This window comes from Streptomyces sp. NPDC002754, from assembly GCF_053592315.1.
Genome location: NZ_JBSFVM010000019.1, coordinates 1 through 112,691, shown reverse-complemented (window position 1 = coordinate 112,691; position 112,691 = coordinate 1). Strand labels below are relative to the sequence as shown.

General features: G+C 70.0%; 103 protein-coding genes, 2 tRNA genes and 1 pseudogene (1 of these 106 running past the window's edge). 59 read left to right on the top strand and 47 right to left on the bottom strand.

Going from position 1 to position 112,691, the window contains the following annotated elements; all coding sequences use genetic code 11:
- The 3 genes from ACWD2L_RS29210 to ACWD2L_RS29200 form a co-directional block, all read right to left on the bottom strand.
- On the bottom strand, positions 1-641 hold the 5' end (the start) of the coding sequence (locus ACWD2L_RS29210; RefSeq protein ID WP_351342843.1) for a hypothetical protein. 1,399 nt of this gene lie to the left of the window's left edge; the window shows 641 of its 2,040 coding nt (coding positions 1-641); its start codon is at positions 639-641; its stop codon lies beyond the left edge, outside the window.
- 53 nt (positions 642-694) lie between these two features.
- On the bottom strand, positions 695-1,936 hold the full coding sequence (locus ACWD2L_RS29205) for an ATP-grasp domain-containing protein (RefSeq protein ID WP_351342841.1): 1,242 nt from the start codon (positions 1,934-1,936) through the stop codon (positions 695-697).
- A gap of 985 nt (positions 1,937-2,921) precedes the next feature.
- Complete coding sequence (locus tag ACWD2L_RS29200; protein ID WP_351342839.1) at positions 2,922-3,236, bottom strand: hypothetical protein; 315 nt, start codon at positions 3,234-3,236, stop codon at positions 2,922-2,924.
- A 115-nt stretch (positions 3,237-3,351) separates the two neighbouring features.
- Here ACWD2L_RS29200 and ACWD2L_RS29195 point away from each other — a divergent pair.
- A pseudogene (locus ACWD2L_RS29195) lies at positions 3,352-3,517 on the top strand (GntR family transcriptional regulator); the annotation flags it as partial.
- A 30-nt stretch (positions 3,518-3,547) separates the two neighbouring features.
- Here ACWD2L_RS29195 and ACWD2L_RS29190 read toward each other — a convergent pair.
- Positions 3,548-3,760 (bottom strand): hypothetical protein, encoded by a 213-nt coding sequence (locus ACWD2L_RS29190; protein WP_351342837.1) that lies wholly within the window; start codon positions 3,758-3,760, stop codon positions 3,548-3,550.
- A gap of 342 nt (positions 3,761-4,102) precedes the next feature.
- Here ACWD2L_RS29190 and ettA point away from each other — a divergent pair, with 342 nt between their 5' ends.
- Genes ettA through ACWD2L_RS29175 form a run of 3 tightly spaced genes read left to right on the top strand, consistent with a single transcriptional unit; the run spans position 4,103 to position 6,878 of the window.
- Complete coding sequence (gene ettA, locus ACWD2L_RS29185) at positions 4,103-5,767, top strand: energy-dependent translational throttle protein EttA (protein ID WP_351342835.1); 1,665 nt, start codon at positions 4,103-4,105, stop codon at positions 5,765-5,767.
- Positions 5,767-6,198 carry an acyl-CoA thioesterase gene (locus ACWD2L_RS29180; RefSeq protein ID WP_351342833.1) on the top strand — a complete coding sequence of 144 codons (432 nt, stop codon included), beginning with the start codon at positions 5,767-5,769 and terminating at the stop codon, positions 6,196-6,198. The genes ettA and ACWD2L_RS29180 overlap by 1 nt, the downstream gene beginning before the upstream one ends.
- Positions 6,195-6,878: a hypothetical protein gene (locus ACWD2L_RS29175; protein WP_351342831.1), complete on the top strand. Its 684-nt coding sequence runs from the start codon at positions 6,195-6,197 to the stop codon at positions 6,876-6,878. The genes ACWD2L_RS29180 and ACWD2L_RS29175 overlap by 4 nt, the downstream gene beginning before the upstream one ends.
- 205 nt (positions 6,879-7,083) lie before the next feature.
- On the opposite strand, the gene ACWD2L_RS29170 is transcribed toward ACWD2L_RS29175, so the two are convergent.
- Positions 7,084-7,488: a globin gene (locus tag ACWD2L_RS29170; RefSeq protein WP_351339720.1), complete on the bottom strand. Its 405-nt coding sequence runs from the start codon at positions 7,486-7,488 to the stop codon at positions 7,084-7,086.
- Positions 7,489-7,592: 104 nt separating this feature from the next.
- On the opposite strand from ACWD2L_RS29170, the gene ACWD2L_RS29165 reads away from it, so the two are divergent.
- A complete protein-coding gene (locus ACWD2L_RS29165; RefSeq protein WP_351339717.1) occupies positions 7,593-8,591 on the top strand; it encodes a methyltransferase domain-containing protein in 999 nt (332 codons plus the stop codon).
- Positions 8,592-8,628: 37 nt separating this feature from the next.
- Here ACWD2L_RS29165 and ACWD2L_RS29160 read toward each other — a convergent pair whose 3' ends face one another.
- From ACWD2L_RS29160 to ACWD2L_RS29095, 14 genes are all read right to left on the bottom strand, one after another.
- A complete protein-coding gene (locus ACWD2L_RS29160) occupies positions 8,629-9,927 on the bottom strand; it encodes an FHA domain-containing protein (RefSeq protein ID WP_351339714.1) in 1,299 nt (432 codons plus the stop codon).
- A gap of 77 nt (positions 9,928-10,004) precedes the next feature.
- Positions 10,005-11,360 carry a vWA domain-containing protein gene (locus tag ACWD2L_RS29155; RefSeq protein ID WP_351339711.1) on the bottom strand — a complete coding sequence of 452 codons (1,356 nt, stop codon included), beginning with the start codon at positions 11,358-11,360 and terminating at the stop codon, positions 10,005-10,007.
- A gap of 246 nt (positions 11,361-11,606) precedes the next feature.
- The gene (locus tag ACWD2L_RS29150; protein ID WP_351339708.1) at positions 11,607-12,914 is read right to left on the bottom strand and encodes a protein phosphatase 2C domain-containing protein; all 1,308 of its coding nucleotides are present in this window, start codon (positions 12,912-12,914) and stop codon (positions 11,607-11,609) included.
- 29 nt (positions 12,915-12,943) lie between these two features.
- A complete protein-coding gene (locus tag ACWD2L_RS29145; protein WP_451192248.1) occupies positions 12,944-15,703 on the bottom strand; it encodes a tetratricopeptide repeat protein in 2,760 nt (919 codons plus the stop codon).
- Between the two features lie 53 nt (positions 15,704-15,756).
- Positions 15,757-17,064 (bottom strand): hypothetical protein, encoded by a 1,308-nt coding sequence (locus ACWD2L_RS29140; protein ID WP_351339705.1) that lies wholly within the window; start codon positions 17,062-17,064, stop codon positions 15,757-15,759.
- Positions 17,065-17,131: 67 nt separating this feature from the next.
- The gene (locus ACWD2L_RS29135; RefSeq protein ID WP_351339703.1) at positions 17,132-18,184 is read right to left on the bottom strand and encodes a glutamate ABC transporter substrate-binding protein; all 1,053 of its coding nucleotides are present in this window, start codon (positions 18,182-18,184) and stop codon (positions 17,132-17,134) included.
- 14 nt (positions 18,185-18,198) lie between these two features.
- Positions 18,199-19,653 carry a hypothetical protein gene (locus ACWD2L_RS29130; RefSeq protein ID WP_351339700.1) on the bottom strand — a complete coding sequence of 485 codons (1,455 nt, stop codon included), beginning with the start codon at positions 19,651-19,653 and terminating at the stop codon, positions 18,199-18,201.
- 190 nt (positions 19,654-19,843) lie between these two features.
- Positions 19,844-20,842: an N-acetylglucosamine kinase gene (locus ACWD2L_RS29125; RefSeq protein ID WP_351339697.1), complete on the bottom strand. Its 999-nt coding sequence runs from the start codon at positions 20,840-20,842 to the stop codon at positions 19,844-19,846.
- On the bottom strand, positions 20,839-22,104 hold the full coding sequence (locus ACWD2L_RS29120; protein ID WP_351339694.1) for a 6-phospho-beta-glucosidase: 1,266 nt from the start codon (positions 22,102-22,104) through the stop codon (positions 20,839-20,841). Before ACWD2L_RS29120 ends, ACWD2L_RS29125 begins: the two co-directional genes overlap by 4 nt.
- A 9-nt stretch (positions 22,105-22,113) precedes the next feature.
- Positions 22,114-23,025, bottom strand: coding sequence for a carbohydrate ABC transporter permease (locus tag ACWD2L_RS29115; RefSeq protein WP_351339691.1), 912 nt, complete (start codon positions 23,023-23,025; stop codon positions 22,114-22,116).
- A gap of 5 nt (positions 23,026-23,030) precedes the next feature.
- The gene (locus ACWD2L_RS29110; RefSeq protein ID WP_351339688.1) at positions 23,031-23,966 is read right to left on the bottom strand and encodes a carbohydrate ABC transporter permease; all 936 of its coding nucleotides are present in this window, start codon (positions 23,964-23,966) and stop codon (positions 23,031-23,033) included.
- An 18-nt stretch (positions 23,967-23,984) separates the two neighbouring features.
- Positions 23,985-25,322 (bottom strand): ABC transporter substrate-binding protein, encoded by a 1,338-nt coding sequence (locus tag ACWD2L_RS29105; protein ID WP_351339685.1) that lies wholly within the window; start codon positions 25,320-25,322, stop codon positions 23,985-23,987.
- 45 nt (positions 25,323-25,367) lie between these two features.
- On the bottom strand, positions 25,368-26,546 hold the full coding sequence (locus ACWD2L_RS29100) for an ROK family transcriptional regulator (RefSeq protein WP_351339682.1): 1,179 nt from the start codon (positions 26,544-26,546) through the stop codon (positions 25,368-25,370).
- A 221-nt stretch (positions 26,547-26,767) separates the two neighbouring features.
- Positions 26,768-27,304, bottom strand: coding sequence for an HNH endonuclease (locus ACWD2L_RS29095; protein WP_351339679.1), 537 nt, complete (start codon positions 27,302-27,304; stop codon positions 26,768-26,770).
- A 284-nt stretch (positions 27,305-27,588) separates the two neighbouring features.
- On the opposite strand from ACWD2L_RS29095, the gene ACWD2L_RS29090 reads away from it, so the two are divergent.
- A complete protein-coding gene (locus ACWD2L_RS29090) occupies positions 27,589-28,662 on the top strand; it encodes a mechanosensitive ion channel family protein (RefSeq protein ID WP_351339677.1) in 1,074 nt (357 codons plus the stop codon).
- A gap of 111 nt (positions 28,663-28,773) precedes the next feature.
- On the opposite strand, the gene ACWD2L_RS29085 is transcribed toward ACWD2L_RS29090, so the two are convergent.
- Together ACWD2L_RS29085 and ACWD2L_RS29080 are read right to left on the bottom strand one after the other, a co-directional pair.
- The gene (locus ACWD2L_RS29085; RefSeq protein WP_351339674.1) at positions 28,774-29,127 is read right to left on the bottom strand and encodes a hypothetical protein; all 354 of its coding nucleotides are present in this window, start codon (positions 29,125-29,127) and stop codon (positions 28,774-28,776) included.
- A 59-nt stretch (positions 29,128-29,186) separates the two neighbouring features.
- Positions 29,187-29,654, bottom strand: coding sequence for an ATP-binding protein (locus ACWD2L_RS29080; RefSeq protein WP_351339671.1), 468 nt, complete (start codon positions 29,652-29,654; stop codon positions 29,187-29,189).
- A gap of 260 nt (positions 29,655-29,914) precedes the next feature.
- Between ACWD2L_RS29080 and ACWD2L_RS29075 the strand changes: the two genes are divergently transcribed.
- Positions 29,915-30,748 (top strand): helix-turn-helix domain-containing protein, encoded by an 834-nt coding sequence (locus ACWD2L_RS29075; RefSeq protein WP_351339668.1) that lies wholly within the window; start codon positions 29,915-29,917, stop codon positions 30,746-30,748.
- Positions 30,749-30,751: 3 nt separating this feature from the next.
- On the top strand, positions 30,752-30,925 hold the full coding sequence (locus tag ACWD2L_RS29070; protein WP_351339666.1) for a DUF397 domain-containing protein: 174 nt from the start codon (positions 30,752-30,754) through the stop codon (positions 30,923-30,925).
- Between the two features lie 3 nt (positions 30,926-30,928).
- On the opposite strand, the gene ACWD2L_RS29065 is transcribed toward ACWD2L_RS29070, so the two are convergent.
- The 6 genes from ACWD2L_RS29065 to ACWD2L_RS29040 all read right to left on the bottom strand — a co-directional run bounded on the left by ACWD2L_RS29065 (position 30,929) and on the right by ACWD2L_RS29040 (position 38,171).
- A complete protein-coding gene (locus tag ACWD2L_RS29065; protein WP_351339663.1) occupies positions 30,929-31,522 on the bottom strand; it encodes a hypothetical protein in 594 nt (197 codons plus the stop codon).
- Entirely contained in the window at positions 31,519-32,892 is a 1,374-nt protein-coding gene (locus ACWD2L_RS29060; protein WP_351339661.1) for a hypothetical protein, read from the bottom strand. The genes ACWD2L_RS29065 and ACWD2L_RS29060 overlap by 4 nt, the downstream gene beginning before the upstream one ends.
- Positions 32,889-33,665, bottom strand: coding sequence for an ABC transporter ATP-binding protein (locus ACWD2L_RS29055; RefSeq protein WP_451192224.1), 777 nt, complete (start codon positions 33,663-33,665; stop codon positions 32,889-32,891). Before ACWD2L_RS29055 ends, ACWD2L_RS29060 begins: the two co-directional genes overlap by 4 nt.
- Positions 33,662-34,573, bottom strand: coding sequence for a zf-HC2 domain-containing protein (locus ACWD2L_RS29050; protein ID WP_351339659.1), 912 nt, complete (start codon positions 34,571-34,573; stop codon positions 33,662-33,664). Before ACWD2L_RS29050 ends, ACWD2L_RS29055 begins: the two co-directional genes overlap by 4 nt.
- Positions 34,570-35,127: an RNA polymerase sigma factor gene (locus tag ACWD2L_RS29045; protein WP_351339656.1), complete on the bottom strand. Its 558-nt coding sequence runs from the start codon at positions 35,125-35,127 to the stop codon at positions 34,570-34,572. Before ACWD2L_RS29045 ends, ACWD2L_RS29050 begins: the two co-directional genes overlap by 4 nt.
- An 83-nt stretch (positions 35,128-35,210) precedes the next feature.
- A complete protein-coding gene (locus ACWD2L_RS29040) occupies positions 35,211-38,171 on the bottom strand; it encodes a beta-N-acetylglucosaminidase domain-containing protein (protein WP_351339655.1) in 2,961 nt (986 codons plus the stop codon).
- A 257-nt stretch (positions 38,172-38,428) separates the two neighbouring features.
- Between ACWD2L_RS29040 and ACWD2L_RS29035 the strand changes: the two genes are divergently transcribed.
- From ACWD2L_RS29035 to ACWD2L_RS28990, 10 genes are all read left to right on the top strand, one after another.
- Positions 38,429-38,671 carry a hypothetical protein gene (locus ACWD2L_RS29035; protein ID WP_351339652.1) on the top strand — a complete coding sequence of 81 codons (243 nt, stop codon included), beginning with the start codon at positions 38,429-38,431 and terminating at the stop codon, positions 38,669-38,671.
- A 4-nt stretch (positions 38,672-38,675) separates the two neighbouring features.
- Positions 38,676-40,718, top strand: coding sequence for a 4-alpha-glucanotransferase (malQ, locus tag ACWD2L_RS29030; RefSeq protein ID WP_351339649.1), 2,043 nt, complete (start codon positions 38,676-38,678; stop codon positions 40,716-40,718).
- A gap of 20 nt (positions 40,719-40,738) precedes the next feature.
- On the top strand, positions 40,739-40,978 hold the full coding sequence (locus ACWD2L_RS29025) for a hypothetical protein (protein ID WP_351339646.1): 240 nt from the start codon (positions 40,739-40,741) through the stop codon (positions 40,976-40,978).
- A 72-nt stretch (positions 40,979-41,050) separates the two neighbouring features.
- Entirely contained in the window at positions 41,051-42,568 is a 1,518-nt protein-coding gene (locus ACWD2L_RS29020; protein ID WP_451192246.1) for an FAD-dependent monooxygenase, read from the top strand.
- 44 nt (positions 42,569-42,612) lie between these two features.
- Positions 42,613-43,041: a hypothetical protein gene (locus tag ACWD2L_RS29015; RefSeq protein ID WP_351339640.1), complete on the top strand. Its 429-nt coding sequence runs from the start codon at positions 42,613-42,615 to the stop codon at positions 43,039-43,041.
- A gap of 48 nt (positions 43,042-43,089) precedes the next feature.
- Positions 43,090-43,875, top strand: coding sequence for a sensor histidine kinase (locus tag ACWD2L_RS29010; protein ID WP_351339637.1), 786 nt, complete (start codon positions 43,090-43,092; stop codon positions 43,873-43,875).
- Positions 43,839-44,483, top strand: coding sequence for a response regulator transcription factor (locus tag ACWD2L_RS29005; RefSeq protein WP_351339635.1), 645 nt, complete (start codon positions 43,839-43,841; stop codon positions 44,481-44,483). The genes ACWD2L_RS29010 and ACWD2L_RS29005 overlap by 37 nt, the downstream gene beginning before the upstream one ends.
- 122 nt (positions 44,484-44,605) lie before the next feature.
- The gene (locus ACWD2L_RS29000) at positions 44,606-45,580 is read left to right on the top strand and encodes a DMT family transporter (RefSeq protein WP_351339633.1); all 975 of its coding nucleotides are present in this window, start codon (positions 44,606-44,608) and stop codon (positions 45,578-45,580) included.
- Positions 45,581-45,628: 48 nt separating this feature from the next.
- Positions 45,629-46,630, top strand: coding sequence for an alpha/beta fold hydrolase (locus ACWD2L_RS28995; RefSeq protein ID WP_351339630.1), 1,002 nt, complete (start codon positions 45,629-45,631; stop codon positions 46,628-46,630).
- A gap of 162 nt (positions 46,631-46,792) precedes the next feature.
- Positions 46,793-47,755 (top strand): arsenic resistance protein, encoded by a 963-nt coding sequence (locus ACWD2L_RS28990; protein ID WP_351339723.1) that lies wholly within the window; start codon positions 46,793-46,795, stop codon positions 47,753-47,755.
- Positions 47,756-47,761: 6 nt separating this feature from the next.
- On the opposite strand, the gene ACWD2L_RS28985 is transcribed toward ACWD2L_RS28990, so the two are convergent.
- Entirely contained in the window at positions 47,762-48,235 is a 474-nt protein-coding gene (locus ACWD2L_RS28985) for a GNAT family N-acetyltransferase (protein WP_351339628.1), read from the bottom strand.
- A 44-nt stretch (positions 48,236-48,279) separates the two neighbouring features.
- Here ACWD2L_RS28985 and ACWD2L_RS28980 point away from each other — a divergent pair, with 44 nt between their 5' ends.
- A complete protein-coding gene (locus ACWD2L_RS28980; protein WP_351339625.1) occupies positions 48,280-49,194 on the top strand; it encodes a LysR family transcriptional regulator in 915 nt (304 codons plus the stop codon).
- Between the two features lie 103 nt (positions 49,195-49,297).
- Positions 49,298-50,431 (top strand): allantoicase, encoded by a 1,134-nt coding sequence (alc, locus tag ACWD2L_RS28975; RefSeq protein WP_351339623.1) that lies wholly within the window; start codon positions 49,298-49,300, stop codon positions 50,429-50,431.
- Positions 50,432-50,575: 144 nt separating this feature from the next.
- Here the strand turns inward: alc and pepN (ACWD2L_RS28970) are convergent, their stop codons facing one another.
- Positions 50,576-53,188 (bottom strand): aminopeptidase N, encoded by a 2,613-nt coding sequence (gene pepN / locus ACWD2L_RS28970; protein ID WP_351345084.1) that lies wholly within the window; start codon positions 53,186-53,188, stop codon positions 50,576-50,578.
- A gap of 134 nt (positions 53,189-53,322) precedes the next feature.
- Here pepN (ACWD2L_RS28970) and ACWD2L_RS28965 point away from each other — a divergent pair, with 134 nt between their 5' ends.
- Entirely contained in the window at positions 53,323-53,826 is a 504-nt protein-coding gene (locus ACWD2L_RS28965) for a DUF1203 domain-containing protein (RefSeq protein ID WP_351345081.1), read from the top strand.
- A gap of 40 nt (positions 53,827-53,866) precedes the next feature.
- Complete coding sequence (locus tag ACWD2L_RS28960) at positions 53,867-54,112, top strand: hypothetical protein (protein WP_351345078.1); 246 nt, start codon at positions 53,867-53,869, stop codon at positions 54,110-54,112.
- 60 nt (positions 54,113-54,172) lie between these two features.
- On the opposite strand, the gene ACWD2L_RS28955 is transcribed toward ACWD2L_RS28960, so the two are convergent.
- Complete coding sequence (locus ACWD2L_RS28955; protein ID WP_351345076.1) at positions 54,173-55,192, bottom strand: aspartate-semialdehyde dehydrogenase; 1,020 nt, start codon at positions 55,190-55,192, stop codon at positions 54,173-54,175.
- Between the two features lie 204 nt (positions 55,193-55,396).
- Here ACWD2L_RS28955 and ACWD2L_RS28950 point away from each other — a divergent pair, with 204 nt between their 5' ends.
- Positions 55,397-55,951, top strand: coding sequence for a sigma-70 family RNA polymerase sigma factor (locus ACWD2L_RS28950; RefSeq protein ID WP_451192212.1), 555 nt, complete (start codon positions 55,397-55,399; stop codon positions 55,949-55,951).
- 1 nt (position 55,952) lies between these two features.
- Positions 55,953-56,636, top strand: a complete 684-nt coding sequence (locus tag ACWD2L_RS28945; RefSeq protein ID WP_351345073.1) for a hypothetical protein — start codon at positions 55,953-55,955, stop codon at positions 56,634-56,636.
- Between the two features lie 185 nt (positions 56,637-56,821).
- On the opposite strand, the gene ACWD2L_RS28940 is transcribed toward ACWD2L_RS28945, so the two are convergent.
- On the bottom strand, positions 56,822-60,136 hold the full coding sequence (locus ACWD2L_RS28940; RefSeq protein ID WP_351345070.1) for a S8 family serine peptidase: 3,315 nt from the start codon (positions 60,134-60,136) through the stop codon (positions 56,822-56,824).
- A gap of 233 nt (positions 60,137-60,369) precedes the next feature.
- Between ACWD2L_RS28940 and ACWD2L_RS28935 the strand changes: the two genes are divergently transcribed.
- Both ACWD2L_RS28935 and ACWD2L_RS28930 read left to right on the top strand, forming a co-directional pair.
- Complete coding sequence (locus tag ACWD2L_RS28935) at positions 60,370-60,819, top strand: NUDIX hydrolase (protein WP_351345067.1); 450 nt, start codon at positions 60,370-60,372, stop codon at positions 60,817-60,819.
- An 818-nt stretch (positions 60,820-61,637) separates the two neighbouring features.
- A complete protein-coding gene (locus ACWD2L_RS28930; RefSeq protein ID WP_351344278.1) occupies positions 61,638-63,404 on the top strand; it encodes a TIGR03767 family metallophosphoesterase in 1,767 nt (588 codons plus the stop codon).
- 8 nt (positions 63,405-63,412) lie between these two features.
- Here ACWD2L_RS28930 and ACWD2L_RS28925 read toward each other — a convergent pair whose 3' ends face one another.
- Complete coding sequence (locus ACWD2L_RS28925; protein ID WP_351344281.1) at positions 63,413-64,474, bottom strand: hypothetical protein; 1,062 nt, start codon at positions 64,472-64,474, stop codon at positions 63,413-63,415.
- A gap of 350 nt (positions 64,475-64,824) precedes the next feature.
- The gene (gene pepN, locus ACWD2L_RS28920; protein ID WP_351344284.1) at positions 64,825-67,410 is read right to left on the bottom strand and encodes an aminopeptidase N; all 2,586 of its coding nucleotides are present in this window, start codon (positions 67,408-67,410) and stop codon (positions 64,825-64,827) included.
- 138 nt (positions 67,411-67,548) lie between these two features.
- Here pepN (ACWD2L_RS28920) and ACWD2L_RS28915 point away from each other — a divergent pair, with 138 nt between their 5' ends.
- Positions 67,549-68,190 carry a mycothiol-dependent nitroreductase Rv2466c family protein gene (locus tag ACWD2L_RS28915; RefSeq protein ID WP_351344287.1) on the top strand — a complete coding sequence of 214 codons (642 nt, stop codon included), beginning with the start codon at positions 67,549-67,551 and terminating at the stop codon, positions 68,188-68,190.
- Here the strand turns inward: ACWD2L_RS28915 and ACWD2L_RS28910 are convergent.
- The 4 genes from ACWD2L_RS28910 to ACWD2L_RS28895 form a co-directional block, all read right to left on the bottom strand.
- Positions 68,187-68,408 (bottom strand): hypothetical protein, encoded by a 222-nt coding sequence (locus tag ACWD2L_RS28910; RefSeq protein ID WP_351344290.1) that lies wholly within the window; start codon positions 68,406-68,408, stop codon positions 68,187-68,189. The genes ACWD2L_RS28915 and ACWD2L_RS28910 overlap by 4 nt on opposite strands.
- A gap of 139 nt (positions 68,409-68,547) precedes the next feature.
- Complete coding sequence (locus ACWD2L_RS28905; RefSeq protein ID WP_351344293.1) at positions 68,548-69,189, bottom strand: superoxide dismutase; 642 nt, start codon at positions 69,187-69,189, stop codon at positions 68,548-68,550.
- A 132-nt stretch (positions 69,190-69,321) separates the two neighbouring features.
- Positions 69,322-70,740 (bottom strand): amino acid permease, encoded by a 1,419-nt coding sequence (locus tag ACWD2L_RS28900; protein ID WP_351344296.1) that lies wholly within the window; start codon positions 70,738-70,740, stop codon positions 69,322-69,324.
- A gap of 176 nt (positions 70,741-70,916) precedes the next feature.
- Entirely contained in the window at positions 70,917-72,281 is a 1,365-nt protein-coding gene (locus tag ACWD2L_RS28895; RefSeq protein WP_351344299.1) for an amino acid permease, read from the bottom strand.
- A gap of 287 nt (positions 72,282-72,568) precedes the next feature.
- Here ACWD2L_RS28895 and ACWD2L_RS28890 point away from each other — a divergent pair, with 287 nt between their 5' ends.
- Positions 72,569-73,150, top strand: a complete 582-nt coding sequence (locus tag ACWD2L_RS28890) for a biotin transporter BioY (protein ID WP_351344302.1) — start codon at positions 72,569-72,571, stop codon at positions 73,148-73,150.
- Positions 73,151-73,296: 146 nt separating this feature from the next.
- Here the strand turns inward: ACWD2L_RS28890 and ACWD2L_RS28885 are convergent, their stop codons facing one another.
- The gene (locus ACWD2L_RS28885; protein ID WP_351344305.1) at positions 73,297-74,724 is read right to left on the bottom strand and encodes an amino acid permease; all 1,428 of its coding nucleotides are present in this window, start codon (positions 74,722-74,724) and stop codon (positions 73,297-73,299) included.
- A gap of 162 nt (positions 74,725-74,886) precedes the next feature.
- Between ACWD2L_RS28885 and ACWD2L_RS28880 the strand changes: the two genes are divergently transcribed.
- Together ACWD2L_RS28880 and ACWD2L_RS28875 are read left to right on the top strand one after the other, a co-directional pair.
- On the top strand, positions 74,887-75,375 hold the full coding sequence (locus ACWD2L_RS28880) for a ribose-5-phosphate isomerase (protein ID WP_351344308.1): 489 nt from the start codon (positions 74,887-74,889) through the stop codon (positions 75,373-75,375).
- A 333-nt stretch (positions 75,376-75,708) separates the two neighbouring features.
- On the top strand, positions 75,709-76,527 hold the full coding sequence (locus ACWD2L_RS28875; RefSeq protein WP_351345844.1) for an Fpg/Nei family DNA glycosylase: 819 nt from the start codon (positions 75,709-75,711) through the stop codon (positions 76,525-76,527).
- A gap of 4 nt (positions 76,528-76,531) precedes the next feature.
- Here the strand turns inward: ACWD2L_RS28875 and ACWD2L_RS28870 are convergent, their stop codons facing one another.
- On the bottom strand, positions 76,532-77,764 hold the full coding sequence (locus ACWD2L_RS28870; RefSeq protein ID WP_351345841.1) for a GNAT family N-acetyltransferase: 1,233 nt from the start codon (positions 77,762-77,764) through the stop codon (positions 76,532-76,534).
- 151 nt (positions 77,765-77,915) lie between these two features.
- Here ACWD2L_RS28870 and ACWD2L_RS28865 point away from each other — a divergent pair, with 151 nt between their 5' ends.
- A complete protein-coding gene (locus tag ACWD2L_RS28865) occupies positions 77,916-79,088 on the top strand; it encodes a PP2C family protein-serine/threonine phosphatase (RefSeq protein WP_351345838.1) in 1,173 nt (390 codons plus the stop codon).
- 49 nt (positions 79,089-79,137) lie between these two features.
- On the opposite strand, the gene ACWD2L_RS28860 is transcribed toward ACWD2L_RS28865, so the two are convergent.
- The 3 genes from ACWD2L_RS28860 to ACWD2L_RS28850 form a co-directional block, all read right to left on the bottom strand.
- Positions 79,138-80,319: a cation:proton antiporter gene (locus ACWD2L_RS28860; RefSeq protein WP_351345835.1), complete on the bottom strand. Its 1,182-nt coding sequence runs from the start codon at positions 80,317-80,319 to the stop codon at positions 79,138-79,140.
- 310 nt (positions 80,320-80,629) lie between these two features.
- Positions 80,630-81,424, bottom strand: a complete 795-nt coding sequence (locus tag ACWD2L_RS28855; protein WP_351341469.1) for an SDR family NAD(P)-dependent oxidoreductase — start codon at positions 81,422-81,424, stop codon at positions 80,630-80,632.
- A gap of 69 nt (positions 81,425-81,493) precedes the next feature.
- Complete coding sequence (locus tag ACWD2L_RS28850) at positions 81,494-82,657, bottom strand: acyltransferase family protein (RefSeq protein WP_351341467.1); 1,164 nt, start codon at positions 82,655-82,657, stop codon at positions 81,494-81,496.
- A 509-nt stretch (positions 82,658-83,166) separates the two neighbouring features.
- Between ACWD2L_RS28850 and ACWD2L_RS28845 the strand changes: the two genes are divergently transcribed.
- The 3 genes from ACWD2L_RS28845 (at position 83,167) to ACWD2L_RS28835 (ending at position 85,314) form a co-directional block, all read left to right on the top strand.
- Positions 83,167-83,361: a hypothetical protein gene (locus ACWD2L_RS28845; RefSeq protein ID WP_326022563.1), complete on the top strand. Its 195-nt coding sequence runs from the start codon at positions 83,167-83,169 to the stop codon at positions 83,359-83,361.
- Positions 83,362-84,364: 1,003 nt separating this feature from the next.
- Positions 84,365-84,535, top strand: coding sequence for a hypothetical protein (locus ACWD2L_RS28840; RefSeq protein WP_351341464.1), 171 nt, complete (start codon positions 84,365-84,367; stop codon positions 84,533-84,535).
- Positions 84,536-84,762: 227 nt separating this feature from the next.
- Entirely contained in the window at positions 84,763-85,314 is a 552-nt protein-coding gene (locus tag ACWD2L_RS28835) for an HD domain-containing protein (protein WP_351341462.1), read from the top strand.
- On the opposite strand, the gene ACWD2L_RS28830 is transcribed toward ACWD2L_RS28835, so the two are convergent.
- Together ACWD2L_RS28830 and ACWD2L_RS28825 are read right to left on the bottom strand one after the other, a co-directional pair.
- Positions 85,315-85,785: an NUDIX hydrolase gene (locus ACWD2L_RS28830; RefSeq protein WP_351341460.1), complete on the bottom strand. Its 471-nt coding sequence runs from the start codon at positions 85,783-85,785 to the stop codon at positions 85,315-85,317.
- Positions 85,786-85,820: 35 nt separating this feature from the next.
- The gene (locus ACWD2L_RS28825; protein WP_351341458.1) at positions 85,821-86,552 is read right to left on the bottom strand and encodes an XRE family transcriptional regulator; all 732 of its coding nucleotides are present in this window, start codon (positions 86,550-86,552) and stop codon (positions 85,821-85,823) included.
- 181 nt (positions 86,553-86,733) lie between these two features.
- On the opposite strand from ACWD2L_RS28825, the gene ACWD2L_RS28820 reads away from it, so the two are divergent.
- The 11 genes from ACWD2L_RS28820 to ACWD2L_RS28770 all read left to right on the top strand — a co-directional run bounded on the left by ACWD2L_RS28820 (position 86,734) and on the right by ACWD2L_RS28770 (position 93,186).
- Positions 86,734-87,090 carry an SCO3933 family regulatory protein gene (locus ACWD2L_RS28820; protein WP_351341456.1) on the top strand — a complete coding sequence of 119 codons (357 nt, stop codon included), beginning with the start codon at positions 86,734-86,736 and terminating at the stop codon, positions 87,088-87,090.
- A 3-nt stretch (positions 87,091-87,093) separates the two neighbouring features.
- Positions 87,094-88,452 (top strand): FtsK/SpoIIIE domain-containing protein, encoded by a 1,359-nt coding sequence (locus ACWD2L_RS28815; protein WP_351341453.1) that lies wholly within the window; start codon positions 87,094-87,096, stop codon positions 88,450-88,452.
- 85 nt (positions 88,453-88,537) lie between these two features.
- Positions 88,538-88,717, top strand: coding sequence for a hypothetical protein (locus ACWD2L_RS28810; protein ID WP_351341451.1), 180 nt, complete (start codon positions 88,538-88,540; stop codon positions 88,715-88,717).
- A 78-nt stretch (positions 88,718-88,795) separates the two neighbouring features.
- Positions 88,796-89,434 (top strand): DUF2637 domain-containing protein, encoded by a 639-nt coding sequence (locus ACWD2L_RS28805; protein WP_351341448.1) that lies wholly within the window; start codon positions 88,796-88,798, stop codon positions 89,432-89,434.
- A gap of 22 nt (positions 89,435-89,456) precedes the next feature.
- Complete coding sequence (locus ACWD2L_RS28800; RefSeq protein ID WP_351341445.1) at positions 89,457-89,648, top strand: mobile element transfer protein; 192 nt, start codon at positions 89,457-89,459, stop codon at positions 89,646-89,648.
- Positions 89,649-89,659: 11 nt separating this feature from the next.
- Positions 89,660-89,818 (top strand): hypothetical protein, encoded by a 159-nt coding sequence (locus ACWD2L_RS28795; protein WP_351341442.1) that lies wholly within the window; start codon positions 89,660-89,662, stop codon positions 89,816-89,818.
- Positions 89,819-89,841: 23 nt separating this feature from the next.
- Positions 89,842-90,156: a SpdD-like protein gene (locus ACWD2L_RS28790; protein WP_351341439.1), complete on the top strand. Its 315-nt coding sequence runs from the start codon at positions 89,842-89,844 to the stop codon at positions 90,154-90,156.
- Positions 90,157-90,243: 87 nt separating this feature from the next.
- Complete coding sequence (locus tag ACWD2L_RS28785; protein ID WP_351341436.1) at positions 90,244-90,432, top strand: hypothetical protein; 189 nt, start codon at positions 90,244-90,246, stop codon at positions 90,430-90,432.
- A gap of 50 nt (positions 90,433-90,482) precedes the next feature.
- Positions 90,483-91,820 carry a replication initiator protein RepSA gene (gene repSA, locus ACWD2L_RS28780; RefSeq protein ID WP_451192244.1) on the top strand — a complete coding sequence of 446 codons (1,338 nt, stop codon included), beginning with the start codon at positions 90,483-90,485 and terminating at the stop codon, positions 91,818-91,820.
- The gene (locus ACWD2L_RS28775) at positions 91,817-92,017 is read left to right on the top strand and encodes an excisionase family DNA-binding protein (RefSeq protein WP_351341432.1); all 201 of its coding nucleotides are present in this window, start codon (positions 91,817-91,819) and stop codon (positions 92,015-92,017) included. Before repSA ends, ACWD2L_RS28775 begins: the two co-directional genes overlap by 4 nt.
- Positions 92,017-93,186 (top strand): tyrosine-type recombinase/integrase, encoded by a 1,170-nt coding sequence (locus ACWD2L_RS28770; protein ID WP_351341429.1) that lies wholly within the window; start codon positions 92,017-92,019, stop codon positions 93,184-93,186. Before ACWD2L_RS28775 ends, ACWD2L_RS28770 begins: the two co-directional genes overlap by 1 nt.
- Before the next feature lie 66 nt (positions 93,187-93,252).
- Here ACWD2L_RS28770 and ACWD2L_RS28765 read toward each other — a convergent pair.
- Positions 93,253-93,326, bottom strand: a tRNA-Gly gene (locus ACWD2L_RS28765).
- 139 nt (positions 93,327-93,465) lie between these two features.
- Here ACWD2L_RS28765 and ACWD2L_RS28760 point away from each other — a divergent pair.
- The 5 genes from ACWD2L_RS28760 to clpX all read left to right on the top strand — a co-directional run bounded on the left by ACWD2L_RS28760 (position 93,466) and on the right by clpX (position 98,248).
- A tRNA-Pro gene (locus ACWD2L_RS28760) sits at positions 93,466-93,542 on the top strand.
- Positions 93,543-93,702: 160 nt separating this feature from the next.
- Positions 93,703-95,085 (top strand): trigger factor, encoded by a 1,383-nt coding sequence (gene tig / locus ACWD2L_RS28755; protein WP_351341426.1) that lies wholly within the window; start codon positions 93,703-93,705, stop codon positions 95,083-95,085.
- Between the two features lie 393 nt (positions 95,086-95,478).
- Positions 95,479-96,084: an ATP-dependent Clp protease proteolytic subunit gene (locus tag ACWD2L_RS28750; protein ID WP_351341472.1), complete on the top strand. Its 606-nt coding sequence runs from the start codon at positions 95,479-95,481 to the stop codon at positions 96,082-96,084.
- A gap of 62 nt (positions 96,085-96,146) precedes the next feature.
- Positions 96,147-96,806: an ATP-dependent Clp protease proteolytic subunit gene (locus tag ACWD2L_RS28745; protein ID WP_351341423.1), complete on the top strand. Its 660-nt coding sequence runs from the start codon at positions 96,147-96,149 to the stop codon at positions 96,804-96,806.
- A 155-nt stretch (positions 96,807-96,961) separates the two neighbouring features.
- Positions 96,962-98,248 (top strand): ATP-dependent Clp protease ATP-binding subunit ClpX, encoded by a 1,287-nt coding sequence (gene clpX / locus ACWD2L_RS28740; RefSeq protein WP_351341421.1) that lies wholly within the window; start codon positions 96,962-96,964, stop codon positions 98,246-98,248.
- Between the two features lie 88 nt (positions 98,249-98,336).
- On the opposite strand, the gene ACWD2L_RS28735 is transcribed toward clpX, so the two are convergent.
- Entirely contained in the window at positions 98,337-99,392 is a 1,056-nt protein-coding gene (locus ACWD2L_RS28735; RefSeq protein ID WP_351341418.1) for a hypothetical protein, read from the bottom strand.
- Positions 99,393-99,507: 115 nt separating this feature from the next.
- Here ACWD2L_RS28735 and ACWD2L_RS28730 point away from each other — a divergent pair, with 115 nt between their 5' ends.
- Positions 99,508-102,132: a valine--tRNA ligase gene (locus ACWD2L_RS28730; RefSeq protein WP_351341415.1), complete on the top strand. Its 2,625-nt coding sequence runs from the start codon at positions 99,508-99,510 to the stop codon at positions 102,130-102,132.
- A 145-nt stretch (positions 102,133-102,277) separates the two neighbouring features.
- Here ACWD2L_RS28730 and ACWD2L_RS28725 read toward each other — a convergent pair whose 3' ends face one another.
- Positions 102,278-103,285, bottom strand: a complete 1,008-nt coding sequence (locus ACWD2L_RS28725; protein WP_351341412.1) for a rod shape-determining protein — start codon at positions 103,283-103,285, stop codon at positions 102,278-102,280.
- Positions 103,286-103,418: 133 nt separating this feature from the next.
- On the opposite strand from ACWD2L_RS28725, the gene folC reads away from it, so the two are divergent.
- From folC to rodA, 8 genes are all read left to right on the top strand, one after another.
- Entirely contained in the window at positions 103,419-104,957 is a 1,539-nt protein-coding gene (folC, locus tag ACWD2L_RS28720; RefSeq protein WP_351341410.1) for a bifunctional tetrahydrofolate synthase/dihydrofolate synthase, read from the top strand.
- Between the two features lie 5 nt (positions 104,958-104,962).
- The gene (locus ACWD2L_RS28715; protein ID WP_351341407.1) at positions 104,963-105,304 is read left to right on the top strand and encodes a DUF4233 domain-containing protein; all 342 of its coding nucleotides are present in this window, start codon (positions 104,963-104,965) and stop codon (positions 105,302-105,304) included.
- Positions 105,305-105,482: 178 nt separating this feature from the next.
- Entirely contained in the window at positions 105,483-105,896 is a 414-nt protein-coding gene (ndk, locus tag ACWD2L_RS28710) for a nucleoside-diphosphate kinase (RefSeq protein WP_351341404.1), read from the top strand.
- 378 nt (positions 105,897-106,274) lie between these two features.
- Positions 106,275-107,294: a rod shape-determining protein gene (locus tag ACWD2L_RS28705; protein ID WP_266719674.1), complete on the top strand. Its 1,020-nt coding sequence runs from the start codon at positions 106,275-106,277 to the stop codon at positions 107,292-107,294.
- A gap of 108 nt (positions 107,295-107,402) precedes the next feature.
- A complete protein-coding gene (gene mreC, locus ACWD2L_RS28700; protein WP_351341400.1) occupies positions 107,403-108,389 on the top strand; it encodes a rod shape-determining protein MreC in 987 nt (328 codons plus the stop codon).
- A gap of 18 nt (positions 108,390-108,407) precedes the next feature.
- Complete coding sequence (gene mreD, locus ACWD2L_RS28695) at positions 108,408-109,085, top strand: rod shape-determining protein MreD (RefSeq protein WP_351341397.1); 678 nt, start codon at positions 108,408-108,410, stop codon at positions 109,083-109,085.
- Between the two features lie 104 nt (positions 109,086-109,189).
- On the top strand, positions 109,190-111,376 hold the full coding sequence (gene mrdA, locus ACWD2L_RS28690; RefSeq protein ID WP_351341394.1) for a penicillin-binding protein 2: 2,187 nt from the start codon (positions 109,190-109,192) through the stop codon (positions 111,374-111,376).
- A gap of 3 nt (positions 111,377-111,379) precedes the next feature.
- Positions 111,380-112,576, top strand: coding sequence for a rod shape-determining protein RodA (gene rodA, locus ACWD2L_RS28685; protein WP_351341391.1), 1,197 nt, complete (start codon positions 111,380-111,382; stop codon positions 112,574-112,576).
- Positions 112,577-112,691: the final 115 nt, after the last annotated feature.

Below are 112,691 nucleotides of genomic sequence, written 5' to 3'. Positions count from 1 at the left end.
TCATTGCGGTAGACCGCGATCCGGGTGATCAGCGCCTGCACCGCCTCGACCTGGATCGGACGCTGGCGCAGGATCCGCCAGATCTCGTCGACCAGGTTGTCCAGGACGCTGTCGTAACCGATCTCGTCGGCGAGGTGCCGGAACAGGTCCCGGATGAGCTGTGCGGTCCGGCCCTGTTGGGCGCGTTCCGCCTCGCTGGGCGCGCTGAACAGCAGCTCCAGGTTGGCCGCCAGGACCTGGGAGAGGAACTGCCGGGCGTCATCGGCGGGCAGCGTCGGGTGCGCGAAGTCACCGCGGGCGACGGCGAGCATCCGCAGCTCGCTGGTCGCCTCGATCACCACGGTGTCCGTGTCCCCGCTGAGCAGACCTGCGCTGACCAGCGACGGGATGAGGATCTCCGGTGACGCCCAGTCCGTCCCCTGGAAGAGCCCGGCCTCCTCGAGGGCCTGCGCCCTGGCCTGGACGGCCGCGGCGCCACCCGGCTGCGTGAGCACCCGCCGCAGGGCTTCCAGGAGCCGCCGCAGCTTCGTGTGCTTGCCGAAGTCACGGGTTTCGGCCATGGCCTGGATGGCGTCGTCGAGTGCGGTCACGCGCTTGTCCAGCGTCGTGGCCTCACCGTTGACGTCGACGGTCGGTTTCAAAGGGATTCCCTCGGGTTGGCCTCCTGCGTCCATGAGTTCTCAGACGTGAGTTCTCAGACGTAGAAGTCGAGCTCTTCCTGCTTTTTCAACAATTCGCGCATTCGGTACGGGTCGTCACCGAAGAAGTACACCAGGCCCCAATGGGTGCCGAACGCGGTCCTCTTGGTGACGGTCTCCTCGAGCGGTGTCGAGAGGTCGTGCGACTCGTAGTAGTCGTCGTCCTCGGTCTCCTCCGGGATCTCCAGCTCGCTGACGACGCGGCGGCGCGGGTAGACACCGAAGCAGCCGGCGACGCCGGACGCGTCGACGACCTCGCGCGGGAAGAAGGCGTCGATCTCCTCCTCGGTCGTCTTCGGGTCGAACGCCAGCACCAGCGCATGGTAGGCGTTGAACCCGTATGCCCGTTCCAGCAACTCGAACACCTTGAAGCCCGGCGGCCGGTAGGCGACTTCGCCGAAGTGCATCTCGCCGTCGCTGGTGACGAAGTACTCCGGGTGCACGAAGCCGAACTCGATGTCGAACGTCTTGATGAGCTTCTCGATCTGCGCCGTGATCTGCGGGCGGTACTTCTCCAGTTCCGGGGTCGCGGGCACGAACACCGAATAGCCGAGCGTGACGTACTCGGAGATGTTGAGGAACTTGATTTTCCCGTTGTGCACCCACGCCTCGACCGCGAACTCCCAGCCGTCGAGGTGGGATTCCATGAGGACGGGGAACTCCTCGTCCGGAATCGTGTCGACCTCGTCCGGGGTGCGGATGACGCGGTGCCCGAGGCAGCCGGCCTTGTCGAACGCCTTGAGGTGGATCGGGTCGTTCGGGTCCCCGTCCAGCTTGAGCAGCGTCTGGTTGACGCGCTTGAGGAAGCGGATCACGTCGTCCCGGTCGTGGGCCTCCTCGAAGATCCCGACGCGGATGCCGCCGAGTTGCGCGCGGCGCTTCATCAGCGCCTTGTCGCGCAGCAGCATGGCCTGTCCGTACAGCCTCGGATTGCCCAGGAGGACGGAATTGATCGCCCCCGCCCATTCGACGGTCTCCTCATACAGCGGGATCGCGACGTCGACGCCCTCGTTCTGAAGGGTCTCGGCGATCTCCATGGAGCGGTCGTTGAGCCGCTCGAAATTCCACGGTACGTAGGGGATGTCGTGCTCGACGCAGTACTCCTCGGCCCACTCCGGGGCCACGACGACGTATCTCCGATCGAATCGGTCCAGGGCTTCCACCGCGTTGAGACTCCAGCCAAGTAGCGCTACGTAGCCCTTGTCCGGGTTCCTGGTGGCTGTTTCGCCCTGTGTCATAGGCCGTTTCTCCTTCGGCGCGATGCGCTCATCGACGACGTGCCACGCACGCCCTGCCCGGCGGTCTGCCGCGCATGCACCTCCTGCCCGAGGCCGGTCTGGTCATTCCCTCCCGGGGGCACCTGGTGCCCCCGGACCCGGCAGGGAGGTGACCGAACGGTGTCAATAGCCTTACAAGCCCGGCGGGTTACCGGCTTCGCCGCCCCTCGCGCTCATGCCTTCGGACCGCGCTACGGGTGCTCCACCTGGACACCAGGGGTCACGCCCGCTCCACATACGTGTGGGTCGATGGCGGGCGGGATGGAAGCTGGAGTTGCGTGGGTGATCGCGATTATGGGCAAAGGGGGCGGTCGAGTTCATGCAGGAAACGCAACTTCGAAAAGAATGAGCCATCTTCGGGCGACCTCCGCCCATCCGTAAATGGCCAGGTGGTGGCGTGTTCCATAATACCTAGCCCCTGTTCTCCCCACCCCCGTTCGGGCCGCATTTCCTGCTTCTAGGGTGGCCGAAACTTGTGCCACAACAAAGGAGAGCCCGTCCGAGACGCTGTCGTTTGGAGGTATGGCGCCACGGACGGGCTTCAAGACATCCGGAAAGGACATCTCTGTGAGTCTGCCTCTCGACCGGGGGGTACCTGTCAAACCTGCGATTTGGGCCGTGGGTGACGATCGTGATCGTTCTCGTGGTAATTGCCTGGGAGCCTACGGCGAAGGTGATCGGCGCCTATGCCGATGTTGCTGCTCTTGCGACCCTGTGCGGGAGTTGCGGTACAGCAGCGAGGTACGGCAACCGCAGCACCGATGGCATTCCGTAGCCGCCGTGTGGGTCGTCTACACAACCGATATGGCCTGTACTGGCCGATCCGCATAGAGCTACGGATCACAAGGGTAACGACGGGAGGAAAGTGATCGGGTCGTACGGCAGACGCCTTCCTTCCGCGTCGACCCGGCGCTCTACTTCTGCCGGGACGGCAACACCGTGGGCGTCACCGGCCGGACTTCCAATCGGTGTCGAGGATGGCTGCGTGTACAGCGGCGACAATCATCGTGATGGCCAAGACGCCACCCACCCAGTTCTTTGGGTTGCCGAACACTGACGCCAGGACGGCCGAGCCGTAAATGAGCGCTGCATAGACGATCGGAACGATCATGCTGACGACGCGCTTCTTGGCCGCGATGAAGAACAACGGCGGCGCTAAGAGGCCGGCCGACAGTACAACCACGACGACCCAGATCACCTTGTGCCATATGTTCGCGTACATGCGAGCTCGGATGGGTGCGTTGACGTACGAGTCGCTCATGGTCCCCCCTTGCTTAACCTGACAGTCAGTGTGACGCAGCTCACTCCCGAACGCGAGTGTCTCGCAACGGTCTTCAAGGCCAGTCGCTCGTCACCGTCTCGTTTCCCGTCTCGTCCAGGTCACCGCCGATGAGGCGTCGATGTTGGGTATCCAGAAGAGCGCGCTCGTGACGCACATCCGGCGCACGTACTACAGCGACCAGTCGGCCCGTGGAGACTGCCGACATCGTCGTGCCCGCCGCCCTCTGCGAGATCGTCTACGAGATTCCCATCGGCCGATAGCGCTGCCAGGGCGTCGAACGGCTGGGCACGTCAGACCTGCGGATGCGTCGAGGTCCACCAGGCGGTGAGGCGGGCGGCCACGTCATCCGCATCATCCGCACCGTGGGGTTCGGGTAGGCCGGAGTGACCCGTCAGCTCGTCGTGCAGGAAGTCCCTCAGTTCTGCCCGGCCAGCCCCGCGCCGCAGTCGAGTCAGGAGTGGCGTCGGCATGTAGTCGTACTCGTCCTGGACGAGCTCGGCCACCCCGATCGGGTCCCATTCGTTGAGGAGGTCTCGGAGGTCGTCCCGTGCGTCCGCTGGTGCCGTGGCGCAAGGGTGGCATGCCGCCAAGTGATCAGCCGGTGACGGGTTCTGGGTCGTCCCTGGGCCGTGCGAGGTTGGTCGACGGCGACAATCGGCGACCGACAGTGACAGCTCCGCTACGACCGGCCCCGTAGAACGCCCAGTTCAGGGCCACAGGGCGATACGGGTTTCCCCCGGCCGGTGGCCATCAGGCAAGATGGGGTGTATCTGCCCTCACGCGGTGGAGCCGCAGTATGCGGGGCCTTTACTGCTACACACACTTCGACTGCCGGACGGTTTCTCTTGGCTGAGTTCATCTACTCCATGCGCAAGGCGCGCAAGGCGCACGGCGACAAGGTGATCCTCGACGATGTCACCCTGGACTTCCTGCCCGGAGCGAAGATCGGCGTTGTCGGTCCGAACGGTGCCGGTAAGTCGACCGTCCTGAAGATCATGGCGGGGATCGAGCAGGCGTCGAACGGTGACGCCGTGCTCATGCCCGGTTACAGCGTCAACATCCTGATGCAGGAGCCGAAGCTCGACGAGTCCAAGACCGTTCTGGAGAACGTGCAGGACGGCGCCGCCGAGGTCATGGGCAAGCTCAAGCGCTTCAACGAGGTCGCCGAGCTCATGGCGACGGACTACAGCGACGAGCTCATGGACGAGATGGGCAAGCTCCAGGAGGACCTCGACCACGCCGACGCGTGGGACCTCGACGGTCAGCTGGAGCAGGCCATGGACGCTCTCGGGTGCCCGCCCGGGGACTGGCCCGTCAACAACCTGTCCGGTGGTGAGAAGCGCCGCGTCGCGCTCTGCAAGCTGCTCATCGAGGCGCCCGACCTGCTGCTCCTCGACGAGCCCACCAACCACCTCGACGCCGAGTCCGTGAACTGGCTGGAGCAGCACCTCGCCCAGTACAAGGGCACTGTCGTGGCCATTACTCACGACCGGTACTTCCTGGACAACGTCGCCGAGTGGATTCTTGAGCTCGACCGCGGCCGCGCGATCCCTTACGAGGGCAACTACTCCACGTACCTGCAGAAGAAGTCCGAGCGCCTCAAGGTCGAGGGCAAGAAGGACGAGAAGCGGCAGAAGCGGCTCAAGGAAGAGCTGGAGTGGGTGCGGTCCAACGCCAAGGGGCGGCAGACCAAGTCGAAGTCGCGTCTCGCCCGCTACGAGGAGATGGCGGCCGAGGCCGACAAGATGCGGAAGCTGGACTTCGAGGAGATCCAGATTCCGCCGGGCCCGCGCCTGGGCAGCATGGTCGTCGAGGTCGAGCACCTGGGTAAGGCGTTCGGGGACAAGGTTCTGATCGATGACCTGAGCTTCACGTTGCCGCGTAACGGCATCGTCGGTGTCATCGGCCCGAACGGTGCCGGTAAGACCACCCTGTTCAAGATGTTGCAGGGCTTCGAGACGCCGGACTCCGGTTCCATCAAGGTCGGCGACACCGTCAAGATCTCGTACGTCGACCAGAACCGCGCCAACATCGACCCGAAGAAGACCCTTTGGGCCGTGGTGAGCGATGAGCTCGACTACATCAATGTCGGGCAGGTTGAGATGCCCTCGCGGGCGTACGTCAGCGCCTTCGGGTTCAAGGGGCCTGACCAGCAGAAGCCCGCCGGCGTGCTCTCCGGCGGTGAGCGCAACCGTCTGAACCTCGCGCTCACCCTCAAGCAGGGCGGCAACCTGCTGCTCCTTGACGAGCCGACGAACGACCTTGATGTGGAGACCCTCAGCAGCCTTGAGAATGCGCTGCTCGAGTTCCCGGGGTGCGCTGTGGTCGTCTCTCACGACCGGTGGTTCCTCGACCGGGTCGCCACGCACATCCTCGCGTACGAGGGTGAGTCCAAGTGGTTCTGGTTCGAGGGCAACTTCGAGTCCTACGAGAAGAACAAGATCGAGCGGCTCGGTGCCGACGCGGCCCGTCCGCACCGCGCCACCTACAAGAAGCTGACCCGCGGCTGATGGCTCGCCACGTATACGCCTGCCCCCTGCGTTGGGCCGACATGGATGCCTACGGGCATGTCAATAACGTGGTTTTCCTTCGGTATCTGGAGGAAGCGCGGATTGATTTCCTGTTCCGGCCCGACAAGGACTTCCAGCAGGGGTCCGTCGTGGCGCGCCATGAGATCGACTACAAGCGGCAGTTGGTGCACCGGCACCGGCCCGTGGACATCGAGCTGTGGGTGAGTGAGATAAAGGCGGCTTCGTTCACGCTCTCTTATGAAGTGAAGGACGAGGACGTCGTGTACGTGCGTGCCTCCACGGTCGTCGTGCCGTTCGACTTCGAGGCGCAGCGGCCGCGTCGGATCACCGGCGAGGAGCGGGAGTTCCTCGAGGAGTACCGGGACGACGACGCGGGGCGTACGGATCGTGCGGAGGCGCTCGTCGCATGAGCGCGTCCGTGCTGCATTTCGCCGACGCGGGGGAGGTGGCGGATCTCGCCGCCTTCCTCGGCCGGCTGTTGCACTACGACAAGGCGGCCGCCGTGCGGCTGCGGGCGCAGGCCGGTGGGCAGGCGCTCGCGGTGTTCGGGCGGCCGCCTTCGTTCGAGGTGCTGGCCGTGCGGACGGCGCGGCTGCTCAAGCCGTACGAGAACGGGATCGAGGACACGCTCGATGTGACCGTGTCCGCGGGGGAGTTGCTCGACTCGCTCGACGAGGGGACGGCTACGGCCACGGTTCCCGCCGCGGTCACCGGGCCGCCGTGGGCCGGGGTGTTGCCGCCGCTCGGTGGGTGGGAGCGGGTGGACGGGTTCCCGGATGCGGATGCGTTGCGTGGGCTTGTGAAGGCGGCGGTGGCTGAATTCCGGGCGCGGGTTGAGGAGTTGGCGCCGGAGGAGCGGACCCGCGGGGAGCTTGACCGGATCGGTGGTGAGGTCTGGGCGCGGGAGATCGGGGGGAGTGGGGCGCCGGTGCGGATGGTGCATGCGGCGGCGTCTCTTGGGTTTTTGCGGGGGGCGGAGGTTGACCTGGTGGTTGCCGGGGCGTGGGTGCGGTTGCGTACCGCGTACGGGTCGGTGGCTGTGCGGAGGGCGTCCGCCGTGCTGGGTGGGCTCTCCGTCAGCCCCGTGTGAGCGGGAGCCCAGACGGGGTTGCGGTCGCGGGGCTCTGCCCCGGACCCCGCGCCTCAATCGCCGGCGGGGCTTGAAAAGCCTGCTCAATCGCCGCAGGGGCTTGAAGTGGCTCACTCGTCCGCAGGGGCTTGAAAAGCTCACCCGTCCGCAGGGGCTTGAAAGATGCTGCTCACCCGTCCGCAGGGGATTGAATGGCTGGAGCGTGTCAGCCCGCTGTGTTGACCATTGAAGCTGCCGCGTATGTCAGGTAGTTCCACAGGGTGCGTTCGTGTTCCTCGGAGAGGTTGAGGTCCTCTACTGCCGCCTGCATGTGCTTCAGCCACGCGTCGTGGGCCGCGCGGTCGACCTGGAACGGGGCGTGGCGCATGCGCAGGCGCGGGTGGCCGCGGTTGTCGCTGTAGGTGCGGGGGCCGCCCCAGTACTGCATGAGGAACAGCGCGAGGCGCTCCTCGGCGGGGCCCAGGTCCTCCTCCGGGTACATGGGACGCAGCAGCGGGTCCTGTGCGACGCCCTCGTAGAAGCGGTGCACGAGGCGGCGGAACGTCTCCTCGCCACCCACCTGCTCGTAGAACGTCTGCTCCTGAAGCGTGTCGCGCGGGATCTCAGTCACCCGTCCATGGTCTCAGACACACCGGCCGGGGACCGGGGACCTAGGTCCCCTCCGACCGCGGAACGGGGGTCGCCGTTTTCCGGTTCGGGCAGGACAGTGGACATATGGGCGCAGAGCACACCCGGGACCTCGAGCAGCTCGCCGTACGGGCGCGGGCCCGGCTCGTGCGCGAGATCGATCACAGTGGTGCCTGGGACGCCGACCCCGCCTGGCGGGAGGCGTTCGCGGAGGTGCCGCGGCATCTGTTCGTGCCGTACTACTTCGTGGGTGCCCCGGGAGGCTACGAGCGGCTGTGGGGCGAACACCCCGACCCGGAGCGGCGCGAGCGCTGGCTGCGCGGCGCCTACGCCGACGAGCCGCTGGCCACCCGGCTGCGCGACGGCGTGCTGGTCTCCTCCAGCAGCCAGCCGTCCCTGATGGCGCGGATGCTCGCGGAGCTGCGGGTACGGGACGGGGACCGGGTTCTGGAGATCGGTGCGGGGACCGGGTACAACGCGGCGCTGCTCGCGCACCGGGTCGGTGCGGGGAACGTCACGTCCGTCGACCTCGATCCGGAGATCGCCGAGTCCGCCAGGTCTCATCTCGCCGCCGCCGGGTACCGGACGGGCGTCGTCACCGGTGACGGGACGCGCGGCTGCCCGGAGCGGGCGCCGTACGACCGGATCGTGGCGACGTGCGCGTTGCGTTCGGTGCCGACGGGCTGGCTCGGGCAGTGTGCGGCCGGTGCGCGGATCCTCGCGCCCCTGTCGACCGGGCTCGTGGCCCTCGATGTGAGGGAGGGGGAGGTGGAAGGGCGGTATGCGGAGGGGCGGTTTCTGCATACTTCCGCGTACTTCATGGCGCTGCGCGGCGGCCCGGAGCGGGCGCCCGAGCCCCGGGCCGGTGGCTTGCCGCACCCCGTGCTGCGCGAGGAGTTGTTCCGGTTCCTGCTGACGTTGACGTCGGGCCGCCTGGACCCGTACGACGCGCTCGCGCTGTGGGAGCGGGAGGGCAGGCCCGAGCGCGAGCGGTTCGGGGTGACCGTGCGCGGCGGGCGCCAGCGGGCCTGGCTGGACGATCCGGAGGGGCCCCACACATGGGAGTTGCCGGGCACCACCCTCTAGGTGCAGGTGCCCGGCAACGTCCTACGACTGCGTGTGCTCAGCCGCGCCGGATCGTGATCGTCGTCCACGCTCCGACGTGCACCCGGTCGCCGTCCTGCAGCGGTACGGGGACGAACGGCTGGATCGGCTCGTCGCCGTTGTTGACGGTCGTGCCGTTCGTCGAGTTCTGGTCGACGACCGCCCACGTACCGTCCGGCTGCTGCACGAGCACCGCGTGCTGGTGCGAGACGCCCGGGTCCTCCGGCGGCACCGACAGGTCGATGTCGGGGGACTCCCCGGTGGAGTGCCGGCGTCGGCCGATCGACAGCTGGTTCCCGGTGAGCGGGCGCTGCTGCTCAGGCGAGTACGCGGGCAGGTTGAGCCCCGAGGCCTCGGGGCCGCTGCGCTGCATCATCGCCATGAAGTAGTCGCGGTCCGGACCGATCGTCGCCGACCACGACATCGGGGCGTACTGCTGCTGCTGCGGCGGCTGCTGCTGCTGGAACGGCGGCGGGGTCGTGGAGGGACCCGCGGGCGCCGACGGGTCCGACGACGGAGGCGGCAGCATCCAGTCGTCCCCGTTCGCGCCACCGGGGCCACCAGGACCACCAGGACCGCCGAAGGAAGGGTTGGGCGGCGGGGGCTGCATGGGCCCCGGCTGCACGGGCTGCGGCGGGCCGGGTTGGCCGTGCGGACCCGGCTGGCCGTACGGGCCCGGGTGCGTGGGCGGAGCCGGCGCGGGCGCCGGAGCCTGCTGCTGGAAGCCCTGCGGGGCACCGCCACCGGTCTCGTACGGGCTCGGGCCGTCGAAGGACGGCGGGGGAGGCGGCGGGGCCTGACCCGACGGCTCGTTCCCGAACGACGGCTCGTTGCCGAACGGGGACGGCGGGATCGGCTCCGCGGGCCGGTTGATCTGCGAGGGCCGCGAGCCCTGGTACTCGTACGAGTCCGGGCCGGGCGGCGGAGGCTGCTGCTGGAACTGCAGCGCCGGGTTCGGGCCCTGCGGCTCGTGGGGCTGCGGGAAGCCGGGTGCGGCGGGGCCGCCCTGGCCGCCCGACGTGGGCATCGGCGGGTTCGGGGCCGCGGGCGTGTACGACGTCGCCGTGTTCGTGAGGAAGTTCCAGCGGCACTCCTCGCAGAACGGCGCGCCGCCCTCACGCGGCGTACGGCACTGCGGGCACAGTTCGGGCGTACCCGCCCCACCTTGCGGCGCCTGCGGCGCGGCCGGCTGCGGGTAGCCGTAACCGGCGGCCGGAGGCGGCGGAGGGGGCGGGGGCACGGCACCGGCCATGCGGTGACCGCAGACCTCGCACCAGTCTTCGGAACCCGACTGGTGTCCGTTCGGGCAGGTCGGCATGTCGGCGCTTCCCCCTCTCCTTCATGTGCAAGCAGGGCTTGCCGTAGTGCGTGGGTGGATATTTTGTACGTGGGAGGTTACTTCTTGACGCGAACTGTCTTGGTCGACCGGGTTTCGAGAGTCATCTCGTCGGCCTCCGCGACCTTCGCCTTCAATCGAACAGTACCTTCCGTGGCGTCCACAACGTCCACCACCTTCGAAAGCAGCTTGGCCGTATCCGCGTTCCCGGAGAGGGCCGCGAGCTGCACCGCGCGGCCCAACTTCGCGGTCGCCCCGTCCGAATCGCCCGACTTTCGTGCGTCAAGTCCCTGCTGGATGGCTTGTGCGAGTTCTTCCTGACCCGTGTAGTGGGCGACCTGCGGGTTGATCGACGTAGAGGCTGCCATGTCGTCCGTCCACACCGCCCGTACGAGACCCTGTGCGCCCAGCGGAACGGCCTGTGCCGAGCCGTCCGGCTGCGGGATCACCAGGGAGACGCGGGCGGCGAGCATCTCCTGGCCGAGATCGGCGTCCGGGACCCGCACGCACACGTGGTAGTCGCGGGACTCGTCGCCCCAGGAGCCGGTGGGGTAGTCGCCGGCCCGCGGGCCCGCCTCGGTGCGACGCTCCGTCAACTCCTCGACGCGCGGGGCGACTTGCTTCACGAACGTGATCTCCGAGCCGAGCGGTGTCCACAGGCGTAGAGCGACGTCCGCGATCTCCTTGCCCATCGCCGTCTCCATCATCTGCGTGAAGTCCTCGGCGAGATGGGCCGGGTCGGCGACGATGTCGGCGGTGCCGAGGAGGGCGGAGGCGATGCCTGTGACCTCCTTCACCTCCCAGTCCGTGCCGACGCCGCGGGCGTCGCAGGTGAAGCGGCCCGCGCCCGCCTCCAGCGTGGCGCGCAGATCCTCCGGCGACTCGTGCTCGTTGCGGCCGTCGGTGAGCAGGATGCCGTGCCGGATCGACACGTCCGCCGAGGCCAGGAGCCGGTCGGCCAGCCGCAGCCAGGTGCCGATCGCGGTGCCGCCGCTCGCGGACAGCTTGCGCAGCGCCTGCTTGGCCTGCCCGCGCGTGGTCCGGTCCGCGACGGCGAGCCGGCCCTCGCCCGGGTAGATCTCCTTGGCCACATGGGTGCCGGCGATCACCGCGAAGTGCACACCGTCGCGCAGCGCGTCGATCGCGGCGGCCGAGGCCTCGCGCGCGCCGCGCATCTTGGTGGGCGGGTAGTCCATCGAGCCGGAGCAGTCCACCATCAGCACCACCGCGGCGTCCGTGCCCTCGCCCGCGACGCTGAACAGGTGCGGCGCGCTGACCGCGCCGCCCACGGTGCCGCCCCCGGTCGAGGTCACCGTGACGATCGCGTTGACGTCACGGCCGCCCTCCGGCAGATATTCGTTCTGGTAGACCTCGACGGCGAATTGCGGAACGTGCGATTTCGAGAAATTTGCCATGGTGACATGTCCCCCCTGAACAAGACCATTTGTGCGCTTCCCGGCCTAGGGCCTGTCGTTTGGGTCAGGCCGGGCTCGCGGGGCCTGGCACGCACGCTCGCGGCGTTGTCGTCGGTCGACGACTTCCCCAAGCTCTCGGCTTCGCTCGAGCAGGGGAGGCCCCATTCGCGTCGCCTCCCTCCTCCGCCTTGCGATCGCACGCACCAGGCCCCGCTCCCTGATCCGGCCTGACCCAAACGACAGGCCCTACGCCGATCCTGCCCCCGACTGCGGCACAGGGAACGGCAGCACCGCCACTGTTACGTTGTCGTGGCCCCCGCCGTCGAGGGCGTGGCCGACCAGGACCTGGGCGCTGCGCAGCGGGTTGTCCGCCGCGTCCGCGGGCAGCAGGCGGGCCATCTCGTCGGCGGACTCCGCGTAGTTCCACAGTCCGTCGGAGCAGACCACGACCACTCCGGGGCGGTCCGGCTTGAACGACGCGGTGTGCGGCTCCAGTTCGTACGCGTCCGCGCCGAGCCAGCCCGTGATCGCGTGCGCCCGCTCGTCCGCGTACGCCTCCGCCTCGCTCATCAGGCCCGCCGCGACCATCTGCGCGGCCCACGAGTCGTCCTCGGTGAGCCGGGCGGCGGGCGCCTCGCGGTCGTCGGGCACCCAGTAGGCGCGGGAATCGCCGATCCAGCCGACGATGAGCAGCTCCTTGGTGACGACGGAGGCGACGAAGGTGCACGCCGGAGCGTTCTGGTGCGGCTTGTGCTCGCGGGCCGTCTCGGGCTCGTCCGCGAGGGCGTTGACCGCCTCGGCGGCAGCGACGATCGACTCGTGCATGGCCTGCTGCGGGTGGGTGCCGCGCGGCAGCGCCTCGTGCAGCGCCTCGGTGGCGGCGCGGGACGCGGCGAGCGAGGCGTCGTCGGGCCGGGTCGCCGACGACACGCCGTCGCAGACCACGGCGACGACGGCCGCGGAGCCGTCGGGCAGCGCGGCGGAGGAGATCGTGAAGAAGTCCTCGTTCCTGTGGTGCCGCAGGCCCCGGTCGCTGACCGCGGCGACCGCGTCCAACTCCTGCTCCATGTGGTCGCGTTCGCGGGGTTGGGCGTGGCCGCAGTTCTCGCAGTAGCCGTCCGGGTCGACGTGCCCGGCGCGGCAGGCCACGCACAGCTTGGTGCCGGCGGGAATGGGGTATCCCCTGCTCGAGTTTGTTCGAGAGCTTGGGGAAGTGGCGGACCCCAGTTGCTCGGGCGTCGCGGTGCGGGGGTCGGGCGCGGCGATCCTGAACTCCTCATCGGACGGTGGACCGTCGAAGCGTACGTCGGTGGGCAGTTCGGAGCCGCCGGAGTCCGTGCCCTCCAGGTCGGTCGGCAGGTGGACCGGGGCGGGCGGGTCCGAACTGTCCAGGTCGGGGGCGGCGGGCCACTCCACGGAGGCGTCGGAAGCGCCCGGCTCCTCGGCGCGCGGCTGCTCCTCGGCGCGCGGCTGCGCCGACAGGTCGTATCCGCATGCCCCGCAGAAGCGATCGGCCTCTTCGAGAGGCTCCTCGCAGCTGGGACACACTGACATAGCGGCCGCCTTGTGCGTCTGCGACATCCTCACACCCACGTCCGGGGGCGGTAGCGGTTGGCCCGCTCCACCAGTTCGATCCTCTCCTCGCCGCGCTGAGCGAGCCTGGCCAGAGTCCGGTACGAGCGTTCAAGACCGAGGCGGAGGCCGCGCTCGTCCAGATCGCTGCCGAGCACCACCGTGCGCACGGGGTCCTGTGGCGGACCGGAACCCTGCCTACCGGAGAGTACCCAGTCCAGGGCCGTGCCGAGCACTTCGGTGGACAACTGCTCGCGGCGCACCGCGTCGAGACCGAACCCGTCGAGCGCCTCGACCTGTCCCGCCGCGGCTGTCAGGTCGTGCAGCAACGGGTCGCCGTTCGCCCCCTGCGCCGTCCTGCCCCGCAGCCGCGAGCGCACCGCGGCGACCCGCGCCGCCGTGTAGTGGATCGACGACTCGGGCACCGACTCCAGGGTGCGCACGGCGCCGACCCGGTCGCCCGCGGCGAGCTGCACGCGCGCGAGGCCGAACGCCGCGCTCACGTAACTCGGATCCGTCGACCACACCAGGCGGTAGTACTCCGCCGCGTTGTCGAGCTGGCCGAGCACCTCCGCGCACACGCCGAGCGCCAGCTTCGGCGCGGGCTCGCCCGGGAACGCGTCGTATATGGCGTCGAAGGACAGCGCCGCGTTCGTGTGGTCGCCGATCGCGAGCGCCGCGACGCCCCGGTACCAGACCACCCGCCAGTCGTCGGGGTGGTCGGCCTCAAGGGCGGCCAGACCGCTGAGCGCGGCGTCCAGTTCTCGTCGACCCGCTCCGTCCTCACCTGCCGCTTCGCCCGGTCGACCGGCTTGTCCGGCCGGGGGCCCGGGGGTTGTCCCCCGGGAGGAGACGCCGCCCATTTCGAGGCGGGCCCGCAGCTCGCGCAGGCGCAGTTCGAGGGAGTCGGCGGGCGCCGCGTGCAGGGCCGCGATCAGCTCGGCGGGGGCCGAGGCGATGAGGCCCGCGAGGAAACCGGCGTTCGGATCGCCCGGGTCGACGCGCGGCACCGGGAGCGCGAGCGCGGTGCCCTGCGCCTGAAGCGGCTTGACGATCTCGGCGGACGACGGCGGCAGGGCGGGCGCGACGGGCGGCGGTGGCAGCGCGGCCGCGGCTTTCCGCGGACCCCGGCCGTTCCGTACGCGTACGGGCGTCTCGCGCGCCCCTAGCGCTGACACCTCGCCCGCGAGCAGGCCGAACAACTCGGTGTCCGTGACCTTCACTTCGGGCCCGAACAGCGTGGAGAGGGCGGGCCGCGGCCGGTTCGTCTGGAGCGCGACGACCTCGCGCAGGACGCCCGTCAGCTGCTCCGCCATCTCCTGCGCGGAGGCGAAGCGGCGGGCCGGGTCCGGGTCCGTGGCGCGCACGAGGAGCCGGTAGAACGACTCGTAGGTGCGGAACACCTCGATGTTGTCGGGGTCGGGCAGCGAGTCCACGAACACGTTCGTGTAGCCCTGGAAGTCGAAGGTGAGGAGGGCGAGCGTACGGGCCACGGTGTAGAGGTCCGAGGCGATGGAGGGCCCCAACTCGGCGACTTCGGGCGCCTGGAAGCCGACGGTCCCGTAGATCGCGCTCTCGTCGTCGTCCATCCTGCGGACCGCGCCCATGTCGATGAGCTTGAGCTGGTCCTCGGTCTGGATCGCGTTGTCGACCTTGAAGTCGCAGTAGAGGAGGTTGCGGCTGTGCAGATGACCGAGCGCCTCAAGGGCCTCGATGCCGTACGCGCACGCCTGCTCGACCGGCAGCGGGTCCCGCCTGCCCTCGGGGGTGCGCCGCTCGTTGGCGATCTCCTTGAGGGACTTGCCGCCCACGTACTCCATGACGATGTAGCCGTCCAGGGAGCCGGTGCGCTGGTCGAGGTGCTCGACGAAGTTGTAGATGCGGACGATGTTGGAGTGCTCGATCTCCGCGAGGAAGCGGCGCTCCGAGATCGCGGCGGCCATCGCGTCCTGGTCGCCCGTGTCTAGCAGGCCCTTGAGGACGACCCAGCGGTCGGAGACGGCGCGGTCGACGGCGAGGTAGACCCAGCCGAGCCCGCCGTGCGCCAGACAGCCCACGACCTCGTACTGACCGTGCACGACGTCGCCCGTGGCCAGCTTCGGCACGAAGGAGTACGGGTGGCCGCACTTGGTGCAGAAGCCTTCCGTGCGGCCAGGGCGCTCGCCCCGTGAACGGCCCACCGGGGCGCCGCAGTCGGAGCGCGAGCAGAACCGCTTCCGCTCGGGGACCTCGGGGTGCTCCTGCACCATCGCGCGCGGGTCGGGCCGCGGCACGTCCGGCACGTTGACCAGGCCGACGCCGAGCCGGGAACGGGCCGACGTACCCGCCGACGCACCGGAGCTGCGCACCGACACCGAGCGCGAGGTCGAACTTCCGGACAGGGAGCGGGAGAGCCGGCCCGACACGGACCGGCGGGACTGCGAGGAGCGCGCCGACGTCCTGGCCGATGCCCGCGAACTGGAGGAGTTCTGCGAGCCGCGCTGCCCGCCACCGGCGATCCCGGTCGGCGGCGACGCCACCATTCCGCTCGGCGACACGACCGGGGCCAGCCCGCACGTGCCGCAGTACAGCTCGCCGCCGCCCATGTCCTCGTAGGAACCGGTACAGCCGGGCCGCTGACAGGAGGACGCCGCGGCCGGAGCACCCACGGGGGCGACCTGCGGCCGGGCGGCGGGCCGGTGGGTGGGGGCGCTGCCCCCGTAGGTGCCACCGGACGCACCGGCCGGCTGCGGTTTCAGGCCGCACGTGTTGCAGTACAGCTCCCCGCCCATGTCCTCGTACGTGCCCGTGCAACCCGCTCTGCCGCACTTCTGTGGCGCCACGCTCACGACTCCCCCCTGGCCGATCTGTCGGCGGGCGCGGACAGCGCGTCCGCCGCCGCCCGTTGATATCGCAGCACCGCCGCCTCCGCGGCGCGCAGATTGCAGGGCGCGCTCCACAGCATGCGCCGCGCCGCGTCGTACCGCTCCACCAGGAACGGATCCTCGGCGAAACCGAGCCTCGCCACCTTCGCCTTGTACGCGTCGAGCCGCCCGCGCAGCTCCGCGCGGACCGCCAGCGGGGCCGTCACCGCCGTCAACGACTCACGCGCGCGCAGCAGTTCGTCCTCCGCCTTCGACTCCAGCGACTCCAGGAGCGGCGAGAGCCGGTTCCACTGGGCGCGCCTGCGGTACTCGGCCGCCGTCGCCAACTGCTCCTGCAGCACCGTCGGCGGACCCGACACCGCGGGCACGTCGGACCCGGCTATCTTCGCGAGCACCTCGATGCGCGCCGACCGCGCCTCGGCGAGCGTGCGGTCCGCGCGCGACAGCACGTCCCGCAGCCGGCCGAGCCGCACCTCCGCGTCCTGCCGGACGCCGAGCACGGCCTCGATCTCCCGGCGCACGTCCTCCAGGGCGCGGGCCTCCCGGTCGTACGCCGTGGTGTCGGGGCGGCCGCCGCCGGGCGCCGAACTCCCCGCCGCCTGCTGCCAGTACGTGAGCGGGTCGGAGACCACTTCCTCGCGCATCCGGGTCAGCGAGCCGGTGATCCGCTCCAGGTCGTCGCCCGCCGGATGCTCACCGGGACGCACTCCTACGGAGTGCGCGAGCTGCCGGGTGCGGGCCAGCTCGGCGGCGAGCATGTCGATACGGGCGGGCAGCGCAGACCACACGGCGTCGGCGGCCACCACCATGTCGAGGGACGACGCGTACAGCGCGTTCATCCGGTCGACGAGCGCCGCGAGGGTGAACTGCTCGGACAGCTTCGCGGGCCCGGTGATCGAGGGCGAGGCGCCGCCCGCACCCGGGCCCGCCGCGATGGTGACGGACTCGCCGCGCAGCAGCTCCGTCAGCTCCGTCAGGTCGCCGCGGTTGGGCAGCCGGCGCCGCGAGCGGATCTCCCGCGCCGTGCGCAGCGCGCCCGCGTACGCGTCGAAGTACGCCCACAGCAGCGTGATCTCCAGGTCGGCCGAGGCCCAGCGCTCCTGCGTCGTCCCGGTCAGCCGGGCGCCCTCCAGGAGTCTGCGCCCCGCGTGGTCCTGGAGGGCGAGCAGGGACGACTCGATCGCTTCGTGCTCCGCGCCGAGCCGGGCCAGGGCACGGTCCACCTCGTCCCGGTCCATCACTGGGCCGGCGGGTCCCGCGACGCCCATCGATCACCTCTCGCTTTCCCGAGTTCTCGTCAAGTCCCTGCCGTACTGCGTGTGTTACGTGTCCTGCCTACTTGTACTTCGGTGCGGGCGGCCCCGAGGAGGAGCCGAGCGCCGGCTTCAGCCAGTGGTCGTACGACTTCTGCCAGCCGTCCGACTTGCGGTAGTCCACCAGCACCTGGTTGACCCGGCGCACCAGGTCGTCCGCGCCCTTCTTCATGGCGACGCCGTAGAACTCCTTGGTGTAGGGCTCGCCCTTGACCTGCACCGTCGGGTCCTGCGCGGCCTGGCTCGCGGCGAGCGCGCCGTCGGTGACCACCGCGTCGACCTCGCCGAGTTGCAGCCGCACCAGGCAGTCCAGCTGGTTCGGCACGGTCGTGGAGATGTCCGTGCTCTGCGGCAGACCGCCCTCGTCCACCGGCTTCTTCTTGCCGTCCTCCAGCGACGACGCGGCCGTCGAACCGGTCGCCGTGCAGATCCGCTTGCCGGCGAGCGAGGCCCCGTACCCCTTGATGTCCGAGGTCTTCGGGGCGAGCACCTGCTGGCCGGTCTGGAAGTACGCGGTGGAGAACGCGACGTCCTTGAGGCGGTCGCAGCTGATGGTCATCGTGCGCACCACCATGTCGACGTCGCCGTGCTGGATCGCCGGGATGCGCTCGTTCGTGGGGATGGCGCGGAAGCGGATCGCGTCCCGGTCGCCGAGGATGTCGCCCGCGATCTCGTGCGCGAGATCGATGTCGAAGCCCTCCAACTCGCTTGTCTTCGCGGTGCTGTTGGGGTCGCGGTAGCCCCAGCGGTAGCTGTTCTGGTCGACGCCGACCGAGAGGTAGCCGCGGTCCTTGACGGCCTGCACGGCGCTGCCGCTCTCGCTGCCCGAGGGGGAGAGGCTGCGCTCCGGCTCCTTGCCCTTCACCGAGGCGTCGCAGTCGTCCGCCTTGGCCTGCCTGCCGTCGGCGACGCCACCGGAGGCATAGCTCGTCGTGCCGTCGTGCGAGGGGCGCTGTTGCTGGGTCAGCGGGAGCAGCAGCGCGAACACCGCCGTCAGGGCGCAGGCCACCGCCATGGCGGCCACGCCGCCCCAGCCGCGCAGAGTCACCCTTCGCGCCGTCCCTAGCTCGTTCATCGCCGCACCCCCTCTCACCTGTACTCCGAAAGCCTGCGCCCGATGCCGAACACCGCGCCACCCGCGGCGAGCACCGCCAACAGCGCAGCCCCGGCGGGCAGTCCGGTCATCGCGTCGAGACCGTTGCCCGCGTCGGCGCTGAACTGACGCTGCTCGTGAACGAGGGCCGTGTCCAGATTCTTGTCCACCAGATCGAAGCATTCACCTGTCGGCTTGTCCTTCTTCGAACCGATGATCTTGTCGAGCGCGCCCTGGTAGTTGCCGGAGTCGTCCTGCTCGCGCGCGTCCTGGTGGCGCTTTCGCCACTCCTTCATGCTGGCGTTCGCCTTGGTCACGGGCGCCCGGCCCGCGGTGTCGCCCTCGCCGTCGGCGAGCGCGTACGCGGCGTTCAGCTTGCCGGCGAGCGCGGTCATCTCCTGCTGGAAGTCGACGTCGTACTTGTCCTTGGTCTTGCCCTTCACCGACACCGTCTCGGCGCCGCGGCTGACCAGCGTCAGGTTCTCGCTGCCCCGCGCCTTCAGAGAGGCGATGCTCGCGTCGTGCAACACGTTCAAGGACCGTACGCCATGGTCGTACGACGAACTCAGCCCGCTGCGGGCGACGGTGTGACCGACGACGAGCCACAGCAGCACCACGGTGGACGCCGCGGTGGCGGCGAGCAGCCCCTGGTTGAACACCCGGTTCGTACGGCGGTAGTTGCGGCGCTGCGCCCACGCGAGGCCGGCGAGGGCGAGCACGCCGAGGGCGATCGCGATCCACGGGTAGGGCGTCGCCGAGTCGTAGTCGTCCCGCAGCCGCTGGTTCTCCGTCTTGTAGAGATCCTCGGCGGCCGGGAGCATCTCGGTCTGCATCTTCTCGTTCGCGTACCGCAGATAGGCGCCGCCCAGCGGGAAGCCCTGCCGGTTGTTGGCCCGGGCCCGCTCGATGAGGCCCTTGTACTGCGGCAGCAGCTTGTTCAGCTCCGCGATCGTCCCCGCCGAGCGGGTGCCGGGGTCGGTGCTGGTCGCCGCCGTCACCAGCTTGTCCGCGGCGTTCCTGATGTCGCGCTCGTACCGGTCGCGCGTATCCGCGGGTTCCTCGCCCCCCGCGAGGAACCCGCTGGACGCCGCCGTGTTGGCGTCGGCGAGCGAGCGGTAGATGTCGGCGGCGTCGGCGCTCAGCGGCTGGCTGGAGTGCAGCACGTCGTCGGCGGCGGCCGAGCGGTCCGTCATCTGCCAGGCCGTCGTCGCGCCGAACGCCACGACGAGCAGCGCGAGTACGGCGCCGATGATGCGGAGCCGGCCCGGCTCGGTCGTGGCCCCCGCCTTCAGCCGGTCCACGCCCTCCGCCCAGGCGGTGCGCCGCCGGGGCGTGGGCGCGGGTGCGCCGGGCGGGCCGCCGCCGCGTTGCGCCTGCGGTGGCACGCCCGGCGTCGGCGGTGTGGCGGGGCGCTCCGGCGGCGCCACGCTTCCGTTCGACGGGTATGTCACTTCGACCCTCCCCCATGGTCGTACGTCGGTCGCAAGTATCGCTTGGGCGACTGACATCCGCACAGCCATTCCCTGGATCTTGTGCGGAAGCGCTCCGTTCTGGAACACGTGGGGGAGGGGGGTTCGGTTCCCCGTTTGTGTTCGCGGCGGCGTTGTTGCGGTCGCGGGGCGCTGCCCCGGACCCCGCGCCTCAATCGCCGGCGGGGCTTGAGTGGGGGGCTGGGTTTGCGTACTCGGCGCGCGTACGCGCGTGGGACTCCGGGGGTGCGCCCACCGCGTCCAGGCCCAACAGGGCTGCCCCCAGGACCGGAGGTTCTGCCACCACCCGGGAGGTTGCCCGTGGGGCCCGCTCGGAGAGCAAGGTGCTGACACGGTCGTTGAGTTGGGGGTGGCGGGCGGCCAGGACGCTGCCGCCGAGGAGTACCGGGACCTCCTCTTCGAGGAGGTCGAGGCGGCGCAGGGCGACCGTTGCCATCGCCACCACCTCGTCGGCCATCCGCTCGACCAGGGCTCGGGCCACCGGGTCGCCGTCCGCCGCCGTGGCGAAGAGGACCGGGGTGAGCTCGTGGCGGCGGACCGCGGGGATGTGGCCCAGGTGCAGCGCCTCGATCAGGGCGTACATGGAGGGGAGGGAGAAGTGGGCGGGCAGGGCGTGCATCAGCGCCGTGGGGTCGCCGCGGCCGTCCTCCGCGCGTGCGGCGAACCAGATGGCCTCCTCCGCGAGGCCGCCCCCGCCGCCCCAGTCACCGGAGAGCCGGCCGATCGCGGGGAACCGGGCCGTGCGGCCGTCGGGCAGCATCCCCGCGCAGTTGACGCCCGCCCCGCACACGACGGCGACGCCGCGCGGCTCGGCGTCCTCCAGGAGCCCGGCGCGCAGCACGGCGAAGGTGTCGTTGCGGACGTCGACCCGCGATCCCCAGCGGCGCGCGGTCAGGGCGCGCGCCAACTCCCGTTCCTCCACGGGCAGGTCCGCGTTGGCCAGGCACGCCGACACATGGTCGACCGCGCCCACGCCCGCCTGCGCGAACGCCCGGCCGACCGCTTCCGCCAGGACGTCCACGGCGGGTTCCGCGTTCGTCCGGTGGGGCTGGAACCCGCCGCCGCGGGCCGCGCCGACGACAGTGCCGTCGGCCGCGACCACCGCGACGTCGGTCTTGCTGTTCCCCGCGTCGATGGCAAGGACGGTCATGCCCACGCGAGGTGCTCCCGGTTGTGTGCGATCAGTTCGTCCGTGAGCTGCTCGGCGTACTCGATCTGGCCGATCAGCGGGTGCGCGAGCAGTGCGTTGAAGACGCGGTCGCGGCCGCCCTTCAGGGCCGCCTCCAGGGCGAGGTCCTCGTACGCCGTGACGTTCGCGATCAGGCCTGCGTACAGGGGGTTGAGTGCCGGTACGGGCAGCGGCTTCGCGCCCTTGGCGTCGACCGACGCCTGCACCTCGATGACGGCGTCGTCGGGGAGGAAGGGGAGCGTGCCGTTGTTGTACGTGTTCACCACCTGGTGCGGGGAGCCTCCGCCGCCCAACAAGGAGGCGGCCAGGTCGACCGCCGCCTCGCTGTAGAAGGCGCCGCCGCGCTTGGCGAGCAGCTCCGGCTTCTCGTCGAGCGTCGGGTCGCCGTACATCTTCAGCAACTCGCGCTCCATCTCCGCCACTTGCGCGGCACGGGACGGCTTCGTGCGCAGCTCTCGTACGACGGCGTCGTGCTGGTAGTAGTAGCGCAGGTAGTAGGACGGGACGACGCCGAGGCGGTCGACGACCGTGCGCGGCATGTGCAGGTCCTCGGCGATGGCGTCGCCCTGCTCGGCGATCAGGCGCGGCAGCAGGTTCTCGCCGTCGGGGCCACCGAGGCGCACGCCCAGTTCCCACGTCAGGTGGTTGAGGCCGACGTGGTCCAGGTGCACCTGGGACGGCTCGACCTCGAGGAGGCGCGCGAACTTCCGCTGGAAGCCGATCGCGACGTTGCACAGGCCGACGGCCTTGTGGCCCGCCTGGAGCAGCGCGCGCGTCACGATGCCCACCGGGTTGGTGAAGTCGATGATCCAGGCGTCCGGGTTGGCGCGGCGGACCCGTTCGGCGATGTCGAGGACGACCGGGACCGTGCGCAGCGCCTTCGCGAGGCCGCCCGCGCCGGTCGTCTCCTGCCCGACGCAGCCGCAGTCGAGCGGCCACGTCTCGTCCTGGAGGCGCGCCGCCTGCCCGCCGACGCGGAGCTGGAGCAGCACGGCGTCGGCGTCCGCGACACCGGCGTCCACGTCGGACGTTGTACGTATAACGCCCGGGTGCCCCTGCTTGACGAAGATGCGGCGGGCGAGGCCGCCGACCAGTTCGAGGCGGTCCGCGGCCGGGTCGACGAGCACGAGCTCCTCGATCGGCAGCGTGTCCCGCAGACGCGCGAACCCGTCGATGAGTTCGGGTGTGTAGGTCGATCCTCCGCCGACCACGGCGAGCTTCATAGAAATCCCTTAGCCCTTTACTCCGGTGAGAGTGACGCCTTCGACGAAGGCCTTCTGTGCGAAGAAGAAGACGAGGCAGACCGGCGCCATCACCAGGAGCGTGGCCGCCATCGTCAGGTTCCAGTTGACGCTGTGCGCGGACTTGAAGGACTCAAGGCCGTAACTCAGCGTCCAGGAAGCCGGGTTCTGGGCCGCGTAGATCTGCGGCCCGAAGTAGTCGTTCCAGCAGTAGAAGAACTGGAAGAGGGCGACCGCGGCGATGCCCGGCTTGGCCATCGGCACCACGACCTTCAGCAGCGTGCGCAGTTCGCCGCAGCCGTCGACCTTCGCCGACTCGATGTACTCCTTCGGGATCGTCAGCAGGAACTGACGGAGGAGGAAGATCGAGTACGCGTCGCCGAACGCCATCGGGATGATCAGCGGCCACAGCGTCCCGGACAGGTGGAACTGCTGCGCCCACACCAGGTACATGGGGATCACGATGACCTGCGGCGGCAGCATCATCGTCGAGATGACGAGGAGCATCGCCGTGCGCCGCCCGCGGAAGCGGAACTTGGCGAGCGCGTACGCGACGGGTATCGCCGAGCACACGGTGAACAGCGTGCCGAGGCCCGCGTACACCAGCGAGTTCTTCCACCAGTCGAGGAAGCCGTCCGTCTGGAGGACCGCCTTGTAGTTCTCCCAGTGCCAGGAGTCCGGCCACAGGTCGCCGCTCATCGCCTGCCCGTCGCTCATTACGGACGTCAGGAAGACGAACACGAAGGGGAGGACGAAGAGCAGCGCGACCGCGATCGCGATGCTGTGCACGGCGATCCAGTGCAGGACCCGCTGCCGGCGGGCGCGCCGGCCCGCGGGCCCGTCGGCGTGCACGGGCTCGGCGTCCGTGTGCGTGGCGCCGGGGCTCAGTGTCGTAGTCGTCATGTCGATCAGTCCTCCGCCGCGAGCAGACCCGAGCGCTTGCGCATGAGCAGCGAGGTCACGGCCATGGCAATGGCGAACAGGACGAGCGAGAGCACGCACGCCGCGCCGGTGTTGAAGTTCTGGAAGCCCATCGAGTAGACGAGCTGCGGGACGGTGAGCGTCGAGTGGTCCGGGTATCCCGGCTGGATGACGCTGCCGGGGCCGATGGAGACGCCCGAGGCGATCTTTCCGGCGACGAGGGCCTGCGTGTAGTACTGCATGGTCTGCACGACGCCCGTCACCACGGCGAACATGACGATCGGGGTGATCGAGGGCCACGTCACGTAGCGGAACTTGGTCAGCGGCCCCGCGCCGTCCAACTCGGCGGCCTCGTACTGCTCCTTCGGTACGTCGAGCAGCGCGGCCATGAAGATGACCATGAGGTCGCCGATGCCCCACAGTGAGAGCAGGACGAGCGAGGGCTTGGCCCAGGTGGGGTCGTTGAACCAGTTGGGCCCGTCTATGCCGACCTTGGCGAGGATCTCGTTGACCGGCCCTGAGCCGGGGTTGAGCAGAAAGACGAAGGCGACGGTCGCGGCGACGGGCGGCGCGAGATACGGCAGATAGAAGGCGGTCCTGAAGAACCCGACCCCGCTCTTTATCTTCGTGACGAGCAGCCCGAGCGAGAGCCCGAACACCACGCGCAGCGCCACCATCACCACGACGAGCCACACCGTGTTCCACAGGGCGGGCCCGAACAGGGGCATGTCCCGGAACACGTACACCCAGTTCCGCAGCCCCACGAAAGTGGGCGCCTTGATCTGGTTGTAGTGCATGAACGAGAAATAGACGGTGGCGAGCAGCGGATAGGCGAAGAAGGCGCTGAATCCGATCAGCCAGGGGGAGAGAAATCCCAGGGTGCGCAGTCTGCGGCGGGCAGGCCTGGAAAGGGTGAGTGCCATACGAGAATGTCCCGTTCCTCAGTTCTGCGACTGCAGGGTGTCGGCGTCGATGAGTTTGTCGAGGCGCCGCAGGCCGCCCTTCAGGTCGTGGACCTCGCCGGCCTCCTCGCCGTAACTGAAGTCCTGAAGCTGCACGATGTACATGCCGCCGTTCGTGGAGGGCGGCATGACCTGGCTGTCCTTGTTCTGCGCGATGTCGACGAAGGCGCGGAACGTCGGATCGGCGTCCAGCTTCGGCGACTTGAGGGCGGCGTTCGTCGACGGCACGTTGTGGATCGCGTTGGCGAACTTCACGACCTGATCGGTGTCGGCGGTCAGGAATTTCACCAGCTCCCAGGCCGCGTTCTGATGCTTGCTGCTGTGCGCGATGCCGGCGACGGTGCCGGTCAGATAGCCGCGCCCGTACGTCTCGGCCTGGTCGTCGGGGACGGGCATCGGAGCGACGCCCCAGTCGAACTTGGCCTTCGCGTCGTTCAGCATCAGCCCGCGCCACTCACCGTCGAGATGCATGGCGAGCTTTCCGCTCAGAAAGGCATTCTGGTTGGACATCTCGTCGCCGAACGAGGTCCGGAACCTCTCCAGCGCCTTGTAACCGCCCTGCGCGTCGACGAGTTTCCGCGCCGTCTTGAAGAAGTCGTACGTGGCGGGATCCTCGGCGAGCCGCGAATTCCCGTCTCCATCGAAGTACTTGGGGCCCCACTGGGCGAACAGCCGGTCCGGGCTGTTCTGGTAGAGCCGGAAGTTCGGCATGAAGCCGACGCGCTTGTACGAGGAGCCGTCCTTGACGGTGAGCTTCTTGGAGTCGGCGACGAACTCGGACATGGTCCGCGGCGGCCGCTCGATGCCCGCCTTCTTGAAGGCGTCCTTGTTGTAGTACATGCCGAAGGCGTCCGCGAGCAGCGGCAGGGCGCACTGGTTCCCGCGGTAACCGGTGTAATCGAGAAGGGACTTGGGGAAGACCTTCTCCTTCTTCAGGCCGGTCTTCTTCATGAACGGATCGAGGTCGACCCACATACCGGAGTCGCAGTACTGGCCGACGTTGTTCGTGGTGAAGGAGGAGACGACATCGGGGGCCTCGTCGCCACCGGCCCGCAGGGCCTGATTGGTGGTGGCATCCGAGACGTTGCCGGTGGCCTGCACCTTGATGTTCGGGTGCAGCTTCTCGAAGCGGGCGATCGAGTCGTTGATCGCCTTCACCTCGCCGGGCGCCGACCAGCCGTGCCAGAACTTCAGCGTGACGGGCTTGGTCGGGTCGTCGGCGGCGCTGCCGGTACTCGGATTGGCGCAGCCGGCGAGCAGCAGTCCGGCCGCGGCGAGCCCTACGGGCGCGCGCAGGGGTATGCGCCATCGCGGCATGGCGAACGTCCTTTACGTGTACGGGAGTTGGGCTGGGAGAGGGTGTTACGCGGAGGTGCTGGTGTCGAAGACGGTGTCGCGGGCCTGGGTGAGGGCGGTGCGCAGGGCGCCGGTGAGGATGGGGTCGCCTGCCAGGTCGCTGGTGCGCAACTGGGGGCGGGGCAGGGCGAGTCCGGTGAGCTGTTCCTCGACCCGCTCGCGCAGGGCGTCGCCGCCGGCCCGGGCGACCTGACCGGACAGTACGACGAGCTCGGGGTCGACGACGGCGACGACGGCGGCGATGCCCGTGGCGATCCGCCGGGCGACCTCGTCGAGGACGCCCTGCGTGCCGAGTGCTTCACCCAAGTCCTTGACGCCACCGGCGAGTTCGCGGATCGCGGCGGCGGCGACGAGGCTCTGCAGCCCGCCGCCCCCGTCCGCGCGGGCCACGGCGTCGGACCCGCCGCGCGCCAGGGGAGCCCCCGGCAGCGGCATGTAGCCGATCTCGCCCGCGCCGCCGGTCGCCCCGCGCAACAGCGTCCCGCCGAGCACGATCGCGGCGCCCACGCCCTCGTCGACGTAGGCGAGCACGAAGTCGTCGTGGTCCTGCGCGGCGCCTTCGTACTGCTCGGCGACCGCGGCGAGGTTGACGTCGTTCTCGATGGAGACGGGGGTGCCGAGCACCTTGGCGAGGTCGTCGCGCAGGGTGCGGGAGTGCCAGCCCGGCAGGTGCGGGGCGTAGCGGAGCTGTCCGGTGTGCGGGTCGATGGCGCCGGGGGTGCCGATGACGGTGGCGGTCAGGTCGCCGTGCCCGAGCCCTGCCTGGGCGAGCGCCCCGTCGGTGGCCTCGGCGACGAGTTGGGCGGTGCGGTGCCGCACGTCCTCGCTGACGGCGTCGGCCTCGATGCGGCGGCGGCCGCGTTCGGCGCCGGTGATGTCGGCGACGACGGCGGTGATGCCGGTCGGGTCGGCGGAGAGGGCGGCGACGTGGCCCGCGCCCGGCTCGATCTCGTACAGGACGGCGTTCGGTCCCGGGCGGCCGGTCTGGCTGCCGGTGGTCCGCACGAGTCCGGCGGTTTCGAGGCGGCCGAGCAGTTGGGAGGTCGTCGGCTTGGAGAGGCCGGTCAGCTCGCCGATCCGGGTGCGGGTGAGCGGGCCGTGGGCGACGAGGAGGTCGAGCGCTGCGCGGTCGTTCATGGCGCGCAGGACGCTGGGGGTGCCGGGGGCGCCAGGGGTTGCGGCCATCGCGGGGGCCCACCTCCTCGTACTGAGTACTGTTAGGAAACTTTCCTATCTGGGTGCGAGGAACGTAAGGGGCTGGTGCGGGTGCGGTCAATAGGTGAGGCGGAGGCCGCGTTGTGCGACCTCCGCCCATGAAGCGCCCTGAAGTACTTGTGAAGCACCTCTGAACCGCCCCTGAAGTGCTTCCGGAACGCCTCTGAAACGCAAGAAACCCGGATCGACGATCAGGCTGAAACGCCTTCGATCCGGGCCAGGGCCTCGTCCGCGCCGAATGGTTGCAGGTAGGGCAACCAGCGCGGATCCCTATGCCCGGTCCCGATGATGCGCCAGGCCAGACCGGACGGCGGAGCCGGCGCGTGGCGCAGGCGCCAGCCGATCTCCACCAGGTGGCGGTCGGCCTTGGTGTGATTGCAGCGGCGGCACGACGCCACCACGTTCTCCCAGGCGTGCTGACCCCCGCGGCTGCGCGGGATCACGTGGTCGACGCTGGTTGCGACGCCACCGCAGTACATGCACCGGCCGCCGTCACGGGCGAACAGTGCGCGTCGGGTCAGAGGAACGGGCCCCCGGTAGGGAACCCGGATGAAACGCTTGAGCCGGACCACGCTGGGGGCGGCGACGGTGCGTGTTGCGCTGTGCATAAAGGCGCCGGACTCCTCGAGGCATGTGGCCTTGTTCTCGAGGACGAGTACGAGCGCGCGGCGGAGCGGTACGACGCCGAGCGGCTCGTACGACGCGTTGAGGACCAGGACATGCGGCACGGATGCCTCCTTGTACGCCGGCGGCGCGTGGCTCGCGCCGGGACGATCTCCCAGCCAGTCTCCCCTCACCGCTGGTCATGGCGCCACCATGTCCACGTAACGGGCTGGGAGTGTTTTCGACCACACGTCCCTCATTCCCCCAGCGGGCGGACGTGAGCACTGTCTCTCCCTCGAACATGACGACGATCCACACACAATGCCCCGTTAGTGTGGTGGGTCTGCCCGCTCCTGTCCCCGAGCATCGCCGCGAGGCGGGCAGATGGCTACGCCTGGAGGTACCTGCCGTGATCTTGTCCGTCCTGTCGGCCACGGGGGCGAGCGATGCCTCGTCCGACCCCGCGAAACCCACCCTCAAGGACGCCCAGGAGCAGGCCGGACAGGCCGCCGGCTGGGTCGAGCAGAACTGGTCCACGTGGCTGAGCGTGGGCCTGCGGGTCCTGCTGATCATCGTCATCGCCTTCGTGCTGCGCGCCGTGATACGCCGCAGCATCACCAAGTTCGTCGAGCGGATGAACCGCAGGAGCGAGGCCGGTGCCACGTCCGCACTCGGTGGACTTCTTGTGAACACCGAGCGGCGCCGCCAGCGTTCAGAGGCGATCGGCAGCGTGCTGCGCTCGGTCGCCTCGTTCCTGATCCTGGGCACCGCCGCCCTCATGGTGCTCGGCGCCTTCAAGATCAACCTCGCGCCGCTGCTCGCTTCCGCGGGTGTGGCCGGTGTGGCGATCGGTTTCGGCGCGCGCAACCTGGTCACCGACTTCCTCTCCGGTGTCTTCATGATCCTTGAGGACCAGTACGGCGTCGGGGACACGATCGACGCGGGTGTCGCCTCCGGCGAGGTCATCGAGGTCGGCCTGCGCGTGACGAAGCTGCGGGGCGCCGAGGGCGAGATCTGGTACGTGCGCAACGGCGAGGTCAAGCGGATCGGCAACCTCTCGCAGGGCTGGTCGACCGCGGCCGTCGACGTCACCGTGCGCGCCGACGAGGACCTCGACAAGGTCAGGGCGACGCTGACCGAGGTCGCCGAGACCATGGGCAAGGCCGAGCCGTGGAACGAGATGCTGTGGGGCCCGGTCGAGGTGCTCGGCCTGGACAGCGTGCTGCTCGACTCCATGGTGGTCGGCGTCTCCGCCAAGACCATGCCCGGCAAGTCCCTCACCATTTCGCGCGAGCTGCGCTGGCGCATCAAGCGGGCCTTCGACGAGGCGGGCATCCGCATCGTCGGCGGCGCCCCGCCCCAGCCCGACGACTCCCCGGCCGACCCGTCGGCAGCGGTATCGGCCCCATCGGCCTACGCCTCCGCCACGTCTCCGCAGTCGCTGGCGGCGTCGCCGATCCAGCCGACGAACCTGGCGAAGTAGGCGGGGGCCTGTGTGGGCGGGGGCGGGGGCCGGGTCTCCTGCACCCCCGTTGCGTTCGCCGCGGATGTCGGTGAGGCGGTCGACCGTCAATCGGCCGCGTGCCTCGAGGTGTCAGCCACCGGCCACCTGTCGATGCGCGGCTCGCACGATGTCGCCGGCCTCTTGGACGGCCTGCTCCCGCGCCTCGGGGGCCGGGCTGTCCACCGCCCGCTCCGCGGCGTGCAGACTGCGCGCGGTCTCCGGATACCGCTCGATCTCGACGATCACGCCCCACCGCCGATAGAACATCCGGATCGGTACGACGCTGTCCTCGTCGCCTGCCCGTACGAACGCCTTCTGCAGGTCCTGGAAGAACTCGGGCAGTCGGGACGGCACAACGGTGGCCACGGCCTGCCGCAATGCCGGCAGCGTCAGCTCGGGAGCGGGAATGAGGGGTCTCTCCTCGTGCGCGTACGGCGTGGTCATCGGCCGCCCCTTCCGCTCGCCGAGCATCTCTGTGACACGGGCCCACGCTAGCGCTCCCGTCACGCCCTCTCGTCGACGAGCGAAGACGCTTCGGACGAGGCGCCTGTGGCGCAGGTGTCCCATTCCGCGTAGACGGTCTTCCCAACGCTCCTGGGTTCCCAGCCCCAGCGGTTCGCCAGCGCCGACACCAGAAGCAGCCCGCGCCCGAACTGGTCCTCGCAATCGGCCGGTCGCGGGCATGGCAGTCGTTCGCCGCGTGGGTCGCTCACTTCTACGCGGAGCACGGTGTCGGTGGTGTGGAGGTGTACGCGGATCAGGCGGGCGCGGAGGCTGCCGTGGAGGAGGGCGTTCGTGAGCAGCTCCGACACGACGAGGGCCGTGTCCCCGGCCAGGCTCCGGTGCCCCCACTCGGCCACGAGGCGGGCGGTGCGGCGGCGGGCGAGCGGGACGCTGCGGGCCACGGGCGTGTAGTCGAGGGTGTCGGTGTGGCGGACGGCGCCTTTGGGTTCGGACTCGGGTTCGGCCATGACGCGCACCTCCTTGTGCGGTCGGGGAGTTGACGGTGGCTGTGCCGCGACTGCGGGTGGGCAGGGCGGTGCACTTCCGCCAACTGGCTGCGCCGGGTGGCTTGATGGATACGGACAGTAGCGGCCCTTATTCTCGGCACGCAAGAAGCTTGGGGAATTTAATCCCCAGCGAGTGACGGTCGTCGACGGGAGGTGGCCCGAAGGGCACCATGGACTCCGTGAAGCGACCAGCTCAACTCGGTAATCGAGCCTCAACTGTCTTGGGGCGGCGACTCGGTGGGGAACTCCTGCGCCTTCGTGACGCCTCGGGCAAGACGCAGCAGCAGGCAGCCGTGACGATCAACGCGACCCAATCGAAGATCGTGAAGATGGAGCGGGGCTGGGTCCCAATGCGTGACCCGGACATCCACATGTTGTGCGAGTTCTACGGCGCGGCCGATCGCAAGACGGTCGCCAAGCTGTCCGAGTTGGCCGGACTGGACCGGGAACGCCGCAAGGCGCAGGGCTGGTGGCGCCACGTGGCAGCGGGCGAATTCGCCGAGTACATCGCCATGGAGGACGCGGCGACGCGGGTACGGAACTGGCAGCTCTCCCTTGTCCCCGGGCTGCTTCAAATCCCCGCGTACACCAGGTCCTTGGCTGTGAATACGGGCCCCTGGGAAACTCCCGACTTCGTCGAGCACGCGGTCGATGTGAAGCGGCAGCGGCAGAAGCGCCTGTACGGCGAGCGTCCGCTGACCTGGTTCGGCGTGGTCTGGGAGGCCGCCCTTCGCCAGCAGGTGGGCGGACCCTCGACCATGCGGGCCCAGTTGGACCACCTCCTGGATGTCGGGGAGCTGCCCAACGTCACCATTCAGGTGCTGCCGTTCCGGGCCGGCGCCCACCCCTGCGTCACAGGGGCGTTCAGCGTTCTTTCCTTCGCTGAGGCGGGGTCGTTGGACGTGGTCCAGTCGGACACCGTCACTGGTATGGGGTGGGTCGAGGACATCGAGACCGGCGCCAGGTACGGCGACCACTTCGACCGCACCGCCCGGATGAGCCTGTCCGCGCGCGAATCCCTCGAGCTCATCAACTCGCTACGCAAGGAGGCGTGACCTGTGACCGAATTCCGGTTCCGCAAGTCCACTTACAGCAATGCCCAGGCCGATTGCGTCGAGGTCGCCCGCAACGTCCCCCGGACCGTGGCGGTCCGCGACTCGAAGGACGCCGACGGCTCCATAGTCCTTATCGCCCCGACCAGTTGGGCCCGCTTCATCGATGCGCTGAGGTGACCTTCATCGCTCCCTGCGTGCGCCCACAGCCACGTACAGCATCGTGCCCACCGTGAACGCGGCCAGCGCCACCGCCCACGCGCCCCGCTGCGGGCCCGGTTGCATCGACCAGGTCCACGCCGTGGCGGTTCGCATGCCGGGTGCCGAGTACGACAGGTAGACCGAGCCGAAGTAGAGCATGGGCGGCAGCCAGCTGAGCCGGGCGCCCAACAGCACCGCGGCGATCGCCGTGATACCCGTGGCACCCAGGACGTTGCGGACCATCGCCGCCGCGCCGAACTCCTGTACGTGGCCGGGCACGGCCAGGGCGAGGGTCGTCGCGGCGACGGCGGTGAGGGCGAGCAGGTGGGCGAGGCGCGTCGGCCACCAGGGGCGGGCAGCGGTGCGGTCCAGCTCCTGTGCGTACTGGTGCAGGCTCACGCCGATCGAGGCCGAGGCGAGCAAGGGCGCCAGCGCGAGGAGCGGGATGCGCCTCTGCGGGTCGACGTAGGTATCGGGGCGGGTCGCTGCCCATAGGGTGAAGAGGGTGGCCGCGGCGAAGGCCGTGAGGGCGGTTGGCAGCCCCCGCGAACGGGCGTAGAGGGCCAGTGCGGTCACAGGGCCGGTACCTCGCTCGCTGTACGCGCACAGCGGTCGGCGGGCTCGAAGTAGCTGGTCAGCCAGGCGTGGCGCTCGGCTGTGGTCATCGACCGCAGGTGGTCGTAGGTCCGCTGTTCGGCCTTGAGGCGTCGCAGTTCGGCACGGTCGCGCTCCGCGCGTGCGTCTTTCAGTGATTTCTTGCGCATCGACTCCTGGCCGTCCGTAGGAGCGAGCCACCGCACCACGGCGTCGTCCACGGTCCTGACGCGCCCCGTCGTCGCGTTCGCGCAGTCGGACCCCTCCACCAACGTGACCGCCGCCTCCCACGCGTAGTGATCCGGGTCGGCGATCCTCCCGCGCACCACGGTCCAGCCGAACGGAGTGAGCATGGGCAGCGCTGTCTCGTCGGCGTGTGGTCTGCGGTGCAGGTCCTCGAAGCGCACGGGGAGGTTCCGTACGTCCTTCAGGCGGCCGGTGAGGTTAGACAGCGCCCGGGTCACCTCCGGCAGTAGCGCGGAACGGGTGGCGTTGACGCAGATCTGCGGCGTGGTCGTCCTCGTGCAGACCTGGTGCCCGGCGCGCGGGTCGCGCTGCGCCATGGTGTCGCTCGTCCCGGACAGTACGAGCGCGGTGGACAGGGCAACGGCGAGTGGGACCAGCGTCGTCCAGCGGCGGCGCGCCGCGTGGGCCGCCGTGACGGCCAGCGCGAGGCCGAGGAACCAGCCGGCCGTGAGCAACGGGTGCCACCAGGCGAGCACTTCGTGGTCGGGGGAGTAGCCCGGGGCCGGGCCCAGAAGACGGACCGGCCCCGCCGCGGTGATGAACGCGCCGAACGTGCCGTAACCCGCCAGCGCGAGCACGGGGGCCGTGAGCCGCCACGGCACACGGGCACCTGCCACGTGGCCGATCAGTGTGCAGGACATCAGTACGGCGGCGGTGCCGAGGAACGCGGTCGGCACGAGGCCGCCCGGCGAGGCGTAGGGCGCGCAGGCCAGCAGGGCCGCCGCGACCGTGACGGCATAGGCGGCCACGATCCACAGGGCCGTGGGCAGAGCCGAGGTCAGGAACTGGGCGAGGGCGGGCCGGGCCGCGCAGGCTCGCAGTTCGTCGGTGCGCCGCCGCCGTTCCCGCCCGCCCTGCCAGCAGCCCGCGGCGAGGGAGAGCGGACCGCCGAGCAGGACGCCGACCAGGCTCAGCGCACGCGTGGTCTCCGCCCAACTCCCCTGCCACTCCGCCGCCTTGGCGGCCAGCGCCCAGGCGAGTGCGAGGACCAGTGCGAGGCCGGACCAGGGGACGACGCCGCGCAGCGACTCCGCACGGAACGGATGTGGTGTGCGGTGAGGGCGCATCGGGGTGTCAGCGGCCGGACGGTCGAGGAGCATGGTCATGCCCGGCCTCCGCGCGTCGCGGCGGCGCGGTGCGCGCGCAGCGCCGTGGTGTAGCCGCGTTCGATGGCGTTCCCGTCGCCGTCGCGACCGAGTGCGGCGAGCGACTGCGGTGTGCCACGGTAGGCGACCCGTCCGCGCTCGATGAGCGTCACGTCCGTGCAGGCGGCGGCGACGTCCTCCACCAGGTGTGTCGACACCACGACGGTGGACTCCTCACCCAACTCTCTTAGCAGCGAACGGAATTCGACGCGCTGTTCGGGGTCGAGACCGGCCGTCGGCTCGTCGAGGAGGAGCAACCGGGGCGCGTTGACGATGGCCTGTGCGATACCGACGCGGCGCACCATGCCCCCGGACAGCGTCTTGACCTTCGCGTCGACGCGGTCCGCGAGGCCCACGCGGCGCACGGCGCGTTCGACCGCCGCCGGGACGGTGTCCCTGGGCATCTCCTTCAGCCACGCCACGTAGGCCACGAACTCGCGCACGGTGAAGTTCGGGTAGTAGCCGAAGTCCTGTGGAAGATAGCCGAGTTGACGGCGGGCAACCCGTCGGGCGTGGGACGCTCTCAGGTCCGACCCGAGCAGTTCCACCCGGCCGGCGCTCGGCCGGGCCACCGTCGCCAGGACGCGGATCAGGGAGGTCTTGCCTGCGCCGTTGGGTCCGAGCAGGCCGTGCACGCCGGTGCCGAAATCCAGGTCGACGGAGTCGAGAGCGGTGGTCCTGCGGTGCCGGACGGTCAGCCCTGTCACCCGCGCCGCGCCAGTCGTCTCGGTCACGGCGTCTCCATGAGGTCGTACGAGGCTCTGCGTACGGTGATGAGGGCGGCGCACAGGACGAGTGCGGCGGCCCAACCCGACTGGGCGGCGGGGCCGTTGAAGTAGAGCGCGAGGGATTCGGACAGCTGTGACGAAAGCTGCTGGGGTCCTGCTCCGGCCGCGGGTACGGCCACCGCCACCAGCCAGCCGCCGCCGATCACCGCGGTGGCGGCACGTACGCCGACGTATCCGCCGAGGGCGAGCGTGGCCAGGGTCAGCGCGAGGCCCGGCAGCAGCCAGGCGGCGGGGCCGGGGCCTACGCCTGTTGGGCTCGGCAGCAGCAGACCCGTCACCGCCAGCACGGGAAAGGCCACGGCCAGTACGGTGCCGGTCCGTGCGAGCAGCAGTGGCAGCCCGCCGCGGGGTGTCGACGCGGCGATCTCGTGGAGCGGGTCGGTGTGCCGGCCGTACGAGGCGGCGACGCCTGCCACCGGGACGATGGGTGCGCAGGTGAGAAGCAGTGGCAGCGCTCCCGTGAAGTGCGCCCCGTGCGCGAGCGCGAGGGCGCCTGCCGCGACGGCGAAGAGCGCGACGAGCCACGCTCCGCGTACGGCGCGCCCGACCGCCCACCAGGCCCCCCGTCCCCACGTCACGGGGCTCCGCCCCGGGCCCCGCGCCTCAATCGCCGGCGGGGTTTGAAAGGCCTGCTCAAACGCCGCAGGGGCTTGGAAGCGCACCGCGCCCAGCACCAGTTCCCGCACCGCCGCGACCGCCACGCCCCCGGCGCCGACCGTCACCGCCCCGGACACCCGTGCGGCGCACACTTCGCACGCCTCCACGTGGCGTTCCACGGACCAGCAGTCCGGCTCGAGCAGGGAGCCCGCGGCGTACCGCTGGGCCGCCTGCTCGCTCACATGCCATGCGGTCATGACGTACCCCCCAGCGGCTCCAACGCGGCCAACGCGGCCCGCAGTTCACGGCGGGCCCGTAGTGCCCGCGTCTTGACCGTGCCTTCTGGTATGCCGAGCACCCGCGCCGCCTCCCGCGTGGTCAGTCCGTCGACGACGGTGGCACGCAGCACCGCCCGCAGTTCGGGCGAGATGCGGTCGAGGGCCGTGCCCACGTCCCCGTACTGGAGCCCGGCGAGCACGTCGTCCTCGGCGGATGGCGCCACCCCGACAACCGGCGGTTCGACCCGCGCGGCCCGTGCCTGCGCCCGCCCCGCGTCGACCAGGCGGCGTGCCGCGATCGTCCACAGCCAGCCGCCGACCTCCCCGCCCCGGTGCGCGGCGGCCGAGCGCCACACCGCCAGGAACGTGTCCTGCAGCACCTCGCCCACCGCCTCCGGATCCCCGCACCGCCGGCTCAGCCGCGCGTGCAGCCACCCGGCGTGCCGGTCGTACAGCGCGGCGAGCGCGTCGGTGTCCCCCTGGGCGACGGCGCGCAGAAGCGTCGCGTCTCCCGTGTCTCGATCGGCCCCCATGGGGCGGAACAGTCTCACGAACCGTCTATCGGCGACCGGCCCTCATACGGTTCACGCGGGGCCGACGCGGAACATCGCCGACCTCAGTCCGCCACCCCATACGCCCCCACCGACCACAACGAAACCCCGTACCGCGTCGCCCTCTCGTCCCCCACCACCCGCACGAACCGCACCCCCTTCGCGTCCATCCGCACCGACTCGCGCCCGCCCTGCCCGTCCCGGACGGTCGCCGCCGTGCGCCAGGTGTGGCCGTCGGGGGAGGTCTGGACGCGGTAGTGCTTGGCGTAGGCGTCCTGCCAGTGGAGGGTGACCAGGCCGAGGCGAACCCGGTCGGGGAACTCCACCTGCCACCATTCGCCGTCCTTCGCGGGGGACGACCAACGGGTCGACGGCTTGCCGTCGTTGGCGTCGGCCGCCGGGAAGTCCGGGGTCTCGTCCGCCGATGAGGAGGCCTTGCCGGAGCGGGCCAGGTCGGGGCCCGACGTGCGGGGGTAGGCGCGGACCGAGAGGGTGCGGGTGCGGGTTTCGGCGCCGAAGTGCAAAGCGATTTCGTACGTGCCCGCCGGGGTGGTCGACGGGACCGTCACCTTCACCGGTACGTCGACGCTCGTGCCGCGCGGGAGTTCGGACTGGTGCGGGAGGTCGACCTTGATGCCGTGCGGGGCCTTCGCCGTCAGGCGGCCGCGTACGGCGCCCGGGCGCTGCGCCGTCAGGTGGGCCGTCAACCGCTGCGGCGCGCCGCCGATCTCGGCGTCCGCCTCGGTGCGGGCCAGGGTCACGGAGGCCGCGGGGGAGTCCGCGTACCAGGGGACCACGTGGGACACCGCGTCGGCGGAGGCGCCCGTGACACGTACCGCGTCCGCGCGGGTGCCGTGCGCCTTCAGTTCCGTGAAGCCGCCGGCCGCGAGCGCGCCGATCCGCTTCCAGCCCGTGCCGGGGACGTACGCCTCGACCGTGCCCGAGGTGCCGGGCTCTGTGAGGACCGTGACCGTGGACAGGGCGCGGGGGCGCGGGAGTTCGGCCTTCGCGCCCTTCGACGCATCGGAGTGGCCCGTGCCCGACCAGGAGGCGAACTCCTTTTCGGCGTGCGTCAGGAACGGGGCGAGGACTCCCTTGCCGACCGTGACGTGCGACGTGTCCAAGTCCTTGCGGAGGGCGGACAGTCGGCGTGCCGCCTTCCACGCCGCCGTCTTGTCGTCGCGGCTCGCCGCCTCCAGCATGTCGACCGCGGCCTCGCCCGCCTGTCCGTAGCGGCCCAACTTGTCGGCCCAGGGACGGACTTCGGAGCCCAGGTCCGTGCCATCGAGAGTCGAAGGCGTGCGGCGCATCTGGGTGAACGCGTCGCGCAGGGCCGCCGCCGTCTTCTTGGTGCCGGCCGCGTCCGTCGTCGTACGCGCCTTCCCGAACGCCGAGATCAGCGGTTTCAGGTACGCCGACTCGTCCGCGCCGAGCACCGACGACGCGTCGTTGCCCGCGAGGGCGTTCAGCGCCTGCCGTGTCTCCCGGGAGCCGTCCGCCAGGTCGTCGATCGCCGCCCGCCAGGACTCCTGTGCCCGGTAGTCGCGCGGGTTCCAGGCGTAGTCCGCGGTCGTGAACAGCGGGATGCGGGAGGCCGCGGGCTGCTCCATCGCCGTGGCGAGCACCGCCGCCGAACCGGAGGCCACTGCGGGCTCCCGGCCCCGGTACGGGCCGAGGAAGATCCGGTCCTGCGCGTAGTCGTTGACCGGGTAGTTGTCCATCGTGAGCAGCTTGTGCCCGCCGCCGAACGCGCCCTGTACGCCCGCCAGTTCACGGCCGGTGATCGTGCGCGGCACCACGCCGACGCCCGTCCACGCGACCTCCACCGCGTCGTCCAGGTCGCGGGCGAGCGCCGTCCGGTACTCCGTCGTGCCGTCCTGGTAGTACTCGGTCGGCATCAGGGACAGCGGCCCGGCGCCCGGGTGACGGGCCGCCAGGTGCTTCGCCACCGTGTTCGCGACCTTCGCCTGCGCCTTCGCCGCGGAACCCGGCCCGGAGCCGAACTCCCGCGCGTCCGACTCGCAGTGCCACTCGCTGTACGACACGTTCTGGAACTGGAGCTGGAACTCCCGCACCCCGAGCGCCCACATCGCGTCGAGCTTGCGGGTGAGTGTCCTGATGTCGTCCGGCGACGACATGCACATCGCCTGGCCCGGAGCCACCGCCCAGCCGAGCGTCACGTGATTGGCGCGGGCCCGCTCGGCGAGCGCGCGGAAACCGGCACGCTGGGCGGCCGGGTACGTCTCGCGCCAGCGGGCCTGGCGGTACAGGTCGTCGCCGGGCGCGTACAGGTAGCGGTTCTGCTTGGTGCGGCCCATGAAGTCGAGCTGCGCCAGGCGCTGCTCCGTCGTCCACGGCGTGCCGTAGAAACCCTCGGTCAGTCCGCGGACCGCCGTGCCCGGCCAGTCCCGTACGACGACCCCCGCGACGGTCCGCCCGTCGATCAGTTGCCGGAATGTCTGCGCCGCGTGGAACAGGCCGTCCTCGCCGACGCCCTCGACGGCGACGGTCGGCGTCCCCGCCACGCGGCCCACGGCGAGCCGGTAGCCGCCGGACGGCAGATCGCCGCGGGCGCTCGCGCCGAGTCCGCGCAGGGTCGCGTCGAGCGGACCCGCCTCGGGGGAGTGGTGGCGGGCGGCGGTCCTGGCCCCCGGGGCCCCGGTGCCGAGCCGCACCACGAGCCGCGCGCCGCCGGGCACGTCGGCCTCGGTGTGGACCTGCCGGACGTCCCGCGCCCCCGCGTCCGCGAGCGTCTTGCGCACCGCGTCCACGGCGTACGGGTCGGAGCCCGGCGGCGCCAGGAGCGTCACCTCGTCCGGGACCGTGACCCCGTCCGTGTGGTCCGACGCCTTGAGGGACTGCGGTCGCGGCCACACCGCGGGCAGCTTCACGTCCGGCTTCATGTCGCCCGTGGACGTCCCTGGCTTGGGCGGGGTGGCCACGGCCCCTGTGGCCCCGCCCAGCGTCCCGGCGATGACGGCGACCGCGACGGCGGCCGCCCTCTTCCTGCGCCGCAGCTGCTGCACGGCGTACTCCTCATGGTTCGAACCCGACTCAAGAGGGACAAGAATAGAAGGGAGGCAGCCGTCGACGGGCGGAATCGCCCCTACCGACGAGTTGCCTGGTGGGACGGGAGTTTTTTCGGTTGTCCCGGCCTTGGACCCAAGTTCCTTTCGTCGTACACAATGTGACCAGCAACACGTTCTTTCGTGGAAAAGGTCTGCGCCCGTGCATCCTGGGTAGGGCTTCCGATTCCCGACGCCTTACGACGAAGGAGGCCCCCGTGGCCGCATCAGCTCAGCTCCTGCTCTCGGCCCTCTCCAAACAGGCGGACCTCAGCATGCTCGACGACGCCGACGTCACCAGCACCTGCTCCTTCGAATCGCCGCTCACCAGCGAGCCCGCCTTCGCGGACTACACCCCACTGACTTCCGAGCCGCCCATGAACGACGAGGCGCCGCTCACCTCCGAGCCCACCCCGAACGGCCTCGCCGCGGGCTGCCCGAGCGGCCTCGCCGCCGGCTGAGTACATGACGAAGGCCCGGCTCGCCGCGCTGCACGGAGTGGCCACCTCCTACTCCCCGGCGCCGGGCCGCACCGTCCACGCCTCGGACGTGGCGGTGACGGCGGCCCTCGCGGCGCTCGGCGTGGATGTCACCGCGGACCCGGCCGAGCCGCCCGAGCGGCTGCTGCCGCCGACGGTCGTCGTGTGGGACGACGGAAGCGTGCCGCGCTGGATCGCGGGCCTGCCCGCAGGGGCCGAGCTGCGGCTGCGGCCCGAGGGCGGGGACCGCTTCGACCCCTGGGACCCAGGCACCGCCACACCGCTCGGAACGCACCGGCTGCGCGTCGCCGCGCCCGACGGGCGCGCGGCCGAGGCCCACCTGATCGCCGCCCCCGCGCAGGCCCCCACCCCGCCGCGGCGCACCCACGGCCTGCTGGTCCAGCTGTACTCGCTGCTGTCCACCCGCTCCTGGGGCATGGGCGACCTCGCGGACCTCGCCGACCTGGCGTCCTGGTCGGCCCGCACCCACGGCACCGGATTCCTCCAGGTCAACCCGTTGCACGCGGCGGTGCCCGCAGGTCCGGAGGGCGGCACGGACCCGTCTCCGTACCGCCCCTCCTCCCGGCGCTTCCCCGACCCCGTCCACCTGCGGATCGAGGACATCCCCGAGTACGCCTACGTCCCTCAGCACGCCAGGGAGGCCGCCCGGCTGCGTGAGGCGGTGCTCGCCAAGGGCGAGTTGATCGACCGGGACGCGGTGTGGGCGCTGAAGCGGACGGCGCTCGAAGCGGTCCACCAGGTGCCGCTCACCCCCGGCCGCCGCGCCTCCTACTGCGACTTCCTCGCCGAACAGGGCACGGCCCTGGAGGACCACGCCACGTACTGCGCGCTCGCCGAGGTGCACGGCCCCGACCGGCACACCTGGCCGGCCGCCCTCCAGGACCCGCGCTCGGCGGCCACCGAGCGCGCCCGCCGGGAGCTGATGGACCGCGTCGACTTCCACTCCCGCCTCGCCTGGCTCACCGAAGGGCAGCTCGCCGCCGCCCAGCGCGCGGCGCGCGAGGCGGGCATGGAGATCGGGCTCGTGCACGACCTCGCCGTTGGCGTGCACCCCGGCGGCGCCGACGCGTGGGCGCAGCGCGACGTCTTCGCGCAGGGCATCAGCGTGGGCGCGCCCCCGGACGCGTTCAACGCGCGCGGCCAGGACTGGGGCCTGCCACCGTGGCGCCCCGACCGCCTCGCGGAGACCGGCTACGCCGCCTTCCGCGATCTGCTCCGCAATCTGATGCGGCACGCCGGCGCCATCCGCATCGACCACGTGATGGGTCTGTTCCGGCTCTGGTGGATCCCGCAGGGCGAACCCCCGACCGAGGGCACCTACGTCCACTACGACGCCGAGGCCATGCTCGCCGTGCTGCTCCTGGAGGCGTCGCGTTCGGGCACGTACGTCATTGGGGAGGACCTCGGCACCGTCGAGCCGGGCGTGCGCGGGACGCTGCACGCGCGCGGGGTGCTCGGCACGTCCGTGCTGTGGTTCGAACGCGACTGGGAGGGCGACGGGCGGCCCGTCCCCGCCGAGGCGTGGCGCGCGGACTGCGTCGCCACCGCCACCACCCACGACCTGCCGTCCACCGCCGCACGCCTCAGCGGCGACGACGTACGGCTGCGCGAGCGGCTCGGCCTGTCGACGGCGAGCGGGGCGGAGACGGCGGCCGAGGTGGCGGAGTGGCTCGCCCTGTTCGCCCGGACGGGGCTGCTCGCCTCCGGGACGCACGGCGAGGAGGAGGCGGTGCGGGCGGTCCACCGGTTCCTGCTGAGTACACCGGCCCGGATGATCGGGGTGTGGCTGCCCGACCTGGTGGGCGACCGGCGCCCGCAGAACCTGCCCGGTACCTGGGCCGAGTACCCGAACTGGCGGCTGCCCGTCGCCGACGCCACGGGCCGGCCCGTCACCCTGGAGGAACTCGCCGCGTCACCCCGCGCGCACGCCCTGCTCGGCGTGTTCGCAACGGCACGCGCGGGAGCCGAACCGCCCCTTACAGGCCCCCCGGACGCGCGCCCCGTTTAGGCGTTCGCTACGTTTGGCTCGTGGACAAAAAGAACGCTCTGCGCGCCGGCGCCCTGGCCTCCGGTACGACGCTGATGATGCTGCTCATGACGTCCCCCGCGCTCGCGCTCACGCGCGACGACGGCGACGACCCGGGTAAGGGCCTGAGCGTGATCGAGACGCTCGGCCTCTACGTGGCCGCGCCGATCGTCCTGTTCCTGGTGATCGCCGGACTGGTCACGCTCGGCGACAAGTCCCGCAAGCAGCAGAAGCAGAGCTGAGGCTCCGCCTCCCAACGACTTCCCGTCGAGGGCACCCGTCGCGTTCGGTCGCGGCGGGTGCCCTCGACGCGTCTGTGCGGGCAGGATGAGCGGGTCGATCCGGGCGTGACCGCTTCTGGAGGCCTCATGGACAGCACTGGCTCATCGCACGACACCCGCTCAGTGATCGTGGTCGGCGCGGGCCCGACCGGACTGCTGCTCGCGGGTGACCTCGCCGCCGCGGGCGTTCCCGTCACCCTCGTCGAGCGGCGCCCCCACCGGACCAGCAACCTCTCCCGCGCCTTCGCCGTGCACGCCCGCACGCTGGAACAACTCGACGCGCGTGGCCTCGCCGACGAGCTGGAGGCCAAGGGCCAACAGCTGCAACGGCTGCGCCTGTTCGGCAGCCTCTTCCTCGAACTGGCCGAGCTGCCCACGCGCTTCAACCACCTCCTCGTCGTCCCGCAGTACGAGGTCGAGAAGCTCCTGGAGCGGCGGGCCGTCGACGCCGGGGTCACCTTCGCGTACGAGACCGAGGTGACGGGCCTGGCGCAGGACGCGGACGGTGTCACGCTCCACGTACGCGCGCAGGGGGAGCCGGAGGACCTGCGTGCGGCGTACGTCGTCGGCACCGACGGAATGCGCAGCTCCGTGCGGACGGCGGTGGGTCTGCCGTTCCCCGGGAAGTCCGTCATCCGCTCGGTCGTCCTCGCCGACGTACGGCTCGGCGAGCAGCCCGACAACGTCCTCACCGTGAACACGGTCGGCGACGCCTTCGCCTTCATCGCCCCGTTCGGTGACGGCTACTACCGGGTGATCGCCTGGAACCGCGCGCACAACGTGTCCGACGACGCTCCCCTCGACCTCGAAGAGATCAAGGAGACCGCCCGGCTCGCCCTCGGCGACGACTACGGCATGCACGACGCCCGCTGGATGTCCCGCTTCCACAGCGACGAACGCCAGGCGCCGAAGTACCGCGTCGGCCGGGTGCTGCTGGCCGGTGACGCCGCCCACGTGCACACGCCTGCGGGCGGCCAGGGCATGAACACGGGGATCCAGGACGCGGCGAACCTCGGCTGGAAACTGGCGGCCGTGGTGAGCGGCCGGGCCTCCGCGGAGCTCCTCGACACCTACGAGGCGGAACGCCACCCCGTCGGCAAGGCGGTGCTGCGCAGCAGCGGCGGCCTGGTCCGCCTGGCGATGGCCAAGCGCCCCTGGACACTCGCGGCCCGCTCGGTCCTCACCCAGGCCGTGACCAGGGCCCGCCCGGCCCGCGCCCGCGTGGTCGGGCAGCTCACCGGCATCGGCTTCCGCTACCCGGCTCCCAGGGGCGCCCACCCGCTCGTCGGCAGGCGTGTCCCCGACGTCGCGCTGCAGGGCGGGACCAGGCTCTACGAGGCCCTGCGCGCGGGCGAGTTCGTGCTGATCCTGCCCCAGGGCTCGCCGGACAAGCTGGACGGCCTCCGGGTCGCCCATTGGGCGAGCGAGCGGCGCACCGCGCTCCTGGTGCGGCCCGACGGATACGCGGCGTGGGCCCGGGACGAGGGGGCGGAAGGGGGAGTTAAGTCCACCGACGTCCCCGAGGTGTTCGCCGGATACTCATTGCGGTAACGGCAAGCAGCCGAAGGCGCGGTCGAGTTGGGGGAGCTGGGGACATGAAGCGGGTCGAGGCGGTCAGGCGGTGCCACCGGCTGTGGTGGCTGTCCATGGTGGCGATGCACTGGTCGACGATGCTGCACATCGCGATATGGACACCGGTCCCGGGCCTGCTGCCCTGGGCCGCCGCGGGCATGCGCCGCGTCGTGGACCGCGAGCGGGCCCTCGCGGCCGCGTGGTCGGGCATAGCCGTCGAGTCGGCGCCCGCGCCGGTGCTCGGGAAGGAAAGGGAGCGCATCGGTCCGTTCGCCCGCTACCGCTGGGTGTTCGGGGACGCCCAGCGGTTCCGCGAGTGGCGCTGGACGACGATGTACTCCTTCGTGGGCGGCCTCATCGCCTGCGTTCCCGGGGCGCTCATTCTCTACGGCCTGTGGGGCCTCTTCCTCGCCGTCTTCGGCTCGTACCTGTCCCAGGAAGCGGGCTGGTAGGGCCTCTGGTACCTGTTCCTCCACGTCGAGGACGTCCCGACGGGCCTGATGGCGGGCCTGCTCGGCCTCGTCGTCGGCAAGACCGGACTGTGGCTCGCCCCCTGCACGGTCGACCGCCACGCCCGCTTCGTCCGCGCCACGCTCTCCCCGACCGAGCAGGAGCTGATGGCCGCCCGCATAGCCCATCTGTCCGCGACCCGCACCGACGCCGTGGACACCTCGGCCGCCGAACTGCGCCGCATCGAGCGGGACCTGCACGACGGAGCGCAGGCCCGGCTCGTCGCGATGGGCATGACCCTGGACGCCGCGGAGCACCGCCTGGGCGACGACCCGGAGGCCGTCAGGGCGCTCCTCGTCGAGGCCCGCGCCTCCTCGTCCGCGGCGCTCCAGGAGCTGCGCGACCTGGTCCGCGGCATCCACCCGCCGGTCCTCGCCGACCGCGGACTCGCGGACGCCGTAAGGTCGTTGGCGCTGCTCAGCCCGCTGGCGGCGGAGGTCACGGTCGAGCTCCCGGCCCGCCTGGAAGCGCCGGTCGAATCGGCGGTCTACTTCGCGATCGCCGAGACGGTCACCAACGCGGCCAAGCACGCGGAGGCCGAGCGGCTGTGGATCGACATCGCCTACGACGCGGGGACCGGGGCCCTGCGCGTCGGCGTCATCGACGACGGCCGCGGCGGTGCGGACCCGGCCCTGGGCAGCGGCCTCGCCGGAATCGAGCGGCGACTCGCCACCTTCGACGGCGTCCTCGCCGTCAACAGCCCGGCCGGTGGGCCGACCCAGATCTCCATGGAGGTGCCGTGCGCGTTGTCGTCGCCGAAGACCACTTCCTGCTGAGGGACGGTCTCGTGCGGCTCCTGGCGGCGTACGGCCACGAGGTCGTCGCCGCCGTGGACAACGGCCTCGAGCTGCGCAAGGCGCTCGTCGCCGAGCGGCCGGACGTCGCGATCGTCGACGTGCGGCTGCCGCCGGACTTCAGCGACGAGGGCCTGCGCGCGGCACTGGCCGCCCGCGAACAGATCCCGGGACTACCGGTGTTGCTGCTCTCCCAGTACGTGGAGCCGCTGTACGCGCGGGAGTTGCTGGCGGACGGCGCGGGAGCGGTTGGCTATGTACTGAAGGACCGGGTCACGAACGGTGCCGAGTTCCTGCGCACCATCCACCAGGTGGCGGGCGGCGGCACGGTGATGGACCCCGAGGTGGTGTCGAAGCTGCTGGCCCGCAAGGTCCGCGACCAGCGGATCGGCTCCCTGACCGGCCGCGAGCGCGAGGTGCTCGCGCTGCTCGCGCAGGGCAGGTCGAACGCGGGGGTGGCCGAGGCACTGGTCGTCACGGAGAAGGCCGTCACCAAGCACATCGGCAACATCTTCACGAAGCTCGGCCTGTATCCGGGGGAGAGCGACAACCGGCGGGTGCTGGCGGTGCTCGCGTATCTGGAGGGATAGCACATGGTCAGTATGTTCACTTGTGCTTAAAGTAATCGACGCAAAGTTTCGATGGACGTGATGGGTGGGGCGCTGCGACGGTAACGGGGTAACAGACCCCGATCGCGAGAGGTCCGACCCTGATGGCAGTCCTGGACCGTACCCGTAGACCGGTGGAGCCGAGCGCGGCGGCGGGCCGCGCGGCCGGCGGGCTCGGTGTCGGGCTCGCGCTCGCCGTGCTCGCCACGGTCGTCTGGTCCGGCAGCTTCGTCACCGCGCGCGGGCTGCACGACAGCGTGCCGCCGATCCAGCACGCGTTCTGGCGCTGGGTGGTGGCGATCGTGGCGGTGGCGCCGTTCGGGGCGCGGGCCGCGTGGCGTGAACGGGCCTTGCTGCGGCGGCACTTGGGGTTCGTGGCGCTGGCTTCGCTGCTCGGCATCGCGGTCTACAACACGCTCGTCAACCAGGCGGGGCTGACGACCTCCGCCGGCAACATGGGCATGATCATGGCCGCGTCGCCGGTGCTCATGGCGGTGTACGAGCGGCTCGGCGGGGCGCGGCTCGGGCCGCGTCGGGTGGCCGGAACTCTGGTCGCCTGTGCGGGAGTTGTGCTTTTGGTGAGCAAGGGCTCCCTGACGCCCGACTTCGCGCCCGGCGACCTGTGGGTGGTCGTGGCGGCCGTGTGCTTCGGCTCGTACAGCGCGCTGCTGCGCCGCAAGCCGCGCGAACTCGGCGGTGTGGCCTTCCTGTTCGCGACGTTCGTGCTCGGCGCGCTGATGCTGCTGCCCGTGTACGCGGCGAGCGTGGCGGTGCAGGGCGGCTTCGAGGTGCGGGCGGGAACGGCGCTGCCGCTGCTGTACGTGGGCGTGGTGTCATCGGCGGTCGCCTTCTTCGCGTGGAACAAGGCGATCGCGCTGGTGGGCGCGGCGCGGGCGGGCGTCGTGTACTACCTGCAGCCGGTGTGCGTGGCGGTGCTGTCGTACGTCGTCCTCGGGGAGTCGATGGGGTGGGCGCAGGTGGGGTGCATGGCGCTGATCCTGGGCGGGGTGGTGCTGGCGTCGGTCGGGGCGCCGCGGTTTGCCGAAGCGGCAACAAAGCGGAGGTCCCGGCGGGTGTAGCGGCAGGATCGAAGGGTGACACGGAATTCCCAGGAGCCGGAGGAAGCGATGCCCCACCTGCCCGTTCTGCCCGACCTGCCCGAACCGATCCACCGCCTCGTGCCGTCGCCGGCCGGCCGCATCCACCTCGTGGAGCAGGGGACGGGCCCGCTCGTCCTGCTCCTGCACGGGTTCCCCGAGTCCTGGTACTCGTGGCGCCGCCAGCTCCCGGCGATCGCCGCCGCCGGATACCGGACGGTCGCCATCGACGTACGCGGGTACGGGCGGTCCTCGCGGCCCGACGACATCGCCGCGTACCGGATGCTGGAGCTCGTCGAGGACAACGTCGCGGTGGTGCGGGCCCTCGGCGAGGAATCGGCGGTCGTGATCGGGCACGACTGGGGCGCGAACATCGCGGCCACGTCGGCGCTGGTCCATCCGGAGGTCTTCCGGGCGGTCGGCCTGCTGAGCGTGCCGTACGCGCCGCGGGGCGGGCCGCGGCCCAGTGAGGTGTTCGCCGGGATGGGCGGCGGGGCGGAGGAGTTCTACGTTTCGTACTTCCAGGAGCCGGGGCGGGCGGAGGCGGAGATCGAACCGGATGTGCGGGGGTGGCTGGGCGGGATCTACGCGGCGCTCTCCGGCGACACGATGCCGGGGGCGGGCGCGGCCGACCCGCACTTCATCGCGCGGGGCGGTGGGCGTATGCGGGACCGGTTCCCGGGGGAGCGGCCGGGGTGGCTGGGTGAGGCCGAACTCGACGTGTATGCGGGGGAGTTCGAGCGTACGGGGGTGCGGGGGGCGCTGAATCGGTACCGGAACATGGATCGGGACTGGGAGGATCTGGCGGCGTACGACGGGGCGGCGATCGGGCAGCCGTCGTTGTTCATCGGGGGTGGGGCGGATGCGTCCACGGTCTGGCTCGCGGAGGCGATTGCGGCGTATCCGGAGACGTTGCCGGGGCTTGTGGGTTCCCATGTTCTGGACGGGGCGGGGCACTGGCTCCAGCAGGAGCGTCCCGCGGAGGTCAACGAGCTGTTGGTGGAGTGGCTGCGCGCGCTGCCCCGGGGTTGACGCCTCGGGGCTCCGCCCCGGACCCCGCGGGCTCTCGTCACAAGTACGGGGCTCCATTGGAGCCCCTGCGGCGATTGAGCAGGCCCGTCCGGCAGGACTTTCGGGAAGGGGCGGGGTGGGGGTTCGTGCAGGTCGGAGGGGTACCGTCGGGGCGTGAGTGCGATGCGTGGGGCCCAGGTGGGCGAGGCCATGGAGCGGCGGCAAGTAGGCGTCTATCTCGGCGCCTTGGCGGCCGGCGCCGTGGTCGGCCTCGCCGCCCCGGGTGCAGGCCCCGGTCTCGAACACGTCATCAACCCCGTCCTCGCCGCCCTCCTCTACGTCACCTTCCTCCAGGTCCCCGCCAGGGAACTGCTCCGGTCACTGCGCTCCGGCCGCTTCCTGGGCGCCGCACTCAGCGTCAACTTCCTCGTCGTCCCACTCGTCGTCGCCGCCATGTTCACGTTCCTGCCCGACGACCACGCGGTGCGCCTCGGTGTGCTGCTCGTGCTGCTCTGCCCGTGCGTCGACTACGTGATCGTCTTCAGCGGACTCGCGGGCGCCGCGAGCCAACGGCTGCTCGCGGCCACACCCCTGTTGCTGCTCGCGCAGATGGTGCTGCTGCCCGGCTACCTCTACCTGTTCATGGGGTCGGGCCTGAGCGACGTCGTGGAGGCCGGGCCCTTCGTCCGGGCCTTCCTCACGCTGATCGTCGTGCCGCTCGCCCTCGCCTGGCTCACGCAGGCCTGGGCCGCCCGCCGCCCCGCCGGGCAGCGCGCCTCCGACGCCATCGGCACGGCGATGGTGCCGCTCATGGCCGCCACCCTGCTGACCGTCGTCGCCTCCCAGATCCCCAAGCTGGACGACAACGTCGGGGACGTGCTGCGCGTCGTGCCGTTCTACGTGCTGTTCCTGCTGGTGATGGCGTTCGCGGGGCGCGCCGTGGCCCGCCTGTTCCGGCTCGACGTGCCCTCCGGCCGGGCGGTCGTGTTCACCGGCGCCACCCGCAACTCCCTCGTCGTCCTGCCCCTCGCCCTGTCCCTGCCGGACCCGCTGGCCGTCGCCGCGGTGGTCGTCGTCACGCAGACGCTGGTCGAGGTCGTCGGCATGGTGGTCTACGTGAGGGCGGTCCCGCGGCTGCTCGCCTGAGCGCCGTCACAGCCGCAACTCCATCAAAGGAAGCGTGCGCCCCGGGATCGAGCCCGACGGGATCACGCCCGTGTGCCGCCCGCCCATCGCCTCGTAGAACGGCACCGCGTTCGGGTCCGCCGCCCAGCTCACCGCTCTGAACCCGGCCTCGCGCGCCGTGTCCTGCATGTGGTCGAAGAGCAGCCGGCCCACCCCGAGCCCGATCGCGTCGGGGTCCACGAACATCAGGCCCAGCTCACCCACCGGCGGCGCCCCTTCGAGCGTGACCAGGCCGAGGAGCCGGCCGGAGCCGCCATCGGTGGCCTCGGCGACCGTCGTGCGGCGGCGCACGACCTCGGAAGGGTGCAGCGTCAGCTCCTCCACACACGCCGCCATGAACGCGTCGTCGTAACCCCAGTGGGCCTTGGAGCGCAGCGCGAGGGCCGACAGCCGGCCCGCCTCGTCGGGGCGGGCCGGGCGGAGGTGTGCCGTGGGTGCCATGAGGTCAGCGTAGGACCGCCGCGCGAGCGGATACGTTGTGGCGTATGAGCAGCGAGAAGCGAGTGCCGGGGACCGACCGGTGGGACGTGAAGAAGCTGGTGATCCTGCGCACCCTGCGGGAGTGCGGCACCGTCACCGCCACCGCGCAGACGCTGCTCATGACGCCGTCCGCCGTCTCGCAGCAGCTCACCAACCTCGCCAAGCAGCTCGGCGTGCCGCTCCTGGAGGCGCAGGGGCGGCGGGTGCGCCTTACCGACGCCGCGCAGCTCGTCCTGCGGCACGCGGAGGTCGTCTTCGCCCAACTGGAGCGCGCCGACGCCGAGTTGGCGCAGTGGGCGCACGGCGAGACGGGGACGGTGCGGGTCGCCGCGTTCTCCACCGCCGTGCCCGCGCTCGTGGTGCCCGCCGTGCGGCAGCTGCGCTCCGCGCACCCCGGCATCACCGTCCGGGTGCGGGAGGCGGAGGCCGGGCTGGCGTACGAACTGCTCGCCACCGGCGACGTGGACCTCGCCCTGTCGCTCGCCGCGCACGCGCCGACGCCCCGCGACCCCAAGTTCACACGGGTGCCGCTGCTCGCCGACCCGCTGGACGTCGCGCTTCCGGTGGGGCATCCGCTGGCCGGCGAGCCGGGCCTGCGGCTCGCCGACCTCGCCGGTGAGCCGTGGATCTTCGGCGGGTCCGGGCCCTGGTCGGAGATCACGACGGCCGCGTGCGAGGCCGCCGGTTTCGTGCCGGAGCAGGCGCACAGCGCGGCGGGGTGGACCGCGATCCTCGCCATGGTGGAGGCCGGGATGGGGGTCGCCCTTGTACCGCGGATGGCGGCGGCGCGCCGGGACGGCGTCGTGATGTGCCCGCTCGGCGCGGACCGTCCCGTACGGCATGTGGTGGCGGCCGTACGGAAGGGCTCGGAGGAGGGGACGGCGGTGCGGCGCGTCCTGGAGGCGCTGACCGTTCAGTGAGCCGCTCCCCGGTCTCCCGACAAGTGGACCTTTCAGTAAAACTGAAATGCCACCTCGAAAACTTTCGATGGACCTTTGGCTTGTCGCGCGCGAGAGTGGGTCCATGACCCAGACGACACCCGCCCAGGACGCCCAGGACCAGGACCCGCACGCCAACGACGCCGCCCCCTACGGAGGCGGCGACCCGTACGCGGACTACCGCACCTTCGGTGACGCCGACACGTTCACCGATCTCGTGGACCTCGCCGACCGGCGGCTCGGCGGCGGTGTCATCGCCGCGAACGACGAGTTCTTCGCGATGCGCGAGAACCTGCTGCTGCGCCACCGTGCGGTGTTCGACCCGGAGCACTTCGGGCACAAGGGCAAGGTCATGGACGGCTGGGAGACCCGCAGGCGCAGGGGGACTGCGGACTCCCCGTTCCCGGCGCCCGAGGAGCACGACTGGGCGCTCGTGCGGCTCGGCGCGCCCGGCGTCATACGCGGCGTGATCGTCGACACCGCCCACTTCCGCGGCAACTACCCGCAGAAGGTGAGCATCCAGGCCGCGAACGTGCCCGGCTCGCCCGGCCCCGCCGAGCTGCTCGCCGACGACGTGAAGTGGGAGGAGATCGTCCCGAAGAGCCAGGTCAAGGGCCACGCGGCGAACGCTTTCACCATCACGAGCGAGAGCCGCTACACGCACGTCCGCGTCTGCCAGCACCCCGACGGCGGCATCGCCCGCCTGCGCGTGCACGGCGAGGTCGTCCCCGACCCCGAGTGGCTCGACCTGCTCGGCACGTTCGACCTGGCGTCGGTGCTCAACGGCGGTTCCTACGAGGACGCGTCCGACAAGTTCTACTCGTCGCCGACGCAGATCATCCTGCCGGGCACGTCGCAGAAGATGGACGACGGCTGGGAGAACCGCCGTCGCCGCGTCCGCGGCACCAACGACTGGGTCCGCTTCCGCCTCGCGGCGCAGGGCACGATCCGCGCCGTGGAGATCGACACGGCGTATCTGAAGGGCAACTCGGCCGGCTGGATCGCGCTGAGCGGCCGGGACGGCGAGACCGGCGAGTGGTTCGAGATCATCCCCCGCACCCAGCTCCAGCCCGACACCCTGCACCGTTTCCCGCTTCCGGAGGAGGTCGTGGCCACCCACGTACGCCTCGACGCGTTCCCCGACGGCGGCGTGGCCCGGATGCGCGTGCACGGTTCACTGACGGACCAGGGCCGCACGACCCTCCGCGACCGCTTTTAGGGTCGCGGGGAACTGCGCAAACCCCCCACCCAACTGAGAGCCGCGACGCGATCTCTCCACGCAACGAACCGCGCGCAGCGCACATGAACGGGGAGGGGTTCCGGTCACCAGTGACCGGAACCCCTCCCCGTTCCGCAGCGGCAACTACGCGTCCGCCGCCTGCGCCTTCAGCGCACGCTCGACGCCCGCCCGCGACTCGGACACGAGCCTGCGCAGCGCCGCGCTCGGCTCGGCCGAGGCCAGCCACGCGTCGGTGGCGGCCAGCGTCTCCTGCGAGACCTGGATCGCCGGGTACAGGCCGATCGCGATCTGCTGCGCCATCTCGTGCGAGCGGGAGTCCCAGACGGACTTCAGCGCCGCGAAGTACTTCTCCGTGTACGGCGCGAGCAGCTCGCGCTGGTCGGTCTGGACGAAGCCGCCGATCACCGCCTCCTGCACCGCGTTCGGCAGCTTGTCGCTGTCGACGACCGAGGCCCACGCCTCCGCCTTGGCCTCCGAGGTCGGCCGGGCGGCACGGGCACTGGCCGCGTGCCGCTCACCGGCCGCCGTCCTGTCCCGCTCGTACTCGCCGTCGATCTCCGCCTCGTCGTAGCGTCCGACCGCCGCGAGCCGCTGCACGAAAGCCCAGCGCAGCTCGGTGTCGACGGCAAGGCCCTCGATCGACGCGGTGCCCTCCAACAGGCCTGCCAGGAGGTCGAGTTGCTGCGGCGTGCGGGCGCTGGCGGCGAACGCGCGGGCCCATGCCAGCTGGTGGTCGCTGCCCGCTTCCGACGTCCGCAGGTGGGTGAGCGCCGCCTCGGTCCAGCGGGTCAGCAGTGCGTCGCGGTGGGCGGGCGCCGCGTACAGGTCGACGGCGAGCTTCACCTGGCGGTGCAGCGACTGCACGACGCCGATGTCGGACTCCTTGCCCACGCCGCTGAGCACCAGGTCCAGGTACGCGCTCGCCGACAGCTCTGCGTCGCGCGTCATGTCCCAGGCGGAGGCCCAGCACAGCGCGCGCGGCAGTGAGGCCTCGAAGTCGCCGAGGTGCCGCGTGACGAAGGCCAGGGACTCCTCGTCGAGGCGGACCTTCGCGTACGACAGGTCGTCGTCGTTGAGCAGGACCACGGCCGGGCGGCGCTTGCCGACGAGGTCCGGTACCTGCGTCAACTCCGTTGCGGTGACGTCGAGTTCGACGCGCTCGCCGCGCAGCAGCTTGCCTTCCCCAAGCTCTCGGCTTCGCTCGAGCAGGGGAGACCCCACTTCGTCGTCGAGGTCGTAGAAGCCGATCGCGATGCGGTGCGGGCGCAGCGTCGCCTCGCCCTTGGCGCCCTCGGGCAGCGCGGGCGCCTCCTGGCGGACGGCGAACGAGGTGATGACACCGTTCGCGTCCGTCTCGATCTCCGGGCGCAGGACGTTGATGCCGGCCGTCTCCAGCCACGCCTTCGACCAGGACTTCAGGTCACGCCCGCTGGTCTCCTCGAGGGCGCCGAGCAAATCGCTCAGCCGCGTGTTCCCGAACGCGTGCCGCTTGAAGTACGCCTGCACGCCCTGGAAGAACTCGTCCATGCCGACGTACGCGACGAGCTGCTTCAGGACGCTCGCGCCCTTCGCGTACGTGATGCCGTCGAAGTTGACGAGCACGTCGTCGAGGTCGCTGATGTCCGCCATGATCGGGTGCGTGGACGGCAGTTGGTCCTGCCGGTACGCCCACGTCTTCATCTGGTTGGCGAACGTCGTCCACGAGTGCGGCCACTTGGAGCCCGGCGCGTACGCCTGGCAGGCGGCCTCGGCGAACGTCGCGAACGACTCGTTCAGCCACAGGTCGTTCCACCACTCCATGGTGACGAGGTCGCCGAACCACATGTGGGCCAGCTCGTGCAGGATCGTCGCGGCCCGCGCCTCGTACGCGGCGTCGGTCACCTTGGACCGGAACACGTACTGGTCGCGGAAGGTCACCGCGCCCGCGTTCTCCATGGCACCGGCGTTGAACTCGGGCACGAAGAGCTGGTCGTACTTGGCGAAGGGGTACGCGTAGTCGAACTTCTCCTGGAACCAGTCGAAGCCCTGCCGTGTCACCTCGAAGATCGCGTCCGAGTCGAGGAACTCGGCGAGGGACGGCCGGCAGTAAATGCCGAGCGGGACGGACTGGCCCGTCTCCGGGTTCTCGTACGAGGAGTGCACCGAGTGGTACGGGCCGACGATCAGCGCCGTGATGTACGTCGACATGCGCGGCGTCGGCTCGAAGGCCCAGACGTCGTCCTTCGGCTCCGGGGTGGGGGAGTTGGAGATGACCGTCCACCCGCTCGGCGCCTGGACCGTGAACCGGAAGGTGCCCTTGAGGTCCGGCTGCTCGAACGACGCGAACACGCGGCGGGCGTCCGGCACCTCGAACTGCGTGTAGAGGTACGCCTGTTGGTCGACCGGGTCGATGAACCGGTGCAGCCCCTCGCCCGTGTTCGTGTACGCGCAGTCGGCGACGACCTTCAGCTCGTTCGGCCCCGATTCGAGGCGCTTCAGCGCGATCCGCGAGTCGCGGAACACGGCGGCGACGTCCAGCGACCGGCCGTTGAGCACCACTTCATGAACGGCGTCGGCGATGAGATCGATGAACGTCTCGGCGCCCGCCTCCGCGCTGTCGAAGCGCACGGTGGTCGCCGACCGGAACGTGCCGCCCTCCTGCGCGCCCGAGAGGTCGAGATCGATCTCGTACGAGTCAACGGTGAGCAGCTTCGCCCGCTGCTGCGCCTCTTCACGGGTCAGATTGGTGCCAGGCACGCGGTCATCTCCTAGTTAAGCGGTCTGCGTTCTTGGATATGTGACGTTTCCGGCCATCCTTCCACGCGGGGTACGCGAAGGCGATGTCCGTTTCCCGCCGGTGAACAGGCCCGCCGGGCGCGACCGTGGAGTGCATGACCAGGTACATCGCACGTCCCATCGACCCGAACGCCCTCAAGGAACTCCGCGAGGTCGACGACGCGGGCCGCCCCTGTGCCCCGTACACCGCGACCCCCGCGGACGCGGGCTCCCCGCTGCGCTGCTGCCTCCGGCCGATCCGGGAGGGCGAGCGCATCGCCCTCGTCTCGTACGCACCCCTGCGCCGCTGGGCGGCCGAGACGGGCGCGACCCCCGGCGCGTACGACGAACAGGGCCCGGTCTTCCTCCACGCCGAGGGCTGCGGTGGCTGTGCGACCGGTGACCGTTACCCCTTCGACCGCCCCGGCGCCCGCCGCACCGTGCGGCGCTACGACGCCCGCGGCCACATCGTCGGGGGCGCGCTCCTGGAGATCCCGGAGGACGCGACAGCCGGCTTCGAGGCTGCCTTCGACGAGGCGTTCGCGGACCCTCGGGTGGTGCAGGCACACGTACGGGCGCTGGAGTACGGCTGTTACCACTTTGCGGTGGATCGCCCCTGATCGGCCGCGCCGGCCAGCCGTCCCCGGCATGCTCGTTCCCATGGACGTGAAGGTCACCCTGGACCTGCCCGCGGACGACGTGGCGTTCCTCGACGCGTATGCGGCATCCGCCGGACTCGCGTCGCGGGCTGCCGCGCTCCACGCCGCCGTCGCCCTGCTTCGTGCGCGCGTGACGGAGGAACAGCTGATCGAGCAGGCGAAGGCGGAGGCCGAGCGCTTGGCCGGCGACCCGGCCGACCAGGCCGAATTGCTGGCCCTCCAGCGCTTCATGGGCGTCGTCGAGTGAACCGTAGGGGCGGCCACCGGAATCCGGTGACCGCCCCTACGGCGACGTACGACTGGTTGCTTACTTCGCCGACAGCTCCTGGGCCACCAGCTCCGCGATCTGCACCGCGTTCAGCGCGGCGCCCTTGCGGAGGTTGTCGTTGGAGATGAAGAGGGCCAGGCCGTTCTCCAGCGTCTCGTCGTTGCGGATGCGGCCCACGTACGACGCGTCCTTGCCGGCCGCCTGGAGCGGCGTCGGGATGTCGGACAGCTCGACGCCCTCCGCCTTCGCGAGCAGCTCCGCGGCGCGCGCCGGGCTGAGCGGGCGGGCGAAGCGGGCGTTGACCTGGAGGGAGTGGCCGGAGAAGACCGGGACGCGGACACAGGTGCCCGAGACCTTCAGCTCCGGGATCTCCAGGATCTTGCGGGACTCGTTGCGGAGCTTCTGCTCCTCGTCCGTCTCGTTCAGACCGTCGTCGACGACCGAGCCGGCCATCGGCAGCACGTTGAACGCGATGGGACGGGCGTACACGTCCGGCTCGGGGAAGTCGACCGCCTCGCCGTCGTGCGTCAGCTTGTCGGCCTCCGCGACCACCTTCTGCGCCTGACCGTGCAGCTCGGCCACGCCCGCGAGCCCTGAGCCGGACACCGCCTGGTACGTGGCGACGGTCAGGGCCTCCAGGCCCGCCTCCGCGTGCAGCGGCTTCAGCACCGGCATCGCGGCCATCGTCGTGCAGTTCGGGTTCGCGATGATGCCCTTGGGGCGGTCCGCGACCGCGTGCGGGTTCACCTCGGAGACGACGAGCGGGACCTCGGGGTCCTTGCGCCAGGCCGAGGAGTTGTCGATCACGACGGGGCCCTGCGCGGCGACCTTCTCGGCGAGGGCCTTGGACGTGGCGCCGCCCGCGGAGAACAGCACGATGTCGAGCCCGCTGTAGTCGGCCGTCGACGCGTCCTCGATCGTCACGCCGTCCAGCACCTTGCCAGCGCTGCGAGCCGACGCGAACAGGCGCAGCTCGTCGATCGGGAAGGCCCGCTCGACAAGGATCTTGCGCATGACCGTGCCGACCATGCCGGTGGCTCCGACGATTCCGACCTTCACAGGGTCCTCCGTGCTTTCGTGTTTCCGCGCTACCGGCCGTCCGGCCTCACGGGTGTGTCCATGATGCGTCTGTCCACGCCCGGCTTGTCCAATCCATTGTCCGCGTTCCGGGACGGTATGGCGCTGGCCACAGTTTCAAGCGCTCCGCGTGAACGTTTCCGGTACCCACGGCGTCGTAGGGCGTACGCGGGGAGGGGAGGCGCAGTGCTGCGCAGAAAACCGAGGGGTCGGCCGGACGCCCCTTCCCCAAGCTCTCGAACCCGCTCGAGCAGGGGAGACCCCATCGACGCGGCCGTCGAGGACCGGGTGCGCGCCGTGCTGTCGCTCGGCGGCATGCCGTACGCGGATCTGCCGGACGGTGTGCAGCAGGTGCGCCTCCGGTTGCTGGAGCGGACCGCGAAGGGCCAGGAGGCGCCGCGCGACGTCTCGGCCTGGGCGGCGGTCGTCGCCTCGAACCTCGCCATGGACTGGCACCGGGCGCGGCGCCGCCAGGAACGCCTCGGCGAACGGCTCGCCGCGCTGCGCCAGGAGCACGCGGGGGACGCGGCCGACACGCGTGTCCTGTCGATGGCCGTGGCCCAGGGCCTCGACCAACTCCCGGACGAGCAGCGGCAGGTGGTCGTGCTCCGCTTCTACGCGGATCTGCCCGTGCGGGACATCGCGGCGGAACTGGGCGTGCCCGAGGGCACCGTCAAGAGCCGCCTGCACACGGCGGTGCGGATGCTGCGGGTGCGGCTGCGCGAAGGGGAGGTGGTGTGACGTGAACGACGCCGAGTCGGAGGACCGGCTGCTGATGGCGGCCGTGACCGGGGAGCCGCTGCCGGAGGACGACCCCGCCGTGGCGGCGGTCGTGGCGGATGTCGCGCTGCTGCGGGAGCAGGTGCGGGGCCTCGGGGACGCGCTGGCGTCCCGCCGGGAGCCGGTGCCTGTGCCTGTGCCCGTACGTTCACGTCGCCGTCCGCTGCGGCTCGCGTTCGGCGGGCTCGCCGTGGCGTGTGCGGCGTCCCTGTTCGGGGGGCTCGTGTGGCTGGGGGTGAGCGCGCCGGGCGGGGGCGGTGACGCGGATTCGGGGAGCGACAAGGCGGCGGCCCAGGGCGGCGGCAAGGCCGCGTCCTCGCCCGCGATGCGTATCGCGTGTTCGCGGGTGCTGGTGGAGGGCCGGGTGACCAGTGTCACGCCGCACGAGGACGGCGACGTACGCGTCGTCCTCGACGTCTCGCGCTACTACCGGCCGGAGCGTTCGGTGCGGGAGCACCCCACGATCGCGGTGATGCTGGACGCCTCCGCCCACCGTGACCTGAAGCCCGGCACGTACACGCTGATCCGGGTCCCGACGCGGCCGGGCGACCGGGAGGAGTGGACGACAGGCCACCATGAGGTGGCTGCCGCCCGGGAGGACATCGCGCGGGCGGGGCCGGGGGCCCGGGGCTTGACCTGCGAGTAGCCGGGCCGCGTCGGCGTTACGGCCTCGGGGCTCCGCCCCGGCCCCCTCGCCTCAAACGCCGGCGGGGCTATTTATAGCCCCTGCGGCGATTGAGCAGCGGGGGCCGGGGCGGAGCCCCAAGGCGTTGGTGGCGGAGGGGCGGCCACCCGCAGGTGACCGCCCCCCCCGTCACACCCGGCCGGAGGCTACGGCGTGACCTTTTCGATCTTGACGCTACCGGCTCCCGCCGCAACGCCCCGCTCATTCAACAACCGCACCTCACCAAAGAACTCCCGCCCCTCAGGCGCCGCAGCCGCCGCAACAACCTGCGCCGCAACAGACGCCGACGCCCCCGTCGCCAACGACACCGGCTTCGACTCGTCGACCTTCACCGTCCCCAACGAGGGCGCGAAGAAGACATCGACGTAGTCGTACTCCGTCGAGCCGGACGGGATCGAGTACCCCGCCACCTCCACCGTGTACGTACCGGCGGCCGGCTTCGCCACGCTCACCGCCTCCTCGGAGTCACCGTCCGCCGAGGACCCGACGACCTTGCCCGCGGCGTCGTACACCGTGAGGTCGAGGTCGGCGGCCTTGTCGGAGACGTTGCCGATGGAGACGTCGAGCTTGTCGGTGCCCTCGGGAACGTCGACCGTCGACGTCTGCGTGGCGCCGCCCGCGATGGTCGGTCGCGCCGTCTTCGACGAGCCGAGCGACCCGCCCTGCAGCTTGCCGCCGCTGATGGCCGCGAACTTGTTCGTCACCTTCCACGAGACATCGGCGGGCGTGCCCACCTTCGCCTCGGGCAGCGTCTGCACCGCCGGGTCGAAGTCCGCGCCGAGCACGGCGACGTCCAGCGTGTACGGGTTGTCGAGCAGCGGCGACGTACGCCGCGCCTCGACCTCGATCTCCCAGACGCCCGCCTGCGGCGCGTCGTACGAGCGCAGGTCGGGGCGGCAGCCGTTGCCCGAGCCGTCCCCGTAGTTCGGGTAGCAGTCCGGCGTCGACGTCGAGTCGACGGGAACGCCGTACGGGTGGATGGAGATGAACCGGGTCTGGCTCTTCGCCGCGAGCCCGCCCATCCGTACCTCGAGGGACTTCGCCCCCGCCGGCACCGTCAGGAAGTACGACTTGGTGCTGTTGCGCTGCACCGAACTCTTCGCCTGGTACGTGTACTTGACCGGCGACGAGACGACGACCGTCGCCATGATCTGCTGGTCGACGCCCTCCGTCTTCGGGTCGTCGACGCGCAGGATCGCGCTGCGCAGCCCGGCGGCGGACGGCTTCGCCCGAACCTTCACGGTGACGGGCTTGTTCAGCGGCAGCATGACGATGCTCGGCCCGACGATCGAGAACGTGTCACCGGAGTTGTTCTTCAGCGACAGCCGGTGCGGCACCAGCTTCGACGAGCCCGACGTCCGCGTGACAGTGACGTCGTACGTCTTCTTCTGGCCCGCCTTGAGGCCGCCCTCGCGGTCGTAGATGCCGGTGCCGAAGCCCGGCGTCTTGAGCTGGTCGTCGAGCGCGGTGTCGACGGGCGCCTTCACCGTGTAGGTGTGGGCGCTCGCCTTGTGCTGGATCGACTTCCACGCACCGACGATGTCGATGAGGCCCGAGCCCTCCGCGTACGCCTGCTCGCCCGAGATGTGCTTCGCGGTCGAGGTGAGCGCGGTGCGCAGCTTCGCCGGGTTCAGCGAGACCTTCTGCTGCTTGGCCGCCGAGATCAGCAGCGCGCTCGCGCCCGCCGCCTGCGGGGAGGCCATCGAGGTGCCCTGGAGCATCGAGTACCCGGCGGGCAGCGCGTAGCCGGCCTCCGGGGTCGGGCTGCCGGGCAGCCAGGTCTGCGTGGAGTTGACGGACGCGCCCGGCGCCGAGATGAGGGGCGCGAAGCCGCCGTCCTCGCGCGGGCCGCGCGAGGAGAACGGCATCATCGCGTTCGACTTCTCGACCTGGGAGCCGTAGTTGGAGGCCCAGGTGTCCTTCGAGATGGTGGCGCCGACGGACAGCACCTTGTCGGCGAGGCCGGGGTCGCCGATGGTGTTCGCGCCGGGGCCCGAGTTCCCCGCCGAGATGACCAGCTGGACGCCGTACTCGTCGATGAGGCGCGTGTAGAGCAGGGCGCGCGCGTTGGCCCCGTCGTTCAGCGCGGGCAGCCCGCCGATCGACATGTTGACGATGTCGACGCCGCGCTTCGTCACGAGGTCGATCATGCCCTCGGTGAGCGCGACGTTGGTGCAGCCGCCGCTCCAGGTGCAGGCGCGGGACGACACCAGCTTGGCGCCGGGCGCGGCACCGTTCATGTTCTTGTTGCCGAACAGGCCGTTGGCCGCGGTGATGCCCGCGACGTGCGTGCCGTGCTCGGACTCGATGACGCCGATGTTGACGAAGTCGGCCTTCTTGCCGACCCAGTCGCCGCCGTACGGGTCCATCGGGACGTCCTTGCGGACCTCGACGACGAACGGCTGGCGCTCGACGACGTCGGTGGACGGGTCGTCCTTGCCGAAGTAGCCGACCTGGTAGCCGTCCTTGTACGGCTTCATCGGGGTGTCGTCGGTGAAGTCGCCGTTGTCGTTGAGGTCGACGGTCACCGTCCCCTTGGCCGCGTCGTACAGCACGCCCCACTTGTCGGTGGTGTCGCCGTCCCGGTTCGCGTCGCCCTTCGCGTCGCCGCCGGCCGTGACCGACTCCGCGAAGGTGCTGATCCCGTACGAGCCCGAAGCGGCCTTGTACGTACGGCCGTTGTAGGTGAAGGTCGGCCCGCTCACCGTGGTGACCATCGGGCGCCAGGTGGCGTCCCCGTCGACGATCGGGTCGGTCGCGGTGACCCAGTCGGTGATCTTGCGCTCGCCCGTCGTGGTCTTCTGGAGCGCCGGGTGGCCGAGGTCGACACCCGAGTCGAGGATGCCGATGGTGGTGCCGCGGCCGTCCGACTTCGGGTGCTGCTTCACGAAGTCGACGGCGCCCGTCTCGAAGGACGGGTTGTACGGGTTCTTGGCGGGGGTGTCCTTGCCGGGCCCGCTGTACGAGCCGGTGGCCTTCTTGGAGGCACCCTTCGTGGTGTCCGCGGACGGCGACGGGTCGTCGAGCGCGATCTCCTGGCGCAGGTCGATGCCGCGCACGGAGCCGAGCTTCTCGGCGGAACCGATCGCGGAGGTGGCGCTCTTGGTCGGCACGGTCGCCCGTACGTAGCCGAGCTTGTCGTAGGTGCGGCCCACGGAGCCGCCCTTGACGGCGTCGAGCTGCTTCGCGACCTGCTCGGTCTTCCCGGGGGTGGTCGCGACCATCATGGTCACGTTCTTCGTGCCGTCGGCCTTGGCGTCGGCGAGCAGTTCGGCGTCGTGCGCGCCGAGCTTGTCGCTCGCGGACTTGGGGGCCGGGGGCGGGGTCGGGTCCGCGTCCGCGGCGAAGGCCATGGGTATCGGCCCGGTCGCGGTGAGCGCGGCCACGAGTCCCGCGGCCGCCGCGAGCCGGGCCGCGCGTCTCGCGCCGGATATGGGGGCGCGCTGGGGATCGGTGGTCATCTGCATCCCTGTACGTAAAGGTCGGACAAGACGGGACGTGTCGAAAGGGGTCCGGATTTCGGTGCCGGATGACCGCTCAGCTTTACGCAAGTGACCACAGTTTGGGGAGAGTTGCCCGAGCCGGGTACGTGCCATGGCGTACTTCCGCCATGCGCCATCCCGCCCAAACCGTGACGGGACCGGCAAGGCGTGTAACACCTGCACCGGGACCGGGATGCCTCTAGCGTCAGGGGATGAACAAAGAGCTGAGGGTGGCGGCCTACGCGGTGTGCGTCCGCGAGGGGCGGGTGCTGCTGGCCCGCTGGGTCGCGGGGGACGGGAGCAAGCGGTGGACCCTGCCGGGTGGGGGCATGGACCACGGTGAGGATCCGTACGACACGGTGATCCGTGAGGTCGACGAGGAGACCGGCTACGTCGTCGATCCGGTCGCCCTCCTCGGGGTCCACTCCGTGCTGCGCCGCTACCCGCGCAAGCTCGGCAAGATCGCGGACTTCCACGGGCTACGTCTCGTGTACGAAGGGGCGATCACGGGCGGCGCGCTGCGCCACGAGGAGAACGGCTCGACCGACATGGCCGCGTGGCACGACCTCGCGGCGGTGGACGACCTCCCCCGAGTGGAACTGGTGGACGTCGGCCTCCACTTGTGGCACACCCGCCCACCAACTGGCCACGTCCTGGGGTAACGCCCCCCGTCCCCCGGCCACGGGGCTCCGCCCCGGACCCCGCGCCTCAAACGCCGGCGGGGCTGAAAGATCGGGGCTCCGCCCCGTACCCCGCTGCTCAATCGCCGCAGGGGCTTAAATTGCCCACCCGTCGTTGGGGCTTGACTTGCCACCCGCTGCTGGAGCTTGACTTGCCCACCCGCTGCAGGGTCTTGACTTGCCCACCCGCTGCAGGGTCTTGACTTGCCCACCCGCCGCTGGGGCTTGAATTGGCCACCCGCTGCAGGGTCTTGACTTGCCCACCCGTCGCTGGGGCTTGGTATGTCCGCAGCGTCGCTTCCTCGCCGGGCCGTGGGCCATGGCCGTGGGCCATGGCCGTGCCCCGCTCGTCTCCCACCGCCCGCCCCCTCCGGGGGCGTCGGTCGCACGGGGTGCCGTACGCCGCCTCGCGGGCAATCACCGCCAACCACGGCTCCCCGCCCACTGCGGTCGGGAGGGCAAAACAAGCCCCGCCGGCGATTGAGGCGGTCTTTTCAGCCCCGCCGGCGTTTGAGGCGCGGGGTCCGGGGCGGAGCCCCGAGGCCGTAACGCCGGTGCGGCCCCCGTTCCCCGCAAGGTGAACACGGAGTGACCGGCGGAGCGCTCGGCGCCCACCACCGCGTGGCGATGCGGCGCCCCCACCCCCCGCCCTAGATCCACGTACGTGATCGGCGCCACCCGTTGCGTCGCCGTTCACGCACAGGTCATCCCCACTGCCAACGATCCAGTACGGAAGGGCGATCCGACCGGACCCGCCCGGCCGTCACTGTCGACGCGTTCGCACTCGGGGAGACCGCGCCATGCCGCGCACACGCTCTGTCACCAAAGCCGTCGCCGCCACCGCAGAGATCGACCGCCGCGCATTCCTGACCGCGACGGGCGCGGTCACCCTCTCGGCCGGGATCGGATACGCCCTCGGCGAGACCCGCGCCGCCGCCCGCCCCGCCGCCGCCCCCGCCCGGACGATGTCCCGCAGCGCCCCGGCCGCCCCCCTCGCCCCGTACTCCCGCGGCACCACCCTCGCCGCGGTCGCCACAGCCACCTCCGCCGCGGGCCCCGGCTACCGGCGCCTGGGCGACGGACCCGCCTGGGAACGCGTCGTCCGCACCGAACTCGGCCCCGCCCGCGGCGCCCGCGAGGCCAAGCGCAAGCCACTCGCCGCGTTCGTCCAGTTCACCGACCTCCATCTGGTCGACGTACAACACCCCCTGCGCTACGAGTACCTGCGGTCGCAGACCGCCAGCGCCTGGCGCCCGCAGGAGGCGCTGAGCGTGGCCGGAGCCGTAGCCCTCGTGGAGCGCGTCAACGCACTGCGCGGCGCCCCCGTCACCGCCTCGCCCCTCCACTTCGTCATGACGACGGGCGACAACACCGACAACAACGCCCGCTCCGAACTCGACTGGTTCCTCAAGGCGATGAGCGGCGGCCGCATCAGCCCCAACACCGGCGACCCCCGCCACTACGAGGGCGTCCAGAACAGCGGCCTGCCCCTCTACTGGCAGCCGGATGCCGCCGTCCGGGACGGCGACAAGCGGGACCACGGCTTCCCCCGCATCCCCGGCTTCCTGGCCGCCGCGATCTCCGAACTGCGCAGCCCGGGGCTGAACCTCCCCTGGTACTCCACGGTCGGCAACCACGACTCACTCCCCGGCGGCTGCTACGCGCCCGCGGACCCGTACTTCACCGAATTCGCCGTGGGCGGCCGCAAGTTGATGGACCTCGACACCGCCACCGGCAAGGCGATCTGGGACAACGTGCGGAGCGGCGGCGACCCGAAGGGCAAGGCGTTCAAGGCACTCCTCGTCTCGCACCGGCGGAAGATGCGCCGCGTGACGCCCGACGAGGCACGCGCCCCGTTCACCCCGACCGAGTACCTCGCGGCCCACCTCGACCCCGCCCACATGGGCCCGGGGCCGATCGGCCACGGCTACACCCAGGCCAACCTGGCGGACGTGACCCAGCACTACGCGTTCCGGATCTCCGACGACGTCCTCGGCATCAGCCTCGACACCACGGACCCGGCAGGCCACTACGAAGGCTCGATCGGCACGTCCCAACTGAACTGGCTGAAACGCGAGTTGAAGGCCGCGGACCGGCGCGGCGATCACGTCCTCGTCTTCTCCCACCACACCTCCAAGACGATGCGCAACCTCCGCGAGGACCCGCATCACCCCGGCGAAAGCCGACACGGCGGCGAGGAGCTGACGTCCGTCCTCGTGTCCCACCGCCCGGTACTCGCCTGGGTGAACGGCCACAGCCACAAGAACGACATCACCCCGCACTCCGGGGACGGCGGCGGCTTCTGGGAGATCTCCACGGCCTCCCACGTCGACTTCCCGCAGCTCGCCCGCATCATCGAGGTCGCCGACAACCACGACGGCACACTGTCCGTCTTCACGACGCTCATCGAGTCCTCGGCCCCGCACCGCACCGACTTCACCGACCTCACGCAGACCGGCCTGGCCGCCCTCTACCGTGAACTCTCCTTCAACGCCCCCGGCTCACGCGCCACCCTCTCCGGCACCCCGGGCGACCGCAACACCGAACTCGTGCTGCGGAAGACCTGAACCCGATCTCACCGGGGCAGCACCACGACATACGCCGCCGGGTCCCGGTCGCCGGAAGCCATCAACGCCGTCCGCACGATGGCGGCCTGCTGCTCGGCCGACTCGCGCAGCTTCTTCGGGGAGATGTGTACGACCGTGATCCCGAGCCGCTCCAGGTGCTCGCGCTTACGGGCGTACTCGCTCCAGAGCAGGTCGCCTTCCTGTCGAGGGCCCTGCCGAGTCGCCCGCGTGTCCAATTCCAGGGCAACGGCGTGGTCGGGCCAGAAGGCGTCGACGCCGCCGAGGTGCGGGCCGCCGGGGAGGCGCAGGTCCACGTTCCACACGGGGTCGGGCAGCGAGTGCTCGCGCACCATCGCGTACAGCCGGTCCTCGGCGATGGTCCGCCCCTCGGCGAGCAGTGAGTCGACGGCGTCGACGACGTGCGGCCTGGTCAGCAGTCGGGCCTGCGACAACTCCCGTACGACGGCGGCCGGTTCGCAGTGCGCGCCCCGTACGGCCGCGGTGAGCAGTCGGCGTACGGCGGACGCGTCCGACAGCCGGGCCACCGCGTCGGCGAGCGCCCGCGGCACGGGAGTGACCGGAACGCCCTTCACCTGTACGGGAGTCGGCAGCCCCGCGGTCCGGGTCAGCCGCGCGAAGGCGGTGGAGCGCAGCCGCCGGGTGCGGGGGACGAGCACGTCGATGTGGTCGAGCGAGGACAGCGGGGGAGCGCCGGAGAAGCCGTGCAGCGCGAGGGCGGCGAGCCCGGTGACCATGGTGTCGGAGTACGGCGCGCGGTCGGGGGTGTGCTGCGCCGGCACGCCGTCCGGGCGGCCGCGCCGCTCGGGGGCCCGCCCCGAGTACAGCAGCACGGCGTGCAGCCGCTCCTCGTCGCTGGGCGGGCCGGGGTGCAGCAAATACACGCCCGGCAGCAACTGTTGCCAGGATCCGCCGGCCCGGCACTGCTCCGATACGGCGGCGGCGCCCACGCCGTGTGCCTTCAGCTGCGCCGAACTCATCAACTGCCGTTGGTTCTGGGTGAGGTGGCGCAGGGGGCGGGGGGACAGCGGGGCGGGGGTGTTCTGGTTCATGACCGGGCCATTCCCGCCCGGATCGCCCCCTCTAACCGCTGTTACACCCCCGTAGGAAACTCCGGACATCGTCGCCCTAAAGGTTCCCTCTCCACTTGCCGAAAACCCCAGGCGAACCCCGGGTTACGGCCCCGATTGCCAGAGTTCGGTAACACGCCCCCCCCGGCCCCGGGGCTCTGCCCCGGCCCCGGGGCTCTGCCCCGGCCCCGGGGCTCCGCCCCGGACCCCGCTGCTCAATCGGCATTTCCAGCCCCGCCGGCGTTTGAGACGATCTTTCAAGCCCTGCCGGCGTTTGAGGCGCGGGGTCCGGGGCGGAGCCCCGAAGCCCCGTCGCCGCGCGACACCTCCGACTACCGGGCCGCGCCCCCGTCACACTCCTGCCCCCGCAGCGACCTCGCCAGGTCGTCCCGCGCCTCAAGCACAAGCCGCCGCAACGCAGGCGCCGCCTGCTCATGCGAGGCCAACCACGCATCCGTCGCGCCCAACGTCTCCGCAGAATCCTGCAACCCGGGGAAAAGCCCCCGCACCACATCCATCCCGATCTGAATCGACCGCTCCCCCCACACCCGCTCGATCACACCGAAGTACTTCTCCGCATACCCCGCGGTGAGCCCCCGCTGCGACGGCTGCTGGAACCCCGAAATCGTCGCCTCCACCAGCGCGTTGCTCAACGCGTCCGACTCCACGACCTGCGCCCAGGCCTGCGCCTTCACGGCCTCCGAGGGCCGCGCCGCGAGGCACCGCACCTGGTGCCGCTTGCCGGAGGCGGTGTCGTCCCGCGCCAGCTCCGCCGCGAGCACGCCCTCGTCCGCGACCCCGTACGTCGCGAGCGTCTCCAGGAACGCCCACCGCAGCTCCTGGTCGACGTCGAGCCCGTCGATCTTCGCGCCACCGGAAACGTCCAACAGCCCCCGCAGCAACTGCAGATCGGCCTCGCTGGAGGCGACCGCTCCGAAGAACCGCGCCCACGTCAACTGGTGCTGGCTCCCCGGCTCCGCGACCCGCAGCTCCGTGAGCGCTCCCTCGGCGAGCAGCCGCCCACCGGCCTCGCGCCACTCGGGCGCCGCGTAGTGCACGAGCGCCGAACGCGCCCACCCGTGCAGCGTCTGGAGCACCCCGATGTCGGACTCGCGGCCCGCGAACCGCAGCACGAGGTCGATGAAGTCCCGCGCCGGCATCAACGCGTCGCGCGTCGCGTTCCACAGCGCCGTCCAGCACAGTGCCCGTGCCAGGGGGTCGGACACGTCCCCGAGGTGCTCCCGGAGCGTCTCCAGCGAGCCCTCGTCGAAGCGGATCTTGCAGTACGTGAGGTCGTCGTCGTTGACGAGCACCAGGTCCGGAGCCTCGGCCCCGGCCAGCTCGCCCACGACCGTCCGCGGCCCGTCCACGTCCAACTCGGCGCGCGCGTACCGCTCGACCGCGCCCCCGGCCGCACGCCGGTACAGGCCCACGGCCACCCGGTGCGGCCGCAGTTCGGGATGCGAGGCCGCCGCCTCCTGCACCACCGCGAGTTCGGTGATCCGGCCCTCGGCGTTCAACGTGACCTGCGGCGTGAGGGAGTTGACGCCCGCGGTCTGCAGCCAGGACCGCGACCAGGCGCCCAGGTCGCGACCGCTCGTCTCCTCCAGCGCCGACAGCAGGTCGCCCAGCTCGGTGTTCCCGTAGGCGTGCCGCTTGAAGTACCGCCGCGCGCCTTCCAGGAACGCGTCCCGTCCGACGTACGCGACGAGTTGCTTCAGTACGGAGGCGCCCTTGGCGTACGTGATGCCGTCGAAGTTGAGCTTCGCGTCCTCCAGGTCCCGGATGTCGGCCGTGATCGGATGCGTGCTCGGCAGCTGGTCCGCCCGGTACGCCCACGACTTCCGGTTGTTGGCGAAGGTGATCCAGCCGTTCGTGAACCGCGTCGCCTCCACCATCGAGAACGCGCCCATGAAGTCCGCGAAGGACTCCTTCAGCCACAGGTCGTCCCACCAGCGCATGGTGACGAGGTCGCCGAACCACATGTGGGCCATCTCGTGCAGGATCACGTTCGCGCGCCGCTCGTAGGACGCCTGCGTGACCTTCCCGCGGAAGATGAACTCCTCGCGGAAGGTCACCATCCCCGGGTTCTCCATGGCGCCCAGGTTGTACTCGGGCACGAAGGCCTGGTCGTACTTCCCGAAGGGGTACGGGTAGTCGAAGTGGTCGTGGAAGAAGTCGAGGCCCTGCTTGGTCACCGTGAAGACGTCATCGGCGTCGAAGTACGGGGCGAGCCCCTTGCGGCACATCGCGCCGAGCGGGACGACGAGCTTCGACCCGTCCTCCAGCACGCGCTCGTACGAGTCCGTCACGTAGTGGTACGGGCCCGCGACGACCGCCGTGATGTACGTCGAGATCGGCTTGGTCTCCGCGAACCGCCAGACACCGTCGACCAGTTCGCCCGTACCGTTCGACCACGCGGTCCACCCCTCGGGGGCGTGCACGCTGAACCGGTACGGCGCCTTCAGGTCGGGCTGCTCGAAGTTGGCGAAGACGCGCCGCGCGTCGGCGGGCTCGTACTGCGTGTAGAGGTAGACCTCGCCGTCCTCGGGGTCGACGAAGCGGTGCATGCCCTCGCCGGTGCGGGAGTAGGCGCACTGGGCGTCGACGACCAGTTCGTTGTCCTCCGCCAGGCTCTCCAGCTGGATGCGGTTGCCGTCGAACACGGCCGCCGGGTCGAGGTCCTCGCCGTTCAGCGACACGGCCGTCACGGACGGCGCGATCAGATCGACGAACGTACCCGCCCCCGCCTCGTTCGACCGGAACCGGATCGTGGTCACGGAACGGAAGGTGCGCGGCCCCTCGCCGGCGAAGTCGCCGACCGCGGAGCGCAGGTCGAGCGCCACCTCGTACCCGTCGACGGACAGCAGACCCGCCCGCTCGCGGGCCTCGTCGCGGGACAGATTCTCACCGGGCACGGCGGCACTCCTTCGTGACGTAACTGTTCAGCCGCCTACGATCCTCGCACGCGCCTGAGACACCGGACATCGGGGAATGGACCGGGCGCGGACCGCGTTGCCGCAGCCGAGACCACCCGGTGAACCTTGAGGAGAGCCATGTCCACCACGGATGAGAAGACCCCCGTCGACTTCTGGTTCGACCCCCTGTGCCCCTGGGCCTGGATGACCTCGCGCTGGGTCCTGGAGGTCGAGAAGGTCCGCGACATCAAGGTCCGCTGGCACGTGATGAGCCTCGCGGTGCTCAACGAGCCGCGCGTCGACGAGCTGCCCGAGGAGTACCAGGAGATGATGCGCACCAAGGCCTGGGGCCCGGTCCGCGTCGTCATCGCCGCGCAGCAGGAGCACGGCCCGGAGGTCATCGGCGACCTCTACACGGCGCTCGGCACGCGTATCCACAACCGCGGCGAGGGCCCCACGAAGGAGGCCGTCGCCGGCGCCCTGGACGAGGTCGGCCTGCCGGCCTCGCTCCTCGACCACTGGGACGGCACGAAGTACGAGGAGGAGCTCCGGGCCTCGCACAAGGAGGGCATCGACAAGGTCGGCCAGGACGTCGGCACGCCGGTCATCGCGGTGCCGGGGGCCGACGGCAACCAGGTCGCCTTCTTCGGCCCGGTCGTCACCCCGGCGCCCAAGGGCGAGGAAGCGGCCAAGCTCTGGGACGGCACGCTCCTCGTCGCCTCGGTCCCGGGCTTCTACGAAATCAAGCGCACGCGCACGGTGGGCCCGATCTTCGACTAGTCCTCCTCGGGAGGCGGCAGCGTGTACGTCTCGTCTGCCTTCCAGCGGTGCCGCAAGGTGCGGCAGTCCTTCTTGGTGCACTTCCAGTAGGTGTGGCTCTCCGCACGCGTCAGCTCCGGCTTCTTCGTACGGAGCCACTCCTCCTGGGTCTTCGTGAGGTGCACGTGTTCCTCGTAGGAGCCGCACCCTTCGCAGTTCAGGTTCTGCGTGAACGCCATGCCATGACGTTCCCCCGGAACCACCCGTACCGACAGGCCCCCGTGAGTCACATCCTCACGGGGGCCCGTCCCTTTTCCGCCCGCCAGGCGTGAAGGTTGAGAAGACGATCACGAGGCGGGACGCATCACGCGGCGCCGGCTACGGCACCAGCAGCAGGTTGTACGCCCGCTCCTTCGCGGCCGCGTACCGCTTGGCCACGTCCTGCCAGTTGACGACCCGCCACATCGCCTCGATGAAGTCGACCTTCTGGTTCTTGTACTGCAGGTAGAACGCGTGCTCCCAGGCGTCGAAGACGAGGATCGGGGTCGAGCCCTGGCCGACGTTGCCCTGGTGGTCGTAGATCTGCTCGACGATGAGCCGCCCGCTCACCGGCTCGTACGCGAGGACGCCCCAGCCGGAGCCCTGCGTGGTGGCCGCGGCCTTCGTCAGCTGCGCCTTGAAGCCGGCGAAGGAGCCGAAGGACTCCGTCAGCGCGTCCGCCAACTCGCCCACACCGTCCGCGGCGAGCGGCTCGCCGCCACCGTCACCGGTCATGTTGTGCCAGTAGATGCTGTGCAGGATGTGGCCGGAGAGGTGGAAGGCGAGGTTCTTCTCCAGGCCGTTGATGGAGCCCCAGGACTCCTTGTCGCGCGCCTCGGCCAGCTGCTCGAGGGTGTCGTTCGCACCCTTCACGTACGCCGCGTGGTGCTTGTCGTGGTGCAGCTCGATGATCTGCGGGTTGATGACCGGCTCAAGCGCCGCGTAGTCGTACGGAAGCTCAGGAAGCGTGTACGTGGCCATGTCTCTCCGTGCCCTCCGACTGCTTATTGCAACTCTATTGCAAGTGCAGGCTAACAGCAGGAGTGTCGGCCGCAACGAAAGGACCCCCGGACCAAGTGGTCCGGGGGTCCTTTCGTGCTGAGCTCGTTGCGGTTACTTCTTCTCGGCCAACTTCTGCCGCGCGTACCCGACCGCCGCGAGGACGACCGCCAGGCCGCCCGAGAAGTACAGCTGGACCCGGGTGTCGTGCTCACGGGCCATCAGCACGAAGACGGCCACCATGCCGACGAGCGCCAGGATCGTGAGGTAGGGGTACGCCCACATCTTCACGACGAGCTTCTCCGGCGCCTCCCGATCCAGCTTGCGGCGCAGCACCAGCTGCGAGACGGCGATGAAGAACCAGACGACGAGGATGATCGCGCCGATGGTGTTGAGCAGCCAGGCGAAGATGTCGTCGGGGCGCCAGTAGCTGAGCAGCACGCACACGAAGCCGAAGACGGCCGACATCAGGACGGCGGCGCGCGGCACACCGCCCGTGACCTTGCCGATGACCTTCGGGCCCATGCCGCGGGCGACCAGCGAACCGGCCATGCGCGAGGCGCCGTAGATGTTGGCGTTCATGGCGGAGAGCAGCGCGACGAGGATGACCACGTTCATGATCTGGCCGGCCGCGGGGACACCCAGGTAGTCGAGCGTGGCGACGTAGGGGCCCTTGGTCGGGATCTCCTTCGCGGTCCAGGGCAGCAGGACCACGACGACCGCCATCGACCCGACGTAGAACAGGGCGATGCGCCACATCGCGGTGCGGACCGCCTTCGCGACGCCCTGGACCGGGTGCTCCGACTCGGCGGCGGCGATCGTCACGGTCTCGAGGCCGCCGTATGCGAAGACCGATGCGAGCAGGCCGACGATCAACCCCTCCGTGCCGTTGGGCATGAAGCCGCCGTGGCCGGTGAGGTTGGACATGCCGGGGGCGTCGGCGTCGGGCAGCACGCCGAGGATGGCCAGGATGCCGATGACGAGGAAGAGCACGATCGCGCCGACCTTGAGCGCGGCGAACCAGAACTCGAACTCGCCGAAGTTCTTCACGGCCGACAGGTTCGTGACCGTGAACAGCAGCATGAACAGCGCCACCCAGGCCCACTCCGGAACCCCGGGCACCCAGCCGTGCACGATGCCGGCCGCACCGATGCCCTCCAGGCCGACGGCCACACAGAGCAGGAACCAGAACGACCAGCCGGCGGTGAACCCGGCCCACGGCCCGATGCCCCGCTCGGCGTGCACCGAGAACGAACCCGAGGCCGGGTACGCGGCCGCCATCTCGCCCAGCATGCGCATCACGAGCATGACGAGCGCGCCGGAAATCGCGTAGGCGAGGATGATCGACGGGCCCGCGGCGGCGATCGCCGTGCCGGAGCCCACGAAGAGGCCCGCGCCGATCACGCCGCCCAGCGCGATCATGGAAAGATGTCGCTGCTTGAGGCCGTGCGACAGCGACGGCTCGGCCGGAGCCTGCTCGTCCGGTCGCGCGTCCGTACCCTCCGCAGGGGACTGCGCTGAGTTCCGAGACATGGGTGTGCCCTGTTCAGTAGCGGTGACGGTCCTGTCGGCCCTGATGTAAACGGTGCGTAAAACCGCCACAGTGTCCGTGCCCGGCCCGCTCATAGGGAATAGGTTTCCGGTATACGGACACGACGCTCACACGCCGCAATGATCATGTCGACGTTCGGTGAACGTGTGGATACCGCTCAGGCACGCCGCGCGCGCAACTCCCGTACGCCCGCGACCGCGAGGACGAACAGCGTCGCCCCGGTCGACCACAGCAGCTGCGGCCGCGCCGTCGCGTCGGTCAGCATCAGGCCGAAGACGGCCGCCATCGCGGCGATCGCCACCCAGGTCAGATAGGGGAACGCCCACATCCGCAACACGAGGCGCTCGGGGGCCTCCTGCTCGATGCGCCGCCGCAGGCGCAGCTGCGACACGGCGATCAGCGCCCACACGAACAGCAGCACCGCGCCGACCGAGTTGAGCATGTAGAGGAAGATCGTGTCCGGCCACTCCAGGTTGAGCAGGACCGAGAGGAACCCGAAGGCCACCGAGGCCAGGACCGCGCGGCGCGGCACCCCGCCACCGCTCACCTTCAGCAGCGACTTCGGCGCCTCGTCGCGCTCGGCCAGCGAGAAGATCATGCGCGAAGAGCCGTAGAGGTTGGCGTTGAGCGCGGAGAGCAGCGCCACGAACACCACGATGTTCATGATCTGCGCCGCCGACGGGACCCCGATCGAGTCGAGCACGGTGACGTACGGGCTGATCCCCGCCTTCTGCTCGGTCCACGGCAGCACGGTCACGATGACCAGCATCGAACCGACGTAGAAGAACAGGATCCGGTACACCGCGCTGCGCACCGCGCGCGCCACCGAGCGGGCCGGATCCTCGGACTCGGCGGCCGCGATCGTGACGACCTCCAGGCCGCCGAACGCGAAGACGACCGCGAGCACTCCGGAGACGACGCCCTCCCAGCCGTGCGGCAGGAACCCGCCGTCCCCGCTCAGATGGGAGAGGCCGACGGGATCCGTGTCCGGCAGGATGCCGAAGATCGCCAGCGTGCCGAGGATCAGGAACGCGACGATCGCGAAGACCTTCAGCGCGGCGAACCAGAACTCGAACTCGCCGAAGTTCTTCACCGCCGTCAGGTTGGCGACGGTGAACACGACCATGAAGAGCAGCACCCACGCCCACTGCGGGACGCCCGGCACCCACCCGTTCGCGATCTGCGCCGCGCCCGTCGCCTCGACGGCGAGCACCACGACGAGCATGAACCAGTAGAGCCAGCCCGCGCTGAACCCCGCCCACCTGCCGAGCGCCCGCTCCGCGTGCACCGAGAAGGAACCGGACGCGGGCATCGCGGCGGACATCTCGCCGAGCATCCGCATCACCAGCATCGCGAGCGCGCCCGCGATCAGGTACGAGACGACGATGCCGGGCCCCGCGACCGCGATACCGGCGCCCGAGCCGACGAACAGGCCCGCGCCGATGACCCCGCCGAGGCCGAGCATCGTGAGGTGGCGCTGCTTCAGCCCCGCGGAGAGTGGTTCGTCGTGCGTGGGGGGCATGGAGCTTCAGCCGATCTCGGATGTGCTGGTCGCGCGGGCGTGCGCGGTTTGGCGGGAACCTACAGTCTCCCGTTCAAGCACCTCCGCACGCAAAACGGACTCTCCCAGTGACGAGCATCACCTTGTACGGGGTGTACGCGCCGTTGTTTGTTCGGAGTCCACCAACACGGCGTGGGCCCCTTTGTCGACCGGCGACCGTGATCGGCCCAACTCCCCTGGGATAGCGTCACAAAGTCCCGTCCTGTCCTGCCCGACCGCAAGGTCCTCTCACTGAACGCGGAGTCCCCATGAGCACCGCCGCTGTCACGACCGCCCGCCCGGGCAAGGTCCTGGCCGACCTTCTCCCCGCCTCCCGCGCCAAAAACATCGCACTCGTCGTCGGTGGCGCCGCCCTCACCGGCATCGCCGCGCAGATCGCGATCCCGATCCCGGGCTCGCCGGTGCCGGTGACCGGACAGACCTTCGCCGCGCTGCTCGTCGGCACCGCGCTCGGCGCCCGCCGCGGCTTCCTCGCGCTCGCCGTCTACGCGCTCGCGGGCATGGCCGGCGTGCCGTGGTTCGCGGAGGGCGGCTCGGGCATGGCGATGGCCTCGTTCGGCTACGTCATCGGTCTGATGCTGGCCTCGGCCGCCGTCGGCGCGCTCGCCCGGCGCGGCGCCGACCGCTCGATGCTGCGCACCGCGGGCACGTTCCTGCTCGGCGAGGCGATCGTCTACGCGGTCGGCGTCCCGTACCTGGCCCTGTCCACGGGCATGGGCCTCACGGCCGCGATCGCCGCGGGCCTCACCCCGTTCCTCATCGGCGACGCCCTGAAGGCCGCCCTGGCAATGGGCGCCCTCCCCACGGCCTGGAAGCTCGCCGACAAGTAGAGGCCCCTCAACCAAATCAAGCCCCTGCGGCGATTGAGCAGGTCTTTCAAGCCCCGCGGCGGATGGGCCAATCAAGCCCCTGCGGCGATTGAGCAGCGGGGTCCGGGGCAGCGCCCCGAGACGTCAACCCCGGACCACCGCACCACTCAAGCGTTCCGCCGCTGCACCTTCTCGCGCACAAGCGCAACCACAACCACAAACGCCGCAACGAGCAACGACAGCAGAACCTGCTCCCGCCCCGCGTCATCCGTCAACATGTACACCAGCACAAACGAAATCGCCGCGATCGTCGCCCACGTCAGATACGGGAACAGCCACATCTTGACGACCAGCTTCTCCGGCTGATCCCGCAGAATCATCCCCCGCATCTTCAACTGCGTGAAACAGATGACGAGCCACACGAACAACGCGACGGCTCCGGAGGAGTTCAGCAGGAAGTTGAAGACGGTGTCCGGCCACTGGTAGTTGAACCAGACCGCGAGGAACCCGAAGACGACGGACCCGAGGATCGCGACCCGCGGCACACCCCGCGACGTGGTCTTCGCGAACGCCTTCGGCGCGTCACCGCGCTGCCCGAGCGAGAAGGCCATACGGGAAGCGGTGTACAGCCCCGAGTTCAGACACGACAGCACCGCGGTCAGCACGATGACGTCCATGACCTGCCCGGCGTGCGGAATGCCGATGGAGTTCAGAGCGGCCACATAGGACCCCTCCTTGACGATCGACGGATCGTTCCACGGCAGCAGCGTGAGCACGACGAAGATCGAGCCCAGGTAGAAGATGGCGATACGCCAGATCACGGAGTTCGTGGCCCTGGTGACCGCCTTCTGCGGGTTCTCGGACTCACCGGCGGCGAGCGTGACGATCTCGGAGCCCATGAAGGAGAAGACGACCATCAGGACACCGGTGAGGATCGCGCCGGGCCCCTTCGGGAAGAAGCCACCGGAATCGGTGAGATGCCCGAGACCGCTGCCCGGGTTGTCCGACCCCGGCAGCACCCCGAACACGGCGAGCAGCCCGACGATCACGAACGCCGCGATCGCGACGACCTTGATCCCGGCGAACCAGAACTCGAACTCTCCGTACGAGCCGACGGCCGCGAGGTTCACGACGGTGAGCACGACCATCACGATCAGCGCCCACCCCCACTGCGGGACGCCGGGTATCCAGTTGTTGAGGATCTTCGCGCCGGCGGTCGCCTCCACGGCGAGCACCACGACCCAGAAGAACCAGTAGAGCCAGCCGATGGAGAAACCGGCCCAGCGGCCGAGCGCCTGGTCGGCGTAGGCGGAGAAGGAACCGGACGAGGGCCGCGCGGCGGCCATCTCGCCCAGCATCCGCATCACGAAGACCACCATCGCGCCGACGAGGGCGTACGAGACGAGGATGGCGGGTCCCGCGGCGGCGATGCCGGAGCCGGAGCCGACGAACAGGCCGGCGCCGATGACACCGCCGATGGCGATCATGGACAGGTGCCGGTTCTTCAGCCCTGCCTTGAGCCCGTCACCTTCGCCGCCGGTGGGCGGCGTACCGGAGGATGGGGCCCCGGTGGTGGGGGACGACTGCGTGGTCATGCACGGGTCCTTACGTTTGCGCGGTAAACGTGCGTCCGCATTCAACGCACCCGGGGGCTCGGGTGGAAGCTTTGAGTCCGGATCGTTGTCAAGGGCACGACCAGGGGCGCGGCGGGCACCCGGACGCGGCTACCCGGCGCGTGTCGTGCCACACTCGGACCCATGCGCGTGTACCTCGGCTCGGATCATGCCGGCTACGAACTCAAGAACCACCTGGTCGAATGGCTCAAGGCCCACGGCCACGAGCCCGTCGACTGCGGGCCCCACATCTATGACGCCCAGGACGACTACCCGCCGTTCTGCCTCCGCGCCGCGGAGCGGACGGCGGCGGACCCCGACGCCCTCGGCGTCGTGATCGGCGGCTCGGGCAACGGTGAGCAGATCGCCGCGAACAAGGTGAAGGGTGTCCGTGCGGCCCTCGCCTGGAGCGAGCAGACCGCTGCGCTCGGCCGTGAGCACAACAACGCGAATGTGGTTTCCATCGGTGGGCGGATGCACACGGAGGCCGAGGCGACGAAGTTCGTCGAGATCTTCCTCTCGACGGCCTACTCGCACGAGGAGCGCCACCAGCGCCGCATCGACATGCTGTCGGCCTACGAGTCCTCCGGCGTCCTCCCCGCGATCCCGCCCCACCACCCCCAGCAGGACTGACCCCACCCGCGCTAGACGCCTCGGGGCTCCGCCCCGGACCCCGCTGCTCAATCGCCGCAGGGGCTTTAAATACCAACTCCCGCGGCTCGTGAAATGCCAACTCCCGCGGCTCTTGAAACGCCAAGCGCCGCGGGACTTGATCTGTCGATCGCCGGCGGGGCTTGATCCATCAAGCCCCGCCGCAGGTTGATCTATCAAGCCCCGCCGCAGGCTTATCTATCAAGCCCCGCCGGCGATTGAGGCGAATCTTTTAAGCCCCTGCGGCGATTGAGCAGCGGGGTCCGGGGCGGAGCCCCGTGACGTCAACCACGGTTACCCGAAAGGAACGGTGGCGTGCCCGAGGGTCACACCATCCACCGCCTCGCCCAGGACCACGCCGAGAAATTCGCCGGCCGCGAGGCCACCACAACCAGCCCCCAGGGCAAGTTCTCCGACGCGGCAGCGCTCGTCACCGGCCAAGAACTGACCCGAACCGACGCCCACGGCAAGCACCTCTTCCTCGGCTTCGGCGCCGGCGACGACACCTGGATCCACATCCACCTCGGCCTCTTCGGCAAGTACACCTTCGGCAGAACCCCCGCCCCGCCCCCCACGGACACCGTCCGCCTCCGCCTCGCGAACGACACCCACTACGCGGACCTCCGCGGCCCCACCACCTGCGCGCTCATCACGGACGCCGAGAAGCAGGCGATACACGACCGCCTCGGCCCGGACCCGCTGCGCGAGGGCGAGGACCCCACCCGGGCGTACGAGCGGATCTCCCGCAGCCGCACCACCATCGCCGCGCTCCTCATGGACCAGAAGATCATCGCGGGCGTCGGCAATGTCTACCGCGCCGAGGTCCTCTTCCGGCACGGCATCGACCCGTACACCCCCGGCAAGAACCTCACGGGCCCCCAACTCGCCGCCATCTGGGACGACTTGGTGGGGCTCATGCACGACGGCGTCCGCGCCAACCGCATCGACACCGTCCGCCCCGAGCACACCCCCGAGGCGATGAACCGGCCCCCGCGCGTCGACGACCACGGCGGCGAGGTCTACGTCTATCGGCGCGCCCCGCAGCCCTGCCACCTGTGCGGCACCGAGATCCGCAGCGCGGAACTGGCGGCCCGCAACCTCTTCTGGTGCCCGACGTGCCAGCCGCCCCGCTGAATCGCTAAAACCCGTGCGGCAGCCACGGCGCGACAGCCGAGCCGAACGCCACCGACGCCTCCGCGAGCGCCCCCGGCCGCAGCTCCCGCACCCGCCCGGCCCCGGCCAGCTCCAGCAGTGACACGTCACCGAGATAGGCCGCGCCCAACTCCCGTACGGACAGGGCGAGATCGGCCGGCTCCTCGGTCCGCTTGCAGGACGCGCCGCCCTTCGCGTCACCCGTGAGCCGCCAACGCCCCTCGTTCCAGGGGCAGAAGGCGTCCCGCACCTCGAACACGACGTCCACGGGCCTGAGATACGTACGAGCTTCGAGGGCTCCGCCCACATCCACCAGACGTACGTGCATCGAGTCACGCACCCGTACGTCGCACCGCCGGATGTCGGAGACCAGCGAGAACAGCGGGTCGTCCACCGGAAGGTTCTCGCACTCCACGGTCTCCGTCAGGTCGATGGAGCACAGGAACCGCCACAGCGCCGCGTACGCCGCGGGCTCGACCGCGGTCACCTCGCGCACCATGACAGTGCTTTGATCCAGCCCGTGCGCGGACTCCGGCTTCACGTGGAAACGCGCGAACCCGACCGTCTCCCCGCCCAGTTCAGCGACTACGCACTGCAGCGGCGACGCCCCGCCCCGCTCCCGCTCGGGGTCGAGCAGCGGCAGTCGCTCCCAGCCGGGCAACCGGGCGAGCATCCCGGGCCGCGTCCCCACGGTCCGCAGATACACGGCCTCGCAGCGCTCGGCGGCCTCCGCCACCTCCACGTACCGAAGCCGCACGTCGTCGGCCTCGGCGGGCGCGTCGACGCGCACCCGCTGCGACTCGACGCGCACCGTGGCCTTGCGGGTCCCGGTTCCGTAGCCGAACCGTCCGTAGATCACGGGTTCGGACGCCGTGAGGACCGCGAGAGGCTCGCCCCACCCGCGTACGTCGTCGAGTTGACGGCGCATCATTTCGGTCAGGATGCCGCGCCTGCGGTGCGTCGCGGCGACGCTGACCATGGTCACGCCCGCCGCGGTCACGAAGGCCCCGCCCGGCACCGCGACGCGGAAGGGGAAGGACCCCGCCGTGCCCACGCACTCCGCCCCGTCCCAGACTCCGAGCGAGCGGTCCAGGGCGGTCAGCTCCCGGTAGAGCTCGCGCTCCTCCGGTGCCTCGGCCACTCCGCCGAAGGCCCGCTCCAGCTTCCCGTACCAGTCGTTCCACTCGCTGTCCCGCAAGGTGCGCAGATCGGTCGTCATATGCCATCCCTACCAGGGCGGGCAGCGGCGGGCGAGGGAATTTACCGCCCGCGGCGGGGCCTGTACCGGGGCTGACAGGCGTGCCCGGAAAGGGGGACAAGTGGGACCTCCCGTGCACAGGTCCCGACCCGGTGGATAGGGTCCACGAACAATGGCGGTACGACGAGAGCGGCGCGGGCGCGCACAGCGCGCGGAGGCCGATACGTTCCCGGCCCGGTTGAGAATGCGCGTACACCGGGTCCGCACAGCCGTGCGCAAATCCGGAGTGGACTACTTCCGCGGGGACGGCTCGGACTGGATCGCGCTCGTCGGACTGCTCATCACCATCCCGGTGATCGCCTGCGCCACCATCCTCAACCCGGTGTGGTGCGCGCCCGCCATCCTCGTCCTGCCGATCGTCGCGGGTGGCCTGCTGCTGCGCCCCGCCAGCCTGCTCGGCCTGTACGCGGCGGCGGCCGCTGCGCTGATCGTCGAATCGTTCCAGCTCGGCCCCTACACACAGCGCGCGGCAGGCGTCACGCCCGGCACCGTGCTCACGGTCGCGGCCTGCGGGTTCTTCGGCCTGCTCATCGCCCAGTTCCGCAGCCGGGTGGGCGTGCCCTGGCGGCGTGGCGGAACGATGCTCTTCGACCTGCGCGAGCGGATCCGCACGCAGAGCCGGCTGCCCAAGCTGCCGCAGGGCTGGCACCGTGAGATGGCGCTGCGCCCGGCGGGCGGCCAGTCGTTCTCCGGCGACTTCGTGGTGGCGGCGCGTACGAACAACGGCCGCACCCTTGAGGTCGTCCTCACGGACGTGTCGGGCAAGGGCATGGACGCGGCCTCGCGTGCACTGCTACTGGCCGGCGCCTTCAGCGGTCTGCTCGGCTCGCTGCCGCCGCACGCCTTCCTGCCCGCGGCGAACGGCTATCTGCTCCGCCAGGACTGGGACGAGGGCTTCGCGACCTCGATCCACCTTGTCCTGGACCTCGAATCGGGGGACTACGAGCTGTACTCCGCGGGCCACCCGCCGGGCCTGCAACTCAGCGCGGGCACCGGGCGCTGGGAGGAGAAGGCGGCCGAGGGCCCGCTCCTCGGCGTCTACGACGGGGCCGAATTCGACGCCACGAAGGGCACCTTGCGCCCCGGCGACGTGCTGATGCTGTTCACGGACGGCCTCGTCGAGACCTCCGAGCGGGACATCAGCGAGGGCATGGACCGCCTCACCGGGGAAGCCGACCGGTATGTGACCGGCGGCTTCCACGGTGCGGCCTGGCACCTCATCGAGGCGGTGGCCAAGGATGTCAACGACGACCGGGCGCTGCTGCTGATCTGCCGGGACGCTTAAGGGGCCCAAGGGGCCCAAGGGGTCCCACGGGCCCCGGCACTCCCGGCCGCTATACCCCGGCGCCGACCCGTGGTTCCTCGGTCAGGGGCGCCCGTTCCTTGACCGGCAGGATCCGGGCCAGCCATTCGGAGCGGCCCGCGGCCATCGGGCCGAGCACCGCGAGCAGCAGCACGTATCCCGCGATGAACGGCGAGAGGCGTTCGTCGAGCCCCGCCCCCGCGGCCATCGTGGCGAGGATCAGCGCGAACTCGCCGCGCGCCAGCAACGTGGTCGCGATGTTCGCCGCGGGCCCGGACCCGAACCCGTAGATCTTCGCGCCGCCGATTCCGGCGAGCACGTTCATGACGAGCGTCAGCGCGACCGCGGCGAGCACCGGCCACACCACGGACGGCAGGTCACCGGGGTCGATGGAGAGCCCGAACCCGAAGAAGAAGATCGCCCCGAAGGCGTCCCGCAGCGGGTGCACCAGCGTGCGGATCCGCTCGCCGGAAGCGGTCGAGCCGAGCATCAGGCCGACCATGAACGCGCCGATGGCGTCGGCGACACCGAACCACTCGGAGACCCCGGCCACGAAGACGGCGGTGCCGAGGAAGGAGATGACGAGCAGCTCGTCGTCCTTGGTGTTGAAGAGCATGCCGACGATCCGCGTCCCGAAGCGCGCCGCGAGGGCGAGCAGCAGCAGGAACCCGAAGGCCTTGCCGCCGTCGAGCACGGCGGCCCCGAGCGAGTCCGCGCCGGACAGGATCGGTTGCAGGGCGGCCAGATACAGGGCGAGGAAGATGTCCTCGACGACGATGATCCCGAGGATCGGCTTGGTCTCGGGGTTCCCGAGCCGGCCGGTGTCCACGAGCACCTTGGTGACGATCGCGGACGACGAGATGCCGAGCACCCCGGCGAGGACCAGAGCTTCGGATGTGCCCCAGCCGAGGGCGAATCCGAAACCGAGGCCGGCGCCGACGTTCAGCGCGAGGTACGTCCCTCCGGCGACGGCCATCTTGCGGCCGCCGGTCTTCAGATCGTCCATGTGGAACTCGAGGCCGAGATAGAAGAGCAGCAGTACGAGGCCGAGCGCGGAGAGCATCTCCAGGTCGTGCGGGTCGGAGAGCAGCACGACGCCCGGCGTGTGGGGGCCGAGCAGGATCCCGGCCAGGATGAACAGGGGAATGGTGGGGAGGCCTATCCGCCCTCCCAGGCGGGCGAGGACGGCTGCCGCGAGAAAGGCACCGCCCATGGCGATCAAGGTGTCCGCGTGTCCGATGGGCCCGTTCCTCCTTGGTCTTGAAGCCCGGTCGTCAGGACCGACCAGAGGCTTTGGTCAAGAGAGCGTCAAGAAAACGTCAATACTTAGCTTACCAAAGGACCTGAGGGGGGTATCCGGGGCCGTGTGAGAGGGCGCCCGTACGATCGCCTCAATCGCCGGCGGGGCTTGATAAATCAAGCCCCGCCGGCGATTGAGGCGCGGGGTCCGGGGCGGAGCCCCGTGGGCGGAGGGACGGCGCGGCGCCGGCTTGCGTGAAGGCCTGAGCTGCCTGGCCGCAGGCCTACGGCAGGATCGAGTCCACGTAACCGCCGTCCACCCGCAGAGCACCGCCGGTCGTGGCGCTCGACTGGCCGGAGGCCAGGTAGACCACCATGTTCGCGATCTCCTCCGGCTCGATGAGCCGTTGCAGCAGGGACTGCGGGCGGTGCTCGCGCATAAAGGCGCGCTGCGCCTCGTCCCAGGGCAGCTCGCGGTCGACCAACTCGTAGACGAAGTCCTCGACACCGCCCGTGTGGGTGGGACCCGCGATGACGGAGTTGACGGTCACACCGCTGCCGGCGGCCTGCTTCGCGAAGCCGCGGGTCACCGAGAGCAGCGCCGTCTTGGACATCCCGTAGTGGATCATCTCGGCGGGGATCACCACGGCCGAGTCGCTCGCGATGTTCTGGATCCGGCCCCAGCCACGCTCGGTCATGCCGGGCAGATAGTGCCGGATCAGCCGGACCGCGGACAGCACGTTGACCTCGAAGTAGCGGCGCCACTCCGCGTCGGTGATCTTCAGGGGGTCGGCGGAGCCGAAGATGCCCAGGTTGTTGACCAGGATGTCGATGTGGGGGAGCGCCGCGGCGGCGTCCCGCAGGCCGTCCTCCGTGGTGACGTCGGCCGCGACCGGCACCAGGCCGGCGCCGGGTACGTCGGCTCTGATCCGGGCCACGGCCTCGTCCACGCGCTCCCGGGTCCGGCCGTTGACGCCGACGCGGGCCCCGGACCGGGCCAGACCCGTCGCGATGGCGGCGCCGATGCCCTGGGTGGATCCGGTGACCAGGGCGGTGCGTCCCGTCAGGTTGATCTGCATGAGGCCGGGCTCCTCGCGGTTCGGGTGAGAGTGGTCGGGGCCCCCGGTCCCACCCTTACCCGAACCACGTCAGGCCCGCTGCCTGGCCCGCGCCGTCTCGGTGGCGTCCTTCTTGAACGCCCACGGCATCCTCGGCTCCATGGCGAAACGGAAGGCCCGCTGCACCGGTGGCGTGCACAGGGCGGTGACGACCGCGCCCGCGATGAGCGTGACGGCGACCTCGCCGTACGGGGTGTGCACCCAGTCCGCGTCGAACCAGCCCCAGAACCGCGAGCCCTTCGCCAGGAACCCGTGCAGCAGGTAGCCGTACAGCGTCCCGGCGCCGAGCACCGTGAACCACGTCTTCCGCCCCGGCACCCACGAGAAGAAGCACGCGGTGAGCACGATCGAGCAGCCGAACAGGGCGAGCGTCATGACGACGCCGACCCACCACGGGACGCCCAGCTCCTGCGCGCTGTCGCGGTGGTAGAACCACACCGACGTCATGCGCGGAGCCGCCCAGTAGGCGAGCGGGAAGGCGCAGGCCGCGATCGGCACGGACAGGATCCGCACCTCGCGCCGCCGCACGAGCTGGAAGTGCTCGGGCTTCAGGAACAGGCCGAGCACGAAGAACGGCAGGAACTGCAGCACGCGCTGCAGGTCCAGGTCGTCGCCGATGTCGGGGGAGACCGCGGCGAGCACGGCGATCGCGATGGAGAGCGGGATCGGCCAGCGGACGATCTTCCACAGCGGCGTGGTGAGCCGCCAGATGAACAGCGCGACGAGGAACCAGGTCAGAAACCATGGGTCGAGCAGGCTGATCGGATGTGTGGGGTCGTCGTCGGCCCACCTCTTGAAGAGGCTGTACGCGACCTCGAAGATCACGTAGGGCACGGCGACGCCGGTGATGAGCCGTCGCAGCCGGTCGGGCCGCATGTCGAAGCTGCGCGAGAAATAGCCGGAGATGATGATGAACGCCGGCATGTGGAACGTGTAGACGATCTCGTACAGCGCTTCGGCGGTACGGCTGCCGCCCGTCAGGGGCTCCCAGGAGTGGCCCATCGCGACGAAGACGATGGCCAGGTATTTGGCGTTGTCGAAGAACGCGTCGCGCTGCTTGGGCTTGACGGGGGCTTCGGCCGGAGCGGGGGCCGGTGTCTGCTGGGTCTTCTGCGGAGTGACATCCGCCGCGGGCCGCGCGGCCGGTGGCAGCGGGGTGCGGTGCGAGCCCTGCGGGTGCAGCGAGTTGGTCACGGGCCCTCCCACCAGGAACTCGGGGAGAACGTGGAGGGCCGCACTGCGCCGGTGGGGACGATGGCAGCGTGGAACATCTGAGGCACCTTAGTGCGGCCGCTGTGATTTCGTAAAACCATCGATTCGATTCCTCCTCGGCGTTTCCAGGTACCCCGTTTGTGCGGAAGTCGGCATGGAGTTTGTGCGGTTGTGCCCCATCGGTTTGCCCGCCCTAGGTGAAATGACCGATTCGTCCCGTGCGGCTTGGTCAGTAATTGGACATCGCATTTCCTTGATTTTCCTGTGTGCAAACCAAGGGGAAACTGAGAGAAGCCTGCAGGCCGCGAGGGCGGCGCGCGCGTGGGGGACGCGGGGCGATAGAAACGATCAAGCCGAAACCCGCCGGTACGTGGCCGACGATGCGTCACGGGCCGCATACAGGTGCCGGGTTGGTGGCACGATGGTTCTGGCGGGGGGTGGGGCTGAACCCCCCGGGCCGGGAGAGCGGACCGACCTAGGGTGTGATCAGTGTGGCCATTTCGCTGTCAGTGGTGCTGTTGTTGGCGATCGTCCTCGTCGTCCTCATGCGCGGCGGCTCGATCAAGGCGGGGCCCGCCATAGTCGCGGTGCTCTTCGGCTTCTTCCTCGCATCGACCGGAATGGCGCCTGCGATCAACAACTTCCTCAACTCGGTCGCGGACAGTGTCAGCGCGATCCATTTCTGAAGGCCCCTGTCAGGACACCCGGCGGAGGCCCGCGAAAAAGCCTCCGGCCCGGTCCACGAGGAGTGGATCCGGGCCGGAGGCTTTTCACAAGAGCGGGCGACGGGAATCGAACCCGCGTAGCTAGTTTGGAAGATCGCGTACGCGCACCCGGCCTGACCAGGCAAGATGCTGACCTGTGCGTTCTCGTAGCGCTCGCCGGTAGTCCCCGTGGTTCCCCGGCGCGTGCCGGTCCATCGGGCACGTGAGGGACACGGACGATCTAGGGGGCTTCGTCTCCGTCTTCGCGCATCTGCCGCTCCATCGACTTCTCCATGCGCCGTTCCAGCCGGAGTGCGAGTTTGTAGCTGATGCAACCGGTCACGAGCGCAGAGCCTATGGCTCCGCCTGTGGGTCCGCCTATGGCTCCGCCTATGGGCACAAGGCCGGAGTCCACCGCCGCACCTGTGATGATTCCCACCAGTAGCGGGGGCAGGAAGGCGCACAGGCCGAAGCACACTGCGATGAACTCCTCGCCTGAAACTGGCCTGTGGGGCCCTCCGCCGCTGCTCATCTAGTCCAGGGTGCGGCATGGTCACCGACAGCGTGTAGGGACCTTGGGCCTTTCCCCACAAACCGCCCGGACCGTCGGCGCCTTCTTGACCACAGCGGTTCCCGGTTCCCATCCCGTCCGCCGTCGACCCACACGCAGTGGAGCGGGCGTGGTTCATGGCGTCCAGGTGGAGCGCGCCACTGTACGAACGACCTGGACGCCATGGGCCACGTCTGCTCGGCTTTGCCTGGGTCGACGGCGGACGGGATGGGAACCCTTCACGCAACCACCCGCGGATCCGCACCCGGCAGCGTTCCCCCGGCCCCCGGTGCCGGAGCGCCCCCGCCGGAGGCATCGTCTTTGACCGTGACCAGTGACCTTGGTCTCTCCCGCATCGCCGAGTGCTCGTGTCACCGTGGAGGCATGAACATGAACGGCCCTATCCAGCACCACGACAGATGGACGCGCCCGCCAGTGGCTGTCCTTGCTGTGGTGTGCGCGCTCGGAGCTGCGGTCGTGGTGTGGAAGCTGGGCGGCGCGGGCTCCGGCTTCGGCGCCGTCGTGGCCGGGATTCTGGGCTTCATCGGTGGCGGTTGGATCGGCACGCGGCTCTTTCCGGGGTACGACGACGGCGACGACGGTTAGTCACGAAGAGCCGGGTTTCCCCTTCGCCCGCATCGCACGCGAGCGCGCCGCCGGGCGCGGCCGGCCGGTGGCGAAGACAAGGAGGCCGTCCGCGCCGCAAGGCGGCGCGCGCCCGCGCCGTGCGCGGGCCTTGATGAAGTAGGGAAAGTTCCACCGCGCTCGTGGTGATCCGGAACGACCGGCTTCACCCTGTTGGGCGGCCTGCTGATTCGGCTACGGTGCGAATCATGCCTCTTGCACTGGATACGCCTCAGGGAGCGGCCGAACTGGCTGAGTCTCTGCTGCCCCCGCTCGGGAATCGTTGGCTGCACACACAGGCTGTTGCAGCCCGGGCGCGCGAGGCTTCGGCGGCTGTACCTGAGGCGGAACGTGATCTCCTCGTCGCCTCTGCCTGGCTGCATGACATCGGGTATGCCCCAGAGTTGCGCGGGACTGGGTTTCACCCCATTGACGGGGCCCGGCACCTGGCCTCCCTCGGCGCTCCCGACCGGCTCGTGCGGCTGGTTGCTCACCATTCCGGAGCTGTGTACGAGGCAGAGCAGCGCGGCATGTCCGCCGAGTTGGCCGTGTATGAGCGTGAGGACTCGCCGCTCCTCGATGCGCTGATCTACGCCGACATGACGACTGGCCCCGCCGGGCAGTCCTTCGACTTTGATCGTCGTATGGACGAGATCCTTGATCGGTACGAGGCGGGCAGCGTCGTGCACACCGCGATCAGCAAGGCTCGCCCGTACCTGAGTGGGGCTGTCGAGCGCACGCGTGCCCGGCTCCGTGGTTGATCAACCGATGTAGGGAGCGGGCCGGTTGGACAAGCCGTGTTCGATTCGCATCCGCATGGACGGATGGATGCTGAGCTCACCCAACCGATCCGGTGCGACGAACGCGACTTCCTTGCTCTCACTGCTCGTTCGGGGCTCGCCGCCGACGATGCGGGCGGTGAAGCAGATCGAGAACTGTTGGCGTACCTCTCCGTCGTCGTACGCCATGACGTGACCGGGGTCGGTGTAGAGGCCGGTCAGCCCCGTCACTTCGACGTCGAACCCGGTTTCTTCCTTGGTCTCGCGTACGGCGGCGTCGGCAACCGACTCGCCGACTTCGACGCCCCCGCCGGGGAGTGCCCACAGGTCGTTGTCGGTCTTGTGGATCAGCAGGACTTCTCCGGCCTCGTTGACGGCAACAGCGACCACCGAGGGGACGATGCTGTTCGCCTTCGGGGCGTTCGGATCATTCACGTAGTCGATGCGGGCCATGCTCTCAGCGTCGCATGCCGGGCTGGCTGACCGCTCTACGCTGGGCGCCCTCGTTCCCACGCGTAGTCAAAGCTCTTCATGTAGTGCCGGAAGGTCCGGGCTCCGGGCAGGTACCGGAAGTGCATGACCGGGTTCTGTCCGGCTGGCGCTCCGAGAACGTGCGGGTTCACCAACACGTCGTCGTCGAACCGGTAGATCGAGTTGTACAGGATCGTGTCGTGAAGCCTGACCTCGACGCCGGGGACGTTCATCGCCGGTTCGAGGTACTGGCGCGTGATCCGGGCCCGGGCCGCCAAGCCGTCCCCGATCCCTTCCTCTTCCCCGCGCTGCTTGATCATTGGTGCGTCGGGGTCGCCAAGAAGGATGCGAACCTCGGTTCCTGATCCAGCCTTCTCGGCCAACTGGTCGGCCAGGTCCGGGTGCCCGTCGAAGAGGAAGAGTCCCGCGTACACGAGGATCTCGACGTGGCTCGTGGCGTTCTCGATGAGGTAGTCCCACAGGTTCGCCGGAACTGCTCCCCGGTGCGGGTAGTACGTGATCAGCTCTGATGCGCTGGCCGTGTCCGCCTGCTTCTCGACCGCGGGCCACAGGTAGACCTCATCCGCTCCGAGGTACTGCGCCGCCTTCCAGCGGTGAGTCCGGTGCGGCGTCCGGTCCTTGGAGATCCACCGCTCGACACTCTTGGGGTCGATGCCGACGTGATCGGCAAGGGTCTGGATGGTCTCGCCCTTCGCGGAGATCGCTGAGCGCAGTCGGTCGTTCGCCATGATGCCGCTCCCTCTAACTCGCCCTGTTTGGCGGCGTGTTGGGACGCTGGGACGTTTTCGACGATACCGAAGACGTCCCCAAAGGTCCATAGGGTCGGTGCTCCGTCCACCCCCTTCGGGAGTCTCCTGGTCTCACCGCCGAACAGCGGGTCAATTCCCCGCAAGATCAGGAGAAGAGACGATGCGTCAGATTCCCGTCGACACTTCCGCCGCCGTCGTGATGGTGGCCAAGCCTCCGCAGCCCAAGGTCAAGGACCGCCGTACCGGTGAGATCGCCACGGACATCGAGTCCGGCGCTTCGCTGATGACCGTGGAGGTCATGTTCTCCTCCAACGATGAGGTGGAGATCCTTCCCGTCACCGTTCCTGAGCCGGGCATCTCCGGTGAGCTGGTGATGGGGACGCCGGTCGCGCTGACCGGGCTGATCGCTCGTCCGTGGGAGAACGACTTCGGTAACGGCACGCGGCACGGGATCTCCTTCCGCGCGGTCGCCGTCACCTCGCTCGCCGCGGGTGCCTCGAAGCCGAAGGCGGCCTGAGCCATGACATGGCTGCTCGCCGTCGTGTTGCTGGTCGTTGCTGCCGCGGGTCTCCTGCGGTGGCGGCGCCCCGCCTGGTACTGGCTGACCTTCGGGGTCACCCTCGCCGTGCTGCGCGTCCTGGTCCGGTACGGCTCGGTCATGGACGCCTGTGGCCTGACCGTCCCGCCCGCTCGCTGGCGGCTGCGTCTGGCCAGGCTGACCCATCGGGAGATGCCCGGTCCGCGGGCCCCGCGCATCCTGCGTGTCCGTCCGACACGGACCGGCCTTGTCTTGCGGCTGGGGCTGCGACCTGGACAGGACGCCTTCGATGTGGCCGCGTCCACGGACCGGCTGCGGCATTCGTTCGCGATGTACGGCGTCACCTCGCGCGAACTGCGCTCGGGCGTCGTCGAGCTGCGGATGACCGGCTATGACGTGCTCAAGCGGGTGCAGATGCCCGCCCTGACAGACCCGGCACCGATGCGCATCCCGGTCGCCCTGCGCGAAGACGGCGCGGTGCATTACCGCGACTTCCGGGCCATCCCGCACGGCCTGACGATCGGCGCCACGGAGTCCGGCAAGTCCGTCTACCTGCGCAACTTGGTGACCGAACTCGCCTCGCGTGATGTGGCGCTGGTCGGCATCGACTGCAAACAGGGAGTCGAGCTGTTCCCGCTTGCCCGCCGGTTCTCGGCGCTGGCTGACAACCCCGATACCGCGGCCGATCTCCTCGACGCACTCGTTGACCACATGGAGGGCGTCTACCAGATCATCCGCGCACACCAAGGTGTCGCGTCCGCGATCCCGGATGCGGAGATCGCCGCGGACATCTGGGACCTGCCCGAGGACCTGCGCCCGGTCCCGATCGTCGTCCTCGTCGACGAGGTGGCCGAACTCGCCCTGTACGCCAGCAGGGCAGAGGAGAAGCGTCGCGATCGGATCATCACGTCCCTGGTCCGCCTGGCCCAGCTCGGCCGTGCGGCCGGTGTCTATCTGGAGATCTGCGGGCAACGCTTCGGCTCGGAGCTGGGCAAGGGCATCACGATGCTGCGCGCCCAGCTCACCGGGCGGACCGCACACCGCGTCAATGACGAGACGAGCGCGAACATGGCCTTCGGGGACATCGCCCCGGACGCCGTACTCGCCGCGATCTCCATCCCCGCCGATGCACACGGCGTCGCGATCTCCGGCGACTCGACCGGCGGTTGGTCCCGCATCCGGGCGCCGTACACCTCGCTGCGCAAGGCCGTGAACGTCTGCAACCGGTACGCCGAGCGCACCCCGGACCTGCCCGAGCTGGCGCCATTCCGGCCTGCGCTGCCGCACCTGAAGCCGGTCCCGGCTCCGGCTGTCGAGAAGTCCGCCGCGACGGCTGCCTGACCCCTCCTCGTACTCCGGTCGGCGCGACCGCCTCGCGCCACGTCCCTACCCCGCCCATGCCTGATCACCGGAAGGAGCACCACCCATGGCCACACGCAAGAGCCCCGCCCGCAAGGCCGCGACCCCGCCGAAGTGCAAGACCTGCAAGGGCTCCGGAGAGATCTCGACCGCGGTCCGGGTCGGCGGACGCAAGCAGCGGACCACCGATCACCAGCAGACCGGCATGTGCCTGGCCTGCTTCGGCTCCGGCGAAGCCACCGACTGAACACCTGCCGGGACCGGGCGGCCGGACTCCGTGAGCCCCGCCCGGCCCTGGCCCCAACTCCCTGAAGGAGGTGAAGACATGCTCCGCTCGATCCGTCTGGATGCCGTACTCGTACAAGCCGTGATCGCCGGTGCGCTGTCCTTCGCCCACCTGCACGACCTTGCCGCCGCGGCCGGACAAGACGGCTGGAAGGCATGGGCCTACCCGATCTCGGTCGACCTGCTGTTGGTTGCGGCATGGCGGCGGCTGCGGGCCGACGGGCCCTCGCGCCTGGCGTGGAGCTGGTTCCTGGTCGCGCTGGTCGCCTCGCTCGGCGCCAACGTCGCCACCGCAGGATTCCTCGATCTCGCTCACCCGCCCGCTTGGCTGCGTTTCGGGGTCGCCGGATGGCCCGCTCTCGCGTTCCTCGGCGGCACGCTCCTCGCTCACTCGGCAACCGTGCGGTCGCCCGCCGACACCGCGGCCGGGGACCGGGTGCCGGTTCCGCCGGCGCCCGCAGCCCCGGCCCCCGAACCGGTCTCCGCTCCTGATGCGGCCCCGGCTCTGCCCGAATCGCCGACCGTCCCTGAGGTGCCTGCCGCGCTGGTCGACCACGCCCGCAAGGTCGCCGACGACCACCGCGCCCGAACCGGCGCCTCGATCGACACCGACACCCTGCGCGCCCGCCTCGGCGTCCCGGCTCCGATGGCCGACGCGATCGCCGCTCAACTCACCTGACTGACAAGGAGAACCGATCGTCATGCCTGCCCGCGACTTCTTCCACTCCGTGATGAGTATCGGCCCTGTGCGGATCGGCACCCACCGCGACCGGCACGGCCACACCAAGCACGCGGCCGTGTGCACCTCCGAGCGCTGCGGCTGGTCCGCCGACTACGGCAGCCAGTCCGCCGCCCAGCTCGCTGCCCGTACCCACCGCTGCAAGGTCCGCTGAGGAGCCCAGTCATGGACGTACCGCTGTGGTTCTTCGTCGCGTGCGTCGGACTCGTCGGCATCCGGCTCATCCGCCCGCCGTGGTGGTTGATCGCCCTGCTGTTGCTCGGCGGCTACCTCCTCGCCGACAGCCTGCTTTCCCCGGTCATCGACACAGCCGTCAACAAGTAGCCCGCCCTGAAAGGAGATCCACCATGCTCCGTCCGAAGATCCCGACCATGCCCGCACCTACGGGGTACGTCACCCCGCCCGCCGTGGTCGAGCCGACGAGCGTCGTCCCGCACCACACCCCCGAGCCGTACGCCCCGGCCCCCATGCCGACTCGGCCGACGGTCCAGCTCACCCCCGGCGCCCTGGCCCTGCTCGTCGGCGGCGGTACCGCGGCGGTCCTCGTCGTCGGAACCGTCCTCGTCTCGATGCTCCTCGCCGTTGCGGTCACCGCGGGCTCGCTCGCGATCGTCGCGCTGGTCGTCCGCTCGCTCATCGCCTCCGAGCACAAGCACCGCTGACCGGCCCCCGGGCGGCCTCAACCACCAAGTCTCCGCCGCCCGGGCGCCGTCCCTGTCCGAACCAAAGATCCGGAAGGAACCTTCATCATGACCGACCGCATCCGCCACCTGGGACGGGTCTGCCCGAACTGCGACGGCTTCCCCCTCGTCGCCGTATCCTCCGGCCTCGGCCGCGACAACCGCGGGAACCTGCCCGTCGTCACAGTCACCTGCCACACCTGCAAGGGCTCCGGTTCCCTCCGCCCGGCCCTCGCTGTCCGGAAGGTGGCCGCGTGACCGACTCCGCGACCTTCGCGGGCCTCGACCCGACCACCCTCGGCGACTTGATGCGGGTGGCCGGGTCCGACGGCTTCGACCGCTGGCAAGACCAGATCCGCCGAACCGGCGGCTGCGCCAACCCCATCCACCTGACCGGATGGACGCTGACCAAGGACAAGACGACCGGTGAGACCCTGCACCACTACTCGACCGAGACCGAGCCGGGTGGGCGCCTCCGCGTCGCCTGTGGCAACCGCCGGGCCTCCCGCTGCCCGGCCTGCGCCTGGACCTACGCCGGAGACACCTACCACCTGATCCGTGCCGGTCTCGTCGGCGACGACCGCCGGGACCTTGCGCCCACGGTCCGCGATCACCCGCGCGTCTTCGCCACCCTGACGGCGCCGTCCTTCGGCCCGGTCCACAACCGGCCGGACCGAGGAACCTGCCGCTGCGGCGCCCGCCATGCCCCGGACGATCCGGCCCTCGGCACGGCGCTCAATCCGGCAACCTACGACTACGCGGGCGCGGTCCTCTTCAACAACCTGTCCAGCGAGCTGTGGATGCGGTTCGTCAACCGGCTGCGCCGTGAGATCGCGGCTCGTGCCGGGATCACACAACGGGAACTCGCTGACACTGCCCGCGTCTCGTACGGCAAGGTCGCCGAATTCCAGAAGCGTGGTGCGATCCACTTCCACGCCGTGATTCGCCTCGACGGACCGGACGGGCCCGGCACCCCGCCTCCCTCCTGGGCCAGCGTCGGCCTGCTCGATGACGTGATCCGGGCCGCGGCACTGCACGCCTACACGAGCGTCAGCCTTCCGGCCGCCGACGGCCAACCGGCCCGCACCTTCCGCTGGGGCCAACAGCTCGATGTCCGCCCGGTCAAAGCGTTCGGGAACGGCTCCGAGATCACAGAGCAGGCAGTCGCCTCCTACGTCGCCAAGTACGCCACCAAGGCGGCAGAGAACACGGGCACCCTCGACCGCCGGATCGGGGAGCTGGCCGAACTCGATCGTCACGGCGTGCCCGACCATGCCCGCCGTCTGATCAAAGCGTGCAAGCTGCTCGATCCGCTCTACCCGGACCGCCGCCTCTGGGCCTGGGCGCACATGCTCGGCTTCCGCGGCCACTTCTCCTCCAAGTCGCGCCGGTACTCGACCACGCTCGGCGAACTCCGCCAGGCCCGCGCCGACTTCAGAGCCGCCCAAGAACGCGAAGCCCTCGGCCTGCCCGACTACGAGCCGGACACGGTGCTCGTGCTCGCTGACTGGCAGTACGCCGGGCACGGCCACACGCCGGGCGAGTCAGCCCTCGCCGCGTCGATCGCCCGAGACCTCCAACTGAACCGCGAGACAGCACGCGAAGCCCTGCAAGACCAACGCGCCTCGGAAGGAGTCGCAGCATGAATGATCGATACCTCAGCGTCGTCCAGGTCGCCGAACTCCTCGGCACGACCGTTCGTTTTCCGCGGCGCCTGATCGAGGAACGTCGGATCAAGTACGTCAAGGTCGGCCGACACGTCCGCATCCCTGAGAGCGCCGTACGCGACTACATCAGCGCGCACACGGTGGAGCCTCGTCGCCGGCTGGGGGTGGCTGCCTGATGCCCGGCAAACGTCGAGGGTTCGGCCGTGTCCGCAAGCTCCAGTCCGGCCGCTACCAGGCTCGCTACCTGGCACCTGACGGGCAGCTCCGTCCGGCGCCTGAGACCTTCCGCACCAAGAAGGACGCCGACGACTGGCTCGCCGACAAACAGGCAGAGCTACGCCGCGGCGACTGGCACGACCCGGACGCCGGGAAGGTCCCTTTCGGTCCGTACGCCACAGCGTGGATCAAGGAACGGGAGATCACGAGCACCACGCGACAGCTCTACGGCTCGCTCCTGAAGCACCACCTCGAACCCGCCTTCGGCCTCGTCAACGTGGCGGCGATCTCGCCCGCACTCGTTCGGAGCTGGCGTGCCGACAAGCTTGCGTCCGGGACGGGCCCGACCACGGTCGCCAAGGCGTACGCGCTGCTCCGCTCGATCCTGGGCACGGCCGTGGCAGACCAGATGATCAGGCGGAACCCGTGCCAGATCAAGGGGGCAAGCACCGTGCACACCCCGGAGCGGCCGACGGCCACTGTGGAAGAGGTCTACGCGCTCGCCGACGCGATCCAGCCGCGCTACCGGGCGCTCGTCCTCATGGCTGGCTTCCTCGGTCTGCGCTGGGGAGAGCTGGTCGGCCTGCATCGCCGTGACATCGACCTGGAGCACCGCACGGTACGGGTCCGGCGCTCGGTCGCTGAGCTGTTCAACGGACAGCAGGAGATCAAGGCACCCAAGAGCGCTGCGGGCAAGCGCACGGTTGGGATCCCGGTCGTGATCCTCGCGGAGATCCGCCTTCACCTCGGGCAGTACGCGGAGCCGGGCGCCGACGGTCGGGTCTTCATCGGCGTCAAGGGCGGGACCCCGCGGCGGAACCACTTCAACAAGCTGTGGCATGCGGCCTGCGAAGACGCCGAGATCAAGGGCTTGCACTTCCATGATCTCCGCCACACGGGCAACACCCTCGCAGCCTCGACCGGCGCGAGCACGCGGGAACTCATGGCCCGCATGGGACACAGCACGACCCGGGCCGCACTGATCTATCAGCACGCCAGTGCTGACCGTGACCGGCTGATCGCGGACGCCGTGAGCGAGATCGTGAAGAAGGGCCGGAAGAGCGGCAAGAAGTCCAAGAAGAAGAAAGATCGAAAGCGCAAGGGGCACGCGGGGGACACGGAGGACTGAACGGGCCCCTCGGAAACGATCAAGGCCAGGCAGAGGAAAGCGCCTCTGACCTGGCCTTGAGTCGTTTGGAGCGGGCGACGGGAATCGAACCCGCGTAGCTAGTTTGGAAGACTAGGGCTCTACCATTGAGCTACGCCCGCACAGCCGCACCGCAGGTCGGTGACCGCGGTACGCAGGCATCGTAGCGGGTCGAGGGCGCCGAGCGCACACCCCGTTTCCCGCGGCCCGCAGCGCGGGAGCCGCATGGCCTGCGGGCATGTACCCTACGTGTCGCACCGACGGGGTGTGGCGCAGCTTGGTAGCGCGTCCGCTTTGGGAGCGGAAGGCCGTGGGTTCAAATCCCGCCACCCCGACCAGCGTTCGGAGAGTGGCCGTCGCGGACAGGGCCGGCCACCCCGGGGTTCTCCAAGATCGCATTGTGGGTCAGCACCGGCGTGCCGTTACTATGCAAGCTGCATGCCCGTGTGTCTCTTAGCCGGGCACGATCCCAGAAGTCAGCCCCCAAGGAGACCCACCGTGAAGAGCGCCGTCGAGACCCTGAACCCGACCCGGGTTCGGCTCAGCATTGAGGTGCCCTTCGAGGAGCTCAAGGACAGCCTCGACGCGGCGTACAAGAAGATCAACCAGCAGGTCACGGTGAAGGGCTTCCGCAAGGGCAAGATCCCCGCCCGGGTCATCGACCAGCGCTTCGGCCGCGGTGCGGTTCTGGAGGAGGCCGTCAACGACGCGCTCCCGAAGTTCTACACCGAGGCCGTCAACGAGGCGGAGCTCAACGTCCTCGGTCAGCCCGAGGTCGACATCACCGACCTGAAGGACGGCGAGACGCTGAACTTCACTGCTGAGGTCGATGTACGCCCGACGATCGAGATCCCGGACTACTCCGGCATCGAGGTCGAGGTCGACGCCACAGAGGTCACCGAAGAGGACGTCGACAAGGCCGTCGAGCAGTTGCGCGACCGCTTCGCCTCCACCGCGCCGGTCGAGCGCGCCGCCGAGGACGGCGACGTCGTGACGATCGACCTGGAGGCCAAGGTCGAGGGCGAGGTCCTCGAGGACGGCGTCGCCTCCGGTGTCTCGTACACCATCGGTTCGGGCGAGCTCCTCGACGGCATCGACGACGCCGTCAAGGGTCTGGAGGCCGGTGGCGAGGCCACCTTCACCTCCGAGCTCAAGGGTGGCTCCGCCGAGGGCAAGGACGCCGAGGTCACCGTCAAGGTGAGCCAGGTCGCCGCGCGCGAACTGCCGGAGCTGGACGACGAGTTCGCGCAGCTCGCCTCCGAGTTCGACACCCTCGACGAGCTGAAGGCCGACAGCCGCAAGCGCCTCGAGAACCAGAAGCTGAACGACCAGGCCACGCAGGCCCAGGAGCGCGTCCTGGAGAAGCTGCTCGAGCTGGTCGAGGTCCCCGTCCCGGAGAAGCTGCTCGAGGACGAGGTCCAGACCCGCAAGCACAACCTCGAGAACCACCAGCTCGGCCAGATGGGCCTCGACCTCGAGAAGTTCCTCGAGATCCAGGGCAAGACGGTCGAGGAGTTCGACGCCGAGACGAGCGAGCAGGCCGTCAAGGGCATCAAGACGCAGTTCGTCCTCGACGAGCTCGTCAACAAGGAGAAGCTGAACGTCAGCCAGGAGGAGCTCACCGAGCACCTCATGCGCCGCGCCGCCTCCTCCGGCATGTCCCCCGACCAGTTCGCCCAGGCCGTCGTCGAGGGTGGCCAGGTCCCGATGCTGGTCGGCGAGGTCGCCCGCGGAAAGGCCCTTGCCGTGGTCGTCGAGGCCGCCACCGTCAAGGACACCAACGGCGAGGTCGTCGACCTGTCGGACGACGAGGAGGAGACGGAGGAGGCCACCGAGGCCGCCACCGAGTCCGCCGAGTCCGCCGAGGCCGAGGCCAAGTAACCGCTCCGTTCAGGAACGTGACTGAGGCCCCCGGAACCATCACGGTTCCGGGGGCCTCAGTGCCCCGTAAGGGGCGCGGGGAACTGCGCGCCCAGCCCCGATGGGGCGCATGACGCGTCGTGCCTGAGCTTCTGTGGCCGCCTGCGGTCATGCATGGGGATCGCGCAGTTCCCCGCGCCCCTGGGGAGCCGTGCTCAGCCACTCCGCACATGAGCGGAGCGAACCTGCGCTCACAGCGAACAGTTCCACTCGCGGGATTCTCCTGAGGGAGCCGCGCGTTAGGGTCCATGAAGAGGAGGGCAGGGGAGTCCGAGCACGGCCCCCGGCCCCAGCTAAAGACGCGAGACGGCGCGTAGCCGTCAGAGACGAGCAGGTGGATACGTGACGAATCTGATGCCTTCCGCCGCAGGCGAGCCGTCCATCGGTGGTGGCCTCGGCGACCATGTGTACAACCGGCTGCTCGGCGAGCGCATCGTCTTCCTCGGCCAGCAGGTCGACGACGACATCGCGAACAAGATCACCGCGCAGATGCTGCTCCTTGCCGCAGACCCGGACAAGGACATCTACCTCTACATCAACAGCCCCGGTGGCTCGGTGACGGCCGGCATGGCGATCTACGACACCATGCAGTACATCCCGAACGACGTCATCACCATCGGCATGGGCATGGCCGCCTCCATGGGCCAGTTCCTGCTGACCGGTGGCACGGCGGGCAAGCGCTTCGCGCTGCCGCACACCGACATCCTGATGCACCAGGGCTCCGCGGGCATCGGCGGTACCGCGTCGGACGTGAAGATCCAGGCCGAGTACCTGCTGCGCACGAAGAAGCGCATGGCCGAGATCACGGCCCTGCACTCCGGCCAGACCATCGAGACGATCATCCGTGACGGTGACCGCGACCGCTGGTTCACCACCGAGGAGGCCAAGGAGTACGGCCTCATCGACGAGATCATCACTGCCGCTACGGGCGTTCCGGGCGGCGGCGGCACCGGCGCCTGATCCTCGCGATCACGTCGGCACGGCCAGCCAAAGCCCACCCTCACCAGGACGGAACACCGACCATGAACAACTTCCCCGGCAGCGGCCTGTACACGGGCCCCCAGGTCGACAACCGCTACGTGGTGCCGCGCTTCGTCGAGCGCACCTCGCAGGGCGTGCGCGAGTACGACCCGTACGCGAAGCTCTTCGAGGAGCGCATCATCTTCCTCGGCGTGCAGATCGACGACGCGTCGGCCAACGACGTCATGGCGCAGCTGCTGTGCCTGGAGTCGATGGACCCGGACCGCGACATCTCGATCTACATCAACAGCCCCGGCGGCTCGTTCACGGCCCTCACGGCCATCTACGACACGATGCAGTTCGTGAAGCCGGACATCCAGACGGTCTGCATGGGCCAGGCCGCCTCCGCGGCCGCCGTCCTGCTGGCCGCCGGTACCCCCGGCAAGCGCATGGCGCTGACCAACGCGCGCGTGCTGATCCACCAGCCCTCCGGCGGCACCGGCCGTGAGCAGCTCTCCGACCTGGAAATCGCGGCCAACGAGATCATGCGTATGCGTGCTCAGCTGGAAGACATGCTGGCCAAGCACTCGACGACGCCGATCGAGAAGATCCGCGACGACATCGAGCGCGACAAGATCCTCACGGCCGATGACGCGCTCGCGTACGGCCTGGTCGACCAGGTCGTCTCGACGCGCAAGATGAACAACGAGGCGATCGCGTAGTAGGCGCTGTATCGTCTGCCGTCCCCTTGGCACGGTTCCCGTCAAAGTGAACCGTGCCAAGGGGGGCCCGAACGGGGGGCCCGGCAAGGTACCGTCGGATACAGGCACCAGGAGCCGCTTACGCGAGCGTCTCCCAGGCGAAGGGGAAGCACCTCGTGGCACGCATCGGTGACGGCGGCGATCTGCTCAAGTGCTCGTTCTGCGGAAAGAGTCAGAAGCAGGTCAAGAAGCTCATCGCAGGCCCCGGTGTATACATCTGCGACGAGTGCATCGACCTCTGCAACGAGATCATCGAGGAAGAGCTCGCAGAGACCAGTGAAGTGCGCTGGGAGGAACTGCCCAAGCCGCGCGAGATCTACGAGTTCCTCGAGAGCTACGTCGTAGGACAGGAAGCGGCCAAGAAGGCGCTGTCCGTCGCGGTGTACAACCACTACAAGCGCGTCCAGGCCGGCGAGAACGGCGGGGCGAACGGGCGGGACGACGCGATCGAACTCGCGAAGTCCAACATCCTCCTCCTCGGCCCGACCGGCTCCGGAAAGACGCTCCTCGCGCAGACGCTGGCGCGCATGCTCAACGTCCCGTTCGCCATCGCCGACGCGACGGCGCTGACGGAGGCCGGTTACGTCGGCGAGGACGTCGAGAACATTCTGCTGAAGCTGATCCAGGCGGCCGACTACGACGTCAAGAAGGCCGAGACCGGGATCATCTACATCGACGAGATCGACAAGGTCGCCCGCAAGTCGGAGAACCCGTCGATCACGCGTGACGTGAGCGGTGAGGGCGTACAGCAGGCCCTCCTCAAGATCCTTGAGGGCACCAGTGCCTCGGTTCCTCCGCAGGGCGGCCGCAAGCACCCGCACCAGGAGTTCATCCAGATCGACACGACGAACGTGCTGTTCATCGTGGGCGGCGCGTTCTCCGGTCTGGAGAAGATCATCGAGTCGCGGGCCGGCGCCAAGGGCATCGGCTTCGGGGCGACCCTGCACTCCAAGCGCGAGCTGGAGGAGAAGGACCAGTTCCAGGAGGTCATGCCGGAGGACCTGGTGAAGTTCGGGATGATCCCGGAGTTCATCGGCCGGCTCCCGGTCATCACCGCGGTCCAGAACCTCGACCGCGAGGCGCTGCTCCAGATCCTCGTCGAGCCGAAGAACGCTCTGGTCAAGCAGTACGAGCGGCTCTTCGAACTGGACGGTGTGGAGCTGGACTTCGAGCGCGAGGCGCTCGAGGCCATCGCCGACCAGGCGATCCTGCGCCGCACCGGCGCGCGAGGGCTGCGCGCCATCATGGAGGAGGTCCTCCAGTCGGTGATGTACGAGGTCCCGTCCCGCAAGGACGTGGCCCGTGTCGTCATCACCGCGGAGGCCGTCCACTCGAACGTGAACCCGACGCTGATCCCGCGGGACGCCCGCGGCGGCGGCAGCGGCGAACAGAAGTCGGCGTAGCCAAGCGTCAGTCTGCATGAGAAGGGCCCCGGTCGGATCTCCGACCGGGGCCCTTCTCATGTGGTGCGGGCGGTGCGGGTGCAGACCGTCAGGACTTGACGCGCACCTCGTCGCGCAGCTTCGCCGTCGTGTCGGCCGCCTCGCTCAGCGGCTGCTCCTTCTTCGAGATGATGGCGCCGCTGTCGGAGTACACGATGTACGTGACCGTGCTGTGGTCGCCCCAGATGCACATCGGCATCTTGAAGCTCGACGGCACGCCCGCGGTGGACGAACTGCCGCCGGGCATCTCGTACTTGGCGTTCTGGCACTTGATGACGCCGTTCTTGAAGCCGGCCGGCTCGAACTTCTGGGGCGAGCCGTCGAAGGAGACCTTGGCGCCGCTCGCGCCGCCGGCGTCCGCCTTGGACTTCTTCTCCATCTCGGCGAACATCGAGTCGACGACCTTCTCCGGGTCCTCGATCTTGCCGTAGACGCCACCGAAGTTGATCGCCTTGACCGAGGTGCCGGAGCCCGCCTTGTAGCTGGCGTTCACGCTCTTGGGGTCGGTCACGCCCCACTTCTTGGCCTCCGCGACGTCGTCTTCGGTGAAGGTGCCGCTGCTGGACGTGTCCGAGCTGCTCTTCTGGTACTCGCCGAGGACCGTGGCCGGCGTCGTCAGCTTGTGCGCGCCGTCGTCCGCCACGGACGAGCCGCCGCCGCTGCTGCCGCTGTCGCCGTCGACGAAGATGAAATAGCCACCCGCCCCGAGCGCCGCCACCACGACGACCGCGGCGATCACGATGCCCAGCACCTTCTTGCTGCCGCCCCCGCCGGTGGGCGGCTGCGGCGGGTACTGGCCGTACGGAGCCTGCTGCGGCTGCCCGTACGGGCCCGGCTGCTGGGGCTGGCCGTAACCGCCGGGCGCCTGCTGCGGCGGCTGTCCGTACGGACCCGGCGGCTGCTGGGGCGGAACCCCCTGGGGCGCCTGCTGGGGCGGCTGCTGCGGGTAACCGTAGCCGGGCTGCGGCGCCTGCTGCGGCGGCTGTCCGTACGGGCCCGGCTGCTGCGGCTGGCCGTAGGGTCCCGGCTGCTGGGGCTGCTGACCGTACGGGCCCGGCTGCTGGGGCGGCTGGTTCCCGTATGGGCCCGGCTGGTTGTGGCTCATTACTGGTATTCCCTCCCGTTGCTTATGTGCTGCCGACATCCTGACGTACGCGGGTGCGATCCGTTCCACCGGATTCGGTTTCAGTACGAGCTTGTAACCCCTCTAAACTGGCCCGGTGACCGAGAACTCTCAGCAGCAGACGCCAGCGCCCACCTCCGAACTGCCGACCCAGTACGCGCCGGCCGAAGTAGAGGGGCCGCTGTACGAGCGCTGGGTAGAGCGTGGTTACTTCGATGCCGATCCCAAGAGCGAGAAGCCGCCGTACACGATCGTCATCCCGCCGCCGAACGTCACGGGCTCCCTGCACCTGGGCCACGCCTTCGAGCACACGCTGATCGACGCCCTCACCCGCCGCAAGCGCATGCAGGGTTACGAGACGCTGTGGCAGCCCGGCATGGACCACGCGGGCATCGCCACGCAGAACGTGGTGGAGCGCGAGCTCGCCAAGGAGGGCCTGTCCCGGCACGACCTGGGCCGTGAGGCGTTCGTCGAGCGGGTCTGGCAGTGGAAGGCCGAGTCCGGCGGCCAGATCGCCGGTCAGATGCGCCGCCTGGGCAACGGTGTGGCGTGGAGCCGCGACCGCTTCACCATGGACGAGGGCCTGTCCCGCGCGGTCCAGACGGTCTTCAAGAAGATGTTCGACGACGACCTGATCTACCGCGCCGAGCGCATCAGCAACTGGTGCCCGCGCTGCCTGACGGCCATCTCGGACATCGAGGTGGACTACCAGGACGACGACGGCGAGCTCGTCTCCATGAAGTACGGCGAGGGCGAGGACACCATCGTCGTCGCGACGACGCGCGCCGAGACGATGCTGGGCGACACCGCGGTCGCCGTCCACCCGGACGACGAGCGGTACGCGCACCTGATCGGCAAGCAGATCAAGCTGCCGCTGACCGGGCGCTCCATCCCCGTCGTCGCGGACACGCACGTCGACCCGGAGTTCGGCACCGGAGCCGTGAAGGTCACCCCTGCCCACGACCCGAACGACTTCGCGATCGGCCAGCGCCACGACCTCGAGGCGCTCCAGGTCCTGGACGAGCGCGGCATCATCACCGCCCACGGCCCCTTCGAGGGGCTCGACCGCTTCGAGGCGCGCTCCGCGATCGTCGCCGCGCTGCGGGCCGAGGGCCGCATCGTCGCCGAGAAGCGGCCGTACGTGCACTCGGTCGGGCACTGCTCGCGGTGCAAGACGACGTTGGAGCCGCGCCTCTCGCTGCAGTGGTGGGTGAAGGTCGAGACGCTCGCCAAGGCCGCCGGTGACGCGGTCCGCGACGGCCGGGTCGACATCCACCCCGCCGACCTGTCGCAGCGCTACTTCGACTGGGTCGACAACCTCAACGACTGGTGCATCTCGCGCCAGTTGTGGTGGGGCCACCGCATCCCTGTCTGGCACGGCCCGAACGGCGAGACCGTGTGCGTCGGCCCCGACGAGCAGCCGCCGAGCGGCGAGGGCTGGCACCAGGACACCGACGTCCTGGACACCTGGTTCTCGTCCGGCCTGTGGCCGTTCTCCACGCTGGGCTGGCCGGAGCAGACCGAGGACCTGGCGAAGTTCTATCCGAACTCGGCCATGGTCACCGGCTACGACCTGATGTTCTTCTGGGTCGCCCGGATGATGATGTTCGGCCTGTACGTGATGGACGGCGAGGTCCCCTTCAAGACCATCGCGTTCCACGGCATGGTCCGTGACGAGAACGGCAAGAAGATGTCGAAGTCCTTCGGCAACGCGGTGAACCCGCTGGACTGGATGGACACCTACGGCTCCGACGCGCTGCGGTTCACGCTGGCCCGCGGCGCCAACCCGGGCATCGACGTCCCGATCGGCGAGGACTGGGTCCAGGCGTCCCGGAACTTCGCCAACAAGATCTGGAACGCGACGCGCTTCGCGCTCATGAACGGCGCGACCGTCGAGGGCCCGCTGCCGGAGCCGTCCGAGATGACGGCGACGGACCGCTGGATCCTCTCCCGTCTCAACAAGACGGTCGCCGAGGTCGACGCGTTCTACGAGGACTACCAGTTCGCGAAGCTCTCCGACTCGCTCTTCCACTACGCGTGGGACGAGGTCTTCGACTGGTACGTCGAGCTGTCGAAGACGACGTTCATGGCGGGCGGCGAGCCGGCCAAGGTGTCCGGACGCGTCCTCGGCGAGGTTCTCGACGTTCTGCTGCGCCTGCTCCACCCGATCGTCCCGTTCGTCACGGAGACGCTGTGGACGACGCTCACGGGCGGCGAGTCCATCGTGATCGCCGACTGGCCGAAGGCCGGCAGCTTCCGCGACGACGCCGCCGAGCAGGAGATCGCGACGCTCCAGCAGGTCGTCACCGAGGTCCGCCGCTTCAAGGGCGACCAGGGCCTCAAGGCGGGCCAGCGCGTCCCGGCCCGCCTCACCCTGGACGGCACCGAGCTCGCCGCGCACGAGCCGGCGATCCGTCAGCTGCTCAAGCTGCAGCCGGAGGGCGAGGGCTTCACCGCCACCGCCACGCTGCCGGTCGCGGGCGCCGAGGTGGCGCTCGACCTGTCCGGCGCGATCGACGTGGCGGCCGAGCGCAAGCGCCTCGCCAAGGACCTCGCCGCCGCCGAGAAGGACAAGGCGCAGTCCGAGGGCAAGCTGGGCAACGAGGCGTTCCTCGCCAAGGCCCCGGACCAGGTGGTCGACAAGATCAAGGGCCGGCTCGCCAAGGCGGACGAGGACATCGCCCGGATCCGCACCCAGCTGGACCGGCTGCCGCAGGCGTAGCGGCGTGAGTCATTGACGCGCGGCCCCGAAACCCCGACCTTGGGTTTCGGGGCCGCACGCGTCGGACGCCCCTTTCAGGGGCGCGGCGAACTGCGCACACCACGGCGACACCGCACCCGCACACCCCGGCCGAACCGCCGGAGGCCTACGCCGCCAGCATCCGCTGCAACCCGTCGAAGTCGTCCACACACTTCCCGCACCCCAGCGCCACGCTGTCCAGCGGGTCGTCCGCGACGAACACCGGGATCCCCGTGCCGGAGGCGATCCGCAGATCGAGCCCCGGCAGCATCGCACCCCCGCCCGTCAGCACGATCCCGTGCTCCATGACGTCCCCCGACAGCTCCGGAGGACACTCCTCCAGCGTCGCCTTCACCGCGGCGATGATCGCCTCCACCGGCTCGTCAAGCGCGGCCCGCACCTCACGCACCGTCAGTTCGAGCGTCTTCGGGAGGCCCGCCACCTTCTCCCGCCCCCGCACGGTGAACGCCCGCATCTCGAACGCGTCCTCGCCGGGCACCGGCCACGCCGAGCCGATCGCGATCTTGATGTCCTCGGCCGTGCGCTCGCCGATCAGCAGCCCGTGCTGCTTGCGCACGTAGTCCGTGATCGCCTCGTCGAACCGGTCGCCGCCGACCCGCAGCGACTGCGAAGTGACCACGCCGCCCAGCGAGATGACGGCGACCTCGCTCGTGCCGCCGCCGATGTCCACGACCATCGACCCCCGCGGATCCGCCACCGGGAGGCCCGCCCCGATCGCCGCCGCCATCGGCTCCTCGATCAGGTGCACGGTCCTCGCCCCGGCCCGCCGCGCCGCGTGCTCGATGGCCCGCCGCTCCACCGGCGTGACCCCGCTCGGCACGCACACGACCATGCGCGTACGGGGCCGCCGCCCCGGCACCGCCTTGCGGACGAAGTGCCGGATCATCGCCTCGGCCGCCTCGTAGTCGCTGATCACGCCGCCGCGCAGCGGCCGGATCGCGGTGATCGACCCCGGCGTGCGCCCGATGGTCTCCTTCGCCTCGCTGCCCACGGCGAGCACCTCGCCGCGCCCGCCCGCCTTCATGGCGACGACTGACGGTTCGTTCAGCACGATGCCCTGACCGCGTACGTAGAGAAGGGTGTTGGCGGTGCCGAGATCGATGCCTATGTCCATGATCAGCAAGTTTGCCGGGCGGAAGACCGATCCGGAGGGACCAAGGTCCCGAAACGGACAGGCCGAAGGTCCCGAACCGGGACGTCGGGTGGCGTCCGACGCGCTGTCGGTGGACCTCCGTAGACTGGCGTGTGTGAGTGACCTCCCCCCGCGCGACAGCAGCGACTACGGCTCCCCCGACAACCCCGACGACGCCGACCAGTTCGAAGAGATCGTCGGCGAAGAGACCACCCGCGATCCCGACCTCGCGGTGATCGAGGCGGGCAGCCGCACCCTGCGCACCCAGTCGGCCCCGCCGCAGGGTGACGGGATCCCGGCCCGCCCGCAGGACCCCGAGGTGGAGAAGGCGCTGCGGGTGGTGGAGGCGGAGCTCGCCACGCGCTGGGGCGAGACGAAGCTGGAGCCCTCCGTCGACCGCATCGCCGCGCTGATGGACGTGCTCGGCGAGCCGCAGCGCGCATACCCCTCGATCCACATCACGGGCACGAACGGCAAGACGTCCACGGCCCGCATGATCGAGGCCCTGCTCACGGCCTTCGACCTGCGCACCGGCCGGTACACCTCGCCGCACGTCCAGTCGATCACCGAGCGGATCAGTCTGGACGGCGCCCCGATCGACCATGAGCGCTTCATCGAGACGTACGAGGACATCAAGCCGTACGTCGAGATGGTCGACTCCCAGCAGGCGTACCGCCTCTCCTTCTTCGAGGTGCTGACCGGCATGGCCTACGCGGCCTTCGCGGACGCCCCGGTGGACGTCGCGGTCGTCGAGGTCGGCATGGGCGGCAGCTGGGACGCGACGAACGTGATCGACGGATCGGTGGCGGTCATCACCCCCATCGACCTCGACCACACCGACCGGCTCGGTGAGACGCCCGGCGAGATCGCCGGCGAGAAGTCCGGGATCATCAAGCAGGACGCCTCCGTGATCATGGCGCAGCAGCCGGTGGACGCGGCGCAGGTGATCCTCAAGAAGGCCGTGGAGCGGGACGCGACGGTGGCCCGCGAGGGCCTGGAGTTCGGCGTCGTCCGCCGCGAGGTCGCCGTCGGCGGCCAGTTGGTGACGCTGCGCGGGCTCGGCGGCGAGTACGAGGACGTCTTCCTGCCGCTGCACGGCGCGCACCAGGCGCACAACGCGGCGGTGGCGCTCACCGCCGTCGAGGCGTTCTTCGGCATCGGCTCGCAGCACGCGCGCCTGCTCGACATCGACACCATCCGCACCGCGTTCGCCTCGGCCACGTCGCCGGGCCGCCTGGAGATCGTGCGCCGCTCGCCGACGGTCGTCCTCGACGCCGCGCACAACCCGGCGGGCGCCCGCGTCACCGCCGAGGCGATCCGCGAGGTCTTCGACTTCAGCCGCCTCATCGGTGTCGTCGGCGCCAGCAGTGACAAGAACGTACGGGGGCTCCTCGAGGCCTTCGAGCCGATCTTCGCCGAGGTCGTCGTCACGCAGAATTCCAGCCACCGGGCCATGGACGCCGACGACTTGGCGGGCATCGCGGTGGAGGTCTTCGGCGACGAGCGCGTCCAGGTCGAGCCGCGCCTCGACGACGCGATCGAGGCCGCGATCACGCTCGCCGAGGAAGAGGGCGAGTACGCGGGCGGGGGAGTGCTCGTCACCGGTTCCGTCATCACGGTCGGCGAAGCCCGGCTGCTCCTGGGGAAGGGCTGATCGCCGTGCGTATTCTCTGTTCCTCGACCCTGCTCGCCGAGTTCTTCGTCATCGGCTTCGCCGGGCTCGTCGCCATGAAGGACCCCGACCTCTCGGGCGGCCTGGTGTGGACGGTGAGCGGCGTCGCGATGCTGCTCAGCGTGCTGCTGTGCGGCATGGTGACGCGGCCCGGGGGAGTGCAGCTCGGCTGGGCGCTGCAGATCGCCCTGATCATCAGCGGCTTCTTCGTCCCCGTCATGTTCTTCCTCGGCGCCTGCTTCGCGGCCCTGTGGTGGGCCTCGGTCCACTTCGGCCGCAAGGTCGACGAGGCCAAGGCCCGCTTCGCGGCCCAGGCCGAGCACGCCTGAGCTGTTCTTGGCCGTGCGGGTGGGCAAATCAAGCCCCTGCGGCGTTTGAGCAGCGGGGTCCGGTGCGGAGCCCCGGGGGTTGGCCCCGGACCCCGCGCCCGCCCGCCTGCCGCGGCGCCGGTCACGCCCTGTAACCTCGGGCGTCACCGCACACCTAGGCCCACAAGGAGTCCCGCGAATGACCCAGCGCACGCTCGTCCTGCTCAAGCCCGACGCCGTCCGCCGCGGCCTGATCGGCGAGATCATCGGCCGCTTCGAGCGCAAGGCCGGCTGGACGATCAGCGCGCTCGAACTGCGCAGCCTGAGCCAGGAGACGCTGGAGGCGCACTACGGCGAGCACAAGGGCAAGCCGTTCTACGAGCCGCTGGTCGACTTCATGTCCTCAGGCCCCGTCGTCGCCCTGGTCGTCGAGGGCGAGCGGGTGATCGAGGGCGTACGCCAGCTGGCCGGTCCGACGGACCCGATCGCCGCCGCCCCCGGTTCGGTCCGCGGCGACTTCGGCACCATCGTCCGCGAGAACCTGATCCACGCCTCCGACTCCGAGGAGTCCGCGGCGCGCGAGCTGAAGCTTTTCTTCCCCGATTTCGCGTAACGGGTCGCCTTTCCGGTCTTCACTATTCCGGACTTCGACTCACTCGCATGAGACACCCGGTGTCCGCTCCATGAGACCGGCGAGTTCGTTTTCTGATGCAGCGTCAGTCACGGAGCGCCACTGACCAGGAGCGGCCCGAGAATTCGGGCCGCTCTTTTGCATATGCGGCCCGATCGGGGGAACGCACTCCTCCGTCGGGACGTCCCCATTAGCGGGGCAGGGACTCCCATGCTGACAATGGCGAAGACACTCGCGCCGTGATCGTGCAGGCGAGACTACGATGGAGCCTCCACGCCACACGCGTCCACCTCTCGCCTACCTGACAAGCCATCAAACGCTCCACTTGGGAAGGCCAGACGAATCCTGATGGGGAACTCAATGTCGTTCATCGGCCGTGACATGGCTGTCGACCTCGGGACCGCCAACACGCTGGTGTACGTCAGGGGTCGAGGGATCGTGCTCAATGAGCCGTCCGTGGTCGCCATCAACACCAACACCGGCGGCATCCTCGCGGTCGGCGCCGAAGCCAAGAAGATGATCGGGCGCACGCCGGGCAACATCGTGGCGGTCCGGCCACTGAAGGACGGCGTGATCGCCGACTTCGAGATCACCGAGCGAATGCTCCGCTACTTCATCCTGAAGGTGCACAAGCGGCGCTACCTCGCCCGGCCTCGCGTCGTCGTCTGCGTGCCGTCCGGCATCACCGGCGTCGAGCGCCGCGCGGTCATCGAGGCCTCCTCGCAGGCCGGTGCCCGCCAGGTGCACATCATCGAGGAGCCCATGGCCGCGGCCATCGGCTCCGGCCTCCCGGTCCACGAGGCCACGGGCAACATGGTGGTCGACATCGGCGGCGGCACCACCGAGGTCGCGGTGATCTCGCTCGGCGGAATCGTCACGGCGCAGTCCATCCGCGTCGCGGGCGACGAGCTGGACAACGCGATCATCCAGCACATCAAGAAGGAGTACTCACTCCTCCTCGGTGAGCGCACCGCCGAACAGATCAAGATCACGATCGGCTCCGCGTACGACCTCGACTCCGACGAACACACCGAGATCCGCGGCCGCGACCTCGTGTCGGGGCTGCCGAAGACCGTCGTCATCTCGGCGGCGGAAGTCCGCAAGGCGATCGAGGAACCGGTCAACGCGATCGTCGACGCCGTGAAGACCACCCTCGACAAGTGCCCGCCCGAGCTGTCCGGTGACGTAATGGACCGCGGCATCGTTCTCACCGGTGGCGGCGCCCTGCTGCGCGGCCTCGACGAGCGGCTGCGCCGCGAGACCGGCATGCCGATCCATATCGCCGAGGACCCGCTGGACAGCGTGGCGCTCGGTTCCGGCAAGTGCGTCGAGGAGTTCGAGGCGCTCCAGCAGGTTCTGGACGCCTCGCCGCGCAGATGACATGAGGCGAAAACGTCCGCCGTACGAGTGCCTGCCACTTCGTGCGGCGGATCGTTGATATATAGGCAAGGCATAAGAAATCCTCAGAGGAAGGCACGGCCGCCGCACGTGAGGGACACACGAGAGAGCCGGCTGCTCCTGGTGCTGCTGATCGCCATCGCGTTCGCACTGATCACGGTGGACATCCGCGGCGGCGAGGACTCGCCTGTCGAAGGTGCCCGGCACGCCGCCGCCACGGTCTTCGGCCCCGTGGAGAACGGCGTGTCCGGCGCGGTCGACCCGATCGGCAACGCCATAAGCGCGGTCCGCGACTCCGACAAGCGGCACAACCGCATCGGCGAACTGGAGCGGGAGAACGCCTCCTTGAAGGCGAAGCTCGGCAGCGGCGACCGCAACCGCAGCAAGGTCCGCCAGCTCGACGCCATGCTGAAGACGGCGGGCGCGGGCCAGTACGGCATCAAGGGCGCCCAGGTCATCGCCATCGGCTCGGCGCAGGGCTTCTCCTGGACCGTGACCATCGACGCCGGCGCCAACGACGGCATCCAGCGCGACATGACGGTGCTCAACGGCGACGGACTCGTCGGCCGCGTGACGACCGTCGGCCCGAACACCGCCACCGTGCTGCTCGCCAACGACCCCGACTTCACCGTCGGCACCCGCATGGAGAAGTCCGACGAACTCGGCTTCGCCTCCGGGCAGGGCGACCGTCCGCTGCGCGTCCAGCTCCTCAACGGCAAGGCCAAGGTGAGCAAGGGCGAACGGCTCGTCACCTTCGGCTCGCAGTCCGACAAGCCCTTCGTGCCCGGCGTCCCGGTCGGCCGCGTCGTCCGCGTCGACCCCTCCGGCGGCGACCTCACCCGCACCGTCTACGTGAAGCCGTACGTCGGCTTCACCAAGCTCGACGTCGTCGGCGTCGTCGTGCAGGCGCCGCGCACCGACCCGCGGGACACGGTGCTGCCGAAGAAACCCGCCAAGCCCAAGCCGACGCCCACCGTGACCGTGACGGCCACCCCGGGCGCGGACGGCAACGGCAACGCCGAAGCCAACGGCAACGGCGAGAACGCCGCCGACAACAACGCAGACCAGCAGCAGTAGCAGGAGGAGCAAGGAATCATGCGCTTCAACCGAATGCTGCTCTCCACGGTCCTTGTCGTCGTGGCCCTCGTCCTCCAGGTCTGTGTCCTGGCCCGGCTGCAACTGCCCGGCGCCGTCCCCGACCTGATGCTCCTGACCGTCCTCGGCCTGGCCCTCGTCTACGGGCACGTGGGCGGCGCCTTCGTCGGCTTCGGCGCGGGGCTGCTCGCCGACCTCGCCCCGCCCGCCGACCACGCCGCGGGCCGCTACGCCCTCGTGCTCTGCGTCATCGGCTACCTCGCGGGCCTCGCCAAGCCCGACAGCGGCCAACTGCGCTCGGCGGCGGGCCCCATGCTCGTCGTCGTCGGCGCCGCCATCGGCACGACCCTGCTGTACGCGGGCGTGGGCGCGCTCGTCGGCGACACCGCCGCCCGCGACGTCGGCCTCGGCAGCCTCATCTTCACCGCCGCGCTCTACGACCTGCTGCTCGCGCCCTTCGTCGTCCCCGGAGTGATGGCGCTCGCGAGACGCGCCGAGAACGATCCGCTGGGGGAGTCCCCCGGCGGCTCCGCCAAGGCCGCAGACGTCTCCTCCGGCTGGCTCTCCGGCGGTGGCACGGGCCTGAGCATCGGCGGCCGGACCGGCGGCCTGCGCATGCGGACGGTCAAGGCGCGCGCCTCCCGGGCGGGCCGCATCAAGGGGGTCAAGCGCCTGTGAGCGCACCGCAGTTGACCACCCGGGTGGCGTACGCGCACAGGTTCAGCGTGTACACGTACCACTGGCCGCACTCGTACACGCACTGAGAGGGGGAGCACGCCACCGTGACCAACATCCCCGAGACGGGCCGCACTCCACGGGTCCAGATCCGCCTCATCATCCTCCAGATCCTCGTCCTCTCCCTCCTGCTCACCCTCGGCGGCCGTCTCTGGTACCTCCAGATCCGCAACGGCGACGAGTACGCCAAGGAGGCCTCCGGGAACCACGTCCAGCAGGTCGTCACGCCCGCCACCCGCGGCTCCCTCCTCGACGCCCGCGGCATCCCGCTCGCCGACAACGAGACGCGGCTCGTCGTCTCCGCCTCCCGCACCGACCTGATGAAGATGGACGACGAGGGCAAGGCCGTCCTCGCCAAGCTCGCCAAGGTCCTCGGTCTCAAGGCCAAGACCGTCGAGGAGAAGGTCCGGCTCTGCGACGCGAAGACGCCGCAGCCCTGCTGGAACGGCTCGCCGTACCAGCCCATCCCGATCACCGACGAGGCCACGCCCAAGCAGGCCCTGCAGATCCGCGAGCGCAGCGAGGACTTCCCCGGCATCACCGCCGAACCGACCGCAGTGCGCCGCTACGCGGGCCCCGGCGGCTCCAACACCGCGCAGGTCCTCGGCTATCTCTCCCCGGTCACCGACGCGGAGATCGAGAAGGCCAAGAACTCCGACTCGCCGTACCTGCGCTCCGACCAGGTCGGCCGCAGCGGCCTCGAGCGCACCTACGACAAGGACCTGCGCGGCAAGGCAGGCGTCACCCGCTACGAGGTCGACAACCTCGGCCGCGTCATCGGCCGCGCCAAGAGCGACAAGGCCGAACCGGGCGCGAACGTCGTCACGTCGATAGACGCCCGCGTGCAGTCCGTCGCCGAGAAGGAGCTGCAGGCGGCGATGAAGGCCGCCCGCACCGAGTTCGACAAGAACACCGGCGAAAACTACAAGGCCGACTCCGGCTCCGTCGTCGTGATGGAGGCCAAGACCGGCCGCGTCGTCGCCATGGCCTCCAACCCGACGTACGACCCGAACGCCTGGGTCGGCGGCATCTCCGGCAAGGACTACGCCCAGCTCACCGGCAAGAAGTCCAACTACCCGCTGCTCAACCGGGCGATCCAGGGCCAGTCGGCGCCCGGCTCCATCTTCAAGGTGATCTCGTCGACCGCCGCGGTCAACGCCGGTTACCCGTTCAACGGCCGCTACCCGTGCACCAGCTCGTACTCGATCGGCAGCCAGGTCTTCAAGAACTTCGAGTCGGAGAACTTCGGCCCGATCAGCCTCGGCCGCGCCCTCGAGGTCTCCTGCGACACCGTCTTCTACGGCATCGCCCACAAGGAGTGGCAGAAGCTCGGCGGCATCCACCCCAAGAGCGGCGTCGACACCGACGACTCCTTCTACAAGACGGCCCACCAGTTCGGTCTCGGCAAGGAGACCGGCGTCGACCTCCCCAACGAGGTCAGCGGCCGGGTCCCCGACCGGAAGTGGAAGCAGCAGTACTGGAAGGCCAACAAGGACGCCTGGTGCAAGGGCGGCAAGAAGAACGGCTCCTACGTCGAGCGGCTCAACTGGGAGAACTGCCGCCAGGGCAACGTGATGCGCGCCGGTGACGAGGTCAACTACTCCATCGGCCAGGGCGACACGCTCGTCACCCCGATCCAGATGGCCAGGATCTACGGCGCCATCTCCAACGGCGGCACCCTCTACCAGCCCTCGGTCGGCAAGGGCGTGATCAGCGCCGACGGCAAGCAGGTCAACGAGATCGCGCCGAAGGTACAGGGCAAGCTGCCCATGACCAAGCAGACTCAAGCCCACATCGACCAGGCCCTCGCGGGCGTCGCGACCCGCGGCACCGCCGCCTGGCGCTTCGGCGGCTGGCCGCAGGACAAGATCCCGATGCACGCCAAGACCGGCACGGCCGAGGTCTACGGCAAGCAGACGACGTCCTGGTTCGCGACGTACACCAAGGACTACTCGGTCGTCATGACGATCTCCCAGGGTGGTACGGGTTCCGGAGCCTCCGGCCCCGCCGTCCGCAAGATCTACGACGCGATCTACGGCGTCGACGACAAGGGCGGCATCAACAAGAAGAAGGCCCTGCTGCCCGAGCCGGAGAAGAACCTGCCGAAGATCCAGAAGGACGGTTCGATCGACGCCCCGGAGATCAAGCCGGTCCAGCCGAACAAGCAGGCGCCGCCCACCCAGCAGGACCTGGCGGCGGCCCTGCCCACCTCCCCGTACACCAGGAGGGACTGACCGGTGACAGGCAACGGCTTCTCCGTCTCCGGCTACGGGCCGCAGCGTTCCACCATGACGCGGCTCATGGCCCGCGACTCGGTGGTGCGCAGGCTCGACTGGCCGATACTGCTGTCGGCGATCGCGCTGTCGTTCATCGGCGCCGCGCTCGTCTTCTCGGCGACCCGGAACAGGACCGAGCTCAACCAGGGCGATCCCTACTACTTCCTGTTCCGGCACCTGCTGAACACCGGGATCGGCGTCGCGCTGATGGCGGGCACGATCTGGCTCGGCCACCGCACGCTGCGCACGGCCGTGCCGATCCTGTACGGCATCTCCGTCTTCCTCGTCCTCCTCGTGCTCACCCCGCTCGGCGCGACCGTGAACGGGGCGCACGCCTGGATCCTCTTCCCCGGCGGCTTCTCCCTCCAGCCCTCCGAGTTCGTGAAGATCACGATCATCCTGGGCATGGCGATGATCCTCGCGGGCCGGGTCGACGCGGGGGACCGCGAACACCCCGACCACCGCACGGTGTTGCAGGCGATCGGTCTCGCCGCCGTCCCGATGCTGGTCGTCATGCTGATGCCGGACCTCGGGTCCGTCATGGTGATGGTGATGATCGTGCTCGGCGTGCTGCTGGCGTCGGGCGCCTCGAACCGGTGGGTGCTCGGCCTCATCGGCGTCGGCGCGGCGGGCGCGGTGGCGGTCTGGAAGCTCGGCGTCCTGGACGACTACCAGATCGCCCGCTTCGCGGCCTTCGCCAACCCGGCGCTCGACCCGGCGGGCGTCGGCTACAACACCAACCAGGCGCGCATCGCGATCGGTTCGGGCGGGCTCTCCGGCGCGGGCCTCTTCCACGGCTCGCAGACCACCGGGCAGTTCGTGCCGGAGCAGCAGACGGACTTCGTGTTCACGGTGGCCGGTGAGGAGCTCGGCTTCCTGGGGGCGGGGCTGATCCTGCTGCTGCTCGGTGTGGTGCTGTGGCGGGCGTGCAAGATCGCGCGTGGCACGACTGAGCTGTACGGCACGATCGTGGCGGCGGGCATCATCGCCTGGTTCGCGTTCCAGGCCTTCGAGAACGTCGGCATGACGCTGGGCATCATGCCGGTCGCCGGCCTCCCCCTCCCCTTCGTCTCCTACGGCGGCTCGTCCATGTTCGCGGTGTGGGTGGCGGTGGGGCTACTCCAATCGATCAAGGTGCAGCGCCCGATGTCGGCGTGAGGCTGCGACGGGGTTGTCCGCCCCCACCCCACCCCTTCCCGAAAGTCCTGCCGGACGGGCCTGCTCAATCGCCGCAGGGGCTGTAAGCAGCCCTGCCGGGCGGGCCTGCTCAATC

What these genes read in the sequence shown, in the direction of transcription:
- ACWD2L_RS29155 (WP_351339711.1), bottom strand. Translation starts at nt 11,360, where the DNA reads ATGGCAAATTTCTCGAAATCGCACGTTCCGCAATTCGCCGTCGAGGTC.
- ACWD2L_RS29100 (WP_351339682.1), bottom strand. Translation starts at nt 26,546, where the DNA reads ATGGCCGCAACCCCTGGCGCCCCCGGCACCCCCAGCGTCCTGCGCGCC.
- malQ (WP_351339649.1), top strand. Translation starts at nt 38,676, where the DNA reads ATGACGAAGGCCCGGCTCGCCGCGCTGCACGGAGTGGCCACCTCCTAC.
- ACWD2L_RS29150 (WP_351339708.1), bottom strand. Translation starts at nt 12,914, where the DNA reads ATGTCAGTGTGTCCCAGCTGCGAGGAGCCTCTCGAAGAGGCCGATCGC.
- ACWD2L_RS28995 (WP_351339630.1), top strand. Translation starts at nt 45,629, where the DNA reads ATGCCCCACCTGCCCGTTCTGCCCGACCTGCCCGAACCGATCCACCGC.
- ACWD2L_RS29050 (WP_351339659.1), bottom strand. Translation starts at nt 34,573, where the DNA reads ATGACCGCATGGCATGTGAGCGAGCAGGCGGCCCAGCGGTACGCCGCG.
- ACWD2L_RS28810 (WP_351341451.1), top strand. Translation starts at nt 88,538, where the DNA reads ATGGCCACACGCAAGAGCCCCGCCCGCAAGGCCGCGACCCCGCCGAAG.
- ACWD2L_RS28815 (WP_351341453.1), top strand. Translation starts at nt 87,094, where the DNA reads ATGACATGGCTGCTCGCCGTCGTGTTGCTGGTCGTTGCTGCCGCGGGT.
- ACWD2L_RS28725 (WP_351341412.1), bottom strand. Translation starts at nt 103,285, where the DNA reads ATGGACATAGGCATCGATCTCGGCACCGCCAACACCCTTCTCTACGTA.
- repSA (WP_451192244.1), top strand. Translation starts at nt 90,483, where the DNA reads ATGCGGGTGGCCGGGTCCGACGGCTTCGACCGCTGGCAAGACCAGATC.
- ACWD2L_RS28900 (WP_351344296.1), bottom strand. Translation starts at nt 70,740, where the DNA reads ATGTCTCGGAACTCAGCGCAGTCCCCTGCGGAGGGTACGGACGCGCGA.
- ACWD2L_RS28980 (WP_351339625.1), top strand. Translation starts at nt 48,280, where the DNA reads ATGAGCAGCGAGAAGCGAGTGCCGGGGACCGACCGGTGGGACGTGAAG.
- ACWD2L_RS29000 (WP_351339633.1), top strand. Translation starts at nt 44,606, where the DNA reads ATGGCAGTCCTGGACCGTACCCGTAGACCGGTGGAGCCGAGCGCGGCG.
- alc (WP_351339623.1), top strand. Translation starts at nt 49,298, where the DNA reads ATGACCCAGACGACACCCGCCCAGGACGCCCAGGACCAGGACCCGCAC.
- ACWD2L_RS28830 (WP_351341460.1), bottom strand. Translation starts at nt 85,785, where the DNA reads ATGGCCCGCATCGACTACGTGAATGATCCGAACGCCCCGAAGGCGAAC.
- ACWD2L_RS29060 (WP_351339661.1), bottom strand. Translation starts at nt 32,892, where the DNA reads ATGACCATGCTCCTCGACCGTCCGGCCGCTGACACCCCGATGCGCCCT.
- ACWD2L_RS28930 (WP_351344278.1), top strand. Translation starts at nt 61,638, where the DNA reads ATGCCGCGCACACGCTCTGTCACCAAAGCCGTCGCCGCCACCGCAGAG.
- ACWD2L_RS28800 (WP_351341445.1), top strand. Translation starts at nt 89,457, where the DNA reads ATGCCTGCCCGCGACTTCTTCCACTCCGTGATGAGTATCGGCCCTGTG.
- ACWD2L_RS28855 (WP_351341469.1), bottom strand. Translation starts at nt 81,424, where the DNA reads ATGCAGATCAACCTGACGGGACGCACCGCCCTGGTCACCGGATCCACC.
- ACWD2L_RS28860 (WP_351345835.1), bottom strand. Translation starts at nt 80,319, where the DNA reads ATGGGCGGTGCCTTTCTCGCGGCAGCCGTCCTCGCCCGCCTGGGAGGG.
- ACWD2L_RS28895 (WP_351344299.1), bottom strand. Translation starts at nt 72,281, where the DNA reads ATGCCCCCCACGCACGACGAACCACTCTCCGCGGGGCTGAAGCAGCGC.
- ACWD2L_RS29045 (WP_351339656.1), bottom strand. Translation starts at nt 35,127, where the DNA reads ATGGGGGCCGATCGAGACACGGGAGACGCGACGCTTCTGCGCGCCGTC.
- ACWD2L_RS29125 (WP_351339697.1), bottom strand. Translation starts at nt 20,842, where the DNA reads ATGACCGTCCTTGCCATCGACGCGGGGAACAGCAAGACCGACGTCGCG.
- ACWD2L_RS28935 (WP_351345067.1), top strand. Translation starts at nt 60,370, where the DNA reads ATGAACAAAGAGCTGAGGGTGGCGGCCTACGCGGTGTGCGTCCGCGAG.
- ACWD2L_RS29115 (WP_351339691.1), bottom strand. Translation starts at nt 23,025, where the DNA reads ATGACGACTACGACACTGAGCCCCGGCGCCACGCACACGGACGCCGAG.
- mreD (WP_351341397.1), top strand. Translation starts at nt 108,408, where the DNA reads ATGCGCTTCAACCGAATGCTGCTCTCCACGGTCCTTGTCGTCGTGGCC.
- ACWD2L_RS28745 (WP_351341423.1), top strand. Translation starts at nt 96,147, where the DNA reads ATGAACAACTTCCCCGGCAGCGGCCTGTACACGGGCCCCCAGGTCGAC.
- ACWD2L_RS29010 (WP_351339637.1), top strand. Translation starts at nt 43,090, where the DNA reads ATGGCGGGCCTGCTCGGCCTCGTCGTCGGCAAGACCGGACTGTGGCTC.
- ACWD2L_RS29160 (WP_351339714.1), bottom strand. Translation starts at nt 9,927, where the DNA reads ATGCCGACCTGCCCGAACGGACACCAGTCGGGTTCCGAAGACTGGTGC.
- ACWD2L_RS28775 (WP_351341432.1), top strand. Translation starts at nt 91,817, where the DNA reads ATGAATGATCGATACCTCAGCGTCGTCCAGGTCGCCGAACTCCTCGGC.
- ACWD2L_RS29085 (WP_351339674.1), bottom strand. Translation starts at nt 29,127, where the DNA reads ATGACCACGCCGTACGCGCACGAGGAGAGACCCCTCATTCCCGCTCCC.
- ACWD2L_RS29180 (WP_351342833.1), top strand. Translation starts at nt 5,767, where the DNA reads ATGGCTCGCCACGTATACGCCTGCCCCCTGCGTTGGGCCGACATGGAT.
- ACWD2L_RS29175 (WP_351342831.1), top strand. Translation starts at nt 6,195, where the DNA reads ATGAGCGCGTCCGTGCTGCATTTCGCCGACGCGGGGGAGGTGGCGGAT.
- ACWD2L_RS29205 (WP_351342841.1), bottom strand. Translation starts at nt 1,936, where the DNA reads ATGACACAGGGCGAAACAGCCACCAGGAACCCGGACAAGGGCTACGTA.
- ACWD2L_RS28990 (WP_351339723.1), top strand. Translation starts at nt 46,793, where the DNA reads ATGCGTGGGGCCCAGGTGGGCGAGGCCATGGAGCGGCGGCAAGTAGGC.
- ACWD2L_RS28785 (WP_351341436.1), top strand. Translation starts at nt 90,244, where the DNA reads ATGACCGACCGCATCCGCCACCTGGGACGGGTCTGCCCGAACTGCGAC.
- ACWD2L_RS29165 (WP_351339717.1), top strand. Translation starts at nt 7,593, where the DNA reads ATGGGCGCAGAGCACACCCGGGACCTCGAGCAGCTCGCCGTACGGGCG.
- ACWD2L_RS28890 (WP_351344302.1), top strand. Translation starts at nt 72,569, where the DNA reads ATGAGCACCGCCGCTGTCACGACCGCCCGCCCGGGCAAGGTCCTGGCC.
- ACWD2L_RS28915 (WP_351344287.1), top strand. Translation starts at nt 67,549, where the DNA reads ATGTCCACCACGGATGAGAAGACCCCCGTCGACTTCTGGTTCGACCCC.
- ACWD2L_RS28925 (WP_351344281.1), bottom strand. Translation starts at nt 64,474, where the DNA reads ATGAACCAGAACACCCCCGCCCCGCTGTCCCCCCGCCCCCTGCGCCAC.
- ACWD2L_RS28705 (WP_266719674.1), top strand. Translation starts at nt 106,275, where the DNA reads ATGTCGTTCATCGGCCGTGACATGGCTGTCGACCTCGGGACCGCCAAC.
- ACWD2L_RS29080 (WP_351339671.1), bottom strand. Translation starts at nt 29,654, where the DNA reads ATGGCCGAACCCGAGTCCGAACCCAAAGGCGCCGTCCGCCACACCGAC.
- ACWD2L_RS28985 (WP_351339628.1), bottom strand. Translation starts at nt 48,235, where the DNA reads ATGGCACCCACGGCACACCTCCGCCCGGCCCGCCCCGACGAGGCGGGC.
- ACWD2L_RS28805 (WP_351341448.1), top strand. Translation starts at nt 88,796, where the DNA reads ATGCTCCGCTCGATCCGTCTGGATGCCGTACTCGTACAAGCCGTGATC.
- ACWD2L_RS28735 (WP_351341418.1), bottom strand. Translation starts at nt 99,392, where the DNA reads ATGAGCCACAACCAGCCGGGCCCATACGGGAACCAGCCGCCCCAGCAG.
- ACWD2L_RS28795 (WP_351341442.1), top strand. Translation starts at nt 89,660, where the DNA reads ATGGACGTACCGCTGTGGTTCTTCGTCGCGTGCGTCGGACTCGTCGGC.
- ACWD2L_RS28960 (WP_351345078.1), top strand. Translation starts at nt 53,867, where the DNA reads ATGGACGTGAAGGTCACCCTGGACCTGCCCGCGGACGACGTGGCGTTC.
- ACWD2L_RS28965 (WP_351345081.1), top strand. Translation starts at nt 53,323, where the DNA reads ATGACCAGGTACATCGCACGTCCCATCGACCCGAACGCCCTCAAGGAA.
- ACWD2L_RS29145 (WP_451192248.1), bottom strand. Translation starts at nt 15,703, where the DNA reads ATGGGCGGGGAGCTGTACTGCAACACGTGCGGCCTGAAACCGCAGCCG.
- ACWD2L_RS28750 (WP_351341472.1), top strand. Translation starts at nt 95,479, where the DNA reads ATGCCTTCCGCCGCAGGCGAGCCGTCCATCGGTGGTGGCCTCGGCGAC.
- ACWD2L_RS28865 (WP_351345838.1), top strand. Translation starts at nt 77,916, where the DNA reads ATGGCGGTACGACGAGAGCGGCGCGGGCGCGCACAGCGCGCGGAGGCC.
- ACWD2L_RS28790 (WP_351341439.1), top strand. Translation starts at nt 89,842, where the DNA reads ATGCTCCGTCCGAAGATCCCGACCATGCCCGCACCTACGGGGTACGTC.
- ACWD2L_RS28835 (WP_351341462.1), top strand. Translation starts at nt 84,763, where the DNA reads ATGCCTCTTGCACTGGATACGCCTCAGGGAGCGGCCGAACTGGCTGAG.
- ACWD2L_RS28820 (WP_351341456.1), top strand. Translation starts at nt 86,734, where the DNA reads ATGCGTCAGATTCCCGTCGACACTTCCGCCGCCGTCGTGATGGTGGCC.
- ACWD2L_RS28910 (WP_351344290.1), bottom strand. Translation starts at nt 68,408, where the DNA reads ATGGCGTTCACGCAGAACCTGAACTGCGAAGGGTGCGGCTCCTACGAG.
- ACWD2L_RS28770 (WP_351341429.1), top strand. Translation starts at nt 92,017, where the DNA reads ATGCCCGGCAAACGTCGAGGGTTCGGCCGTGTCCGCAAGCTCCAGTCC.
- ndk (WP_351341404.1), top strand. Translation starts at nt 105,483, where the DNA reads ATGACCCAGCGCACGCTCGTCCTGCTCAAGCCCGACGCCGTCCGCCGC.
- ACWD2L_RS29105 (WP_351339685.1), bottom strand. Translation starts at nt 25,322, where the DNA reads ATGCCGCGATGGCGCATACCCCTGCGCGCGCCCGTAGGGCTCGCCGCG.
- ACWD2L_RS29110 (WP_351339688.1), bottom strand. Translation starts at nt 23,966, where the DNA reads ATGGCACTCACCCTTTCCAGGCCTGCCCGCCGCAGACTGCGCACCCTG.
- ACWD2L_RS29200 (WP_351342839.1), bottom strand. Translation starts at nt 3,236, where the DNA reads ATGAGCGACTCGTACGTCAACGCACCCATCCGAGCTCGCATGTACGCG.
- ACWD2L_RS28870 (WP_351345841.1), bottom strand. Translation starts at nt 77,764, where the DNA reads ATGACGACCGATCTGCGCACCTTGCGGGACAGCGAGTGGAACGACTGG.
- ACWD2L_RS29015 (WP_351339640.1), top strand. Translation starts at nt 42,613, where the DNA reads ATGAAGCGGGTCGAGGCGGTCAGGCGGTGCCACCGGCTGTGGTGGCTG.
- ACWD2L_RS29140 (WP_351339705.1), bottom strand. Translation starts at nt 17,064, where the DNA reads ATGGGCGTCGCGGGACCCGCCGGCCCAGTGATGGACCGGGACGAGGTG.
- ACWD2L_RS28905 (WP_351344293.1), bottom strand. Translation starts at nt 69,189, where the DNA reads ATGGCCACGTACACGCTTCCTGAGCTTCCGTACGACTACGCGGCGCTT.
- ACWD2L_RS28940 (WP_351345070.1), bottom strand. Translation starts at nt 60,136, where the DNA reads ATGACCACCGATCCCCAGCGCGCCCCCATATCCGGCGCGAGACGCGCG.
- ACWD2L_RS28880 (WP_351344308.1), top strand. Translation starts at nt 74,887, where the DNA reads ATGCGCGTGTACCTCGGCTCGGATCATGCCGGCTACGAACTCAAGAAC.
- ACWD2L_RS29135 (WP_351339703.1), bottom strand. Translation starts at nt 18,184, where the DNA reads ATGAACGAGCTAGGGACGGCGCGAAGGGTGACTCTGCGCGGCTGGGGC.
- ACWD2L_RS28825 (WP_351341458.1), bottom strand. Translation starts at nt 86,552, where the DNA reads ATGGCGAACGACCGACTGCGCTCAGCGATCTCCGCGAAGGGCGAGACC.
- ACWD2L_RS28885 (WP_351344305.1), bottom strand. Translation starts at nt 74,724, where the DNA reads ATGACCACGCAGTCGTCCCCCACCACCGGGGCCCCATCCTCCGGTACG.
- ACWD2L_RS29120 (WP_351339694.1), bottom strand. Translation starts at nt 22,104, where the DNA reads ATGAAGCTCGCCGTGGTCGGCGGAGGATCGACCTACACACCCGAACTC.